This window comes from Filomicrobium sp., from assembly GCF_025698805.1.
Classification (GTDB): domain Bacteria; phylum Pseudomonadota; class Alphaproteobacteria; order Rhizobiales; family Hyphomicrobiaceae; genus Filomicrobium; species Filomicrobium insigne.
Genome location: NZ_JAILWT010000005.1, coordinates 115,344 through 227,962, shown reverse-complemented (window position 1 = coordinate 227,962; position 112,619 = coordinate 115,344). Strand labels below are relative to the sequence as shown.

Annotated in this window: 111 protein-coding genes and 1 pseudogene (2 of these 112 cut by a window edge); 28 read left to right on the top strand and 84 right to left on the bottom strand. The window is 60.2% G+C overall.

The features are described from left to right. Together K5845_RS14600 and K5845_RS14595 are read right to left on the bottom strand one after the other, a co-directional pair. Positions 1-1,036: the 5' portion of a PQQ-dependent sugar dehydrogenase gene (locus tag K5845_RS14600; protein ID WP_287959340.1), read on the bottom strand. Its footprint begins 125 nt before the window's first position; only the first 1,036 of its 1,161 coding nucleotides appear in the window; its start codon is at positions 1,034-1,036; its stop codon lies off the left edge, out of view. A 107-nt stretch (positions 1,037-1,143) separates the two neighbouring features. Further along, a complete protein-coding gene (locus K5845_RS14595) occupies positions 1,144-1,680 on the bottom strand; it encodes a class I SAM-dependent methyltransferase (protein ID WP_287959339.1) in 537 nt (178 codons plus the stop codon). Positions 1,681-1,803: 123 nt separating this feature from the next. Here K5845_RS14595 and dapF point away from each other — a divergent pair, with 123 nt between their 5' ends. The 6 genes from dapF (at position 1,804) to K5845_RS14565 (ending at position 7,541) form a co-directional block, all read left to right on the top strand. After that, the gene (gene dapF, locus K5845_RS14590; RefSeq protein WP_046476862.1) at positions 1,804-2,667 is read left to right on the top strand and encodes a diaminopimelate epimerase; all 864 of its coding nucleotides are present in this window, start codon (positions 1,804-1,806) and stop codon (positions 2,665-2,667) included. Between the two features lie 116 nt (positions 2,668-2,783). Further along, positions 2,784-4,043, top strand: a complete 1,260-nt coding sequence (gene mtaB / locus K5845_RS14585) for a tRNA (N(6)-L-threonylcarbamoyladenosine(37)-C(2))-methylthiotransferase MtaB (RefSeq protein ID WP_046476864.1) — start codon at positions 2,784-2,786, stop codon at positions 4,041-4,043. Beyond that, the gene (gene ftsY / locus K5845_RS14580; RefSeq protein ID WP_287959338.1) at positions 4,040-5,248 is read left to right on the top strand and encodes a signal recognition particle-docking protein FtsY; all 1,209 of its coding nucleotides are present in this window, start codon (positions 4,040-4,042) and stop codon (positions 5,246-5,248) included. Before mtaB ends, ftsY begins: the two co-directional genes overlap by 4 nt. A gap of 76 nt (positions 5,249-5,324) precedes the next feature. Then, entirely contained in the window at positions 5,325-6,068 is a 744-nt protein-coding gene (locus K5845_RS14575) for an inner membrane-spanning protein YciB (RefSeq protein ID WP_076605280.1), read from the top strand. Positions 6,069-6,192: 124 nt separating this feature from the next. Continuing rightward, positions 6,193-6,816 (top strand): septation protein A, encoded by a 624-nt coding sequence (locus K5845_RS14570; RefSeq protein WP_046476869.1) that lies wholly within the window; start codon positions 6,193-6,195, stop codon positions 6,814-6,816. Between the two features lie 326 nt (positions 6,817-7,142). Then, entirely contained in the window at positions 7,143-7,541 is a 399-nt protein-coding gene (locus K5845_RS14565) for a MarR family winged helix-turn-helix transcriptional regulator (RefSeq protein ID WP_244512506.1), read from the top strand. A 72-nt stretch (positions 7,542-7,613) separates the two neighbouring features. Here the strand turns inward: K5845_RS14565 and K5845_RS14560 are convergent, their stop codons facing one another. From K5845_RS14560 to leuB, 3 genes are all read right to left on the bottom strand, one after another. After that, positions 7,614-8,648, bottom strand: a complete 1,035-nt coding sequence (locus K5845_RS14560; RefSeq protein WP_046479935.1) for an aspartate-semialdehyde dehydrogenase — start codon at positions 8,646-8,648, stop codon at positions 7,614-7,616. Positions 8,649-8,853: 205 nt separating this feature from the next. Beyond that, on the bottom strand, positions 8,854-9,555 hold the full coding sequence (locus K5845_RS14555; protein WP_046476876.1) for a hypothetical protein: 702 nt from the start codon (positions 9,553-9,555) through the stop codon (positions 8,854-8,856). 46 nt (positions 9,556-9,601) lie between these two features. Beyond that, positions 9,602-10,717 (bottom strand): 3-isopropylmalate dehydrogenase, encoded by a 1,116-nt coding sequence (gene leuB / locus K5845_RS14550; protein WP_046476878.1) that lies wholly within the window; start codon positions 10,715-10,717, stop codon positions 9,602-9,604. 260 nt (positions 10,718-10,977) lie between these two features. Between leuB and K5845_RS14545 the strand changes: the two genes are divergently transcribed. Beyond that, entirely contained in the window at positions 10,978-11,439 is a 462-nt protein-coding gene (locus K5845_RS14545; protein WP_287959337.1) for a DsrE family protein, read from the top strand. A gap of 86 nt (positions 11,440-11,525) precedes the next feature. Here the strand turns inward: K5845_RS14545 and K5845_RS14540 are convergent, their stop codons facing one another. The 8 genes from K5845_RS14540 to K5845_RS14505 form a co-directional block, all read right to left on the bottom strand. Then, complete coding sequence (locus K5845_RS14540; protein WP_046476884.1) at positions 11,526-12,230, bottom strand: VIT1/CCC1 transporter family protein; 705 nt, start codon at positions 12,228-12,230, stop codon at positions 11,526-11,528. Between the two features lie 204 nt (positions 12,231-12,434). Continuing rightward, entirely contained in the window at positions 12,435-13,025 is a 591-nt protein-coding gene (locus tag K5845_RS14535; RefSeq protein ID WP_287959336.1) for a DUF4337 domain-containing protein, read from the bottom strand. Between the two features lie 39 nt (positions 13,026-13,064). Next, positions 13,065-13,685, bottom strand: coding sequence for a 2,3-bisphosphoglycerate-dependent phosphoglycerate mutase (locus K5845_RS14530; protein WP_046476890.1), 621 nt, complete (start codon positions 13,683-13,685; stop codon positions 13,065-13,067). Positions 13,686-13,725: 40 nt separating this feature from the next. Further along, entirely contained in the window at positions 13,726-14,532 is an 807-nt protein-coding gene (dapB, locus tag K5845_RS14525) for a 4-hydroxy-tetrahydrodipicolinate reductase (RefSeq protein WP_287959335.1), read from the bottom strand. A gap of 155 nt (positions 14,533-14,687) precedes the next feature. Next, positions 14,688-15,218 carry an inorganic diphosphatase gene (ppa, locus tag K5845_RS14520; protein WP_046476895.1) on the bottom strand — a complete coding sequence of 177 codons (531 nt, stop codon included), beginning with the start codon at positions 15,216-15,218 and terminating at the stop codon, positions 14,688-14,690. A 156-nt stretch (positions 15,219-15,374) separates the two neighbouring features. Then, entirely contained in the window at positions 15,375-15,884 is a 510-nt protein-coding gene (locus tag K5845_RS14515; RefSeq protein WP_046476897.1) for a GNAT family N-acetyltransferase, read from the bottom strand. A 130-nt stretch (positions 15,885-16,014) separates the two neighbouring features. Then, the gene (locus K5845_RS14510) at positions 16,015-16,470 is read right to left on the bottom strand and encodes a phasin family protein (RefSeq protein ID WP_052743681.1); all 456 of its coding nucleotides are present in this window, start codon (positions 16,468-16,470) and stop codon (positions 16,015-16,017) included. A gap of 321 nt (positions 16,471-16,791) precedes the next feature. After that, entirely contained in the window at positions 16,792-18,102 is a 1,311-nt protein-coding gene (locus K5845_RS14505; RefSeq protein WP_287959334.1) for an ATP-dependent DNA helicase, read from the bottom strand. Positions 18,103-18,366: 264 nt separating this feature from the next. Here K5845_RS14505 and K5845_RS14500 point away from each other — a divergent pair, with 264 nt between their 5' ends. Continuing rightward, on the top strand, positions 18,367-19,821 hold the full coding sequence (locus K5845_RS14500) for a methyl-accepting chemotaxis protein (protein ID WP_287959333.1): 1,455 nt from the start codon (positions 18,367-18,369) through the stop codon (positions 19,819-19,821). A gap of 39 nt (positions 19,822-19,860) precedes the next feature. On the opposite strand, the gene typA is transcribed toward K5845_RS14500, so the two are convergent. The 17 genes and pseudogenes from typA to K5845_RS14415 all read right to left on the bottom strand — a co-directional run bounded on the left by typA (position 19,861) and on the right by K5845_RS14415 (position 36,185). Next, entirely contained in the window at positions 19,861-21,702 is a 1,842-nt protein-coding gene (typA, locus tag K5845_RS14495) for a translational GTPase TypA (RefSeq protein ID WP_046479938.1), read from the bottom strand. 322 nt (positions 21,703-22,024) lie between these two features. Further along, a complete protein-coding gene (locus K5845_RS14490) occupies positions 22,025-22,828 on the bottom strand; it encodes a hypothetical protein (RefSeq protein ID WP_046476903.1) in 804 nt (267 codons plus the stop codon). Positions 22,829-22,900: 72 nt separating this feature from the next. Next, a complete protein-coding gene (locus K5845_RS14485) occupies positions 22,901-24,163 on the bottom strand; it encodes an argininosuccinate synthase (RefSeq protein WP_046476904.1) in 1,263 nt (420 codons plus the stop codon). Positions 24,164-24,339: 176 nt separating this feature from the next. Further along, a complete protein-coding gene (locus tag K5845_RS14480) occupies positions 24,340-25,002 on the bottom strand; it encodes a hypothetical protein (RefSeq protein WP_287959332.1) in 663 nt (220 codons plus the stop codon). Between the two features lie 201 nt (positions 25,003-25,203). Further along, positions 25,204-25,752 carry a hypothetical protein gene (locus K5845_RS14475; protein WP_287959331.1) on the bottom strand — a complete coding sequence of 183 codons (549 nt, stop codon included), beginning with the start codon at positions 25,750-25,752 and terminating at the stop codon, positions 25,204-25,206. A gap of 144 nt (positions 25,753-25,896) precedes the next feature. After that, a complete protein-coding gene (locus tag K5845_RS14470; protein ID WP_090230516.1) occupies positions 25,897-26,313 on the bottom strand; it encodes a hypothetical protein in 417 nt (138 codons plus the stop codon). A gap of 7 nt (positions 26,314-26,320) precedes the next feature. Then, entirely contained in the window at positions 26,321-27,556 is a 1,236-nt protein-coding gene (rlmN, locus tag K5845_RS14465; RefSeq protein WP_046476910.1) for a dual-specificity RNA methyltransferase RlmN, read from the bottom strand. Between the two features lie 96 nt (positions 27,557-27,652). Beyond that, on the bottom strand, positions 27,653-28,258 hold the full coding sequence (gene leuD, locus K5845_RS14460; RefSeq protein ID WP_046476912.1) for a 3-isopropylmalate dehydratase small subunit: 606 nt from the start codon (positions 28,256-28,258) through the stop codon (positions 27,653-27,655). A 35-nt stretch (positions 28,259-28,293) separates the two neighbouring features. Then, positions 28,294-28,719 (bottom strand): hypothetical protein, encoded by a 426-nt coding sequence (locus K5845_RS14455; RefSeq protein ID WP_046476914.1) that lies wholly within the window; start codon positions 28,717-28,719, stop codon positions 28,294-28,296. Between the two features lie 95 nt (positions 28,720-28,814). Beyond that, entirely contained in the window at positions 28,815-29,333 is a 519-nt protein-coding gene (locus tag K5845_RS14450; RefSeq protein WP_287959330.1) for a hypothetical protein, read from the bottom strand. Between the two features lie 177 nt (positions 29,334-29,510). Beyond that, the gene (locus K5845_RS14445; protein WP_046476917.1) at positions 29,511-30,308 is read right to left on the bottom strand and encodes a class I SAM-dependent methyltransferase; all 798 of its coding nucleotides are present in this window, start codon (positions 30,306-30,308) and stop codon (positions 29,511-29,513) included. 153 nt (positions 30,309-30,461) lie between these two features. After that, positions 30,462-31,868, bottom strand: coding sequence for a 3-isopropylmalate dehydratase large subunit (gene leuC / locus K5845_RS14440; RefSeq protein ID WP_046479941.1), 1,407 nt, complete (start codon positions 31,866-31,868; stop codon positions 30,462-30,464). A 409-nt stretch (positions 31,869-32,277) separates the two neighbouring features. After that, positions 32,278-33,168 carry a LysR family transcriptional regulator gene (locus K5845_RS14435; protein WP_046476919.1) on the bottom strand — a complete coding sequence of 297 codons (891 nt, stop codon included), beginning with the start codon at positions 33,166-33,168 and terminating at the stop codon, positions 32,278-32,280. 62 nt (positions 33,169-33,230) lie between these two features. Continuing rightward, positions 33,231-34,196 (bottom strand): thioredoxin-disulfide reductase, encoded by a 966-nt coding sequence (gene trxB / locus K5845_RS14430; RefSeq protein ID WP_046476921.1) that lies wholly within the window; start codon positions 34,194-34,196, stop codon positions 33,231-33,233. A 169-nt stretch (positions 34,197-34,365) separates the two neighbouring features. Next, positions 34,366-34,530: pseudogene (locus tag K5845_RS14425) on the bottom strand (JAB domain-containing protein); the annotation flags it as partial. A 115-nt stretch (positions 34,531-34,645) separates the two neighbouring features. Then, on the bottom strand, positions 34,646-34,867 hold the full coding sequence (locus K5845_RS14420; protein WP_012112750.1) for a helix-turn-helix domain-containing protein: 222 nt from the start codon (positions 34,865-34,867) through the stop codon (positions 34,646-34,648). A 373-nt stretch (positions 34,868-35,240) separates the two neighbouring features. Next, the gene (locus K5845_RS14415; RefSeq protein ID WP_287959329.1) at positions 35,241-36,185 is read right to left on the bottom strand and encodes a LysR substrate-binding domain-containing protein; all 945 of its coding nucleotides are present in this window, start codon (positions 36,183-36,185) and stop codon (positions 35,241-35,243) included. 271 nt (positions 36,186-36,456) lie between these two features. On the opposite strand from K5845_RS14415, the gene K5845_RS14410 reads away from it, so the two are divergent. The 4 genes from K5845_RS14410 to K5845_RS14395 all read left to right on the top strand — a co-directional run bounded on the left by K5845_RS14410 (position 36,457) and on the right by K5845_RS14395 (position 42,452). Further along, the gene (locus K5845_RS14410) at positions 36,457-36,831 is read left to right on the top strand and encodes a cupin domain-containing protein (RefSeq protein WP_041575152.1); all 375 of its coding nucleotides are present in this window, start codon (positions 36,457-36,459) and stop codon (positions 36,829-36,831) included. A gap of 72 nt (positions 36,832-36,903) precedes the next feature. Further along, a complete protein-coding gene (locus tag K5845_RS14405; protein WP_287959328.1) occupies positions 36,904-38,073 on the top strand; it encodes an efflux RND transporter periplasmic adaptor subunit in 1,170 nt (389 codons plus the stop codon). Continuing rightward, positions 38,070-41,234, top strand: coding sequence for an efflux RND transporter permease subunit (locus tag K5845_RS14400; RefSeq protein WP_287959327.1), 3,165 nt, complete (start codon positions 38,070-38,072; stop codon positions 41,232-41,234). The genes K5845_RS14405 and K5845_RS14400 overlap by 4 nt, the downstream gene beginning before the upstream one ends. Before the next feature lie 273 nt (positions 41,235-41,507). Further along, on the top strand, positions 41,508-42,452 hold the full coding sequence (locus K5845_RS14395; protein WP_287959326.1) for a LysR family transcriptional regulator: 945 nt from the start codon (positions 41,508-41,510) through the stop codon (positions 42,450-42,452). Positions 42,453-42,830: 378 nt separating this feature from the next. On the opposite strand, the gene K5845_RS14390 is transcribed toward K5845_RS14395, so the two are convergent. The 24 genes from K5845_RS14390 to K5845_RS14275 form a co-directional block, all read right to left on the bottom strand. Continuing rightward, positions 42,831-43,061 (bottom strand): DUF2274 domain-containing protein, encoded by a 231-nt coding sequence (locus K5845_RS14390; protein WP_012112757.1) that lies wholly within the window; start codon positions 43,059-43,061, stop codon positions 42,831-42,833. A gap of 3 nt (positions 43,062-43,064) precedes the next feature. After that, positions 43,065-44,270 carry a TraB/TrbI/VirB10 family type IV secretion system protein gene (locus tag K5845_RS14385; protein WP_287959325.1) on the bottom strand — a complete coding sequence of 402 codons (1,206 nt, stop codon included), beginning with the start codon at positions 44,268-44,270 and terminating at the stop codon, positions 43,065-43,067. After that, positions 44,267-45,292 (bottom strand): P-type conjugative transfer protein TrbG, encoded by a 1,026-nt coding sequence (gene trbG, locus K5845_RS14380; RefSeq protein WP_287959324.1) that lies wholly within the window; start codon positions 45,290-45,292, stop codon positions 44,267-44,269. The genes K5845_RS14385 and trbG overlap by 4 nt, the downstream gene beginning before the upstream one ends. After that, the gene (trbF, locus tag K5845_RS14375; protein WP_287959323.1) at positions 45,289-45,972 is read right to left on the bottom strand and encodes a conjugal transfer protein TrbF; all 684 of its coding nucleotides are present in this window, start codon (positions 45,970-45,972) and stop codon (positions 45,289-45,291) included. Before trbF ends, trbG begins: the two co-directional genes overlap by 4 nt. After that, positions 45,972-47,327, bottom strand: coding sequence for a P-type conjugative transfer protein TrbL (gene trbL, locus K5845_RS14370; protein ID WP_287959322.1), 1,356 nt, complete (start codon positions 47,325-47,327; stop codon positions 45,972-45,974). Before trbL ends, trbF begins: the two co-directional genes overlap by 1 nt. Before the next feature lie 3 nt (positions 47,328-47,330). Next, positions 47,331-47,621, bottom strand: a complete 291-nt coding sequence (gene trbK-alt, locus K5845_RS14365) for a putative entry exclusion protein TrbK-alt (protein WP_287959321.1) — start codon at positions 47,619-47,621, stop codon at positions 47,331-47,333. Positions 47,622-47,643: 22 nt separating this feature from the next. Then, positions 47,644-48,405, bottom strand: coding sequence for a P-type conjugative transfer protein TrbJ (gene trbJ / locus K5845_RS14360; protein WP_287959320.1), 762 nt, complete (start codon positions 48,403-48,405; stop codon positions 47,644-47,646). Beyond that, positions 48,402-50,840: a conjugal transfer protein TrbE gene (gene trbE / locus K5845_RS14355; protein ID WP_287959319.1), complete on the bottom strand. Its 2,439-nt coding sequence runs from the start codon at positions 50,838-50,840 to the stop codon at positions 48,402-48,404. The genes trbJ and trbE overlap by 4 nt, the downstream gene beginning before the upstream one ends. A gap of 7 nt (positions 50,841-50,847) precedes the next feature. Continuing rightward, complete coding sequence (locus tag K5845_RS14350) at positions 50,848-51,129, bottom strand: VirB3 family type IV secretion system protein (protein ID WP_287959318.1); 282 nt, start codon at positions 51,127-51,129, stop codon at positions 50,848-50,850. Next, positions 51,129-51,461 carry a TrbC/VirB2 family type IV secretion system protein gene (locus K5845_RS14345; RefSeq protein ID WP_012112766.1) on the bottom strand — a complete coding sequence of 111 codons (333 nt, stop codon included), beginning with the start codon at positions 51,459-51,461 and terminating at the stop codon, positions 51,129-51,131. Before K5845_RS14345 ends, K5845_RS14350 begins: the two co-directional genes overlap by 1 nt. After that, positions 51,458-52,441: a P-type conjugative transfer ATPase TrbB gene (gene trbB, locus K5845_RS14340; RefSeq protein ID WP_012112767.1), complete on the bottom strand. Its 984-nt coding sequence runs from the start codon at positions 52,439-52,441 to the stop codon at positions 51,458-51,460. The genes K5845_RS14345 and trbB overlap by 4 nt, the downstream gene beginning before the upstream one ends. 169 nt (positions 52,442-52,610) lie before the next feature. After that, positions 52,611-53,045: a ribbon-helix-helix domain-containing protein gene (locus tag K5845_RS14335; RefSeq protein WP_287959317.1), complete on the bottom strand. Its 435-nt coding sequence runs from the start codon at positions 53,043-53,045 to the stop codon at positions 52,611-52,613. 8 nt (positions 53,046-53,053) lie between these two features. After that, on the bottom strand, positions 53,054-55,039 hold the full coding sequence (locus K5845_RS14330; RefSeq protein ID WP_287959316.1) for a conjugal transfer protein TraG: 1,986 nt from the start codon (positions 55,037-55,039) through the stop codon (positions 53,054-53,056). Between the two features lie 30 nt (positions 55,040-55,069). Next, complete coding sequence (locus tag K5845_RS14325; RefSeq protein WP_287959315.1) at positions 55,070-56,809, bottom strand: relaxase/mobilization nuclease domain-containing protein; 1,740 nt, start codon at positions 56,807-56,809, stop codon at positions 55,070-55,072. Positions 56,810-57,053: 244 nt separating this feature from the next. Next, positions 57,054-57,815 (bottom strand): lytic transglycosylase domain-containing protein, encoded by a 762-nt coding sequence (locus tag K5845_RS14320; RefSeq protein ID WP_287959314.1) that lies wholly within the window; start codon positions 57,813-57,815, stop codon positions 57,054-57,056. 3 nt (positions 57,816-57,818) lie between these two features. Further along, a complete protein-coding gene (locus K5845_RS14315) occupies positions 57,819-58,154 on the bottom strand; it encodes a DUF736 domain-containing protein (RefSeq protein WP_287959313.1) in 336 nt (111 codons plus the stop codon). Between the two features lie 45 nt (positions 58,155-58,199). Further along, positions 58,200-58,745: a S26 family signal peptidase gene (locus tag K5845_RS14310; RefSeq protein WP_287959312.1), complete on the bottom strand. Its 546-nt coding sequence runs from the start codon at positions 58,743-58,745 to the stop codon at positions 58,200-58,202. Continuing rightward, positions 58,742-59,248: a DUF2840 domain-containing protein gene (locus K5845_RS14305; protein ID WP_287959311.1), complete on the bottom strand. Its 507-nt coding sequence runs from the start codon at positions 59,246-59,248 to the stop codon at positions 58,742-58,744. Before K5845_RS14305 ends, K5845_RS14310 begins: the two co-directional genes overlap by 4 nt. Next, positions 59,245-59,499 (bottom strand): ribbon-helix-helix protein, encoded by a 255-nt coding sequence (locus K5845_RS14300; RefSeq protein WP_287959310.1) that lies wholly within the window; start codon positions 59,497-59,499, stop codon positions 59,245-59,247. The genes K5845_RS14305 and K5845_RS14300 overlap by 4 nt, the downstream gene beginning before the upstream one ends. After that, positions 59,496-60,134 carry a ParA family partition ATPase gene (parA, locus tag K5845_RS14295; protein WP_287959309.1) on the bottom strand — a complete coding sequence of 213 codons (639 nt, stop codon included), beginning with the start codon at positions 60,132-60,134 and terminating at the stop codon, positions 59,496-59,498. The genes K5845_RS14300 and parA overlap by 4 nt, the downstream gene beginning before the upstream one ends. Continuing rightward, positions 60,131-60,421 (bottom strand): helix-turn-helix transcriptional regulator, encoded by a 291-nt coding sequence (locus tag K5845_RS14290; RefSeq protein ID WP_184064166.1) that lies wholly within the window; start codon positions 60,419-60,421, stop codon positions 60,131-60,133. Before K5845_RS14290 ends, parA begins: the two co-directional genes overlap by 4 nt. A 153-nt stretch (positions 60,422-60,574) precedes the next feature. After that, positions 60,575-61,051, bottom strand: coding sequence for a DUF2285 domain-containing protein (locus K5845_RS14285; RefSeq protein WP_287959308.1), 477 nt, complete (start codon positions 61,049-61,051; stop codon positions 60,575-60,577). Between the two features lie 73 nt (positions 61,052-61,124). Further along, the gene (locus K5845_RS14280) at positions 61,125-61,355 is read right to left on the bottom strand and encodes a transcriptional regulator domain-containing protein (protein WP_287959307.1); all 231 of its coding nucleotides are present in this window, start codon (positions 61,353-61,355) and stop codon (positions 61,125-61,127) included. 126 nt (positions 61,356-61,481) lie between these two features. Beyond that, positions 61,482-61,745 carry a DNA -binding domain-containing protein gene (locus tag K5845_RS14275; protein ID WP_287959306.1) on the bottom strand — a complete coding sequence of 88 codons (264 nt, stop codon included), beginning with the start codon at positions 61,743-61,745 and terminating at the stop codon, positions 61,482-61,484. Between the two features lie 186 nt (positions 61,746-61,931). On the opposite strand from K5845_RS14275, the gene K5845_RS14270 reads away from it, so the two are divergent. Further along, on the top strand, positions 61,932-62,219 hold the full coding sequence (locus K5845_RS14270; RefSeq protein WP_041575158.1) for a helix-turn-helix domain-containing protein: 288 nt from the start codon (positions 61,932-61,934) through the stop codon (positions 62,217-62,219). 112 nt (positions 62,220-62,331) lie between these two features. Here the strand turns inward: K5845_RS14270 and K5845_RS14265 are convergent, their stop codons facing one another. The 4 genes from K5845_RS14265 to K5845_RS14250 all read right to left on the bottom strand — a co-directional run bounded on the left by K5845_RS14265 (position 62,332) and on the right by K5845_RS14250 (position 64,561). After that, positions 62,332-62,658 (bottom strand): DUF736 domain-containing protein, encoded by a 327-nt coding sequence (locus K5845_RS14265; protein ID WP_287959305.1) that lies wholly within the window; start codon positions 62,656-62,658, stop codon positions 62,332-62,334. A gap of 479 nt (positions 62,659-63,137) precedes the next feature. Further along, positions 63,138-63,767 carry a CPBP family intramembrane glutamic endopeptidase gene (locus K5845_RS14260; RefSeq protein WP_287959304.1) on the bottom strand — a complete coding sequence of 210 codons (630 nt, stop codon included), beginning with the start codon at positions 63,765-63,767 and terminating at the stop codon, positions 63,138-63,140. A gap of 42 nt (positions 63,768-63,809) precedes the next feature. Next, positions 63,810-64,250, bottom strand: a complete 441-nt coding sequence (locus tag K5845_RS14255) for a hypothetical protein (protein WP_287959303.1) — start codon at positions 64,248-64,250, stop codon at positions 63,810-63,812. A 143-nt stretch (positions 64,251-64,393) separates the two neighbouring features. Next, positions 64,394-64,561: a hypothetical protein gene (locus K5845_RS14250; protein ID WP_287959302.1), complete on the bottom strand. Its 168-nt coding sequence runs from the start codon at positions 64,559-64,561 to the stop codon at positions 64,394-64,396. 355 nt (positions 64,562-64,916) lie between these two features. Between K5845_RS14250 and K5845_RS14245 the strand changes: the two genes are divergently transcribed. Further along, positions 64,917-65,621: a hypothetical protein gene (locus tag K5845_RS14245; RefSeq protein WP_287959301.1), complete on the top strand. Its 705-nt coding sequence runs from the start codon at positions 64,917-64,919 to the stop codon at positions 65,619-65,621. Between the two features lie 45 nt (positions 65,622-65,666). On the opposite strand, the gene K5845_RS14240 is transcribed toward K5845_RS14245, so the two are convergent. The 8 genes from K5845_RS14240 to K5845_RS14205 all read right to left on the bottom strand — a co-directional run bounded on the left by K5845_RS14240 (position 65,667) and on the right by K5845_RS14205 (position 77,660). Next, the gene (locus K5845_RS14240; protein ID WP_287959300.1) at positions 65,667-66,593 is read right to left on the bottom strand and encodes a DUF2493 domain-containing protein; all 927 of its coding nucleotides are present in this window, start codon (positions 66,591-66,593) and stop codon (positions 65,667-65,669) included. Between the two features lie 320 nt (positions 66,594-66,913). Further along, the gene (locus K5845_RS14235) at positions 66,914-67,954 is read right to left on the bottom strand and encodes a DUF7146 domain-containing protein (RefSeq protein ID WP_287959299.1); all 1,041 of its coding nucleotides are present in this window, start codon (positions 67,952-67,954) and stop codon (positions 66,914-66,916) included. A 69-nt stretch (positions 67,955-68,023) separates the two neighbouring features. Next, positions 68,024-70,150: a ParB/RepB/Spo0J family partition protein gene (locus tag K5845_RS14230; protein ID WP_287959298.1), complete on the bottom strand. Its 2,127-nt coding sequence runs from the start codon at positions 70,148-70,150 to the stop codon at positions 68,024-68,026. A gap of 150 nt (positions 70,151-70,300) precedes the next feature. Continuing rightward, the gene (locus tag K5845_RS14225; protein WP_287959297.1) at positions 70,301-71,512 is read right to left on the bottom strand and encodes a DUF932 domain-containing protein; all 1,212 of its coding nucleotides are present in this window, start codon (positions 71,510-71,512) and stop codon (positions 70,301-70,303) included. A 302-nt stretch (positions 71,513-71,814) separates the two neighbouring features. Beyond that, positions 71,815-74,790, bottom strand: a complete 2,976-nt coding sequence (locus K5845_RS14220; RefSeq protein WP_287959296.1) for a TrlF family AAA-like ATPase — start codon at positions 74,788-74,790, stop codon at positions 71,815-71,817. A 113-nt stretch (positions 74,791-74,903) separates the two neighbouring features. Further along, complete coding sequence (locus K5845_RS14215) at positions 74,904-76,139, bottom strand: HAD-IA family hydrolase (protein WP_287959295.1); 1,236 nt, start codon at positions 76,137-76,139, stop codon at positions 74,904-74,906. Between the two features lie 2 nt (positions 76,140-76,141). Then, positions 76,142-77,197: a DNA-processing protein DprA gene (locus K5845_RS14210; RefSeq protein WP_287959294.1), complete on the bottom strand. Its 1,056-nt coding sequence runs from the start codon at positions 77,195-77,197 to the stop codon at positions 76,142-76,144. Between the two features lie 82 nt (positions 77,198-77,279). Further along, positions 77,280-77,660 carry an XRE family transcriptional regulator gene (locus tag K5845_RS14205; protein WP_287959293.1) on the bottom strand — a complete coding sequence of 127 codons (381 nt, stop codon included), beginning with the start codon at positions 77,658-77,660 and terminating at the stop codon, positions 77,280-77,282. Positions 77,661-78,022: 362 nt separating this feature from the next. Here K5845_RS14205 and K5845_RS14200 point away from each other — a divergent pair, with 362 nt between their 5' ends. Then, positions 78,023-78,463 (top strand): hypothetical protein, encoded by a 441-nt coding sequence (locus K5845_RS14200; protein ID WP_287959292.1) that lies wholly within the window; start codon positions 78,023-78,025, stop codon positions 78,461-78,463. 21 nt (positions 78,464-78,484) lie between these two features. Here the strand turns inward: K5845_RS14200 and K5845_RS14195 are convergent, their stop codons facing one another. The 3 genes from K5845_RS14195 to K5845_RS14185 are packed head-to-tail and all read right to left on the bottom strand — an operon-like array spanning position 78,485 to position 81,215. Beyond that, positions 78,485-79,519, bottom strand: coding sequence for a CBASS cGAMP-activated phospholipase (locus K5845_RS14195; protein WP_287959291.1), 1,035 nt, complete (start codon positions 79,517-79,519; stop codon positions 78,485-78,487). Continuing rightward, positions 79,516-79,968, bottom strand: a complete 453-nt coding sequence (locus tag K5845_RS14190; RefSeq protein ID WP_287959290.1) for a type II CBASS E2 protein — start codon at positions 79,966-79,968, stop codon at positions 79,516-79,518. Before K5845_RS14190 ends, K5845_RS14195 begins: the two co-directional genes overlap by 4 nt. Continuing rightward, entirely contained in the window at positions 79,968-81,215 is a 1,248-nt protein-coding gene (locus tag K5845_RS14185; protein WP_287959289.1) for a nucleotidyltransferase domain-containing protein, read from the bottom strand. Before K5845_RS14185 ends, K5845_RS14190 begins: the two co-directional genes overlap by 1 nt. 186 nt (positions 81,216-81,401) lie before the next feature. Here K5845_RS14185 and K5845_RS14180 point away from each other — a divergent pair, with 186 nt between their 5' ends. The 4 genes from K5845_RS14180 to K5845_RS14165 are packed head-to-tail and all read left to right on the top strand — an operon-like array spanning position 81,402 to position 85,276. Then, the gene (locus K5845_RS14180) at positions 81,402-81,722 is read left to right on the top strand and encodes a helix-turn-helix domain-containing protein (protein WP_287959288.1); all 321 of its coding nucleotides are present in this window, start codon (positions 81,402-81,404) and stop codon (positions 81,720-81,722) included. Next, entirely contained in the window at positions 81,719-82,642 is a 924-nt protein-coding gene (locus K5845_RS14175; protein ID WP_287959287.1) for an ImmA/IrrE family metallo-endopeptidase, read from the top strand. Before K5845_RS14180 ends, K5845_RS14175 begins: the two co-directional genes overlap by 4 nt. Before the next feature lie 19 nt (positions 82,643-82,661). Further along, on the top strand, positions 82,662-83,294 hold the full coding sequence (locus tag K5845_RS14170; protein WP_287959286.1) for a hypothetical protein: 633 nt from the start codon (positions 82,662-82,664) through the stop codon (positions 83,292-83,294). Between the two features lie 2 nt (positions 83,295-83,296). Further along, on the top strand, positions 83,297-85,276 hold the full coding sequence (locus tag K5845_RS14165) for a tetratricopeptide repeat protein (protein WP_287959285.1): 1,980 nt from the start codon (positions 83,297-83,299) through the stop codon (positions 85,274-85,276). 76 nt (positions 85,277-85,352) lie between these two features. Here the strand turns inward: K5845_RS14165 and K5845_RS14160 are convergent, their stop codons facing one another. The 3 genes from K5845_RS14160 to map all read right to left on the bottom strand — a co-directional run bounded on the left by K5845_RS14160 (position 85,353) and on the right by map (position 88,287). Continuing rightward, positions 85,353-86,594, bottom strand: coding sequence for a tyrosine-type recombinase/integrase (locus tag K5845_RS14160; protein ID WP_287959284.1), 1,242 nt, complete (start codon positions 86,592-86,594; stop codon positions 85,353-85,355). Positions 86,595-86,748: 154 nt separating this feature from the next. Next, positions 86,749-87,408 (bottom strand): JAB domain-containing protein, encoded by a 660-nt coding sequence (locus tag K5845_RS14155; protein WP_287959283.1) that lies wholly within the window; start codon positions 87,406-87,408, stop codon positions 86,749-86,751. 51 nt (positions 87,409-87,459) lie between these two features. Then, positions 87,460-88,287, bottom strand: a complete 828-nt coding sequence (map, locus tag K5845_RS14150) for a type I methionyl aminopeptidase (protein ID WP_046476925.1) — start codon at positions 88,285-88,287, stop codon at positions 87,460-87,462. Positions 88,288-88,400: 113 nt separating this feature from the next. On the opposite strand from map, the gene K5845_RS14145 reads away from it, so the two are divergent. After that, entirely contained in the window at positions 88,401-90,011 is a 1,611-nt protein-coding gene (locus K5845_RS14145; RefSeq protein WP_287959282.1) for an OmpA family protein, read from the top strand. Positions 90,012-90,187: 176 nt separating this feature from the next. Further along, a complete protein-coding gene (locus tag K5845_RS14140) occupies positions 90,188-92,152 on the top strand; it encodes an OmpA family protein (RefSeq protein WP_287959281.1) in 1,965 nt (654 codons plus the stop codon). A 112-nt stretch (positions 92,153-92,264) separates the two neighbouring features. On the opposite strand, the gene rplS is transcribed toward K5845_RS14140, so the two are convergent. The 8 genes from rplS to leuS all read right to left on the bottom strand — a co-directional run bounded on the left by rplS (position 92,265) and on the right by leuS (position 100,351). Beyond that, positions 92,265-92,924 carry a 50S ribosomal protein L19 gene (rplS, locus tag K5845_RS14135; RefSeq protein WP_046479944.1) on the bottom strand — a complete coding sequence of 220 codons (660 nt, stop codon included), beginning with the start codon at positions 92,922-92,924 and terminating at the stop codon, positions 92,265-92,267. Positions 92,925-93,093: 169 nt separating this feature from the next. Continuing rightward, positions 93,094-93,843: a tRNA (guanosine(37)-N1)-methyltransferase TrmD gene (trmD, locus tag K5845_RS14130; protein WP_046476928.1), complete on the bottom strand. Its 750-nt coding sequence runs from the start codon at positions 93,841-93,843 to the stop codon at positions 93,094-93,096. A gap of 43 nt (positions 93,844-93,886) precedes the next feature. After that, positions 93,887-94,174, bottom strand: coding sequence for a DUF1330 domain-containing protein (locus tag K5845_RS14125; protein WP_046476930.1), 288 nt, complete (start codon positions 94,172-94,174; stop codon positions 93,887-93,889). 41 nt (positions 94,175-94,215) lie between these two features. Continuing rightward, positions 94,216-94,941, bottom strand: a complete 726-nt coding sequence (gene pyrF / locus K5845_RS14120; RefSeq protein WP_046476932.1) for an orotidine-5'-phosphate decarboxylase — start codon at positions 94,939-94,941, stop codon at positions 94,216-94,218. A gap of 51 nt (positions 94,942-94,992) precedes the next feature. Then, on the bottom strand, positions 94,993-95,991 hold the full coding sequence (locus tag K5845_RS14115) for an adenosine kinase (RefSeq protein WP_046476934.1): 999 nt from the start codon (positions 95,989-95,991) through the stop codon (positions 94,993-94,995). A 63-nt stretch (positions 95,992-96,054) separates the two neighbouring features. Continuing rightward, complete coding sequence (gene holA / locus K5845_RS14110) at positions 96,055-97,095, bottom strand: DNA polymerase III subunit delta (RefSeq protein ID WP_046476936.1); 1,041 nt, start codon at positions 97,093-97,095, stop codon at positions 96,055-96,057. 60 nt (positions 97,096-97,155) lie between these two features. Further along, entirely contained in the window at positions 97,156-97,749 is a 594-nt protein-coding gene (locus tag K5845_RS14105; RefSeq protein ID WP_082101009.1) for an LPS assembly lipoprotein LptE, read from the bottom strand. Next, on the bottom strand, positions 97,736-100,351 hold the full coding sequence (leuS, locus tag K5845_RS14100; RefSeq protein WP_287959280.1) for a leucine--tRNA ligase: 2,616 nt from the start codon (positions 100,349-100,351) through the stop codon (positions 97,736-97,738). Before leuS ends, K5845_RS14105 begins: the two co-directional genes overlap by 14 nt. Before the next feature lie 297 nt (positions 100,352-100,648). Here leuS and K5845_RS14095 point away from each other — a divergent pair, with 297 nt between their 5' ends. Next, positions 100,649-101,710, top strand: a complete 1,062-nt coding sequence (locus K5845_RS14095) for a Fic family protein (protein WP_287959279.1) — start codon at positions 100,649-100,651, stop codon at positions 101,708-101,710. Between the two features lie 39 nt (positions 101,711-101,749). Here K5845_RS14095 and K5845_RS14090 read toward each other — a convergent pair whose 3' ends face one another. After that, on the bottom strand, positions 101,750-102,154 hold the full coding sequence (locus K5845_RS14090) for a GlcG/HbpS family heme-binding protein (RefSeq protein WP_046476942.1): 405 nt from the start codon (positions 102,152-102,154) through the stop codon (positions 101,750-101,752). A gap of 109 nt (positions 102,155-102,263) precedes the next feature. Here K5845_RS14090 and K5845_RS14085 point away from each other — a divergent pair, with 109 nt between their 5' ends. The 6 genes from K5845_RS14085 to K5845_RS14060 all read left to right on the top strand — a co-directional run bounded on the left by K5845_RS14085 (position 102,264) and on the right by K5845_RS14060 (position 110,529). Then, the gene (locus K5845_RS14085) at positions 102,264-102,947 is read left to right on the top strand and encodes a YggS family pyridoxal phosphate-dependent enzyme (protein ID WP_046476944.1); all 684 of its coding nucleotides are present in this window, start codon (positions 102,264-102,266) and stop codon (positions 102,945-102,947) included. 143 nt (positions 102,948-103,090) lie between these two features. Further along, positions 103,091-104,002 (top strand): hypothetical protein, encoded by a 912-nt coding sequence (locus K5845_RS14080; protein WP_046476947.1) that lies wholly within the window; start codon positions 103,091-103,093, stop codon positions 104,000-104,002. 224 nt (positions 104,003-104,226) lie between these two features. Then, a complete protein-coding gene (locus tag K5845_RS14075) occupies positions 104,227-105,456 on the top strand; it encodes an ammonium transporter (RefSeq protein ID WP_287959278.1) in 1,230 nt (409 codons plus the stop codon). Positions 105,457-105,555: 99 nt separating this feature from the next. Next, positions 105,556-106,779: an aminotransferase class I/II-fold pyridoxal phosphate-dependent enzyme gene (locus tag K5845_RS14070; RefSeq protein ID WP_046476952.1), complete on the top strand. Its 1,224-nt coding sequence runs from the start codon at positions 105,556-105,558 to the stop codon at positions 106,777-106,779. Between the two features lie 89 nt (positions 106,780-106,868). After that, entirely contained in the window at positions 106,869-109,634 is a 2,766-nt protein-coding gene (locus K5845_RS14065; protein WP_052743686.1) for a DNA translocase FtsK, read from the top strand. A 190-nt stretch (positions 109,635-109,824) separates the two neighbouring features. After that, the gene (locus K5845_RS14060; RefSeq protein ID WP_090230542.1) at positions 109,825-110,529 is read left to right on the top strand and encodes a LolA family protein; all 705 of its coding nucleotides are present in this window, start codon (positions 109,825-109,827) and stop codon (positions 110,527-110,529) included. Positions 110,530-110,875: 346 nt separating this feature from the next. Here K5845_RS14060 and K5845_RS14055 read toward each other — a convergent pair whose 3' ends face one another. The 3 genes from K5845_RS14055 to K5845_RS14045 form a co-directional block, all read right to left on the bottom strand. Continuing rightward, positions 110,876-111,361, bottom strand: coding sequence for a cyclic nucleotide-binding domain-containing protein (locus tag K5845_RS14055; protein WP_046476955.1), 486 nt, complete (start codon positions 111,359-111,361; stop codon positions 110,876-110,878). A 241-nt stretch (positions 111,362-111,602) separates the two neighbouring features. Beyond that, a complete protein-coding gene (locus tag K5845_RS14050) occupies positions 111,603-112,406 on the bottom strand; it encodes a sulfite exporter TauE/SafE family protein (RefSeq protein ID WP_287959277.1) in 804 nt (267 codons plus the stop codon). Between the two features lie 23 nt (positions 112,407-112,429). Beyond that, positions 112,430-112,619, bottom strand: partial view of a sulfite exporter TauE/SafE family protein gene (locus K5845_RS14045; RefSeq protein ID WP_197540881.1) — the 3' portion only. 560 nt of this gene lie beyond the right edge of the window; only the last 190 of its 750 coding nucleotides appear in the window; the start codon falls outside the window, past its right edge; the stop codon is at positions 112,430-112,432.

The following is a 112,619-nucleotide window of genomic DNA, read 5'->3' as shown; positions in this document are numbered from 1 at the left end:
CCTGCCCGACGACCTGTCCATCTTTCATAACGAGCCGCGCGAGCTGAGCGCCCGCCAATCCACCAACGAGGAAATTCCCTTTCCACTGTGGAAAGAGGTCTCCGGTGTAAAGTTCGAGCCCCGATGTCGCGATCGACGGGTCCCAGTAATAAACGGGTTGCTCCATCCCGGCCTTTTCAGTCCCAATTCCGATTTTCGCACCCGAGTAGTCGCGCCCATACGTGATGACCGGCCAACCGTAGTTCTTACCCTTTTCAGGGTGGTTCAACTCGTCGCCACCGCGCGCACCGTGCTCCACGGTCCAGAGCTGGCCGGTTTCTACGTCGAGCACCGCCCCTTGAATATTGCGGTGTCCGATCGACCAGATCTCTGGCTTCCAGCCCTCAGGTTTTGGGTTGTCGTCTGGAATAGACCCATCGGCGTTGATGCGAATGACTTTGCCGACCGTTTCGTCGGGGTTCTGCGCAGGTTCGCCTTGGCCACGATCACCTGTCGTAATGAACAGAACGCCTTTCTTGTCGATCACAATCCGCGACCCGAAGTGCCGGGTCGTGCTGTAGGCGGGCTGCTGCTGAAAGATGACCTTCACATCGCTTAAACGGCCACCGTCGTCCGTGAGTTCAAGACGCGCCCGCGCGACTGCTGTTGCGGCCTTCCCACCATCGCGCGGTTCTGCGTAGGAAAGGAACAGCATGCCGTCATCAGCGAAATTGTGTGACAACCGCACATCGAGCAGACCGCCCTGTCCACGCGCGTAGACTTTCGGCACCTCCGAAACAGGCTTGGACAGCTGACCATCCTTCGAGACAATCCTCAGCCGCCCCGGACGCTCGGTGACCAACATGCGCCCATCGGGGAGGAATTGAAGGCCCCATGGATTTTCCAACCCTTCGACCACTGTCTCAACCGTCACAGACGTCGCCGGAACCTTCGGTGCATTGGTCTGCGCAGCTAACGCCCCCTCCGCGCTCACCAAAGCAAGAGCGCCCACGACGCCAGCCGCGACAAAAGAGAGATCGCTTTTACATTTAGTCACCCGTTCTTCCTCCTGATGATCATCTGTTTTGATTGGTCTGCCACAAGGGGAGTCTCACTTCGTACCCTTGCCTGAACATTCAAGGCTTTAGCCGGAGGGAACGGGTTTCAAAACGCGGGAGGATCACGCAGCCAATCGTGTTTCAGGCCAACTGCGGCAATACGTTGCACATAGCGATCCGGATCGCGCAGATGCACATGCTCGTAGGCAATCGGCGTTAAACGGCCAGCCACAACGTCGATGAGTTCGCCTGGCTGCAAAAGAAACGCGGGATTCGAAGGCTTTCCAAACCGGCCGTTTCCCGCGGCAAAAGTCTCATAGATCAGAAGCCCGGTATCCGACACCGCCGCCACAATCCCGGGCAAGAGCGGCCGCCAGAGATAATTCGTAACGATCACCCCATCACAGGTCCCGGCCGGCACCGGAAATGGTGAACCGTCTTCAAGGTCCAGCTCAACCAGATCAACATTGGCTGGCCAGCGGCCGGCTTCACCCGTGAGCGTATCTCGCGCGCGTGACGTATCTCTGTCGATCCCGGTCACAACGTAGCCTGCACCCAACGCCAAGCTGAGATGCCGCCCACTGCCGCAAGCCACGTCCAGGACACGGCCGCCTGGGCGAACACCTGGCAGAAACCGTCTCACCCATTCCGAAGCATCCTTCGACAAAGCACTTCGGCAGCCCTGCTGCCGCCCCTAATTTGCATCAACCAACCATCTTGCACGGGCGCAATTGCCAATGCACAAGCCTCCGCCATATAAGGGACCATGCAGACGGCGCAAAACATCCCATTTCGCAAAATGAACGGGCTCGGCAACGAGATTCTCGTCGTTGATCTACGCGGCCGCGCCAAATCCTTCAGTGAAGCTGAAGTGAAAAATCTCGCAGGACGCGCAGAAACGCACTTCGACCAGATGATGGTGCTGCACGACCCTTCAACCCCGGGAACCACGGCATTTGTCCGGATCTATAATGCGGACGGATCGCAGGTTTCAGCATGTGGAAACGGAACACGCTGCGTCGCGCTGAGCGTCGCTGAAGACACCGGCCAGACAGAAATGACATTCGAAACCGACGCCGGGCTGCTGGCCGCCCGCGTTGAGAGCGCAGACCGCATAACCGTGGATATGGGTGTACCGAAATTCGACTGGCAGGACATTCCTCTTGCCGAAGAATTTCGTGATACGCGCGCCATCGAGTTGCAGATCGGGCCAATCGACGCGCCGATCCTCCATTCCCCCTCCGTGGCGAACGTAGGCAATCCTCATGCGATCTTCTGGGTTGAGGACGTCGCCGCGTACGATCTCGCCCGCTTCGGACCACTGCTCGAAAACCATCCTGTATTCCCGGAACGCGCCAACATATCATTGGCGCAGGTTGTCTCTCGCGAACACATCATCCTCAGAACCTGGGAGCGTGGCGCAGGGTTAACAAAGGCTTGTGGCTCCGCCGCCTGCGCCGCAGCCGTATGCGCTATGCGCAAGCGTCTCACCGAGCGTCGCGTTACAGTGACCCTGCCGGGCGGAAACCTCGAAATTGAATGGACCGCGGCCGACCGAATACTGATGACGGGCGCTGCTACACACGAACATGCTGGAATTTTGCCTGAAGCACCGGCACCAGCCACCTAACTGCCCAGTTCTGGCCGGATCTGCTGAGACTTGCTTTTACTAGGCCAAGATGTCACGTCACGCAGGGCCGTCGTGCCTATCATCTCAGGCACCCCGCTCATCAACAGCAAATGCGAATGACCGAACCGACCATCATCACCCTTGGCTGCCGACTGAACACCTACGAGTCCGAGGTGATGCGTCGCCACGCCAATGATGCCGGCCTTGAGGATACGGTCATCATCAATACATGCGCGGTGACAGCCGAAGCCGTGCGCCAAGCCAAGCAGACCATACGCAAAATGCGGCGCGATCGGCCCAACGCGCGCATCATTGTCACGGGCTGCGCAGCGCAGATCGAACCGGAAAAATTTGCTGAATTGGCGGAGGTCGACCACGTGATCGGCAACGCCGAAAAACTGCAAGCAGACACCTTCAAAGGGCTGTCGCTCGACGAGAGCGAACGCGTTGTCGTCAACGACATCATGAGCGTCACCGAAACAGCCGCGCACATGATCGATAGCTTCGGATCGCGAACACGCGCTTACGTTCAAGTCCAAAACGGCTGCGATCATCGCTGCACGTTCTGCATCATCCCTTACGGCCGCGGACCGTCGCGATCCGTCCCGGCCGGAGAGGTCGTGAACGAAATTCGCAGGCTCGTAGAAAACGGTTATCCCGAAATCGTTCTGACCGGCGTCGACATGACGGCCTACGGCCGCGATCTGCCGGGCCAGATGACTCTGGGCAAGCTCGTACGCAAGGTCTTAAATCTCGTTCCAGAACTCCGACGTCTACGCCTGTCCTCCATCGATCAAGTGGAAGCCGATCCGGATTTGATGGATGCAATCGCTGAAGAAGACCGGCTCATGCCGCACCTACATTTGTCCATGCAGGCGGGCGACGACATGATCCTGAAGCGTATGAAGCGGCGGCACACGAGTTCGGACGCCATTGCGTTCTGCGAACGCGTCCGCGCCATGCGTCCCGATGTTGCATTCGGCGCCGACTTGATCGCAGGCTTCCCGACTGAAACAGACGAGATGTTCGCGAACACGATGCGTATCGCCGAAGCTTGCGGCCTCACCTATCTTCACGTGTTTCCGTTCTCCCCTCGAACAGGCACACCCGCCGCGCGGATGCCGCAGGTCGCCAAGCCCGTTATCAAGCAGCGCGCAGCACAGCTTCGCGAACTGGGCGATCGGCTCCTGACCACTTATTTGAATAGTCAGACCGGCCGGACCTTTGAGACATTGATGGAAAAGCCGACGTTCGGGCGCACCGAGCAATTCACCGAGATCCTGATCGAGGATATAAACGCCGAACCTGGCGTTCTGATGCAAGCAAAGGTCATCGGCCACGACGGCCGCAGGCTCGTTGGCGAGGCAGTAGTTTGAGCGAGCAAAAAGGCAAACGGCGCGGGATGTTTGGCCGCCTCTTCGGACGCGAGACAAGCGTCGAAGAAACAGGGCCCGAGGATGCGCCCAAAACACCGGATGAGATCCAAAGCCACGAGAGCGCTGAACACACGTCTGACGTTGAAGCCGGCACCGTCACTAACGACTTGAGCGAAGGCGCTGTTACGGACACGCATCCTCGGTCCGGGACAGAGTTCGCCGTGACGGCGGTGGAAGAGTTCTCCCCCGATGTCGCGTCAGAAGCCCCAACAGAGCCCGAAAAACCCACTCAGCAAAGCTGGTTCCAAAAACTCAGATCCGGCCTGACGAAAACGTCATCACGCCTTTCTGATGGAATCACCGGTATCTTCACTAAAAAGAAACTCGATGCGACAACGCTAGAGGATCTTGAAGACCTGCTGATTCAAGCCGACCTGGGCGTCGACACGGCAATGCGCATTACCGATACACTCTCAAAGGGGCGCTACGAAAAAGGCATTGCCCCCGAAGACGTACGCCGCGTGCTCGCAGAGGAGGTCGAACGTGTTCTGGCCCCCGTCGCCCAAACTTTGGAGCTGAACGCCTCAGCTCGCCCCCACGTCATCCTGGTCGTTGGAGTCAACGGAGCTGGTAAAACCACGACAATCGGCAAGCTCGCCGCAAAATTCGCTGCAGATGGCAAAAAGGTGATGCTCGCGGCTGGAGATACATTTCGCGCTGCAGCAATAGACCAGCTCAAGATCTGGGGTGAACGCACCGGTTCGCCTGTGATCGCCCGTGACGTGGGTGCCGATTCTTCAGGCTTGGCTTACGATGCCTTGAAAGCGGCGCGCGAGGGCCAATATGACGTGCTTATTGTCGATACGGCTGGCCGACTACAGAATAAACAAGCTTTAATGGACGAACTGGTGAAGGTTGTTCGCGTGCTCCGAAAGCTGGACCCGGACGCCCCCCATGACGTGACGCTGGTCCTTGACGCGACCACAGGTCAAAACGCCATGCAGCAGGTCGAAGTATTCCGCGAACGGGCCGGTGTTACGGCCTTGATAATGACGAAATTGGATGGGACCGCCCGGGGTGGAATTCTTGTCTCGATCGCGTCCAAATTCGCCATTCCCGTATATGCCATTGGCGTCGGGGAAGGAGTTGAAGACCTCCAACCTTTCGACGCCGCACAGTTCGCGAAAGCGATAGCGTCCATGTGACGAGAAGAAGACCTGGGGGGCAAACAGTGGTGCTCAACTCGAGGGCCATGCCGAACAAAAAGGAACTGTGGGACTGATGACCCAGCGCCGGCGTTTCTATCCGTTCACCGCCGAACAAACCGTCAATATTTTGAGCGAGTTCGGCCCCCTCGTGGCGATGTTTATCGTCAACGCCATTGCCGGCATCAACGCCGGAACATGGGCACTGATGATCACGACCGGCTTGGCGATGGTTGCCATGCTCCGAGTCCTCGGGCGACTGCCGATCTTTCCACTTATAGCCTCAAGCGTCACCGTCGCCTTTGGCGCCATGACACTGCTGACTGGCGATCCGATGTGGATTCAGATCAAGGTAACGATCTTCAACATCATGTTCGCCGTGTTCTTGTTCGGCGGCTTGATGGCCGGAAAAAATTTCTTCAAGTACATTTTTGAACAGACATTCCACTACACAAAGGAAGGCTGGGACCGCTTCACCTGGAGCTTTGCTTGGTTCTTCGTTTTGACTGCGATCCTGAATGAGGTGGTGCGTCAAACATTTATCGACACCCACGTCTATGACGTGCTGGGCTTTCAGATGGACGGCGTCAACATCTGGATCCTGTTCAAAGTTGCTTTCATCATGCCGTTGTCGGGTCTGTATGCTTGGTATCTGACGCGCCTGATGCAAAAGTACCGTATTGAGGATAAGAAGGCGCCCGCAGAAGTCGGTCCCGGCGGAGTTGCGACCGCAGGCAAGGGCATGGAGTTCGCCAAGCCGAACGAGCAAAAAAAACCATCCTCAACGCTGCGGCAAGCTGGCGCCGATCTCAAGCCTTAAACGTCGTCGAAAACGTGCACACGGATCCGGCCATGAGGGGTTCCCTAATGGCTAGGCGCCTGCCAAAATAATCAACCGAAGCTCGCCATCTCTGCGCAAGAAAACGGCAAGGACGAAGGACGCGATGACCAATTCCGCCGCACCGGACAGCAGAAACAATACCAAGCCTGTCCAAAGCGACGCAGAACCGGCGGTAGGGGGAGCTCAACTCGGCAAAATGTTGCTTGAGGTTGGCCCACTTGGGGTCTTTTTCTTTGCGAATTCGCAAGGCGGCATATTTTGGGGGACGGGGTGCTTTATGGCAGCAACGCTCGTCGCACTGTCCCTGTCTTTCATAATCTATAAAAAAATTCCCATCATGCCCCTCATCTCGGGGGTATTCATTCTTGTATTCGGCGCATTGACGCTTTGGCTGCACGACGATCTCTTCATCAAGATCAAACCAACCCTGGTGAATACCCTATTTGGGTCGATCCTGGCAGCAGGCCTGTTCTTCAATCAATATTTGCTGAAGTACGTGTTTGGAGAAGTCTTCCGTCTGAGGGATGAAGGGTGGAAGTTACTGACGATCCGCTGGGCTATGTTTTTCTTTTTGCTCGCAGCTCTCAACGAGATCGTGTGGCGTAACTTTTCCGACGAGTTCTGGATCAGCTTCAAGCTATTCGGCATCATGCCTTTGACACTCGTCTTCGCGATGGCTCAGGTCGGATTACTCAAGAAATATGATGCAAGTCCGAAAACACCATAGCTGCTCGCCAAATTGTTGACGGAAAAACTCATCATTTCCGAGACACCTGACTTGTCAGGGTAAGGCCGATTATTGGTCGGCCCTAATATAATATTTATGCAGACCTATGGAACCATCCGCATATCTACGTCATTGCTAATTTTTTATGAAACGAAACTCGTTCTGCGCCTATTTCCAACAACAGCTGACTTCAGATGGCCAAAAAAGCAAAAAGCGCTTCGCCTAAACTCACCTCCGGCTCCTCGCCAAGCGACGTACTGGAACGTTCACCCATCCATCTCCTGCATCGTGCAAGCCAATGTGCGGGCAACATATTTCAGGCCGAGATGGGTACAGAAGATTTGACCCCCCGCCAATATGCGCTGCTCGTTGCAATCGCGCAGAATGAAGGGCTCAGCCAAACCGATCTCGTTCAACGTACTGGAATTGATCGGTCAACCCTGGCCGACGTCATTCGCCGCATGTTGAAGAAGGGTCTCGTACAACGTCGTCGGACCCGGGAGGATGCGCGGGCTTACGCCGTAAAGCTCACCGAGCTGGGGCGGCGCTCCCTGCAGGCATGCGAACCGCTGGCCCGTCGCGTCGACCAACGGATTCTCACCGCACTTCCAAACCAGGAACAGCGGGAGCGGTTCATAGCGGACTTGCTGACGATCGTCTCTGCCCTGGGCAGTATGGAAACGACGATGATAGCAGAGGCACCAAAGGGAAAACGCAAAACCTAGCGTTTCACGTCTTACGTCCCGAAACACAAAAAACCGGCCGCACGTTTTGCGGCCGGTTTTTGCAAGCAATCCTTACGCGGCGGCACGATCCTTCAGAAGCCCGCGATTGATGAGCGTCTCTGCAATCTGAACGGTGTTCAGCGCCGCACCTTTGAGAAGATTGTCTGAAACGATCCAAAGCGCCAGACCGTTGTCGACCGTCGCATCCTCGCGGATACGCGAAACGTAGGTCGCATACTCCCCCGCGGCTTCGCACGGCGTGACATAGCCACCAGGCTCGCGCTTATCGACGACCATGATCCCCGGGCTCGTGCGCAGAATCTCCCGCGCCTCTTCAACGGTGATAGGGCGTTCAAACTCGATGTTCACCGCTTCCGAATGGCCGACAAAGACCGGCACGCGCACACACGTCGCCGTAAGCTTGATCTTCTTATCAATGATCTTCTTCGTCTCAACCATCATCTTCCATTCCTCTTTCGTGTAGCCGTCTTCCATGAAGACGTCGATGTGAGGAATGCAGTTGAAAGCGATCTCCTTCGGAAACTTGGTCGGTTCGACTTCTTGCCCCGGAACGAACTTACCCTTGGTCTGCGCCCAAAGCTCGTCCATCGCATCCTTGCCCGCACCGGAAACGGACTGATACGTCGAAACAACCACTCGCTTGATGCCGGCCACATCATGAAGGGGCTTCAACGCAACAACGAGCTGAGCCGTCGAACAGTTGGGATTGGCGATGATGTTCTTCTTCGTGAAGCCGGCAACGGCATCCGCATTGACCTCCGGCACGATCAGAGGAACATCGACGTCGTAGCGCCAGCACGACGAATTATCGATTACGACACAGCCTTGCGCGCCAATCTTGGGGCTCCATTCCTTCGAAACGGAAGAGCCAGCCGACATTAGGCAAAGGTCTGTCTGGGAAAAATCGTAAGTCTCAAGGTCGCGGCATTTCAAAACGCTGTCACCAAAGGATACTTCCTTGCCAAGCGAACGCCGCGAGGCAAGAGCGATCACTTCGTCAGCAGGAAACTCACGCTCGGCAAGCACATTCAGCATTTCGCGGCCCACGTTACCCGTGGCACCGACAACGGCGACCTTATAGCCCATAAAGGAATCCTCGAAGTTCATGCCGCCACGGCGGGAAGCATGTTTCCGGTGGCGCGATTAAATGGCGACGGCGTCCCATACTCGGGGTTGACGCGCGTTTCAAGGCGTCTCGCGACAATCCTTAGTGATGGCCCGTCGGCAATTCGGGCCTTCCTTACACGAAATTGGCAAAAAAACGAAACCGGTTACTTAACGCGAGCCCCCGTCAGTCGATGATCCGGCCGAACAACGCGCAATCAACCTTGACCGTCCCACCCAACTTGATGTCGCCGTGCAAGAGGTCAAGAGGCGCGACAACATCGATAGACACATCAGCTCCATCGATGAAAAGCCAGCAAAATGAGTGTCCCGTGGCTTCGTTGATCAGCGTCTCGCAGCCTGCGATCTGCCCCACAACGCGCGCAGTGGCCTCACCCTCCGTGGCTGCACCGGTCGCCGCCAGCTCACCTCGAGCATGATCGCCCACCTCCTCCAGAAGATCCACCCGACGCGCAAATCCCGTAAGCCGGACGAGCCAGCGTGCTGGCAGAGGCCGCGTGCTGTGGGCGGCAAAATCAACCGCGTCAAAAATCAGAGGAGACTGCCCACCCGCGTGCGTACGAACCGCGCCAAGGAACGCACCCTCATAGGCATTATCGTGCGGACGCGTGATAGCTCGCTCAACGTCAAGCGAGTTTTCTGAGCGCCCCTCAAAAAAGGGCGTCAGGCCAATGATCTCGCGCTCTCCGTCTTCTGCTGCCCCGAGATGTATCCAAAGCTCGGCTCCGGTACGCGATCGCCAGATCGCGTACTCACCAGCATCTGTGACAAGGCGCTCGCCAGCCTCTCCCGCCAACCGGACAACAAGATCTCCGAGTTCGGCGGCGTTCGTGACACCGAGCCCAATGCAGTCAAAATTACTTGCCATCGGACCTCCGGCTGCAGCGACCTTGTCACCACGACCCTACGAAGTTTTACGATAGGGTCGCTTGAAGCTCTTGCAGGATCGCCGTGCCCATCTGCTCGGTACCGACCTTCGTCTTGCCGTCCTGCATGATGTCCGCCGTGCGAAGCCCACTGTCCAAGACCTTCGCAATCGCTTGCTCGATCGCATCGGCTTGCTGGCCCATGCCGAAGGAGTAGCGCAACGCCATGGCAAAGCTCGCGATCATCGCGATTGGATTCGCAAGACCTTGTCCGGAGATGTCGGGCGCTGAGCCGTGAACCGGCTCATAGAGCGCCTTGCGCCGGCCAGTTGACCCATCAGGAGCACCCAACGAAGCCGATGGGAGCATACCCAACGAACCGGTCATCATCGCAGCTTCATCCGACAGGATGTCACCGAACAGATTGTCGGTCACGATCACGTCGAACTGCCGCGGGTTACGGATGAGCTGCATCGCGCAGTTGTCAGCGAGGATGAGGTTGAGTTCGACATCCGGCGCATACGCCTTATGCGTAGCCGTCGTTACCTTCTGCCAAAGCACACCGGTCTTCATCACGTTCCACTTGGCCGCCATGTGCAGCTTGTTGGTGCGGACCTTCGCAAGATCCAGCGCCACGCGCACAACGCGATCAATTTCGCGCGTCGTGTAGACCGTCGTATCGACACCACGTTGCTCGCCGTCGGCAAGGTCCACGATCTCTTTGGGCTCTCCAAAGTAGGTGCCGCCTGTCAACTCGCGCACAATGAGAATATCGAGACCTTCAACGAGCGAGCGCTTAAGACTCGAAGCGTCCGCCAGAGCGGGGTAGCAAATCGCGGGCCGCAGGTTCGCAAACAGATCAAGATCCTTGCGCAAACGTAGCAAACCGGCCTCGGGACGGTGTTCGTAGGGAACGTCATCCCACTTCTGCCCGCCAACAGCACCGAAGATCACGGCATCAGCGGCATCAGCCTTCGCCATCGCAGCATCGGTGATTGCTTCACCATGTGCGTCGTAAGCTGCGCCGCCAACGAGATCGCGCTCGACCTCGAATGTCACCGAGCTGTCCTGCGAGCCAAGGAAGTCAATGATCTTTTCGACCTCGGCCATGATTTCCGTGCCGATGCCATCGCCTGGCAAAAGGAGCAGCTTGTGCGTTGCCATAGTCTGGGTTCCCCCGCGATTTGATGAGTTTGTGAAGAAATTGTTCTGGATTTCGTCTGATTGGAAGTGCGTACTGCTAGCCCCCGGCGCGTGAGCTTGCAAGCGGTTGCAGCGCATGGAGAGCCATAAAGTCGGCGATTGAACCCGACGCATTCGACAATAAGTCGGGCCTTGTTGACCCCGGGGCTACGAACTCAACGAGCGAAATCGGCAAAGCAAGCCGTCAAACGAATACGCACACAAATTAAAGGGTGAGAAAAATGCTAGGAAAATTAGTATCTTGCCTTGTAGCGGTCGGCACATTGGCTGTCATCGCAGCCCCCATTGCAATGGCGGAAGGCGATCGCTACAGCAAACAGAAAGTTGTCTATCATATTAACTATGATGGTGGGGAAGACGGAAAAGCCTACAAAGGCGCCCTAGGCAACATTCAGAACCACATCAACGCCGTAGGTAAGGATAATATTGACGTCAAAGTCGTTCTGCACGGCGATGGCGTCAACTTGCTACGTGTCGCCAAGGATAATCTTCAGCTGCAGGGCACAGTCTCAAACCTGAAGCTCCAGAATGTCGCCTTCGCCGTTTGCAACAATACCCTCAAGGGCCGCAAGATCGACAAGGACAATGATCTGTTCGAGGTCTTTGACGAAGACATCGTCCCCTCAGGCGTTGCAGAGCTCTCATACCTGCAAGGACAGGGCTACACCTACATCAAGCCCTAGCGTCGGCTCATAACTAGGAGCTGACGGCGGCCGCGATACACACGGCGGCGAGGAAGTTCGCCGCCAACCGGCTTATCGAGATTCACTCAGACACTGACACCAAAAAGCCAACCCACTCCGGCAGTAACAGCCATTGCGAACACTCCCCAACTCACCACACGAAAGGTGGCGCGTAATACCGGTGCAGCGCCTGCTTTTGCTCCTAGCGCGCCGAGAGCCGCCAAGGTGATGACCGTGACGACAAGAACAACCGGAATGATCGAACCTGCGGGTGCTGCGAATGCAGCCAACAACGGGATTCCCGCGGCGACACTGAACGTCAGGCCCGAAGTGAATGCGGCCTGAAGCGGATTGGCCGCGTGTACCTCCGACAACCCAAGCTCGTCTCGAACATGGGTGCCCAATGCATCGTGCTCGGTGAGTTCTTTTGCAACGATGAGCGCCGTCTCTTTACTAAGCCCCTTCTCTTGATAGATGGCGGCGAGTTCGGCAAGTTCCGCCTCTGGAAGCTCTTTCAGTGCCTCGGTTTCGCGTGCGATGTCAGCCCGTTCCGTATCAGATTGCGAAGAGACGGATACATACTCGCCGGCCGCCATTGACATTGCACCCGCCGAGAGCCCCGCAATACCCGCTATGACCACTGTACTTGGGTTCGGATCGGCTGCGGCTACGCCGACGATCAACGATGCGACTGACACAACCCCATCGTTCGCGCCCAGGACTGCAGCGCGCAGCCAGCCGCTGCGAGACACGTAGTGCGGGTCGTCCGGATGGGCTGATGCTCGGGGCATGATGCTTCTTCTCCAAAGTTGAAGCTGAGCTTATCCATTGCCGCGAGCGATCGAAAGCGCCCGCACGCTCGTAGTCACAATCGAAACCTGTGCGGTGTAAATGCGCGTGCCCGATCCGATTAATGGGCCCGGACCGAAACACAGGCCAACGGGCCGTGCCTCTGAATCTGGAGACACGCCCTGTAGACACCGGCAAGCGGCAGCTCAGCTTAGGCCGGGAATACTGACGGCCAGCGTAAATCCGTTGATTGTCAGCAGGGCGCCGGCAAACCCTAATACGCCACTCAACCCGAGCAGAGCATTGCCTCCGGAAATAATAGCAATGGAGGCGAGCACAATCGCGATCTGCAAAAGCGCTTGACCGTAGTCAAAGTAAGGATCTTGGGCCATAGCGCGGTCCCGCTCCTGCTCCAGCGCCTTTCCTTTGACGAACAGCTCATCGAGCCCCTCGCCACTTGTCGGATCGGTCGTCAGCTTGGAGTCGCTGGCTTTGTGTTCCGCCATGCGCGCCATCAATTGAGCTTTGCTCGCATCATCCAGACCGGGCGACGCAAGAAGCGTCAGCTCAAGGTTCTCGATCTGTGTGCGCACGATCTGTCGACGAAGATTCTTGGCCTGAAAGAAGGCCCAGGTGTTGGACGCTTCTATATTTTTGATCGTGGCCGTCTTCGCCGCATTGTCTCCCCCCATAGCCGCGATGGCCAAGACAACGGCGAGCACACCGATATAAACACCGATCCACCGATCACGGTGGCTCGGCCGCGCGTCATCGACGGCGCCAACCACTTCGTCCATCACATCCCCCCAACGCCCCGCATTTTAAAGTGCGTACCCTTAGGCGACGAGATCCCTGCGATCTTCGACATGCCCGTGCATCGTCAGCCTGTAGACTGCTGGAACACCCGTAGCGACTTCACGTTCAAGGATCTGCTGCGCCGACAATTCCTCAAGGTACATGATAAGCGCGCGGATTGAGTTGCCATGAGCCGTAACAATAACGTTCTTGCCGGATTTCACAGCGGGCCAGATACGGGTCTTGTAAAAGGGCAGCACACGCGCCGCCGTATCCTTCAAGCTCTCGCCGCCTGGCGGTGGAATGTCGTAGCTGCGGCGCCAAAGAAGTACTTTCTCGTCGCCCCACTTCACGCGCGCTTCATCTTTATTTAGGCCAGAAAGTTCACCGTAATTGCGCTCGTTAAGGGCCTGATCCCGTATGGTTTCGAGGTCCTGCTGTCCCAACTCATCGAGGATGAGCGATAGCGTGCGGTTGGCGCGCAAGAGCGCGCTGGTAAACCCTAGATCAAAGTGGAACCCTTGCGCCTTGAGCAGTCGCCCCGCGCGTACGGCCTCCGCAACACCCTGCTCGGTCAAGTCCGGGTCACACCACCCGGTGAACAGATTACGGCGATTCCACTCACTTTGGCCGTGTCGGACGAGCACGAGGACGTTGTCCATCTTGAGAAGTTTACCTCCCAGCCGACGATCTAACTCAACCTTAAAGGCCCAGCACGTCGATCATTGAATAAAGACCTGGGGCCTTATCACGACCCCAAAGCGCCGCTTTTACGGCACCGCGGGCAAAAATAGAACGGTCTTCGGCTCGGTGAGTGAGCTCAATCCGTTCTCCCTCACCAGCGAGGATCACTGTATGATCGCCGACGACGCTCCCTCCGCGTAACGACTGCATGCCGATTGCGCCCTTGGCGCGCGGCCCAGTGTGACCATCGCGAACCCGAACTGCAGTATCTTCGAGGGAAACGCCACGGCCATCAGCAGCCGCATGCGCGAGCATAAGCGCCGTGCCAGACGGAGCATCAACTTTATGGCGATGATGCATCTCGACGATCTCGATATCGAAATCCATGTCGAGAGCCGCCGAAACTCGTCGCGTAACCGCAGTAAGCAGATTGACACCCAGGCTCATGTTGCCGGCCTTGATAATCCGCGCACGCTCGGCGGCCGCGCGGATCTTGGCCTCGTCATCCTGACTGAAACCCGTTGTGCCAATCACATGGACAATGCCGCCACGTGCGGCCATATCGGCAAACTTCAACGTCGCCGCCGGAGCCGTAAAATCCAAAATAGCATCTGACGCTGCAATGACCGCCTCGGCGTTGTCACTAACATTGACACCCATCGGTCCGAGGCCAGCCAGCACGCCGATATCCTTGCCCACCGCGACAGATCCAGGGCGTTCCGTCGCCCCGGCCACCACACAACCTTCCGACGCGGCAACGGCGCGCACGAGCTGTTGGCCCATACGCCCCTCAGCACCCATTATCGCGATTCTGAGGTCGTTCATGAACCTAGCTAAGTCCGTTGCTGTTCAGGAGGAGGCCATGGCTATAGCAGCCCCCGGAGACCAGCGAAAGTCTTAGGGGGAAGCCATCACCGCGATACAGATTGCATTGAACGTACGCGGCACCGCAAGTCTACTCATCGCGATGCCGTTAATACTTACGCCTTGGCGGCACGATCAATAGCCTCAAGGATGAGTTGCTTAGCCTCGTCGACATCACCCATGTGTTTGATTTTCACCCATTTTCCAGGCTCTAGATCCTTGTAATGGGCAAAGAAGTGCTCGATCTGGCGCATCGTGATCTCAGGGAGGTCCGTATACGACTTAATACGATCATAGCGGCGCGTGAGCTTAGCGCTTGGAACCGCGATGATCTTCTCATCCCCACCGCCGTCATCTTCCATGACGAGCACGCCGATTGGGCGACAGTTCATCACTGCACCAGGGAAAATCGCCCGCGTATTGCACACCAGCACGTCGATAGGATCGCCATCGGCGGATAGCGTATGGGGGACAAAGCCATAATTCCCAGGATAGAGCATCGGCGTATACAAGAACCGGTCGACAACGAGGGTTCCCGCAGCCTTGTCCATCTCGTATTTGATCGGCTCACCGCCGAGCGGCACCTCGATCACGACGTTGATGTCATGCGGCGGGCTCTTGCCAATGGCGATCGCCTCAATACGCATCGGTTCTCTCTCCTTGTCGTATGAAAATAGTGCTTGGCGGACGTGTATCCGACGACGAACTAAACCGCCACAGCATCCGAGCCGCACGCGACATATGGACACTCGTACAGAATTCCCATGGGCTCGAACAACTGGAACAGTCTGGGCGCGACGCACCTATTCCCAAAGATACGCGATCTTCTCGAGCGGATATCCGGAACTACGGTCGAGCCGTTGATAAACGGGCCGGCCACCGCGACGGTCATAGAACCCTCGCGCGACATCGTTCTCGGCCAAAACCCAGATGATCAACCCTTTAAGGCCGCGCCGGTCCATCCGCCATCGGCAAGCCTCAAACAGGATCTCTCCAAAACCGAGGCCCTGATAAAGCGGAGCGAGATAAAGCTCATAGATCTCGCCCTCTTCGCCTCCACCATGGCGCGAAGGGCCGAACGTAGCGTAGCCGGCGACCTGCTCCATCACTTCGAGCAACAGCACACGATCACCTGATCTAAGTGTCCTGCGCCACCAACCACTGCCCCGTCGGGAAATGACTCGGTCGAGTTTATCGTAGGGAATAATGCCCGCGTAAGCATGCCGCCAGGAACGCTGATAGACATTCTCCAGAGCCCCGGCATCCTTAGGCTCGGCATACCTAATTCTTACTGTCGCACTCGACCCCAGCATACTGAGAAGACTAGCAGAGTGAACGCGCTTGCGTGAGAAAATAATCTGGCTGCCATGAAAAAGCGAAGGCGGCGTACCCCGAAGGAGCACACCGCCTCTGACCGTTGACTTCGACCTCGAACGGAGGGGCTTAAGCCGACTTCTTGATCTGGTCGAACGTCTTCGAGGCCGCCGTATTCATCGTCTCAAAAGTCTGACGCGTGACCTTCGTCGAAAGCTCGAACAATTCCTTTGTCTGAGCACCAGCAACAGCAAATTGCTGCTGAAAGAAATTGGCTTGCAGGCGAGCCGCTTCCGGAAGGGTCTTCGCGCGGGCGATGGCTTCCGCTGCGTCAAACACAGCTTCGGTGTTAACAGCAGTATTGTTCACAAGCTTATCGCCAATAGCTTTGGCGCCAGCCTGCGCAGCCAACATCACTTCTTCCATAGCCTTCGCGCCATCTTGAGCGGTCGCGTTGAACTTGGCATAGGCCTCGCGGCTCTTTGCGACGCTTTCTTCAGCGAAGGCCTGAACATTTTCAGGGATGCGGGCGTCTTTGGCGGCGGCAAACATGTCTTGGGCTTGACGTGTAAATTGCTCAGTCATGACAATCTCCTGGGGAAGGTGGCTTTGGGGCGGCGGCACGTAAGAACTGGCCTGAACGGCACTGATAAGAGCTCGTTTCAGCGAAAACTTTCGTCGGTTCTCTGTATCCGACGAAAAGCAATATAGTGCGATTTTTTGTGCGGTGCAACAGAAACTCCCGCAACTAAAGGCGCCGCGACATTTTGCGCTGCACCATGCTCAGACATAAGCGTTTAAGCCGCTCCTAAGCATTTTGGTGCATCTACGACCATTTGCAAGTCCTATAGAGATTGTGCATATGCTCACAAATCCTACAGGTAATTCAAAAAGTTAAAACCGCGATCAGGCAAGGTTATCGAAAAGATCGCGATAACCCATAGCAGAACGGTCAAAGAGAATATCCCCTGGCCGGAGCGGACGCGCTAACGCGAGCCCTTCCAATGTCCGACAGCGTGACAATGCGACGTATGCTTGACCGTGGGCAAAGGTTCCCCGTCCGAGATCGATATAAACGCGATCTAGCGTGAGACCCTGCGATTTATGGATCGTCAGTGCCCAGGCCAAACGGACGGGAAATTGGGTGAAGGTGCCCGAAACCGTTTCGACAGTCTTGTCCTGCGTCTGATCGTAGGCATACCGACGCGCTTCCCACGCCACGGGCTCGATCTCGTATTCCTTGCCCTCGATCTCGACCCACACCTGGCGTTCTTCCAAGCGCGAAATACGCGCCACGGTACCATTCACCCAGCGACGATCGGCATCGTTGCGCAACAAGATGACCTTGGCGCCAACCTTCAAAATAAGCTGAGTGTCGGTCGGATGCGCGTTCTGATTAAACTCGCCCGTAATATTCGCATCGTAGCAACGAGACTGGGAGGGGAGCGCATCGAGATAGGCCATGTTGATGCGCTGAGCCGCGGCATTAGTCGGCGTAAGGATCACATAAGGATCACCCTCGCTCAGCGTCCGGATCGGCATAACGCGCTCGTTGAGCTCATCAAGATCATCCTCATCCGCCTCACCGTCGCGCACGCGGTTGAGCACGCGAATAAGCGCTTCATCCCGCTGCCGGAACACCTGCGCGAGCTCAATAAGCGCTGTACCCGCACCCTCCCGTAGCGATGGCACCGAGAAAAAGAACGGACCGCCGAAATTCGACTCGAGATACTCAGCAACCTCTGCCTCCTGAACGACCGGGGGCAGCTGATGTAAATCACCAAACATAAGAAGGCGGCACCCGCCAAAGGGTTCACGCGGACGACCACGATTGATGCGCAGAGATTGGTCCATCGCTGCCATAAGATCGGAACGGACCATGGAAACTTCGTCGATGATGACGAGCTTTAGGCGTCGCATCACGCGGCCATTACGGCTCCTGCGAATGTCTTCTGTGCGGATCAGACGTGGCGGCAAACCGAAAAACGAATGGATCGTCTGCCCACCCACGTTCACGGCGGCAAGCCCCGTTGGCGCCAGCACGACCATTTCCCCCTCGACCATGTCCCTTAGGCTTTGAAGAAGGGTCGATTTCCCTGTACCGGCGCGCCCCGTAACAAACAGATGCCCCTCGCCATGCCGCGCGTAGTCAAGCGCCGCTTGGTGTTCTTCGGTCGGAGTCAACCCGGCCGGCCAGACGGCGACGGCGTTGGTCATAGGGCCTGCTTCAAGGGTATTGGCTTCACAACAGCGATCTCGCGCGGCGAGTGGACAACGCACACAAACATCCCGCAAATCAACGGCGCAAGCAGCGCCAAATAGGCGCCACCGAGAGCTTTCTTCCGCTTAGGACGTGCACGGGCAATTGTCAAAATCACCCCCCGGACTGTCAACAGATGAGTGCTTAGCTTCATGCAAGCTAGGTAACAGAGAATACCCCCGCACGGGCATTTATATTTTAATTTGGAAGCGATATTAGCCATGCTGCAATTGCAATCAGATACATCCCAACTCGTTCCATCCTCATCAACAACATCGGATGTCAAGGATACTGACGCGCTCCTGAATCGCTTTGCTCAGGACGCCACGACGACAGCTCATCGACTCGCACACGTATCATGCAACATCGAGGAACTCTCAAAGCACATGACCGAGCAGGATGTGCTGCTGAACGAAGTGCGTTGTGAAATGAAGGAGTTGCAGGGCGAGAACTCTCTGATCGCGGCCAGCGCGCAGGAATGCCTGGCCGTAGCTGACCAAGCCAGAGAGAACATAGCGCAGTCTGTCCAACAGGTCCGCGCTTCCATCTCCAGCATGGAAGCGCTAGCGACGACCGTGTCAGAGGGGCAGACCTTGATCGCCTCGCTACGCGAAGCCCTCACCGAAGTGGCGCGAGCCGCCCAAGGCATCGAAGTCATCGCGCGTCAAACCAACATGCTCGCACTGAATGCAACGATCGAAGCCGCACGGGCCGGGGAAGCTGGTCGCGGCTTCGCTGTAGTGGCCAATGAAGTGAAAACGCTCGCAGGCCAGACAGCGAGCGCCACAAAAGCCATCGCGGGCACCGTTGCGGACCTGGAAGGCAAGTCCCAGCAACTGCTGCGTCAGGGAGAGAACAGCTCAAAGCTCGCGGAGACCACAAGATCGGCGTCGTCCGTGATTGGCAGCACACTCGATGGCGTCGAAGCCAGCGTGAAACAAGTTGTCGACGAAACTTCCGGAATCTTGAAAGCGGCAACCGCCATCGACACACGCGGAGCTGCTTTAGCTGGAACCATTGATGGGCTGGCCACTGTTTTCGAGAAGACCGGACAGAACCTTGTACGCACGAAGCAGCGAATGACGGATCTACAGATCTCGACCGAAGCCTTGGTTGAGACCACCATCGATTGCGGTATCGACACCGCGGACTCACGCTTCGCCACCGAAACGCAGCGAGTTGCGGCACAAATCTCGGAAATCCTCAGCCAGGCTGTCACCTCTGGCACCCTCGATCACAGCACGGTCTTCGATCGCAGCTACCAAGCCATCGCCGGCACCAACCCGGAGCAGTTTCGCACCCGCTATCTGGATTTCTTCGACCACACCTTGCAGCCAATCTTCGATCGCGCCTTGAGTTTCGATCCGCGTTGCGTCTTCTGTGCCGCGATCGACGAGAACGGCTACCTGCCGACACACAATTCAAAGTTCTCGCGGCCGCAGGGCGATGATCCCGTCGAAAACGCTGCACGAAGCCGCAACCGCCGCTTCTTCAACGATCGCGTAGGTTTGGGTGCAGGACGCAACCAGAAGCCTTGCCTTGTTCAGACCTATCAGCGCGACATGGGTGGTGGTCACTTCGCCGCCATGGTCGATCTGTCGTCGCCAATCTACGTCAATGGAAAGCACTGGGGCGGGTTGCGCCTGGCCTATGCGTTAGACACCACCGCAAATTAGGTCCAGCCGAGGCCGTTGCGTTGGACGCGCCAACGTCGCTTAAGCGACGTTGGCGTCAGCAGCCTCGGCTTCCTTCTTGCGCTCTTGCTTCTTGCGTTCGTTGGGGTCAAGCCAGCGCTTGCGCAACCTGATGTTTTCCGGCGTCACCTCAACAAGCTCATCGTCCATGATGTAGCTCATTGCCTTTTCAAGCGACAAACGCATCGGCGGTGTCAGGATCAGCGCATCGTCCTTGCCGGAAGCTCGGACGTTGGTCAGCTTCTTACCCTGAATGACATTGACGATAAGGTCATTGTCGCGGGTGTGTTCCCCGACGATCATCCCTTCGTACACGCGCGTCTGCGGTCCGATCATCGATGGCCCGCGATCCTGCAGGTTGAACAGCGAATAGGCCGTAGCCTCGCCATTGCCATTTGAGATCAGAACCCCTGTACGACGCCCGGAGATCTCACCCTTATAAGGTGCGTATTCGTGGAAGATTCGGTTCATCACCGCCGTACCGCGCGTATCCGTAAGCAACTCGGACTGATAGCCAAGAAGACCACGCGTAGGCACATAAAGTACCATGCGTGTGCGTCCGCCGCCGGAAGGGCGCATCTCAATCAACTCGCCCTTACGCTCGGAAAGCTTCTGAACAACGACGCCGGAGTGTTCCTCATCGACGTCAATAATCACCTCTTCGATGGGCTCAAGCCGCTGCCCCGTTGTCTCATCTCTCTTGTAGACAACACGCGGCCGCGACACCGTAAGCTCAAACCCCTCACGCCGCATATTCTCGATCAGAATAGCGAGCTGTAATTCTCCGCGCCCCGCAACATCGAAAGAGTCCTTCTCAGCCGTTTCGGTGATCCGAATGGCGATGTTGCGTTCTGCCTCCTTCAACAACCGATCGCGAATGACGCGGCTCTGAACCTTATCGCCTTCTTGACCAGCGAATGGCCCGTCGTTGATGCGAAACAGCATCGAGAGAGTCGGTGGATCGATTGGCTGAGCGGCTAGCGGCTCCGAAACCTCTGGATCACAAAGCGTGTCCGCAACCGTCGCTTCACTCATCCCAGCAATCGCGACGATATCACCAGCCTCGGCCAGATCGACCGACGTCATCTCAAGGCCGCGGAAGGCTAACACTTTCGACACCCGGAAATTCTCGACCAACGAGCCGTCGTGATGCAACGCTTTGAGAGCCTGGTTAGGCTTGATACTCCCGGACGTAATGCGCCCCGTCAGAATACGGCCAAGAAACGGATCAGCCGTAAGCGTTGTGGCAAGCATCCGCGTCGGACCAGTGTCAACCTTCGGGGGCGGCACATGACGCAAAACCAAGTCGAACAAAGGCGCGAGACTTTCCTGCGGCCCAGCCGGATCTTCAGCCATCCAGCCGTTACGGCCCGAACCGTAGAGAACCGGAAAATCGAGCTGTTCGTCATTCGCGTCACAATTAGCGAACAGATCAAAGATGTCGTTCAGAACGTCCTGATGACGCTCGTCCGGCCGGTCGATCTTGTTGATCGCAACGATCGGCCGCAGCCCTTGCTTCAGGGCTTTCGACACGACGAATTTCGTTTGAGGCAAAGGACCTTCTGAAGCGTCGACAAGAACGATGGCACCATCAACCATGTTGAGAATACGCTCAACCTCACCACCGAAATCAGCGTGGCCGGGCGTATCGATAATGTTGATCCGCGTGTCCTTCCAAACCACCGATGTGCACTTGGCAAGAATAGTGATGCCGCGCTCGCGCTCAATATCGTTAGAATCCATCGCCCGCTCGGCGACCTGCTGATTTTCTCGGAACACACCTGACTGTTTCAGCAGTTCGTCCACGAGGGTTGTTTTGCCATGATCGACGTGAGCGATGATGGCAATGTTTCGCAATTCCATGAAAACTCCGACATCGGATAATGTATTGATACGGTGCCGCCCAATTTTGCAGCGCACCATTTTGTCGCCGGGACGTAGCATATTGCAGGCTGAACCGCCAGCGGCTTGCCGCACAACCTCCCGGAGCGATCCAAAGCTCAATCGCAGCAATTTGCCGCCACGGTTGGTCTTAACCACGCCTTTGCTCCGCTTCAGCAAAGGGGGCTCTAGGTTTCGTTACGCGGCGACGAGAGACGCTTATATGGCAATGAGAACGCGCCAGATCAACTAAGACAACTTCGAACCCTGTCCAGCTCCAGCGCCCGCGTCACGATTGATGGTGTCATCGGGCGACGGTCGGAGGAACGCTTTCACGGGACCTCTCCTGGCTGTCCGCACCACCGTTCTCGTCTGCGTAAAGCCCCCACAAGAAGGCATCGATATCCGGCCGCTGAGACGCATCTCGGTCCTGTTGTCGCCTTTGCCGATTTTGCCGTTTGCGAGCATAACTTCGTGCGCCGGGCCGTTTTAAGCGGCGTCCGGCAGCGATTAGCAAAGGATGGCGCGGCTCTTCCAGATCCAGCTCTTCGAGGAAATTTTCGCGGAGCGCAAAAAAGGACTGCATGATCGCATCGCCAGCGAGTTTGCGCTCTTCTGCAGTAATATTGGAACGCTTGCGTGGATCGACCGATTGTAGCGCACGGCGCATATCGTGGAGCGGTGCGTAAGGATAAAGCCCGATCAGATCATCCGTCTCGCCGGCGTTCTTATAAACGACCCGCATCGTATCGATGACTTCTGACACCCGGCAGTAAGCCTCGATGTAATCATCCGCCGAAGGGTTCTGCTTTTCGCAGAAGGTGAACAACGCCGACTTCGTCCGAACAATGCTGCGCCATTCGTCTTCCAGTGCGGTGACGAAGCTGGCGCGCTTCTGAAAGACGTTGGCCAGATAGGCAGCAGCCAACGTGGCGATCAGAAGCGCCATATCACTCACGAGCTTGTAGATCTTACCGGCTGCGGCGAGAAATGCTGGAGGAAGCCCCGGAACGAGATCGGCAAACGTCGCGAGAAAGGACACTCCGATCACTAGGAGTATCGAAACGTAAACCAGCCACAGCTTCTTATTGAGACTGGTCCGGGTCATCGGGCGGCTCGCGGCACGGGCATCACACTCCTTCGAGCGACGACGCCTTGTGCCTAGCCCCGGACAGGCGTCTTACGCCCCACCACGATTGCGCAAACCCAGCGTCCTCAATCTCAGCGCCTGCAGACGGATGAACCCTTCCGCATCCTTCTGATCATAAGCGCCTTTATCGTCCTCGAACGTAACCAGCGTTTCCGAATAAAGCGATTGCGGACTGCTGCGTCCAATGACGATCACGTTGCCCTTGTAGAGTTTCAGCCTCACTTCACCCTCGACATGCTCTTGGCTCTTGTCGATCAGAGCCTGCAGCATCTCCCGCTCGGGTGAAAACCAGAAGCCGTTGTAAATGAGTTCAGCGTAACGCGGCATCAACTCGTCTTTTAAGTGCGCTGCGCCGCGATCCAGCGTCAGGCTTTCAATTGCCCGATGCGCCGCGAGCAGGATCGTTCCACCCGGCGTTTCATAAACACCGCGCGATTTCATGCCCACAAACCGGTTCTCGACCAGATCGACGCGCCCAATGCCGTTATCGCGGCCGAGATCGTTCAACCGCGCCAAAATCGTTGCCGGCGAAAGCTTCTCACCGTTGATGGAAACGGCATCGCCCTTGGCAAATCCGATCGTGATGACGGTCGGTTTATCGGGTGCATCCTCCGGCGCGATTGTCCGCTGGTAGACATAGTCTGGTGGCTCGACGTTGGGGTCTTCGAGTACCTTGCCTTCCGATGACGAGTGCAAAAGGTTCGCGTCGACAGAGAACGGAGCTTCTCCGCGCTTGTCCTTCGCCACGGGGATCTGATGCTTCTCCGCAAACGCAATCAGGTCTTCGCGGGAATTGAAATCCCACTCCCGCCATGGCGCGACAATGCGGATAGATGGCTCCAGCGCGTAATAGCCAAGTTCGAACCGAACCTGATCGTTGCCCTTCCCGGTTGCGCCGTGACAGACAGCATCAGCCCCAGTCGCCCGGGCAATTTCGATCTGCTTCTTGGAGATGAGCGGCCGCGCGATCGACGTTCCAAGCAGGTAAATACCCTCGTAGAGTGCGTTGGCCCGCAGCATCGGGAAAACATAATCCGCGACGAATTCCTCGCGCAGATCCTCAATGAAGATGTTCTCAGGCTTAATGCCCAGCAGTTCAGCCTTGCGGCGAGCGGGCTCCAGCTCTTCACCCTGTCCCAGATCAGCAGTGAAGGTAACAACCTCGGCGCCATACGTTTCCTGCAGCCACTTGAGGATGATTGAGGTGTCAAGGCCACCGGAATAAGCGAGCACGACCTTTTTGATCTTGCCTGCCTGTGCCTTGTCGCTGCCGTTTGAATTGCCCGAGGCCATGTGTCTTCCCGTCGCTGAACCGCGCACCGTCCATCAGTGCTGCGTGTATGAAAGCATGCGACGCATGACGCATCGCGCGCCGCACTATAGGCATCGCGCGAACGCCGACAAGCGGGACACCAAGATATTTGGCTGCGTCAAAGAGAGATTCGTACCGACCCGTCGGCCGCTATGCCTTACCAGAAGCCCACGCGCCCCAGGTCGGAGAGCATCGTTAAGCCCTCAGCAGAGAGCGGAGCTATCAAGAACAGCAAAGCAAATGGCGCAGCAACAGGAGCCGAGTTGACGATACGAGCCACGGCATGACCACCGCTCGAGCGGTAGCTCACCACCGCCGACTCAACGGACTTGGCCGCGGTATTCAGCGCATCCATAGCCGCGACATTGGCCTGCGCCGTCGGCCAAGCCACAGTTTGTGGAACACCTATAGCCATCATTCCGCAGGCCATCGGCCAAGCCATGGCCGTGCGCGGATCAGACATTGCCACCCATGGAGCGAAGGGCCCCCACATCCATGTCGGAAACCCCAAAAGACTGTCATTCGCGGCACCGGGCATTGCCGACATCTGACTGGCCCCCATCCAAGGCATCATGCAAGCCCATGGCCCAGCGGGTGTCGACGCCCGGCTTGTCGATGCTGAAACCTCAGGCGGCGGCACATACCACGACTTCGGCTTTTCCGGAGCCGGGGCAGGCACAGCCGCCTTCAGCATTTCCGTCCAATAGCCAGCTGCCTGTTCCGCAAAAGCGGCATAAGCAGCCCCCGTCGCTGTCAGATAGCCAAAGGCCGCATCGCTGCAACACTTGTTAATGCGGGTTTGAGCCTGTGCATCAAACATGGCGATCAAACTTTCCTCTGCGGAATAAGGCGACGGATAAATCTGGCTGCCTTCGCCCTGGCGAGTATTTTTGCCGATCGCGAAATAGTGCCGCACCAAAAGTACTTCAATTTTTGCAGTGCAACAAGGCGAACTTGACGCGGAAGCTGAATTTTAATGCAGCAAGAGTTCAAATGAGGCCGATCTCCCGGCGTACACGCTTTAGGCTTGTAGCTGCCTGCCGCTCCTAGGCGTAGACCCGGTACCATTGACCCGAGCATTCAGTTTGACCTGCGCCAAACGCTCGTCCTGAGGTGCGGACTCGCCGGTCGCGTCCCGTCCCTCACCGTTTCCGTCCCTAGCTTCGCCTCGGCGCGCCACAAAATCGGGCTTAGGAGGAGGAGATCGCCGTCCCGCAACACGGCCGGCAATCACCCAATAAACATAACCACCGATCACTCCGGCAAAGAGGTAGGCGGCAACAGCATACGCATTGGCAATCGTCGGGATGCCTGACGGCTCGGACGCATACAAAGCGGCAAAACCCAAAAGAGAAATAAGCAGACCAGCAAAACCATAGTACGGCCACCCACGGATACGGAGCCAATGGGCGACACCGATTGCAATCGCCGCGAAGGGGAGCGCAAATATCGCCGATTGAGTGGCAACTGCGAGGATTAACGCACCAGCACGCGCGAGCCGCTCCAATTGGGCGTCAGGACCCAAAGCCAAAATGTCGGCCGGCGTTATAACGAAAGCGACCTTCGTCATCGCTGCCGCCAGACAGGCGAATACAAACCCCAATAGAATGCGCAAGAACGACGCGATCATAATCTGCCTGGCAAAATAACTCTTGGACCCGTAGCGGAAGACCCTACGCCAAAAGGCGCAGGACGCAAAATTGAGCAGATGGCTTCAGGTCCATCGACCGGCCAGCAGCCAATAAACAAATCCCCCGGCAAAACCTGCGGTCGCGAACACCTGCCATAAGGTGACGTCAGCCGCGCCAAAGCCTGACGCAAATCCGGAGAACAACGGGATGGAGACCAGCGCGATTCCGCCCCCGACCACGTAGTAAATCACCGACCTGATGCGGGCCACCTCACCGATCACGACAACGGCAAGCGCCGGAATGATCGTGGCTCCCGCGACCAGTAGGATGCCGTCTTCCATCAGGCCAAAGAGGACATCAGGGTTCTCGACATCGCCGTAACGGTGCATCACGTGCGTCACGCGCTCTAACCCTAGCGTAAACAGCACGGCCATCGTCACCATCGCTGCGATGAGAAACGACAAGGGTACAACCAGCAATCGCCCAAGTGCGCGCCCCACGTCCCCGTTAAGCTCCCTGTCCGGAGCCGGCCGTGCCGGATTGGGCTACAGAGCCCCCCCGCGCGGAAGCCCTGATCTTGAGACTTTCAGATTTCAGCTGACCACAAGCTGCGAAAATGTCCCGTCCGCGCGGCGTCCGCACAGGACTGGCGTATCCCGCCTTGTTGACGACCTCGGCAAACCGCTCGATCTGCTCCCAATCCGAGCATTCATATTGTGACCCGGGCCATGGATTAAACGGAATAAGATTAATCTTCGCCGGAATGCCCTTGAGCAGCTGCACCAGGGCTTTGGCATCGGCGAGGCTGTCGTTCACGCCCTTCAGCATGACATATTCGAACGTGATGCGCCGGGCGTTGGACAGACCAGGATAGCTTCGGCACGCATCGAGCAATTCGCTGATGGGGTATTTTTTGTTGATCGGAACCAGTTCGTTCCTCAGGTCGTCGCGCACTGCGTGCAGAGAAATCGCCAGCATTGTCTGCGCTTCGCCGCCCCAACGCGCGATCTCCGGCACGACCCCAGAAGTCGAGAGCGTAATGCGGCGCTTCGAAACGGAAAGTCCTTCACCATCAGACGCAATGGCCATAGCCGCTTTGACGTTATCGAAATTGTAGAGCGGCTCCCCCATGCCCATAAGCACGATATTTGTGATCTTGCGCTCTGTGGAGGGTAGCAACCGCCCATCGTCCGGAGCAACGGCATCCGGCCAATCCCCGATCCTATCGCGCGCCACTAGAATTTGAGCGACAATCTCATCCGCGCTCAGATTGCGCACCAAGCGCTGCGTACCTGTATGACAGAAGGTACACGTCAACGTGCAGCCTACCTGGCTAGAAATACACAACGTACCGCGATCGGACTCTGGGATGTAAACGGTTTCGATTTCTGGAGCCGCCACTTCCGTACCACTGCGCCGCAAACGGAGAAGCCATTTGCGTGTGCCGTCCTGCGAGACCTGTTCGCTAACAATCTCCGGACGGTCGAGAGAGTAGCGTTCAGCCAGCCGCGCGCGCAGATCCTTCGAAACATCCGTCATAGCGTCGAACGAAGGAACACCGCGTACGTACATCCAACTCCAGAGCTGATTGACCCGCATCCGAAGTTGCTTGTCCGGCACCCCAACCGACGTCAGCGCCGCACACAGCTCACCGCGCCCAGCCCCGGCGAGGCTAGGCAACGGTTCCGGTCTGGTTACGGACGCCTTGTCCTTGGGGTCAAGCGCGTCGACGACGAGCACCATAGATCAATCACCTGCAGCGTTACGCGTATGGCCCCATATGTAGCCACGAAGGTGCAAACGGCAAATGCACGGGCCAACGGCAATGTTAATTGCGCGTCACGCCCAAGGACGCGACTGCGACATCTGCGACTCGAAGGAATCGATCTTATCCGCCTTTTCGAGCGTGAGCCCAATATTATCGAGACCGTTGAGTAGACAATGCTTGCGGAACGGGTCGATTTCAAAGCGGATCACACCGCCATCCGGTCCGCGAATTTCCTGGGCTTCCAAATCGACGGTAATCGTCGCATTGGCTCCACGCGACGCATCGTCCATGAGCTTGTCGATCTCAGACTGCGGCAGCTTGATCGGCAAGATCCCGTTCTGGAAGCAGTTGTTATAAAAAATGTCCGCGAAATCTGGAGCGATAACGCACCGGATACCGAAGTCCAACAGTGCCCACGGGGCATGCTCGCGCGACGAACCGCAACCGAAGTTGTCGCCCGTAACGAGGATCTGCGCACTCCGGTATGCAGGCTTGTTGAGAACGAAATCCGGATTTTCCGAGCCACCTTGCCCATAGCGCATTTCATAAAACAGCGACTTACCAAGCCCGGTGCGCTTGATCGTCTTAAGAAACTGCTTGGGAATGATCATGTCGGTATCGATATTGCGCAGCGGCAAGGGAGCAGCAATACCGGTCAAAGTCGTGAACTTATCCATTCAATCCTCGTTCTGGCCTACGGCCATGCATCGCGTTAGGCGCGTAGTCCATCGGCTAAAGCGCGGAAATAGCCTTCAGCATCAGCCAGTCGGTCGATTCGGAAGGAATTGACCGCGAAAGCCTCAGAATCCCGCAATTCACTGGCGCAGATGGTTTCCAAACGCCTTTTAACGCCAGCCAGCTTACGTCCGTCAAGCCGATGCTGCAGAACGTCGACGATTGTCTCGACATATCCGCGCATCCGCCCGAATTCCCGAATGACCTGACGCCGAGCAGATCGATCGCCGCGCCGACGCTCAAAACGAGCCAAGGCATCTCCTGCGCGGTTCAAGGTCTCGGCAATTGCCTCGGCATAATCAGCGACACGGGCGCGACGTTCCGGTTCTAGCCCGGCGAGATCGCCCAACCATTGGTGCAAAACCAGCGCCAAATTCAGGATTTTGTTTGCGTAAGCCGTCACCCATCACCTCGCCGCTTCCCACAAATCCTAAAATTGTGGGCGGGGGCGGGGACAAACCAGACGCTAAGATTCCTGACCCGAGGCCGAGATGAACGTTAATGGACCTTAGGGTCGGCGTAGCATTTGCGCATGTACTCGCAGCGATGCGAGCCGGACAAATGCATCATGTCGCCCTTCGCCGGCGCAATGAACGTACAAACCTCATCCAAACCGGCAGGGGTCAACCAACCTTGGCGGCGTCCGCGTTGGACCGCAAAACAATCAGCGGTCTCTTCATCTGGGCCGCGAAACTGATGCCCGCACTCGTGTGCAAAGATCCACTGCTTCACCGAGATGGAAACCTTGTCGAGCAACCGCGGGTTCATGATGAGAAAGCCCGGATAGGCCGCACCGTAGTCATCCAACTGCGGATCGACCACGACGGGCCGGCGGCCGCACCACTGCGTCTGGCCGTCAAGCTTGAACTCACCCGGGGACAGAATCCTGGCAGTTCCGCCAACGTGCGAAACGTACTCTTCCGGTGTCGGCGGGCCATCTGCCTTAGCGCCAGCCGCCGCAAAAAGGCACGTGGCAGTGGCAACCGCGATCCAACCAGCCGTTTTTCCAAGCCCCATTAAAATCCCCGCTCCGACAGTTGCGAGATGACTGCACATCCAACCCTTGCCCGAAATAGCACGGTCTTCAACCCCTGGACTTCAAAGACCCACGGATTCCGAACCACGCGGGGCAAGAAATACCGTTTAGATTGATAAGGCGTCAGTCGTTGCGATTTTCTAACAACATAAAGCCCCTTAATCGCTAAGCTCAGCCACGACGATGAATTCCTGTAGCGTAAAGTGCAGATCCCCATCGATCTCACGCGGCATCAGAAACGTCGAGAGCGGCGACGTCGCACATAGCAATTGCTCTAACTCTGCGACCGTCTGAGGCCCACAGCGCATGCGGTCTACCCACGGCTGGAAACCCATCTCCTTGCCAATCTGTTCCCGCGCCAACACGGTAAAACCAGCCTTGTCCAAGATCCCAACCCACTCATCAACGGAGAGCGCTCTGGCATGGCTGGGATCGCGCAGTTTCTCAAACGCATTGTAGGCGACACCAGCTTCTCTGATTTGGTCGTCGGTCAGACCTGCAAGCCGTTCCGCATCTGGCGTAACGTTGTCGACCACGGCAATGCGGCCGCCCGGCTTGAGCACACGGCGTGCCGCGGCGACGAATTGAGCAATGTCGGGAAAATGATGCGCGGCCAACCGGCATGTTACGAGGTCGAACGACGCCGCATCAAACGGCAGCTCTCCGGCTTCGGCTTTCGCCGTCCGTAAATTGCCGAGGCCCTTCTCTCGCGCCAACGCTTCCGTCTGCCCAAGCATCTCGTCCGTAATATCGCTGGCGACAACCTCAGCGACGTGAGGTGCGAAAATCGCTGCCGTATGCCCGGCACCCGTCGCCACGTCCAACACTCGCCAATTACGGTGCGGACCGACGAGTTCAACAACACGGTTGAGACTGGCTCCCGAGCGATGCACTTCACACTCTGCATAATGCTTTGCGCTCGGTCCGAACTGCTGCTGAACAAGCGTTTGAGACATTGGCGAACCTCCGCATTTGGATGAGGCCTTTTCCTCTACGAGAGGGGCCAACTAAGGGCAGCGCGCGTAAATAGCAGCCCGAAAAACAACAAGGCCGCGCGTATCGAATTCCGCGCGGCCTTGCCGATCAATCCATCTCCGGTCCTCTCAGGATTAATGTGCCCAAGACCGGATATCGACGAAATGGCCTTCGAGCGCCGCCGCGGCCGCCATAACCGGCGAAACAAGATGCGTACGGCCCTTATAGCCCTGGCGGCCTTCGAAGTTACGGTTTGACGTCGAAGCACACCGCTGTTCTGGCTTAAGTTGATCCGGATTCATACCCAGGCACATCGAGCAACCCGGTTCGCGCCACTGGAATCCAGCATCGACAAAGATCTTATCCAAGCCTTCTGCTTCGGCCTGCGCCTTCACAAGACCTGATCCCGGAACAATCATCGCATAGTCCAGACGTTCCGAAACCTTGCGCCCCTCGACGATCTTCGCAACAGCGCGCAGATCCTCGATACGTCCATTGGTGCATGATCCGATCCACACGACGTCGAGCGGAATATCCGTCATCTTCGTACCAGACGTCAGCCCCATGTAAGACAAGGCCCGCTCCATGGAACCCTTCTTATTGGGATCCGCGACGGCGTTGGGATCAGGAACGACGCCGGATACCGACACGACATCCTCGGGAGACGTACCCCAGGTGATGATCGGCGGAAGCGACGCGGCATCGAGCTTCACTTCGGTATCGAAATGCGCGCCCTCGTCCGTCGTGAGCGTTTCCCAATATTTCATAGCCATATCCCAGGCGGCACCCTTTGGTGCCTTGGGACGGCCCTTGATAAAATCAAAGGTTGCCTGATCCGGCGCGATCATGCCAGCGCGCGCACCGCCCTCGATTGACATGTTGCAGACAGTCATCCGGCCTTCCATCGAAAGCGCACGGATCGCCTCACCGGCATACTCAATGACGTGGCCCGTACCGCCGGCCGTTCCGATCTCACCGATGATCGCCAGGATGATGTCCTTGGCCGTCACACCCTCGGGCAGCTTGCCGTCGACCAGCACCCGCATGTTCTTGGCCTTCTTCTGGATCAGCGTTTGCGTCGCCAGAACATGCTCCACCTCGCTCGTGCCGATGCCGTGGGCCAACGCTCCGAAAGCACCGTGGGTGGACGTGTGGCTGTCACCGCAAACAATAGTTGTACCAGGAAGCGTAAAACCCTGCTCCGGTCCGACAACGTGAACAATGCCCTGACGCATATCGAGTTCATTGTAGTACTCGACGCCGAAGTCAGCCGCGTTCTTCGCTAGAGTTTCAACCTGCAGCCGGCTCTCAGGATCATCGATCCCGTTCGTACGCTCAGAAGTCGGCACGTTATGATCAACGACGGCAAGCGTCTTCTCCGGAGCGCGGACCTTACGGCCGCTCATACGCAGGCCTTCAAACGCCTGCGGGCTCGTTACTTCGTGCACGAGATGACGATCGATATAGAGCAGGCACGTGCCATCTTCTTGCCGGTCTACAATGTGGTCATCGAAAATCTTGTCGTACAGCGTCTTTGCCATAACGGTTTGCCGTTCTTTCTTTTCGGATATGAAATGTCGCGCCACCGAAGGATCGCCAATCTTTGCGGGGCACTTTGTTCTTTGCAGCACACTAGATAGCGATTGGCAACGCCGCGCGCAAACGCTGCGAACGTCGCATCAAATAGGCTATTCCAGCCGACACGCCTCAGGGCAAGAAAAATGCCGGATCGAATAAACCTCGACCCGGCGCATTGAGGCAAACGTCGTAGCCTTCCAGTATCGAATGAGGTGGTGGCAAGAAACCGCACGCGACGCCGGTTGGCTAAAGTGACGCGATGACTCGCGCGCAGGCGGATCAAGGCCATGTACGCGAGCTCAAGTCCAGTAAAATCTCCAAAATTTTAAACTTGATCAATCCTTTTCGAAGCGGCCCATGGAAGAAGCGGTGTCAATGCCGCCACTGACGCGCCTTCCCGACCAGAAAATCGCGAAAAACCTGAACGCGCTTCGAACCCTTCATCTCTTCCGCATAAACGAAATAGACCGGCAACTTTGGCGGATCTATCTCCGTCAGAATTGGCACGAGATCCGTTTCACCTTCCACGAGATAGTCAGGCAGCATACCGATCCCGACGCCGGTGCGAATGGCGTACTTCATAGCCATAATGCTATTGACCCGGAAGTGCGGATGGCGAACCTCTTTACCCGTCAACCCCACGGTTTCAATCCAGGCAATCGCGCTGAGGTGCTGAGCAGGTGGACCGCTGTAAGAAACGATCCGGTGCTTTCCCAGTCCGGCGAGGTTTTGCGGCGCCCCAAATTTCCGTATGTACTGCACTGAGGCGTAGGCCCGCACCGTCATTGAAAAAAGCGGGCGCCGGATGAGCTCAACATGCCCAGGCTCCTGCACAAACAAGCCCACATCGGCCTCGCGCATCGCAATATCCATCTGCTCATCATTCAAAATGAGCTCGATATTTATCTCCGGATAAAGCTCAAGGAATTCCCTTATCCTCTGGGTAACCCATACGGTTCCAAACCCAACAGGCGCGGTGATCCGCAACTCGCCAGCCGGCTTTGTCGTCGTCTCGGAAAGCTGCGCCTCCGCCGTTTGCAGCTTGTTCATCACTTCCGCAACGGTCGTGTAGAGCAGCTCCCCCTGTTCCGTAAGCACCAGCCCGCGTGCGTGCCGGTGAAACAGCGGGATGCCGAGGTCCTTTTCCAGCGATGAGACCTGCCGGCTTACCGCCGACTGGCTCATTTGCAGCGCCTCGCTGGCGTGAGTAAAGCTTCCCGCTTCGGCGGCAGCGTGGAAAATGCGCAGCTTATCCCAGTCCATGCTCAAGCCTGTCCAAGTAAGAGCAGACGCAAAACGGGCTGCTGCTTCGTTTCGACCAACGCCTATTCCGCAGCCTCAGCAGCCACCTCGAGACCTGCGAGGTAGCGCTCAGCCTCAAGAGCGGCCATGCACCCCATCCCAGCAGCGGTCACGGCCTGCCGGAAGATATCATCCGTAACATCGCCAGCAGCGAAAACGCCGGGGATCGAGGTCGCCGTCGAATCTGGCTTCGTGATCAAATAACCTGAGCCCTTCATCTCGAGCTGTCCTTTGAACATCTCCGTCGCAGGCGCATGCCCGATGGCAACGAACACACCATCCGCAGGTCGCTCCACGATCGCACCCGTCTTAACGTTCTTGAGACGGACACCGGTCACCGATTTCGGCTCTTCCGTTCCGATTATCTCCTCCAGCGCGCTGTCCCATACGACCTCGACCTTTGGATTTTTGAACAATCGATCCTGCAAAATCTTTTCGGCGCGGAAGGAGTCGCGGCGATGCACTACCGTCACCCGCTTTGCGAAATTAGTCAGGAATATCGCCTCTTCGACAGCCGTGTTGCCACCACCAATCACGACCACCTCTTTGTCACGATAGAAAAAGCCATCGCAGGTGGCGCATGCCGAAACGCCGTAGCCTTTGAATTTCTCTTCGGAAGGAATACCGAGCCAGCGCGCCTGAGCACCAGTGGCAATAATCAACACGTCACATGTGTAGATATCTTCCGATTCACAGACGAGCCGGAACGGCCGCTTGCTGAGATCTACGGAATTCACATGATCCATCACAATTTCAGTTCCGACGTTCTCTGCCTGGGCCTGCAACTGCTCCATCAGCCATGGCCCCTGGATCGGCTCAGCAAAACCCGGATAGTTCTCGACATCCGTCGTAATGGTCAATTGTCCGCCGGGTTGAATGCCCTGGAGAACGAGCGGCTTCAGCATCGCGCGCGAGGCGTAAATGGCTGCGGTATAGCCGGCCGGCCCAGAACCCAAAATCAAGACCTTTACGTGCCGTGTTGCTGCCATTGGTGTTCCTTTCCATTGGACGAACCCGAAATTCCGAATTCGCCGGGCATATCTCGACCCCTCAAAAACGCTTCCTCATATAAGGCGAAACGTTCCGTCATGCGATAGCCAGTGATCTACGTCAGAGGCCCGGTTGTGGAGCAGTCAGTGCACGGCAGAACAAGCCAGACTAAATCAGCTTTAGCCCGCGCAGGCTCGTATGCCCCTCCCGCCCAACGATAATATGATCGTGAACACTAACCCCCAAGGGACGCGCCGCCTGTTGTATCAGCCGCGTCATGTCAATATCCGCGCGCGACGGCGTGGGGTCTCCCGACGGGTGATTGTGGACGATGCTATCGAAAATCCGCAAACGATTGAAATTGCTAAGAAAATTATGCATCTGGCGGAGGTCTAGAGGCTGTAATTGGGGGCGGTCTTGTGTGATGCATCGTGATGGTCACGCCTCGTCACGTGCCATCCGTGTTGAGTCGCTTTGACGCACGACATGTCACCATGTTCTTTTGATCCCAGGCCTCCAAATCGTCAATTGGATAGAGGACTGCCTTACCGATCTTGATGAAAGTCGGCCCAACCCTCATTGAACGCCAGTTTCGCAGAGTCCCCACCGAAATTTCGCCGCGATAGCGTTCCGAGACTTCTTCGGCAGTCAGATATTTCCTCTCATCCATTGATCTCTCCTGCATCTCGTCACTGGCGACTAATGCCGGGCCACATGCCGACGACGATTCGGCACAGATCGCGTTGAGCAGGTTTCGACATGCTGCCGAACGGGCGCTCATGCTGTCGCCCGCCTATGGATGGACGCCCTTTCAGAGAAGGGAAGAATTGAAAGGTCGTAGTAGTAGGTTCGGATATTGTCGGATAGAAATCGGATGCTTTGAAAATTCATTTCGATGGCGCGACATCTCACTCCCCCGCCAAGTAGAGATCAAAGTCCATCCTCACGACATTCTACTACGTCTCACCGGGCCACTGTCCTGGGATGTCCGAATCCGAGGCAGTCATTTCCAATGTTCGCGAATCTTAGCGAAGTTGAAGACCTCAAGCGCTTGGCCTTTCTCGTCGTTCTATTGATCCTTGCTTGACTAGCATGTTCTCAACTTGACGCGCCCGATCAGCTTCCTGGTGCAACCAACCGCGAAAAGCTAGAAGTGCCGGATCTTCCTTTCGAATAGCGCGGTATTCTAGAAGCCAACCCCCGACTGTGTGCGCGACGATCGGGAATGGCGCGACCAAGCGGCCCGCTGCCAGGGCATCGCTGACGTAAGGGATTTGAGCGATGGCGACTCCGACCCCGTCGAGTGCCGCCTGCATCGCCATGACATTGCTCTCGAATGACACCTCACCGGCGGGGTGCACGGGGGAGCGTAAGCCCGCCGCCGCGAACCAGTGTGGCCATTCGTTTGGCATGTGGGACACGACGATGAGAGTCGCGTTGCGCAAGTCGTCAGGCGAGCGCAGCGTCGATGCGAGCTTAGGCGTGCAGACCGGCACGACGGTGCTCGGGAATAGGCATTCTGCATTGTAGCCCGGTAACGCGTCGGTATCGCGTCGGATAGTGCAGGTCCAGTCATCGCGTACCGGGCGAGTTGCGCCACCCGTCGCCATGCGCACTTCGACGTCGGGATGGCTGCGATAGAAGTGTGCCAGTCGCGGGATCAGCCAAGTGACCGCCAGGGTTGGGCCGACTCCAACCGTTAGCACCGGGCCACCACGCATCGCCGTAACGCTTTCAGTGAGCCGGGCGATGGAATCGAAAGCATCGGTCAGACCGGACAGCAGTGCTTGCCCTTGCGCCGTTAGCTCAAGCGCGTTCGCATGTCGCCGGAACAGAGGAAAACCAAGACGATCCTCCAGCAGACGGACCAAGCGGCTTACCGCTGTTTGGGTGACGTTCAGCTCTCTTGCCGCGGCGGTGAAACTGCCGTGCCGGCCAGTTGCCTCAAAAGCGCGCAGTCCGTTCAGCGAGGGTAATCGCCGCATCATGTGAGACCCCAATCTTTTCTTGGGGACACGGTAAGTTAAACGCGTTTGCCTGACAATGATCTTCACCCCAATATACTTTGAGTAATCGGACTTCGTGCGGAGGACGCGCATGCACTATCCTGCTGGTTCAGGCTCGGTTTTTAATGGGCTATCGTCAGTGCAACGTCCGGGTCCAGCCGGACCCGGCATTTGGGCATCTCAGAGCGTCGGGAGGCAAGGCGTGCCTAAAGGCGCTCTCTTCAGCATCATTGTGGCAGCAGGAGTCCTATGCATGGCTTACACCCAGCCGGCCTTCGCCCAGGAAAAGCGAGGCGTGATCCCGCATACGCCGCTGCTGAAGACAGCCGTGCCCGATACGGTGAACCAGGAAGTCGCCGTCTACCACACCGAATATGAGCCGGGCGGCATCAATCCCCGGCACTTTCATCCGGCCGCTGTCACCTTCCACATCCTCTCCGGCACTGGCATCTGGCAGGAGGAAGGCAAGCCGCCGGTCACCTTGCATGCGGGCGATAGTTTGCTGGTCCCAGCCGGGACTACTCATGCGCACTGGAATCCCAGTTCAACCGAAAAACTCCGCTTCCTCGAATTCATTGTGTCGGAAAAGGACAAAGGCCGGTCCATTCCCAGGCCGTTAAAGGACTAGCTCGCCTCTGACGCCGGTCAACTCGAATAAACCGGGTTTCTTATCTGCAGGCGCATCAGACAAAAGGTGGATATGTCTGTCCGAAACCTGTGTCGCACAATTCTCGTCGGCGCCGGTGCAGCGATTGCCGTCGTCGGACTGCTCTATTGGCAATTTGCGCCGAGTCCTCCGCAAGAGCGCAGCGCGCGCTCGCAGGCGCCCGCGCCCGCGCCCGCACCTGTGAGCGTCGCGACGGTGACGAGACAGGACGTCCCGATTCATCTCTCAGGACTGGGAACGGTGCAGGCGTCATTGACCGTCGGTATCCGTTCCCAAGTCGACGGCAAACTGCAGGAGGTGCTATTTACCGAAGGACAACGCGTCCGGAAGGGCGACGTATTGGCGAAGATCGATCCGCGACTGTTCCAGGCGGCGCTCGATCAAGCCATAGCCAGGAAGAGGCAGAACGCCGCATTGCTGGCTGGTGCGGAAAAAGATCTGGCACGCTCGAAGGCGCTCGCGCAAAAGGATATCGGCACGCAACAGAATGTCGACCAGCAGCAGGCCAAGGTCGATCAGTTGAAAGCCTCCATCGAGGCTGACATGGCTGCGATAGCCACCGCGCAAACTCAGCTAAACTACGCCACGATCACCGCGCCAAGCGACGGCCGCATGGGCGTCCGACTAGTTGACCCCGGCAATCTGATACGCGTGTCGGAGTCCGGACCGATTGCCACTCTCGTGCAGATCCAACCTGCGGCGGTTCAATTCACGCTGCCGGCGCGCGTGCTGCCGGACCTACGGGAGGCTATGGCGCGCGGGCCTGTCGAGGTTACGGCCTTCGACCAAGACAACAGGCGCGCGCTCGACACGGGTACGATTCTGCTTATCGACAATGTCATCGATCAGGCCACCGACATGATTCGTCTCAAGGCCATGTTTGCCAATGCTGATGACCAACTGTGGCCGGGTCAATATGTTAATGCGCGTGTGCTGGTCGCGATCAAGCGCAACGCGCTGACAATCCCGTCCAGCGCAGTACAACGCGGACCGCAGGGTCTGTTCGCCTGGATCGTGACGAGTAAGAACAATGCGGAGCCGCGTCCACTTCAGGTCGGACTGACGACGAGTGATCTGACGGTGGTTGCATCAGGCCTGTCCGAAGGAGAGCGCGTCGTAATCGATGGGCATTACCGGCTGCGGCGCGGCGCTTTGGTGAGTATCGCAAAGCCGCAATCCGCCGATGCACGGAGTGGATCGTGAATCTCTCCGACCTATCGATCAGACGACCGGTCGCAATCACGCTGCTGATGGCGGCGCTAGCCCTTGTCGGAATGACATCATTCTTCCTCTTGCCCGTTGCGCCGCTTCCTCAGGTTGATTTTCCGACGATTCAGGTCACGGCCACACTCGCGGGCGCCAGCGCCGAAACCATGGCCTCGTCAGTTGCGACTCCGCTCGAACGCCAGATCGGGCAGATTGCCGGTGTCACGCAGATGACGTCCTTCAGCGCGCTCGGCGCGACGTCGATCACCATCCAGTTTGATTTGGATCGCAACATCGACGCGGCCGCGCAGGACGTTCAGGCGGCGATCTCCGCCGCCTCCAGAAACTTGCCGGAGTCGATGACATCGCCGCCGACCTATCGCAAGCTCAATCCGGCCGAGGCGCCCATCCTGATCCTCTCGGTAAGTTCAGAGACGCTGCCGCTGACCGCCGTCAGCGAATATGCAGACAACTTCCTCGCGCAGCAGATTTCACAGGTGCAGGGTGTCGCCCAGGTTTCGATCGGCGGCGAGCAGAAGCCCTCAATTCGGGTTCAACTGGATCCGGGAAAACTCGCGGCGCGCGGATTGACGTTTGAAGAGGTGCGAGGCGCCCTCGTCAACACCACCACCAATGCACCAAAGGGTAGCCTGACGACACCGAAGGCGAGCTTCGCATTTGTCGCGAACGATCAGATCACCGAGGCAGAGCAGTTTGAGGACGCGATCATTGCGTATCGCGATGGCGCGCCGGTTCGGGTGCGGGATGTGGGGCGCGCCGTTTCCGCGGCATCTGACAGGAATACAGCGGCCCATTACAACAACGTTCTGGGTATCTTGCTTTCGGTCAACAAGCAGCCCGGTGCGAACGTCATCGAAACGGTCGATCAGATCAAGGCGCAACTGCCCAAGCTGACCGCGAACCTGCCCCCTGCGATCACGGTCGAGACCGTGCTTGATCGTACCGTCACCATCCGGGCGTCCGTTCACGAGGTCGAGTTCACGCTTGTGCTTACGGTCGCCCTCGTGGTGCTGGTGGTTCTGCTGTTCCTGCGCAACGTGTGGGCGACCCTGATCGCGAGCATCACAGTGGTGCTCGCGCTGATCGGGTCGTTCGCCGCGATGTATCTCCTCGGATTCAGTCTCAACAACGTTTCATTGATGGCGCTCACCATCGCCATTGGTTTTGTCGTTGATGACGCGATTGTGGTTGTCGAGAACATCTATCGCCACATGGAAGAGGGACAGTCGCCGTTCGAGGCGGCGCTGGCCGGGTCCCGCGAGATCGCCTTCACCATTGTGTCAATCAGCGTGTCGCTGGTTGCGGTCTTCATCCCGCTCTTGCTCATGGGCGGCATTGTCGGGCGACTGTTTCGCGAGTTCGCCCTCACGGTCACAGCCTCGATTCTGGTATCGGTCATCGTCTCGCTCACGCTCGTGCCGATGCTTTGCTCGCGCTTCATTTGGCCGAATACCGGCCAGCATCGGCGCCTCTATTGTGCGATCGAGAGTGTGCTGGACGGAATCCTCTCCGGATATCGCTATACGCTCGACATTGTGCTCCGGCACCAGGCAACGACTTTGGCCGTGTTCTTTGCAACCATGGCGCTCACCGTCGTTTTGGCCATTCAGATTCCGAAAGGATTCTTTCCGACACAGGACACCGGACTGATCGGAGGCGTGGCGGAAACCGCGCAGGGGGCCTCGTCCGAAGAAATGCAGCGCCTGATGAAAGTGTTGGCCGAGGTCGTGCTGCGCGATCCCGACGTTGCGGGTGTCAGTGCAACGACCGCCAGCACGGGCGGCAACGGAAATGCGCAGACCGCCAACACTGCCCGCTTCACCATTGTCCTTAAGCCGCGCGAGGAACGCACCCAGACGGCCTCGCAGATCATCAACCGGCTGCGGCCGCAATTAGCCAAGGTCCAGGGCGCAAACCTGTCCATGCAGCCGATCCAAGACATCACAGTCGGCGGTCGAAGTTCGCGCGGAAGCTTTCAATATACGCTGCAAAGCGTCGACGTCGGTGAATTGACGACGTGGTCCCAGAGAATTTTGGATAAGATGCGGACGCTGCCGCAGATTGCGGATGTCGCAACGGATCTTCTCGCCAATGCGCCGCAAATCCAGGTGCAGATCAATCGCGATCAGGCGGCGCGTTTCGGGATTTCGCCGCAACTGATCAACGACACCCTCAACGATACCTTCGGTCAAAGGCAGATCACGCAGTACTTTACGCAGCTCAACACCTATCCGATCATTCTGGAACTGCTTCCAGAGCTCCAGACGGATTTCTCCTCGCTTCAGCGTATCTACCTGAAGTCGCCGCTGACCGGAGCCGCTGTGCCACTTTCCGCGCTGGTGACTTTCGATACTACCAGGGTGGGGCCACTGTCCGTGACGCATCAGGGGCAGTTTCCGTCCGTGACCTTGTCGTTCAACCTCGCGCCGGGCGTCGCTCTCGGCCAGGCTGTCGATGCTATCAGGCAGTCGGCACTTGATATCGGTATGCCCGGTGCGGTCACTGGCACGTTCCAGGGCAACGCGCAGGCATTCCAGGACTCGCTGTCAAGCACGCCGATACTGATCATCGCCGCGCTCGTGGTGGTCTACATCGTACTCGGGATTCTCTATGAAAGCTTCGTCCATCCGCTGACTATCCTCTCCACGCTGCCATCCGCGGGCATCGGCGCACTGCTCGCACTGCAATTCGGCCATATGGATCTGTCGGTGATCGGAATCATCGCCCTCATTCTGTTGATTGGTATCGTCAAGAAGAACGGCATCATGCTTGTTGACTTTGCCATCGTGGCCGAACGCGACCGACATTTGCCGCCGGTCGTCGCCATTCGCGAAGCATGCCTGTTGCGGTTTCGCCCGATTTTGATGACGACCGCGGCTGCGCTCCTTGCGGGCGTACCGTTGGCGCTCGGAACCGGTACTGGTTCGGAGCTACGGCAGCCCCTCGGCTACGCGATGGTCGGTGGGCTAGTGCTTAGTCAGCTGCTCACGCTGTACACGACACCGATTGTCTATCTCTATCTGGATCGTTTTCAGTCTTTCCTCAAAGGGAACGCAAGAGCAAGGCCTGAGATGGATAAGCCGATGTTCAAGAATTCGGAGGGAAACGTTTTCGTGCTGGTTGAAGACAAGAAGTGACGTTTCGAGCAATCATGGCAATCAAAGGCACTCGCGCGAATGAGCGGCGAATCGAGTGCGGCACGCTGCCAAGCCGCAGGAATGGCACAGGCGCCGCTTCGGCGCCGAATAGCTCTATATGCTCAACGTCGACGATGTCGATGCGGCGTTCAAGCGCGTGCTCGATGCTGGCGCGCAAGTCAAGCTGCCTGTCTCGCGTTGATGCCCGCTTGGGCTGCGGGAGTTCTGTTTACAGACCGAGCAGCGGGCGGCAGATAACATCGCGACCGTGACATGCGCGTCCGAGACCTCGGAACGTTACCGGTTGAGCTCAAGCATCTCCGCTATGCCGATGCGGCGTCGCAGCACGGCAGCTTCCGCAAGGCGGCCGACGTACTTGGGCTCAAGCAATCAAATCTCAGCCGCAGAATCCGAACTCTTGAGGAGTGCCTCGGCTACCGATTGTTCGAACGGACCAATGGGGGCGTACAGCCGACACCTATGGGGCGCGACTTTCTTCAAGGCGCACGGCGCGTTCTCGATGATGTCCAAGCGATTGTGGATGCCGCAGATGCAGTGGCGCGGGGCGCGGCCGGACAACTTCGGCCCGGGTTCTACACATCGCTCTCGGCCGGGAATCTGCGCAGCACGCTGCTCGACTATGCACGCCGTTTTCCGCAAGTGCGCATCAGCGTGGTTGAGGACGAGCGATGTCGTTTGTGCGCCGGCCTGCGAAACGGGAAAATCGACATTGCGATCGTCACTGGTGAGCCGACTGCCGAAGGTGGCACGTCGATGGCGCTGTGGAGCGAACGGATCCTGATCGCACTTCCGGAAGCCCATGAACTTGCGGCCAAAGAGGTCCTCAATTGGGGCGACTTGAAGCGCGAACGCTTCGTGCTGAGCACGCGCGACCCCGGCCCCGAGATCGAATCCATCCTGATCGCGAAGCTGGTTACACCGGGAGAGTCACTCAACATCGATCATCACGATGTCAACGCGGAGAGCCTGAAGAGCCTGGTCAGTGCGGGACACGGCATCACCGTGGTCTGCGAGTCCTGCATGGGGTCTGTCCCGCCTGGGATGGTGTTCCGCGAGACACGGGACGGCAATGGATCGACGCGTGTTGGCTTTTGTGCCTATTGGATGCCAGGCAACGAGAACCCGGCGCTGCGGAATTTCATTCAGTTGCTGGAAGAGCGCTGCCCACCGTTGGGTGTGCGGCTGAACGGCGTTTAGCGGATCGCGCAGGTGGTAGCGAAAGACACATGTATCGCTTCAATTGCGTGCTTGCGCATGAAATCCTGCGCTCGTTATAGGCGTTATGTCCCTGCGTGACTGGCGGCAGGGCAACGCAGGATTCTCTCGCCGCGGGCCTGGGCGTCCCTCAAGCATGAAAACGCCCAACATTAAAGAGCGACCCACAACCTGATCGATGGCCATGAGCTGCTCTATCATGGCAACCTGGGGCTGGACGAATATGGACCCCTCATGGCCGCACGGAGCTTTGAGGTTGTGTGGCGCATCAGCTCGATGATCCCTGCGACGCGGCGAGCATATTGCCGGCGCAAAGGCGGCGGATGCTCTCCAGCGCTGCTGTGCGCCGCTGCCATCGGCCTATGAACTACCGCTACTCACCGTGCGCTTCGCCTTGAGGAATCCCCGGTCGGTGGCCATGAAACGCGCGACCATCGGTGCGACTAGCTTAGCGGGCTCGATAGCTTGCCCGCTCTCGCGGCCGAGAATTTCCGCATAGGCGAGGAGATCGCGGTGAAGGGCGGCGGGCAGTTCCACCGAGATCTTCACCGGCTTGTCGTCTTCGATCGCTCCGAGCTTTAGCTTGGCCATTGGCTAGCCTCCGTAGGGTTCGAGCACCAAGTCCCGCGTGATGATCACGCGGACCGGGAAGCCGGGCCGGATGCTCAGCGTCGGCGCGACGTTGAGCTGCCGGCGGATGATCTGCTGGCCGGCATCGTTGATGGTGTCCTGGCCGCCGTTGCGTATCGCTTGGATCAAGCGGTCGTCGTCATTGGTCGCAAGCTCAGCGCCGACGCTCAGCAGCGTCGAGAGGCCGGCCGCCTTTGCGAGATCCCACCAATGGTAGTCGACGCCGTCTTGCAAGCCCGCGTAGCCTTCAACGTCTGCGCCGGGCTGACGCTCGAGCACAATGGAGCGTCCGTTCGGGAAGATCAGCCGGTTCCAGATCAGCAGCACGCGGCTCTGACCGAACTGAACGCTGTTGTTGTATTGCCCGACTACGCGTGTGCCTTGGGGCACTAGAAGAATGCGGCCTGTCGGGCTGTCGTAGATATTCTCCGTCACTTGCGCCGTGATCTGGCCCGGGAGATCCGAGTGGATGCCAGTAATGAGCGCTGCTGCGATCACCGCACCTGCCTGAAGGATGTAAGGCGACGCCGGTGCGGCGACGCGATCGGGTGCGACGGTGCGCCGATCGGCGGCCGCATTGAGGAATGCGAGCTGGCGATCCTGGGCCGATGGGGTGGCGGGTGGTGGCGCGAGGCCGAGGCCAGTGAGATTAGGCGCCGGCGGCGGCGCGATCGTCGCGGCGCCGGGGCCTGTCGAGGCCATGGGCCGGTTCTCGGAGCCGCTGAACAGCCTGCTGACCCGGGCGGTCTCTATTTCTTGCAGCCGGCGCTGCTCCTCCGCGCTGAGGCCGGGGTTGGGCTGGTTCGGCAATGGCTGGCCACGACTTTGCGCGCCCAGGATGGGTCGCCCGAGGTCGCCCGGGAGCGGCGGACCGAGCTGGGGAATTCCGCTGTAATCGCGTGGCAATCCGGCCAGGCCATCGGCGGTCGACCGATTGTCGGTCGAGTAAAGTTCGTCCGCCGGTCTTCCCGCGTCGCGGGTTTGGAGCGCATAGATCAAGGCGCCGCCGATGCCGACGCTCGCCACGAGTCCGATGCCAGCGAGCACCTTACGCGAGAGCTGCGTGACACGCGGCGCCTCACCTCGGAGCCGCATCGGGTCGGCCGCGTTGCCGGCCGACCCGGCCAGCGGCGCATCGTCTTCCTCTTTCCGGGGCTCAGGATCGCTCACGACGTCGGCCTCCCGTCAGTGCGAACGATGCGGACGCGCTTCTGGCGGTCGCCGGCGCCGAAACGCAGCTCGGCGGCTGCGAACAGCCGGTCGACGATCATGTAGTTGGCGCGGACGCGGTAGTTCACGAGTTCGGAGGTGTTGCCCTCCGGACCGACGACGAACAGCGGCGGCATTTCGCCCTGACCGATTCCGCGGGGAAACTCGATGAAGACCTGGCGACCATCATCGTAGGCGCGCAGCGGTCGCCACGGCGCACGGTCGCCCTCGATGGCGTAGCGGAAATTGATGTTGGCGAGGTCAACGCCGGTGGCGACGGGACTGCTGGCCTCGGCCTGCGCGTTCTGGCGCCGCAGCGCGATAAGCTGATCCTGCGGATACTGCCAGGACACCGACGCCATATAGGTGCGCTCGGTCGAGCGCAGCTCCATGTGGTAGGTGCGCAGATTGGTGTTGATGATGAGATTCGTCATCAAGTCGGCGCGGGTCGGTTTCACCAGGATATGGACTTTCTGGGTGGCGCCCGAGCCGCTCAACGTGTCGCCGATGATCCAGCGAACCGTGTCGCCGGCGGCGACCGGACCGGAGCCGACCAGTTGCTCGCCCGGCTGAAGCGCGATGTCGGTGATCTGGCCGACGGCGGTGTAGACCTGATAGAGCGCGCCGCCCGTATAGGGATAGACCTGCATGGCGTTGATGAAGCCGTCGCGGACCGGCTGCACACGCGCGGCGGCGTTCGCCTGGTTGACGCGCGCTGTCGGATCGGTGGGTTCGGGTGTGCCGCGGGACGGCTCGACGGGCTTCATCTGACCGGGGAGCGGAAGAGGTCTCGGCAGTTCGACCACGCGCACGGGAGCCGGGGGATTTGCGCTCAGCGCCGCCGGCACGGCGTCATCATAGGAGATATCTGGCGGCCTGTTCGCCGTGGCGCAGCCGGCGAGCGCCGACGTGCACAGCAGGAGAAGCGTAAATGCGGAAATGCGAAAAGCCGGGTTTCCAGCTTTACGGTAAGGCGGCTTCATTGCCCAAGCTCCCGTGACCAGTTGATGGCGTTGACGTAGATGCCGAGCGGGTTGGCGCGCAGCCGATCGGCGTTGCGCGGAACCTGCACGACGATGGTGAGGATGGCGGTCCAGCGGGTCGTCTCGGCGAGCTGGCCGTTCTCGTAGCGACGCTCTACCCAGGCGACGCGGAAGCTATCTGGCGAAGCGCGGATGACGCTGGAGACATCGACTGCGATTTGCTGTCGACCGACTTTGGTGAAGGGATCATTCGACCGCGCGTAGTCATTGAGCGCCATCGCACCGCGGTCGGTCGTGAAGTCGTAAGCGCGCAGCCAATTTTGCCGAACAATGATGGCGTCGGACGGAATCGAACGAACCTGCTCGATGAAGCGCGCGAGATGAAACGCGATCTGCGGATCGGTCGGACGATAGTCCGCAACGGCGGGCGCGACCGCCTGTGCCTGGCCCAACCTGTCCACCTGGACGACCCAAGGGACGATCGTCCCGCGCGCCGATTGCCAAACCAACGCCGCCGCGAAACTGGCGGACAGAAGCAGCGAACCGAACGCCATGAAGCGCCAATTCTTCGCCTGGACGCGTGCGGCGCCGATGCGCTCATCCCAGACCTGAGCGGCGCGCTGGTACGGCGTCTCGGGTTCGGGCGCTTTGCCGTAGTGGGTCGAGGGTCTTTTGAACATCAGCGGTCGCCTCCGGACAGATTGATGGAAGAGCCGCCGCCGTGGCTGTCGCCGCTGCGCACGGCGTGGGCGGCCGCGGTCACACCGTGGCTCAGGGCTTGAGAGCGCTTCATGCGGCGGGCCCAGGCCGGCGGCCCGTCAGCAGCAGCCGAGGACGGCGCAGCCTCGGACGCGCTCGCGCCGATCGAGGCCATGGTCGATGTGCCGCCCGTCGCGGCGAACGCGGACTTGGCGCCATCGGAGAAGCTCGACTTCATGCCGTCTGCTGCGCGGGAGGCGGCGCGGCGCAGCGGTGAGCTGGCGGCCGCGCCGGCGGCGCGAGCAACGCCACCGAGTCCGGTCCCGACGGCGGACACGCCCGACTGGCCGGCAGCGCCGAGGCTGTAGGCCGTCGAGGCGCCACCGGCCAGGGCCGCTCCCCCTCGAGCGGCAGCAGCAGTTCCGGAAAGAGCAGCGGCGCCGCCGCGCAGCGCCATTCCGCCAGCCGCACCGGCCGCAACCAGAGCGCCGCCCGCCGCGAGGCCGGTTCCGACCGCCGCGCCGGCGCCGAGCTGCGGACCACCTGAGACGAGGCCGTTGGCGATGCTGGGGCCGAAGATTCCAAGGCCCAGCAGCGCGAGCGCGGCGAGCACGATCGCCATCGCCTGGTCGATCGTCGGTGTCTGGTTCGCGAAGCCGGCCGTAAACTGGGAGAACAGGGTGGAGCCGATGCCGATGATGACGGCGAGCACCAGCACCTTGATGCCGCTTGAGATGACGTTTCCGAGGACGCGTTCGGCCATGAACGCAGACTTGCCGAACAGGCCGAAGGGGATCAGCACGAAGCCCGCCAGCGTCGTCAGCTTGAACTCGATCAGGGTGACGAAGAGCTGGACGGCGAGAATGAAGAAGGCGAGCAGCACGAGGGCCCAGGCGAACAGCAAGCAGGCGATCTGGATGAAGTTCTCGAAGAAGGCGATCCAGCCCATCAGGTTGGAGATGGAATCGAGCAGCGGCCGGCCGGCATCGAGGCCGGTCTGCGCAACGCGGCCTGGGCGCATGAGATCTTCGACGGTGAAACCCGTACCTGACGCCTTCAGGCCGAGCCCCGCGAAGCTCTCGAAGACGATGCGCGCGAGGTTGTTCCAGTTGCCGATGATGTAGGCGAAGACGCCGACGAACAGGGTCTTCTTGACCAGGCGCGCCATGATGTCGTCGTCGGCGCCCCAGCTCCAAAACAAAGCGGCCAATGTCACGTCGATGACGATCAGCGTGGTAGCGATAAACGCCACCTCGCCGCCGAGCAGGCCGAAGCCGCCGTCGATATAGCGGGTGAAGACCTCGAGGAATTGGTCGATGACGCCGGTGCCGCCCATGGTTCACCGCCCGTCCTGCGGCTGGGGCGATGCTGGCGCGGGGGTAACGCCAAGGAAGCGGTCGCGGGTTTCGGCCCAGGTGCGCAGGCATTCGGTATCCCGCGCGGCGGCCTCGCCAAGCAGTTGGCAGCGCCGTTGCGCCTGTCGCAGTGGATCGGCCGGGGTGACCTCAACTGGCCGCAGCACCTGGCCGGCCGGCTCTTCCTCTTTCCGGGTCATCTCGATCGCCGTCGCGGTGATGGCGACGGCGACGAAGACGATGGCGCCGAGGCGGGCCAAGAGCTTGCCGTCCATGACCTGATCCTCGCGAGGGGCCTTAGTTGCCATTCGGGAACATGCGGGCGTTGCCGGGCTGATAGCCGCTGCCGGCGGACAGGAAGCGGCGACGCTGCTCGCGACCCTGTTCGGCAGCCGCAGCGCGCTCCGCTTCAGACAACGCTTGTGCCCGTCCGTTCGCGGCGACGACGGCCGTAAGATCGGCGAGCTGCTGGGCTTGGAGGGCGAGGAGCTGATTGCCGGCCTGCGACGCCTGCAAGGCGCCGGTTGCGCCCTGGCTTTGGCCGATGAGCGCCGACATCTCGGCGCGGTTGGTCTCGATGTTGCCGACGACGCCGGCCTGCACTCGCATGGCGTCCTGCAGGCCGCCGACGGTGTTCTGCCAGCGCTCGCGCGCTTGCGCGACGAGCTGCTGATCCGATGCCGAGAGCGACGCGTTGCCGTAGGTGGACGTGAACGCCTGGTCGATCTGCTGGACGTCGTAAGCGATGCGCTGCGCCTGGCCGAGGAGTTGTTGCGTCCGCTGCACGGACTGCTGCAGGCGCTGAAGCGAGGAGTAAGGCAGGCTCGCGAGATTGCGCGCCTGGTTGATCAGCATCGTCGCTTCGTTTTGAAGCGACGTGATCTGGTTGTTGATCTGCTCCAGTGCGCGAGTCGCGGAGAGAACATTCTGCACGTAGTTCGTCGGGTCGTAGACGATCCATTGCGCGGATGCGGGCTGGACCATCACGGGCGACATCGCCACCGGGACAGAAAGGATCGACGCGGCAAGAAGCGCCGCGCATGAGCGACGGAAGATCATGGCTGGGTCTCCAGGTTATTGAGGTTGGGGATAAGGTCAGCGGCCCAGGCGACGCCGCGCAGACGCAGCCAGGCCGGCAGGAAACCTTCGCGGCCGTGCTCCGCGATGACGCGCTCGATGGCAGCCTGATCGATTTTTGAGGAGGCGGCGCAGAGCGCCAACGCCACGTCAGACAGACCGAGTTCGAAGAGCCGGTTGCCCCGCCGGGATTGGCAGTAGTAGTCGCGCTTCGGCATCGCGCGGGCGAGGATCTCGATCTGGCGGTCATTGAGCCCGAAGCGGCGGTAAATCGTAGTGATCTGCGGCTCGATCGCGCGCTCGTTCGGCAATAGCAGCCGGGTCTGGCAGCTCTCGACGATGGCCGGCGCGATTGCCGAGCTGTCGATGTCGGAGAGCGATTGGGTGGCGAAGACGACGGACGCGTTCTTCTTGCGAAGGGTCTTCAGCCACTCACGGAGCTGGCCGGCGAAGTCCTCGTCATCGAGCGCCAGCCAGCCTTCGTCGATAATGAGCAGCGTGGGGCTGCCGTCGAGGCGGTCCTCGATGCGGTGGAAGAGATAGGCGAGCACGGCCGGTGCGACGGCCGTGCCGATCAGGCCTTCCGTCTCGAACGCTTGCACAACGGCTTCGCCAAGATGCTCGCTCTCGGCGTCGAGCAGCCGGCCGTAGGCGCCGCCGACACAATAGGGCCGGAGCGCCTGTTTGAGATCGTTTGACTGAAGGAGGACAGCGAGTCCGGTGAGGGTGCGCTCGCCAACGGGCGCGCTCGCCAGCGAGGTCAGCGCCGTCCAGATGTATTCCTTCACCACCGGCGCGATCGTCACGCCCTCGCGCTGCAGGATCGCGACGATCCAATCGGCCGCCCATGCGCGTTCCGGCACATGGTGGATGCCGGCGAGCGGTTGCAGCGAGACGCTGTCAGCCGCGCCTTCTGTCAGACCGCCTCCGAGATCGTGCCAGTCACCGCCCATGGACAGCGCGGCCGCACGGATCGAGCCGCCGAAGTCGAAGGCGAACACCTGTGAGCGGGGATAGCGCCGAAACTGGAACGCCATCAGCGCCAGCAGCACGGACTTCCCCGCGCCGGTCGGCCCGACCACCAGCGTATGGCCGACATCGCCGACGTGAAGGGAAAACCGGAACGGGGTCGATCCTTCGGTCCTGCCATAAAGCAAGGGGGGTTGCCCGAAATGCTCGTCCCGTTCCGGCCCCGCCCACACCGCCGACAGCGGAATCATATGGGCGAGATTGAGCGTCGAGATCGGCGGCTGCCGGACGTTGGCGTAGACATGGCCCGGCAGCGAGCCAAGCCAGGCGTCGACGGCGTTGATCGTCTCGGCCATCGCGGTGAAGTCACGGCCCTGAACGATCTTCTCCACCAGGCGCAGCTTCTCGGCTGCGATGCGTGGATCGGCGTCCCAGACCGCGACCGTCGCGGTGACATAGGCCTGACCGGCATAGTCGGCGCCGAGCTCCTGCAGCGCGAGGTCGGCATCGGCGGCCTTGTTCGCCGCGTCGGTGTCGACGAGTACCGAAGCCTCGTTGGTCATCACCTCCTTGAGGATCGCCATGATGCTCTTGCGCTTGGCGAACCACTGCCGCCGGATCCTGGTCAGCAACTTGGTGGCGTCGGTCTTGTCGAGAAGGACGGCGCGCGTCGACCAGCGATACGGAAAGGCCAGCCGGTTGAGGTCGTCGAGCAGCCCGGGCGTGGTCGCGGTCGGAAAACCAACAATCGTGAGGATGCGGAGATGCGTGTCGCCCAGGCGCGGTTCCAATCCGCCGATGAGCGGCTGATCGGCCAGCAGCGCGTCGAGATACATCGGCGTCTCGGGCACGCGCACGCGGTGGCGTTTGGTCGAGACGGTCGAATGCAGATAGGTCAGCGTCTCGCCGTCATCGAGCCATGCGCATTCCGGCATGAAGTTCTCGACGAGCTGAAGGACGCGGTCGGTGCGATCAGCAAAGCCGCGTAACGCCTCATGTGGGTCAAGACCGTTGTCGGCCTTGCCTTCATAGAGCCAGCTTTCGGCGCGGGCGGCGTCCTCGGCCGGCGGCAGATAGACGAAGGTCAGGAAGTAGCTGGACTCGAAGTGCGAGGCGTCTTCCTCGAAATCGGCCTTGCGTTCGGCGTCGACTAGCGCCGACGCAGCTTCGGGAAAGCGGCTGGCAGGATAGGCGCCGGCGCCATGGCGCTGCGCCTCGACGAAAATCGCCCATCCCGAGCCGAGCCGGCGGAAGGCGTTGTTGAGCCGGCCGGCTACGGCGACGAGTTCGGCCGGCACCGCGGAGTCAAGGTCGGGACCACGAAATCGGGCGGTGCGCTGGAAGCTGCCGTCCTTGTTGAGGACGATGCCCTCGCCCGCGAGTGCAGCCCAGGGCAGGAAGTCCGCGAGGCGGGTTGAGGTCCGGCGATATTCGGCAAGGTTCATCATTGGGGCCTCACGCGCTCAGATGGCCGGGAATGCGCAGGTGACGGCGCACCACGTCGACGAATTGCGGATCGCGTTTGGCCGCCCACACGGCGGCGAAATGCCCGATCGCCCAGAGCCCGAGACCGACCAGCCAGAGGCGCAGGCCAAGGCCGAGTGCCGCCGCTAGCGTGCCGTTCAGGATCGCGATAGAGCGCGGCGCGCCGCCGAGCAGGATGTGCTCGGTGAGCGCCCGGTGGACCGGAACGGCATAACCCGGCACTTCGCCGGCGCTTTCGATCAGGCTCGCCATCAGACGAGCGCTCCGCCGCCGAAGGAGAAGAAGGAGAGGAAGAACGAACTGGCCGCGAAGGCGATCGAGAGGCCGAACACGATCTGGATCAGTCTGCGAAAACCACCGCTCGTATCGCCGAAGGCGAGCGTCAGGCCGGTGATAATGATGATGATCACCGCCACGATCTTGGCGACCGGTCCCTCGATGGATTCGAGGATCGACTGCAGCGGCGCTTCCCACGGCATCGAGGAGCCGGAAGCGTAGGCGGCCGGCGCCAGCATCATGCTGAGGACAGTGACGGACACGGCCGTCGCGATATGATGGCGAACGCGCAGGGCATGGCGGATCATGCAGGATCTCCTTGGGCGGACTGGGTTGTGGGGATGACGCGGTAGTCGCCGTCGGGTTGAAGGCCCTCGACGCGGGCGAGTTCGGCGAGGCGACGGGTCGAGCCGCGGCCGCTGAGCACGGCGACCAGATCGATGGTCTCCGCGATCAACGCGCGCGGGACGGTGATGACGGCTTCCTGAATGAGCTGCTCGAGGCGGCGCAGCGCGCCGAGCGCGGTGCCGGCGTGGATCGTGCCAATGCCGCCCGGGTGGCCCGTCCCCCAGGCCTTGAGCAAATCCAGCGCCTCGGCGCCGCGCACCTCGCCGATCGGAATGCGATCGGGGCGCAAGCGCAGCGAGGAGCGGACGAGATCGGAGAGCGATGCGACGCCATCCTTCGTCCGCATGGCGACAAGGTTGGGCGCGGCGCATTGTAGCTCGCGCGTGTCCTCGATCAGCACGACGCGGTCGAAGGTCTTCGACACTTCGGCGAGCAAGGCGTTGGTGAGCGTGGTCTTGCCGGTCGAGGTGCCGCCGGCAACGAGGATGTTGCGGCGGTCCGCGACGGCGCGGCGGAGGATCTCAGCCTGTTCGGCCGACATGATCTCGGCGGCGACGTAGTCAGCGAGCGTGAAGACGGCGATGGCAGGTTTGCGGATCGCGAACGCCGGAGCGGCGACGACTGGCGGCAGAAGGCCTTCGAACCGCTCCCCCGTCTCGGGCAGCTCGGCCGAAACCCGCGGTGAACCCGAATGAACCTCGGCTCCGACATGATGCGCGACGAGGCGAACGATGCGTTCGCCGTCCGCGGGCGACAGACGCTCTCCTGTGTCGGACAGTCCCTCGGACAGCCGGTCGATCCAGAGGCGCCCGTCGGGATTGAGCATCACCTCGACGATCGACGGGTCTTCCAGAAATCCGGCGATGGCGGGGCCGAGGGCCGTGCGCAACATGCGTGCGCCTCGAAGGATCGCCTCTGATTGCTGGTGAGAAACCGCCATGTCGTCCCCGTTCTGCGCGGGACCGCAAACACGCGGCCCTGGATCGGGGATGAGTAGAAGAGGCAGAAATCAGATCATGACAACAAGGAGGATGGGGTCGTAGGGCTCTGGCGTACAAAGACAGGGCGACGGCGGAACTGACAAACTCTTGCGATGTCCGGCGCGACCATTATTCCGCGCCCGCGTTCCCCGCGACGTCTTCGGAAATCTCCTCACGCACCTTCGGGCCCTTCGCGAGTCGCCGTCCCAGTGCTGCGACAAACGCGTCGTAGCGCTCGCCCGCCTGCACGCGTGCGGCCGCCTGCGCTGGCTCAGGCAATGGCGGATTGGTGGTGAGCCAGAAGCGAACGAACACCGCCAGCATTTCCACCGAAATGCCGAGGTCGCGTTCCATGCGCGTCATGCGCCGGTCGAGTTGGTCCAATCGCTTGGTGGTCGCAGCTTCCTGGCACTCGGCCGCATCCGGCGACAGGAACGACGCGATGGCCGCTTCAGCGACCAGAGATCTCGATTGGTCGCGCCGCGCAGCATAGGCGGCCAGCGCCTTCGTGACGTCCGGATCAAGATAGACCGAGAGCCGCTGCTTCTTCCGAATTTTCGTCATCGGTGTACTCAGAGATCCATGCCGTCATTGGGGTCGAGCGAGACCTGCCGCGCGACCCCCTGCATGACCTGGTTTAGCCGGCCCGCACGGGCGGTGTCGTCATCGGCATCGTCGGCGCCATCGAGGTCGAACTCGTTGTCGATCGGAGCCTTCTTCTCGACACTCCTCGCCGTCGTCAGCTCGGGTTGCCGACGGCGCTCCGAGCCGGTCGGGTCGTCGTCACCCGTGCCGTCCTGCCGGGCGGCTGGATCGAGCGGTGGCCGCGACGGCAATGGAAGAACGCTCCAGTCGTCCGGCTTTCCCGCGGCTGGCTTCGCAAGCGCCGGCGGCGGCTGCACGCGCTCCTGAAAGCGGCGGTCCTCGAAGTAACGCGCTTTCTTCGCGCGGATGGGCGGTGTGCCGGCGACCATGACGATCTCGTTAGCGGGCGCGAGCTGCATCACCTCGCCGGCCGTCAGCAACGGGCGCGCCGTCTCCGATCGCGACACCATGAGATGCCCGAGCCAGGGGCTGAGCCGATGCCCAGCATAGTTGCGCATCGCGCGCATCTCGGTCGCCGTCCCCAAGGCATCTGACACGCGCTTGGCCGTCCGCTCGTCGTTGGTGGCGAAGCTGACGCGGACATGGCAGTTGTCGAGGATCGAATTGTTCGGCCCATAGGCTTTCTCAATCTGATTGAGTGACTGGGCGATCAGGAAGCTCTTAAGTCCGTAGCCCGCCATGAACGCCAAGGCGCTCTCGAAGAAGTCGAGCCGCCCCAGCGCGGGAAACTCGTCGAGCATGAGCAGGAGCCGATGCCGCCGCCCCTTAGCATTGAGATCCTCCGTCAACCGGCGTCCGATCTGATTGAGGATCAGACGGATCAACGGCTTGGTGCGGGCGATGTCAGAGGGTGGCACCACGAGATAGAGCGTCGATGGCTGTGGCCCGCCGACAATGTCGGTGATCCGCCAATCGCAGTGGCGGGTTACCTCGGCGACGACCGGATCGCGATAGAGTCCGAGAAACGACATGGCGGTCGACAAGACACCTGAGCGCTCGTTGTCGGATTTGTTCAGCAGCTCGCGCGCGGCAGAGGCGATGACGGGATGCGGGCCCGCCTCGCCGAGATGCGCGGTCTTCATCATGGCGGCGAGTGTGGACTCGATCGGCCGCTTCGGATCGGATAAGAAGGCGGCGACGCCCGCGAGCGTCTTGTCCGCCTCCGCGTAGAGGACATGAAGGATTGCGCCAACGAGAAGCGAATGGCTCGTTTTCTCCCAGTGGTTCCGCTTCTCCAGCGAGCCTTCCGGGTCGACCAGGATGTCAGCAATATTCTGGACGTCGCGGACCTCCCATTCGCCGCGGCGGACCTCGAGTAGCGGGTTGTAGGCCGACGACTTCGCGTTGGTGGGATCGAACAGCAGCACGCGTCCATGTCGGGCGCGGAAGCCGGCGGTGAGCTGCCAGTTCTCGCCCTTGATGTCGTGAACGATGGCGGAGCCGGGCCAGGTCAGCAGCGATGGCACCACCAGGCCGACGCCCTTGCCAGAGCGGGTCGGCGCGAAACACAGCACATGCTCTGGCCCGTCATGGCGAAGATAGGCGCGGTCGAACTTGCCGAGCACGACGCCACCGGGGCCAAGCAGACCGGCGGCCCGCACCTCATCGGCTCGCGCCCACCGCGCTGAGCCGTAGGTCTCGACATTCTTGGCCTCGCGCGCTCGCCAGACCGACATGCCGATGGCGACCGCGATGGCGATAAAGCCGCCCGATGCCGCGATATAGGCGCCCTCGACGAAAACGTGCGGTGCATAGGCATCGTAGAAGTACCACCACCAGAAGAAGGCCGGCGGATAATAGATCGGCCAGCCGAAGAGTTCGAACCAAGGCCGGCCGAGCTGCGGCTGGAAGCCGAGCTGCCATGCCGTCCACTGCGTCGCGGCCCAGGTGGTCGCGAGCACAATCAGGGAGACGACAAGGATTTGGCCCCAGAGGATTTTGGTGGCCGACATAGCGGAGTCCTTTCTTGATGAGGCCGCAGTTCACAGACCCAGCCCCCGCTTGCGGCCGAAGCTCCAATCGATGCCGCCGTCGCCTCGGGCGAGGCCGGAGACATGACGGCCAAGCTGTTTTTCGAGTGAGGGGGACCAGGGGACGAGCTGGAAGCCAAGGCCGTCATCGATCATCGCGAAGCGGCCGGAGGCGAGTGCGATGCGCCGCTGGTAGGCGCCAGCGACGTATTCCCCCGCTGCGGCCTTATTGAATGGGCGGCCGCTCTCTGCCGCGAGCTTCGCGCCGACGGCATCCAATTCGCGTCGGCGCAGCGTTTCGATCAGGTTGCGGCTGAAGCTGACGCCGCGGTTCTGACGTTCGGCCAGACCTTGCCCAACTAGGTGTTCGGCGCGCCGGTCCAGGGCTTCGCGCACCTCCGCGCCGAAGCCCCCGCCGCCGAGCGCAATCGGCTCGCTGGCGATCGACTGTCTATCAAGCCAAGTCGCACCGTTCGCCGTGATCTGCTGCTCGATGGTGAGGTCCGACCGTACTGCCATCGCGACGCGACGCTGTCCCTTCGCGTCGTCGAACCTGCGCAGCTCGACGATCGAGCCGGGTGCGCTGTCGCCGGCGGCGTCGAGGTCGGGCAGCTTGATGTGATGGGTGCGGCCGTCCGTGCCGTCGACCACGGCATAGGCTGTACCCGTCAGCTCATCGTCGAGACCGCGGGCGACCAGCCGACCGACCACAGGATCGTCCAGGCTTTCCCCGGCGAGCACATAGTTGGACGCACCGCGTTCGATGCCGTGTTCGGTCAGACCGCGATGGATGCGCTTGATGATGTCGCCGCGTTCACCGAGCTGGCGCAGCGTCGTTTCGGCGTTTTCCGAAATCGCCCACTGGCCGGGACCGATTTGGTTGGCCAGGCCGAGGGACTCAAGCTTTCGCAGGCGTCCGACTTTGAGCGCATGAAACTCGTCGGGCTGGTGGTCGGGCCACGGCGCGAGGTCGACGACACCGGTGCGGTAGCTGTCTCGGGCGAGCTGCCGATCAAGATTGGTCCAGCGCTGGGTGTCGATCTGGCGCTCGAGCGTGCGGCGGATTTCATGATCGGTGCGACGTCCGAGCTCTCGGGTGATCAGGTCCCGTGCTCGATCCCGCATCCCTTCCTTGATGTAGTCGCGGGAGATGACGAGGTTCTCGCCATCGTCGCGCACGCCGCGGACGATCAGATGGACATGGGGATGCTCGGTGTTCCAGTGATCGACGGCGACCCAATCGAGCTTGGTCCCCAGGTCCTTTTCCATCTGCCCGACGAGATCACGCGTGAAGGTCTTGAGGTCCGCCATTTCCACGGCGTCGTCGGGCGACACGATGAACCGGAAATGGTGCCGATCATCCTCGCACCGCTCCGCGAATCCCTTCGGATTGGCATCATCGACGCCGGGGCCAAACAGCCGTGCCTTCTCTCCATCCCGGGTGACGCCCTCCCGGCGCAGATAGTTCAGGTGAGTCCCGAGCGGCGCGTTGCGTCCGCCATGGCGGACCACACGCGCCTTGACCATGGCGCCGCGTGAGCGGGACGTGATGAGCCGGTTCGCCTGAACCGACGCACGCTGGCCGCTGCCGAACCGCGAGCGGTGGCCAGGACCGATCGTCCCCTTACGGGAGACCGTTCCGCCGGCGCGTTGGGCGGCCGCGAGCGCCTGGGCGATGAACGGTCTAGCCCGCTGCGCGCGCGTTGAGCGAATACGGCCTGGCCGGATGCGGAAATCGTCTTCGCTGCTCATGGGCGCGGCGTCGCACATCGCGCCATCGCGCGGATAATCTTGGAGAATAGCGAAAGCCGCAGGCTGCGCCGGTCAGGCGCACCTCGCGAATTCGCTGTGTAAGCTCTTGAAAAAGCACAACCGAACCAAGGCGCACATCGCGCCCCTTTATCCTGCCATCGTGCGGTTGTGTTGCCCTGCTTCCCCCTCCACGCACTCCATGATGCGCTGGAGCCCGCCAGACCGCGATCCGTGCGAAGCGCCGTCATCGCGGGCCTCCACCATCCGAACGCGCCACGAACAGGCCCGAAGATTGCGGGACGATCGCGGAAGTCTCGCGCGCCGGAGTTGCTGCCGGAGGGTCGTCCGGAGGGCTTTCCGCCTGCGCTGGATCGACAGCGGTGATGCCGTCAGCCCGCGTGATGAACAACGGCGCGCGAGTCCAGGCGCGAGGATCAGCCACGGCGACGGTGATTGCACCGGGCAGGTCACCGCCGCCGAAGGAAGGGACCAATGCGGCGACATAGGCGCGGGTCTCGGCCGGCAACGGGCGGCCCGCGAGATATTCTTCGTAGCGCCCTGGTCCCGCGTTGTAGGCTGCAAGAAAACCCGGCGAACCGTAGCGATCATACATCTCGCGCAAGTACGCCGCGCCGGCCAGGATGTTGTCGCGCGGATCGTAAGGATTACGCCCGAGCCTATGGCGGACGCGCAGCTCCGCCCAGGTATCCGGCATGATTTGCATCAGGCCCATCGCGCCGGCAGAGGAGATCGCACGCACATCGCCAGCGCTTTCCGCGTGCATGACGGCGCGAATCCACGCGGCCGGGATGCGGAAGCGCTGTGCGGCCTCTTCAATGTGGGCGGCGAACGGATGGGCCGGCGCCGTGCGCGTGGCCGATGCATTCTGAGCGTTCGCTGTGGCGTTGAACGGCGCACCGAGGAGCAGGCCGGAAAGGAGAAGGAAGGCTGTCAGTCGGACGGCGTTTGGCCGCCCGACGACAGTTTGTTGGCGCGGGCCGGACATCGTTCAGTCCCGCTCGCCGCGCTTGGGCGGGCGATTCCAGTGCAGGTTCCACGCGGATTTGTCCTCGGTCGATTGGAAGAGGTTCGCGCGGATCGGCTGGGCCAGGGTGGGATCGTCGATCTGCAGGGAGACGTAGTCGCCGGCCTTTTCGCCGGTGCGTTTCCATCCGGCGCCGATCTCAGGTCCGTCATCGCTGCCATGGTGAACACGATAGTCCGGCGCATTCTCAGCGTCGGTGTGCTCGGCCGGGACGAGCACGATCTCGGCGTCCAGAGAGAGCGTGCGGATGTGTCCGGCATAGCCGGTCTTGGTGCGCGTGAATTCGCCGATCTGCGGCATGGGAAGACTCCTTCGCTATGCGGTGAGGTCGGATAGGCGCGTCGTTCACCGCGTCGCGGCGCGCCATTCGAAGCGGCCGCGGCCGTCTTCATCGGTCCACACAGGCGTTGCGCGGCCGATGATCGAGCGGGTGGAAATCGGACCGAAGTAGCGACCGTCGAGGCTGTCCTCGACGGACCAGTTCATGAGGAAGATCTCGCCGTCGGCGATGCGCCGGCAGCCCTGCCAGACGGGCAGATCGCGGCCGAGACGGTCGCGCGTCAGCGCTGCGCCCATCGCGATGCCATCGACGGTGACGTGTGCGCCGGTGCGGCAGATCTGCTGCCCGGGAAGGGCGGCGACGCGTTTCATGAGGGGGACGCCGCGCGGCACGTAGCCACGCTCGGCGAGGAACGATGCGAGCGGCTCCGGGGCTTCGACGGCGACGAGGTCCGTCACTTCAAGGCGTGGCGACCGCTCGAGCGAATAGAGGCCGATCGGCGTGCTGGCGGACGCGTTCCAGATCAGCCGGGGCGTGATGTGGATGAAGGACAGGCCACCGATCAGCATCACGGTGAAGTACGTCGTCATGACGTAGCCGAAGCGGGTCATGGCTCGACCCTTCGGCGCAGAAGGATGGCGCGATGCTGCTCGGCCGTGTAGCTGCGCGGCTCTTGGCCGGCAGCGAGACGATTGTGAACGTGCCGCCAATGATGCGGCGAGACCTCGGCGGGATTGATGCCGATCGACTCGATCGCGTCGACGATCTGCAGAACGCGCTCGACTTTCGGCCAGCTCTCGGCCTTCAGCAGAATGTCGCCACCGGGGCGCACGAAGGGTAGTGTCTGATAGGGTTCGCCCGGCGAGATCGCGCGCACGATGTCGATGCGTGAGATGATCGTGCCGAAGTCGTTGGCCGCCCAACGGACAAAGGCGAACACGCTATGGGGCGGGAAGCTGACGACGCGCCGGCGGCGGTCGAGAATCTGTTCGTGGACGTCCTGGCCGAACCTGACCCAGTATTCGATCTTCTTCTCAATCCAGGTCAGCTCGACGTGGGTCAGACCAACCACGGTCGGCGTCGCAATGCGACGCAAGTCAGGAGCGCCGTTCATGACGTACCTCCTTCGGCTGGGGGAAATTCGCGGGCGAGGAGTTCGCGCAGCATGTCGGCGACAGTCACGCCGCGCTGGAACGCGGCGATCTTGATCTGGCCGCGCATGTCGGGCGTGACGTCGATGGTGAGGCGTGCGGTGAAATTGGCGGCGTCGCCGCCGCGCGCGGAGCGCGGATCGGGGGCTTTCACCCAGCTCTCGGGATCGGCTGGACGTGCAGTGAAGGCACGTTTGTGGGATCGCTCCGTCATGGTGCGATCCTCCCGACCTCAGTGCAGAGTGCGATGATCTCGTGCGCAGCGGGGCTGCGCTCGTTGATCTCGGAGACCAGGCGGCCGGAGCGTGCCGCGTCGGCGAAGGTGACGCGCTGGCCGACGGTGCTGGTGAGTACCGGCGGATCGTGATCGGCGAGCGTCTCGGCCGTCTCGCGGGCGATGACGGTTCGCGCTCCGCAACGATTCAGCACGAAGCGGGCGGCGAGCTGGGGGCGGTAGATCCGCGCTTCGCCCAGCAGCGAGAGCATCTCCGCTGACGCCCAGCCATCGAAAGGCGATGGCTGCACGGGGATCAGTACCAGGTCGGCGGCGAGCAGCGCGGACCGCATCAGGCTGGCGACACGCGGTGGCCCGTCGATCACCACGTGATCGGCGCTTCGCGCGAGTTCCGGCGCTTCGCTATGAAGTGTATCTCGCGCCAGACCGACGACACCAAACAGGCGTGCCAGGCCTTCGCGCGCTCGCTGTTGCGACCAGTCGAGCGCCGAGCTTTGGGGATCGGCGTCGATGAGAACGACGCGCTTTCCTCGTCGAGCCCATTCACCGGCTAGATGCAGCGCGAGCGTCGTCTTGCCGACGCCACCCTTCTGATTGAGGATCGCGACGATCATGACGCGCCGCCGCGTCGCACGGGCATTCCCCCGGCGGGCGTCGCCTGCCGTTTCGCCGGATGGACAACACCGTGGCCGGGATCTGATGTCGACTGCCGTGTGCCGCGATCGGCCCAAGCCTGTAGGTCGTCGAGCGCATAGACAATGCGGCCACCCAGCTTGCGGTAGACCGGTCCCGTGCCGTAGGTCCGGTGCTTCTCGAGCGTGCGGCCCGACAGACCGAGGAAGCGCGCCGCCTCGGGTGTGCGGAGATAACGTGGCGGGGGATCGAGTCGCGCTGCTGACATAGGGGCCTCCGGGGCATCGGCCGCGCCGCCGGCGTGCGGTGGCGAAGCAGCGACCACGATGGCGAACCACCGGCGTCAGGGTGGATGACGGAGTGAGACCCCTCTGTGCGCGTACCCCTTGCGGCTATTGAATGATGAGCGTCGCGGCGCAGCTCAGCGGCCGGCCAGCAAGCGTAGATAGCCGCCGCGCATCATCGTCTCGGCATCCTTGACCAACCGGATGGTCTGGGCACGGATGGACGACGTTTTCCACTCGGCCGCGGATTGCTGGTGCGTTTCGAAGAGTACCGCGGCGATCTCGCGATACGTGGCGCCGGAGGATCGGCCGTCTAACGCACGCACCATGCGCACCAGCCGCAGGCGGTAGCGTGGAGTAAGCGCGAGCGCGCGTGGTGGCGGACCGGTCGCGCGTCCGAGCAGGTGCCGCTGGAATTGCAGTGCCGCTTCGGCGCGGATGTGGAAGCTGTCGTCGAGCGGCAGTAGCACTGCAAGCGGTTGCGTCGGTTCGATGGCGCCGACAACCAGATGAATATCACCACCGGGGTGAGGCAGCACGATCGCGGTTCCGCCGCCGCGCCGTCTGCGTGCGGTGGCTAGCGTCAGATCGAGTTGTTCGAGTCGTCGAGCCATCCGAAATACGGCTGGCGCGGCTTCGAGTAGCAATACGCTGGCGAGGTACTCGGGACGCCAAAAGATCGTGGTCTCATGAGCGGATCGATCGGGATCGATCAGGAAAGCGCAATCCCCATTGCGGGGCGGTGCTCCTTTGTCGCGATGTAGCGCCTGGCTGACTTATTGGGGTCCTGTGCAAGCTGTCGTACTCACTGCGATAGTCGGGATTGCGGCGCAGAAATTCCCACGCGAATCCCTGCCGCTCCAGCCGGTTAAGGGCGCGTTCGGTCTGCTCTAATCGCCAATCGGGCGGCTCGGCCATACGCGTCTCCTCGTCCGTGCTCAGAGTGGCCCCCTGCGCGCGCAGAGTTGCTGCCGACAAGACATGACGGAAGTCCCTGAATCTGGACGGCGCGATGCCTTCCACAACCGGGAGGAGAGCCCAATTTCACTGCGCTCGGGGGCGGAGGAGCTCGCGATAGCCGGTGGTTGTCATCCAGCGCGCGCGGGCGAGATGGGTTTGATGCATGATGCGAGCGCGTACGGGATCACGTTCGGGGTCAAGTCCGAAGATGATCTGCACCGCCTCACGCCAATCGGCGCCTTCCGCGTCGGCGTCCAGCAACCGGATATAGGCGGCGAGATGGCTTTCATCGTAGGCCGTGAGACGGTCGCTCTCGGGCGGACGATCTTGGAAGGCAATGGCGGTCATTGGCGCGTCCATCGTCCTTGGTTAATCGATCGTATCCGCAGCGCAACTGCAAACCAGACCGGTAGCTGAAATTTCCCGATGCTTTTCACGCATCGCGCCATCCCGCTGGCGGCATCGCGAGCAAGCGGCGTGGCCGTGTATTATAACACGTAGCGATATAATGCACGATTGTCTCCTATCCTGCGGATGGACATTCGCAGAATCTTTGGAGCCAACGTCAGGAGGTATCGCATCGCGGCCGGCCTCAGTCAGGAGGCGGTCGCCGTGAAAATGGGTGTGGACCGCGCTTATGTGAGCGGCATGGAGCGGGGCCAGCAAAATGTCACGCTGTTGACGATGTGGCATCTGGCGGAAGCGTTAGAAGTGAGGCCTGCCGCCTTTCTCGATGAAACGGTGGCTCCGATCCGGTTAACCGGATCGGCGGAAACGCGCAAAGCCGCAAAACCGCGGACACGGAAATCCGGCGACGTGTAGAGGTCGAGTCTGCTCAGATTAGCCGCTCGGGTCGTCTGAAAGCGGCTTCGCGAGCTTGGCAGAATCGAAAAGACGAACCCCGCCCGAGGATCGGGCGGGGTTCGCGGGCGGGTCAGTCGGCGCGGCGGCCGTTGGGACGAGACCAGATCAGGCTGTAACCCTCACCATCCTCGTCATCGAAGAAGTTGGCGTAAATCGGGGCGGTGAAGCTCGGATCGTCGAGCTTGAGGCCCAGGTAATCGCGGCCCTCGTTGCTGCGCTTGGACCAGGCGGCGCCAATCTCGACGCGGCCGACGAAGACGCGGTGGCTGGGGGCGTTGTCGCCGGAGCGGTTGGCCTCGGGGACGATGCGGACGTTCTTGGCCTGGACGCTGAGGGTGACGATTTGGCCCGTGAACTCGTTCGCGCCGGACTTCTTGAAGGTGCCGATGGTCGCCATGATAGTTCTCCTTGAACTCTGTTCCGAGCCCGCACCATTGCGGCCTCGATGGCGATCGACAGGCCGGAGGCGATCGACGCGGCACCTGCTCGCAGGCCGTAGCGCAGCGGAGGATGGCAGCCGGGAGACTTTCTTGCTTCGCGAGGAATGACGGCGCAGCCGGCAGGGGAAGAAAGTCGATCGGCGCCGTTGCCGCATAGGCGGTCGAGGCGTAGCCGACCTTCGGCCAGATCAGTCCATTGAAGAGGCCGTTGGGAGCGGTCGACCAGACAGAGATCGAGCAACGGAGAACGTGGCGACCTCGGTGCAACCGTCGAGATCGCAGCAACGATTCACACGATCGATGACCCGCTCTGTGTTCAGGCCAAGAACGTCCGGATCAGTCGCGAGTCGCCATTCCACGATCCAAGATGACAATGCCGCTGACACCCGCCTTTCGAAAGGCTGCTCGACAGACTTCGCCGATGAGCCGAGGTAGCTCACAGCGGGCGTATGAGGCCCCACAGATCGGTCGCGACATGAGCACAGATCAGCATCAGCACATCGCGCCGCCAGATGTAGAGGAGCGTCAGGATTCCGCCCGAAACCAAGGTTGTCGCTGCCGGCCCCGGTCCCCAGACGGGAAGATGCACGAGCACGGATGCGGCGAGGGACATCGCGCCTGCGAACCAGGCATTTCCAGTGAGTCGTTCAAGGCGCTCGATGGCATAGCCACGGTATAGCCATTCCTCACCGGCGCTGACGATCAGGATGGCGAGCGCGAGATACCATGCTGGGAGCTGACGAAACTGATCTATCCCGGTGTCGAATGAGCCTGCGTTCAGGTTCGTCACAAAGGCCGCTGGCCCGAAGATAAAGATGAAGAACAGGGCGACTGGCACAGCCCAGAGCGGTGACAACCAGCCAGAACGTCTGAACCCGACATCGCGCCAGCCAAGGCGTTCTCGGGCGGCGATCAATCCCACCGCCACCAGCAGACCCACGAACAAGCCGAGTGACAAGGCGCGTGGTGCGAGCGTCTCAGGCTCGGAAGCAATTGCCGTTGACAATAGCGCTACGGCTCCTGGCCCGATCAGCGCCATAGCAATGCCAAGATATGTCACGTTCACTCGGTCCGCTCCAGCGGCTAGCACGGCTCGCAAACTACGATGTCAGCCGTGAGCGACGCTCCCGCCGGGTGATCCAGGCGTCGCCATCGTCGTCATCTTCAACAGTGCAGTGACGCCAACAGCGATTGCCCCGATGACGGAAAAGACGATCTGCCATGTCTCGGACGGCATCGTGTGTTTCACGATGCCGTGGGTGGCATGGTAGCCGGCAAGTGCCGCCGGGGCGACGAAGGCGAGCACGACGCCGATCCGCAGCCAAAGCGGGCGCACGAAGGCGAGGAGAAGCTGGCCGACGCCATAGGTCAAAGCCGCTGCAATGGCGCCGACGACAAAGCCGCCGAGCCAACCGGCGCCGCTCTCATAGGCCCACATACCGGCGGCGACGCCTGCGAAGAGCGGCAGGGCGAACACGGCAAGCGTGAACAATAGCCAACAGAGCACGCCGATGGCTGCGATGCTGGCGAGGATGCCGATGAAGATCATGGTGATGGTCTCCCGTGAGAAATGTCTGACGGTCGCGCCTTCCACCACCACCACGGCGCGACGCAAACATAGTCGAAATCGAGCGAAGACGGGAGTGGAAATCCCGGAGGAGTTCCGCTCCCGCGAGCAAGATCTCATCGTGGTCACCAGGCGAAGGGATCGATTTCATAGACGATGTCGCTGGCGTCGCCGTCATATTCGGTGGCTGGAATAACCGAGAGGCTACCGTCGCCGGCTTGGAGGATGACGATCGCGACCATGAGCGTCGCTGCAAGGCTGAAGGCAAAGGCGTGAGCGTCGTTGAGTGACATTGTACCGGCTCCTGTCTGGAGGCGGAGGACCATCCCCCGCTGACAGGCGTCCGACGTGTCGGACTGAACGCTGCAATCACCGCGCAGGCGAAGCCGCAGCGGCGGCATGCTCGCATAGCCGACCCTTTACGGGTTGATGGCGACAAGCGATCAGTCGGACCAAGGATCAGCGCAGAAAAGCGGGGGTGCTTTGCTCGACGTGGAGCTACTCACCAGTCCACAAGACGTCATGCGCTTCGCCGTGCGAAGTCACTCGGTGTGGGCTATCTTGCATAGGCTGACTCGGCATCTTCGCCTTGAGCTCAAGGCGGTCACGGCGACGCGTGCCTCAATAGGGAGAACGAGGACATTCGGCATGGGAGAGATTAACATCCCCCACGATCAGCAGGTTGCCATCGCGGCGATCGACACCAGCGAGTTGGACAGGCTCATCGAGCAGGCGATCCGGGAGGAACGGTCCGGCGATTTACACCGTCTCGCTCTCGCGAACTGCGGCTCCTACATCGCAACAAATCTCCATTCCTTTGACCGTGCGTTGGCGAAACACCGCGAGGCCAAGGCACAGCGAAAGCGAGCGGAAACAGGCGACGCCCTCCGACGTGCGGGCCGTGATCTGTCCTTCGCCGTCGGAGCTATGAAGCGACGACTGGAAACCGAGCAGAAGGAAGCGCAGCTCTTTATCGTCGATGACCACATCATGCCGCCTCATCGCTTCAGCAAACATCTGAGCGTGAAGGTGAGCTATCGGTGGCGCCGGACTGTCGATGACAAGTGGACGTTCGGCAGCATAACGTTTGTGCATGACATCGATCTACGTCCGGACTATGCGGCACCGATCCCCAGGCGAAAACCGAGCGCTGCCAAGCGGGAGCAGGACCTACAAGAGAGGCTGTATCAAACTTGGGAGCACCTGATGAGAGGCGCGCTCTATTCGGTCAGGGATTATTTCCGGGAAGGCGGTGACGGAGACAAGATCCCCAACACCTTCCAGGCGACGGTCGATTCTCACTCCCGCGGGCTGAACAATTACAGTACGCAGTTCTGGCGCCCGCAGCCTTGAAGGCTCCCGCCTATCAGGGTGATTAAAGGTGAAAGATGGCGGCGCTTACGCGCCGCCGAACTTCCAGACCGGGATGCCGAGCTTGCGGGCCTTGTCGGCGAGGTTGTCCTGAATGCCCGTGCCCGGGAAGTGCATGACGCCGATCGGCAGGACGTCGAGCATCTGGTCGTTGCGCTTGAATGGCGCGGCCTTGGCGTGCTTCGTCCAGTCGGGCTTGAACGCGATCTGCGGCACGTTGCGATGATCGGCCCAGCGTGCGGCGATGCGCTCGGCGCCCTTCGGGCTGCCGCCGTGCAACAGAACCATGTCCGGGTGCTTGGCGTGAACCTGATCGAGCTTGGCCCAGATGAGCCGGTGATCGTTGAAGTCGAGTCCGCCGGTGAGCGCGATCTTCGAGCCAGCCGGGAATAGGACGTCGTTCTTGGCGCGCTTCCTGGCAGCGAGAAAGTCGCGACTGTCGATCATCGCCGAGGTCAGGTTGCGATGGTTGACCATCGATCCGCTGCGCGGCCGCCACGATGAGTTGGTGTGGCGTTCGAAGTGGTCGGCGGCCTGGTCGCGCATCAGCTCGAACGCGTCCCTGCGTTCGATCAGCGTTTGCCCCTGGGCGGTGAGCCGTTCCAAGTCGACGGATTTCACCTCGGAGCCGTCCTGCTCCCGTTGGCTCCGCCTCTGCGCCTGCTCGTTGTCGTCGAGTTCGCGCTCGATCCGGTCGGTGGCGCGGTGGAAAAGATTGACAGTCGACCAAAGAAGATCGTCGAGGTCGGGCTCGAGGCGGGTGTCCTGCAGGGTTACGATCAAAGCGTCGAAGATGTCAGCGATGGCGCCGGCTACGACGTTCCCGTCGGGTAGCGGCCTCGGGTCGAGTTCGTCCTGGAAAGGGCGGAAGCCGTAAAGCTGAAGTTCGGTGAGAACGTGGTCGGTAGGAGATGAAGCGTGATGGGGCTCGAAGTCGTCGCGATCGCTCGTCATGGGATGCTCCTTCGTCGGTCTGACCGCGACCCTCGCGGCCTTCTGGCGACGAAAGCCGTCGGGCGGGCCGGGCCTGCACCCGGAGCGAAGCGCAGGGCCGAAGCGTCAGCGGAGGATGGCGAAGCCCGGTTGTTTTGCTTCGCGATGCAAAGGCCCGAAGGGCCGGCGGAAAAGAACCGGGCGCAGCCATTGCCGGGCCGGACCGTTTGACGGCCGATCGCCCTCTCGAAGGCCGGGTCGCGGTTCTTTCCGGCGAGATGGGAGAACCAGTCGGACGATCGCGCTGAAAGCGCCGCCGCTATTGCCGCATTCCTCCGGAACTACATCGCATCGGTCGCGAGGAAACGCGCGACATCTTCGGGGACGAGCTGACCGCGGACGTTGGCCCAGAGTGCAACAATGCCGATCCGCCTGAGATCCTCGTTGAAGTCTCCGAGCGTTGGCGACAGAACAATCGCCTCGATGCCAGCAGAGTTCGCCCGTTCGATCAGACTGTCGCGCGCGCCGTCACCGGCCGGATCGTCGTCACGCACGATGTAGAGTCGGCGGAGCGTTGGCGGGAACAGGATGGCTGCGAGATGCGCGGCCGATAGCGCGGCGGCCATCGGCATACGGGGTGACGCCATCCGCAGCGACAGTATCGTTTCGATGCCTTCTCCGGCAGCCATCACGTCACGCGCCACGTCGAATCGGACCGCATGGCCGAGCAGGTCGCCCATCGCCCGCCGCGGCGTGTCAATCGGCGCCTTGCCGCTACCGTCGAGTGCAAGCCAGGTGCGATGTGCGCCGGTGATCCGGCCGCCGAGATCGGTGACGGATGCGATCATCGCCGGCCAGCTCTCGGTCGGGCTATGCTCGTCTGGCCGGTAATAGCATCGCGGGTGAAAGCGCAGCGATCCGGTTCCGTGCAAAGCCGTGATGCCGCGTTGACGTAAGTACGTCTCTACGAGAGTGCCCGGAATCGGCTGTGAGATGGACAAGAGCCGGCGCGCCGCCTCCGGCGATCCGGTCGGTGCCGGTGCGAGGCGCCTCGATTGCGGCTCCGGGTCCGGGTGCGGCAGGCTGAGGAAGACTCGGGCTTCGTCGACCACATCCTTGAAGTCGAGCAAGCCGCGGCTTTCGCGGATCACGTCGAGCAAATCGCCATGTTCGCCGGTGGCGGCGTCCGTCCATTTGCCCGCAGCCCCCTTGCCGATCTCCGCGCCCTTCAGCCGGACAAACATGGACCGGCCCGGCGTGTTGCGGGCATCGCCCACCAGCCAGTAGCGACCCTCGCGGCGGCCGTTCGAAAGATAATGACGGCACACTGCCTCGGCCTGCCGCCCGAGGCGTTGCGCCAGATCGGATGCATTGTCCGGCATCGTGTCCTCCGGAACGAAAAAGGGCCCGCCATCGCTGGCGGGCCCCTGACGGTGCGGTTGGCTCCTTTGTTACTCGGCCGCTGTGGCGTGATGTTCGAGCGCGACCGATGCATCCTCGGTCACTTCCTCATCTTCCACCACGACCGTTTCGCCGCCGTCCGCCGCCGTTTCTGCGCCCGCCGCATCGGCGCCCGCTTCGGCGGAATCGATGACGTCGGATTCGGCGACATTCGGCACGCAACGACCAGGCGTGCGCAGCGGTTCCGGAAGCCATCCGGACCCTGCCAACAGCGTCTCGGCCTGTTCCGCCATCTCGGCCTTCTTCAGGTGCTCGATGCGGTCGCCCGCACGCGCGCTCTTCGCCTCCCGCACTGCTGCGAGGATGCGGGCCTTGGTGACGCGGCCGAAATAGTTGCCGATCGTCGGCGTCCAACCGGCGGCGACCATGTCGAGATCGACGGCCTGGGCGATGCGGTCGGCGTGTGCAAGGGCTCGAGGCTTGCGATTGTAAGCCTCATAGATCGCGTTGACCGACAACGACACGCAGTGCGCGAACAGCGCCTGACGGCTGTCGGTGTCGAACGACATGAGCCCGTCCCAGAGATCGGCCGGCTCTTTCGGCAGGGCAGAGAGCCAAGCCTGATGCCGGGCGTCGAAAGCGACGGCGAGCGCGCTGTCGGCAAGGCCCGGCGCCTGAGCGCCGAATCCCGCGCTCTTCACGTCGAGTTCCAGGCAGGTGTCCTGTGCGTAGCGGTAGAACAGCTTAAGGCACAGGGCATGAAGCGCCGCGACGAAGGCGATGTCGGGATGCTCGCCCAGGGAATGGCGAAGGGCCAGAGTCCTGTGGGCGGTCAGCTCGGTCATCAGCCGGTCAGGAATCGGCTTGATGCCGTCGTCTTCCTCGGGCTCATCCGCAGGAGACTCCGCGCCTGCGCTCGCATCGTCGTCCTCGGCTTGGACTGCGATCGCATCCTCGTCGGCGGGATCGGCCTCGACGTCGGCCTCCGGAGCGATCGGAAGCTCGTCCTCGGGGCGAACGTAGCCACGCTCGACGCGCAGGACGCCCGAGCCGTCGATGCTGACGAATGCGCCAGCACGCGCGACCTCATCGGGATCGAAAGCCTGAGGACGATCGTCGAAAGCGGCAACCGCCGTCTCGATCTCGCCGAGCCGCTGGTCGACCTCGTCGGGCAACTCGTCGGCTTCAGCGTAGGTCTCCTCCAGACCGTCCATCTCGGCCTGCAACGCATCACGGGTCGCCTGCTCTTCGTCAGTGAGCGGAATCTGCTCGCCGCGCAGTTGCCGCAGGCCATAGATGTGGCCGTAGGCGAAGTCGGGCGCGACATCGATCCACTTCCAGCCTTCGGCACGGATTGCCTCGGACTCCGCCCGAAGCTTCTCGGCCACCAGCGTGTCGAGGAGGCCAACATCCTGCAGCCAGCCGCCGTCGTCGCCCTGGAACAGGTCGCGCAGAATCACGCCGCTTGCGCCAGTGTAGGCGTCGAGGCCGATGAACTGCGCGCGCTTGTCGGAAGCTCGCACCGCACCCTCGGTCAGCATCCGGCGAATGACGTGCGGCTCCTTGGAGTAGGACTGGCTCAGGCGCTCGAACACCTGCTCCTGCCGCTCGTGGTCGCCGTTGACGGTGAACGCCATGAGCTGGTCGAGAGTCATGCCATCGTCGGCATAGACGTCGAGGAGCTTGGGCGAGACCGACGCCAGGCGCAGGCGCTGCTTGACGACCGACACGGCGACGAAGAAGGCCGCGGCGATGTCCTCCTCGGACTGGCCTTTCTCGCGGAGCGTCAGGAAGGCCCGGAACTGATCGAGCGGATGCAGCGGCGCGCGCTGGACATTCTCGGCGAGGCTGTCCTCCTCGGGGATGCCATCCTCGCGCACGACGCAGGGCACCGGCGCGGTCTTGGCCAAGCGCTTCTGCTTGACCAGGCGTTCGAGCGCGCGGAAGCGGCGGCCGCCGGCCGGAACCTCGAACATGCCGGTCTCGACGCCGTCGGCATCGCGAACCGGCCGCACGGTGATGCTCTGCAGGAGCGTGCGCCGGGCGATGTCCTCGGCCAGCTCTTCGATCGAGACGCCGGCTTTGATCCGGCGGACATTGGACTGGCTGAGCACCAGCTTGTTGAAAGGGATGTCCCGCGACGAGGACAGGGTGATCTTCTTAACAGCAGTAGCCATCGGGATGTACTCCGCGACGGGCGGCCGAAAGCCTCTCTCTCGGCCTCCAACCCGTCACGAAGCGAGCGCAGCCCTCTTCCTCTAGGAGGTTGGGGCTGCGCAGAGGCGTAGAGGCGCGAAGCCGCAAACCCGGCTCCACGCCTCGCCATGTTACCGGACGCTGGAAAGGAGCTTCGCGGCCTTGCCCTCCAGCTCCAGCCGGGAATCCTGATGAGGCTTGGTACGGGCAAGCGCCGTGATCCCCTGGACGAAGTCGAAGATCGACTCCGGCGGACGCCCTTCTTCCTCCAGCACGGTGGCGATGATCTTCTCGGTCTCTGGACGTGAGAAGCCGCGGCGGCGCAGAAAGCTTTCGCGATCGTCATCCTTGCGGGCGACGATCTGTTCGCGAGCTGCCCTGATCCCGGCCAGAAACGGCATGGGCGACGACGTGGCGAAGCGTTCCAGCGCCGGCGCCGCCTGATGCGCGAAGCGATGGCTGGCGAACTTGCTGTGGCGGATCGAAATCTCCTCGAAGCCCTCGGCGCCCCAGATGTTGCGATTCATACAAACCGCGCGGAGATAGAAAGACGCCATGCCGAGCGTCTTCGAGCCGACCTCGCTATTCCAGCAATAGAAGCCCCGAAAGTAGAGATCGGGATCGCCGTTGGGGAGACGGCCGGCCTCGATCGGATGGGTGTCGTCGACCAGGAAGAGAAACACGTCGCGATCGGAGGCGTAGAGCGTGGTGGTGTCCTTGGTCACTTCGACGAACGGGTTGTGCGTCATGGTCGACCAATCGAGCAGGCCTGGCACCTTCCATCTTGTGTCGCCTGTCCCTTCACCGGCGATCTTCATGACCGCGGCGACCAGCTCATGGTCCCAGATGCGGCCATAGTCGGGGCCGGTGACGGCGCGCAGCTCGATCCGCCCGTCATCGGCTTCCAACGTCTTCACCAACTCGGCTCTGTGCGAGAGCAGTCCGTGCTGCATGTTGATGCCGGCAAGCGGCGCGGGGAGCTGCCGCATATAGCTTGCCGGTGCGCCGACCAAGCTGCACATCTGGCCGAACGACCAGTGCGTCGGAGCGATGGGCTCGTCGCGGCCGGGAACGATCAGCGCCAGGCGCTCGGCGTCGTCGCGACTTGCTTCGACACGGATCGCGCGAGATTCGACGGTGCGGGCGGTGGCTCGATCAGCCCGTGCGCGCACGGCGGCGTAAAGATCGCCGAGCGATAGATAGCGCTCGTCGTCGGGCCGCGAGAACCATTCGGACGATACTCGCCCGATCCGCTCGCCCCGCGAGATGTCAACTTTATAGCCAGCCGAAACCGGCGGCGAACCGATGCCGTCCCGGTCGGTGATGGTGCTTATCTGGGTCATGGCAGAATCTCCATGACGGGCCGGCCGGGAGCCTCTCTCTCGACCTCAAACCCGCCACGGCGACAGCCGCTGCCCTCTCCCTCTATGGGGTATCGCGGGGTCTGCCCGCAGAAGGGGGCAGCCGAGATCCTGGGCTCGGTAGCAGGGGAAGGCGTTCCCCTCCAGCGTCACATCGTTCCCCTGTGGCATTTCGGAATGCGAGAGCTTCCATCCGTTGATCCCGGCGGAGAACCGCCATCTGCCGCGAGCTGGAGGCGGCGCGACGACTGTCGTTGATCCATCGCTAAGTGCCGGCTGCGCTCCTAGCGATCCAATCGGACCCGAAGCCTGCGGGCGCGTTCGCGGAAGGCTTCCTCGCCGCCTTCGAGAATGTCGCAAACCGCCTTGCGGATCTCCGCGTTTTCCAGGCCTCCGGCTTTATAGGTGATAGGCGGAAGCCCGCCGGCAGGATGCGGTCCTGCGTCGGCGACGATGATTTGGTCTGCGTCGGTGTTGATGACGAGGTTCGCATTGTGCGTGACAATGATCACCTGGCGCTTGGCCTTGGCGGTGACGAACAGCGCGACCAGCTCCTCGAACACCGATTTGGGGTCCAGATTTTCTTCTGGCTGGTCGATGATGAGCGGCCGATCGTCCGCGTCGTCCAGAGCCAGATAGAGCAAGAGCAGCACAATACCCCGGGTGCCCGGGGAAAGCTTACGGATATCGATCTCGTCGTAGGCGATCTCGTAGCGGACCGTGATGTGGTCGGTGTCGAAGAGCCAGTGCGCAAACCGTTTCAGCCAGGCGCGAAATTCCGCCTGCTGGTTCTGGGCGTAGGGCGCGTGGCCGATTAGATCGCGCATGTATTGTGCGATGAACCTCGCCATCGCCGCCTGTACATCGGCAGCCGAACCGGTTTCCCAGGCTGGCCGCAAGGTGGTGTCGGTCAGCGCGATTAGCGCGCCGCGGCCTTGAAAGGGCCCGGCCTTGCGGCGGTCGAGCAGGTCTTCTTCGGCGACCGACCCCCAGGCGGCGACATCGACAACCCGGCGGACCGAGAAGCCGAGCTTGCGCAGCGTGCCGCTGGATGCCGTCAGGCGGGCCATCAGCGGTGCGTAGAGATCGGCAAGCGCGGTCTGTTCGTTGATGATCGCCTTGAAGACCCGGCCGTAGGTCGCATCGCGCTCGGCCTGAAGATCCTTCCGCCGGGCGGCGGCGCCCTGGGCGTCCGCAAGGCGCGTCTGAAGGGTTTGGAGGGCCGTGTTCTCCTGAGCGATACGCTGCGATAGGGCGGCATATTGGCTGCGGACGAGATTGTCCGCGCTGACCAGCGCTTCCAGCCGCGTCATCTCGGCAAGGAGCGTGTTGAGGTTCAGCTTCGTAAGGTCGGTGGTGTCCGGAAAGAAAGGCGTTTTCGGGTCCCCGGCCGGAACGGGCGCGCCCGTAAGCGTGGCGACCTGCTTGTCGGCCCACGCCACATAGCCCTTCAGACTCGTGTCGACGTCGCCCTTGTAGATGAGCAGGAATTCGTCCCACTGCTGGGGGCTCAGACCGCTATACTGGTGTCGCTCTTTGGCTTGGCGCAGTAGCTCGGGCGCCTTGGTGGCGCGGGTGCTAGCCACCTCGTCTTGCAGAGCGAGGAAGGTGCGGCGCTGGTTGCCGTAGGCTTGGATGGTGCCGCGTAGCACCTGAACGGCCTGTCCCAGCTGGGCGTGCCGTTTGGCCTGGGCCTCGGTGCCTTTGACGACGAGCTTGGCGAGATCCTCATTGTAGCTCTTGATCTGCCCGGTCTTCTGCGTGACCTGCGCGGTGAGGCCGGCGATCGACGCCTCCTTTTCGAATTCGGTGGCGATGCGATCCGATATGTCGGCGATCGCTTCGGCCTCTCGCTCCCGGGCCTGCCGGAAGCGGGCGGTGCGATAGTCACGGAATTCGGCGAAGTCGATGGCGCCGCCGCGATCGTCTTGCGGGTGAGCCTCGAAGATCACGCGCTCGATCTCGGCGATCAGGCCATCCGATACGCCATTTGCGGAGCAGAGCTCCTCGACGAACTGCTGCGACAGGTAGCGTGCGCGGGGAAAGGACAGGTGACCGTTGGCGTCGCGGCCGTCCAGGAAGCGCCTGACGGACGCGCCGCCGCCCCAGGTCAGCGTGACGGTCCCATCGCCAAGGAGCTTGCGGGCGCGCACGAGGAAAGAGGGGCTGATGTTCTCGTTCGCGCGCCAGGCGGCGGGCGCGATCGCGTCGCAGCCTGCTGCGATCACGTCGACAAGCGCGGTCTTGCCGGAGCCGCGCGCGCCGATGACGGCGACGAGGCCGGGGTTGAGTGGGATGTCCGGCGTGACGGCCCAGTCCGCATCGGCGATCGTGACGCGCGAGATCACCTGCGAAGGCATTGCGCTACGAGGCGGTTCCGTGCCGACATAGGCGCGACCCTCGGGATCGATGCAGGCTTGGCGCAGCGCGTCGAATTCGAGGCCGCCCTTGATCCACGAGTACCGGTCCTCGGCGGGGTGGCCGACAGTCTCCTGGTCATGGGCGTCGCTGCCATGGAGACACGGCTTGCAACCGTCGTAGCGCTCCTTGAGCTGATCGAGAGTCGCTCCGCGGCGCCCGGACCAGAACTCGCGCTGCGCCGGACTGCTCGAGAAGATGATGTGCGCGAACTTCTCTATCTCCTCGCGCACAGTGGCATCGGCTGCCTGCCGCAGTCCCGATGTCCCGTCGCCGGCGGCGCCCGCAACGGCGACGAGGATGTTGGCCTTCGCCCAGTCGCTCTCGCGCATGACCCGGCGGAGCTGGTCGAAGTTGACTTTGAACTGGGTGGTACCGTGGGCGAGCGCAGCGCGATCGTCGGTGATACTTGTATCGGCCTTCTTGCCGAGCGAGATCAGGTCGGCGAGGGTGCAGTTGAAGGTGTCGCCATGCGCCTGGAACTGAAGACGCTGAAGGATGCGGTGCAGCTCGGCGACGTGGTTCGGGTCCTCGGGGCTGACGAGCAGGTGGATGTTGACGAAGCCGGTCTTGGCGGCAACATCCAGGCGTAACTCGACATTCGGGAAAATGAGCTGCACGTCAGGCAGTCGGCCAGCCGCCTTGTGCTTCAGGACCTCCACATAGGTCTCGGTGAGATAATAGTCGGTGACCGCGAGGGCCTCGATTCTCGGCGTCACGATCTCGAGGTTGCTGAGGTAGGTGTCCCACGCCGTGCCTCCGCCGAACTGGTTGTTGAGCACAGTCCCCGGCGCGTGGATGTGCGGTTCCCAGCGGCGCCATTCAGATCCACGACCGATCATAGTTGCCCCCTTGTTATTGCCGGTCGTTGTACGTCCTGGTGGTCGTCTCCCCGGTCGATGGCGTTCAGCATTTATAAGCGCAAGGGCACGGAGTGAGCACGCGCACGGCGGCATTAGAAGTCTTCGGTGTTCTGGCAGTGGTTGGGATATCCCGAGCAGCCCCAGAATTTGCCGTTGGTCGTCGCGTTGGTCCGGATTTTCATCGATCGCCCGCAGGCAGGACAGATCTTCCGCGAAAAGACACGCTGGTCTTTTGCGAGGGTCATGATCCTGACTTCGCCGGCCCCGCTGGCGGTGAGCGTCCGCACGCATTCCGCGGTGGTTTCGCCGGTCGTATAGACGTCGTCGACGAGAAGAACCTTGTTGCCGTTCCATTTGAAATTGGATTGGAAGGCACCCTTGATCGCGTCGGCGCGCTCAAGCGCGTTCATCTGCTTGTAGCCTTCGATTTCCTTGACGCAGCGCAGGCCCTTCAGCTCTAGTTCGATATCTTCATCGAAATGATCGACGGCTTCGTTGAGGAGATGTTCGAAGCGATTCCTTTGCTGGGATGGCTTCATCGGCACCGGCACGACATAGTCCGGCGCCCAGTCGAGGTTTGCGATTGCCTTGCCGACCGCCTCGCCAAGGATCTTGGCGTGAGTGTCGTTATTCTTCAGCGACAGCACTGCTGCGCTCAGGGCGCTGGTCGCATGGCGTGGATCTGAGGCCGTGAAGTAGCGACCCAGAGCGTAGACGGTGGGGTCGTCGTCACAATGCAAGATCGAGCCCCAGTGGCTGTGAAAGGGCCAGCCGCTGGTCAAAGCTTCACCAATATAACCGCGGCCGCCAAGGCGCTCGCGCCGCAGCAAGGTGGACGCCTTCGACATGAAGATGTCTGGAGCGCTCGAGGAGAGCTCGAAGATTGACGCGGGTCCCCAGCGCACCGCGACGGATGTCACGCCGGCATGATAGGCGGCCTCGATGTCGCCCACGTCGTCGCCGATGTAGAGGGATCTCGGGGTGGCGGCGATGCCGAGACGTCGCAGGGCCTCCTGAATCGGCTCGGGGTCAGGCTTATGGTTTTCCGTGTCGCCATAGCTGACCAGCACGTCGTAAGGGATGCGGAACGCCTTGAGGACGGCGGTCGCGTACCACTCGGGCGACGAGGTGACGATCCCAACGGTTTGTCCGTCCGCTTTGAGCAGGCCGGGAAGCTCGTGCGGCGCTGCGCTGCCCTGAGCGGGAAAGGCCCGGATGAGATTCATGTTCTTCCGGACGTTGTCCCACATCCCGAAGCGACGCATTTGGGCCAGGGCCGAGCTGTCGACAAGCGTCATGTCGAGGTCAAACAGGAGCGCGCCGGGCATCGTTAGAGCATCGACATCTGCGTGGGCGACGACGGGCGGGCGGTGCCCGCCTGACCTTCGCCGCCGGACAAGCGGGTTTCCAGCAAGTCAAGCATGGAGGCGTAATCCTCCTTGCTGGCGAGCGGTACTGCCACGGGACGGTTGTTATATCGCTCGAAGAGAATTCGCCGATAGTCACCTTCGGCCCGAGCCGCGTCCGCGAAGCGGCTCGCGGACAACTGCGTCATGGCCAGGATGCCCTGGCTCTTGGGTTCGGCGGCATGGCGGCCCTGCGGCACCGGCGCGAACAACAGACGGTCCTGCTGGATCGTGAAGCGGACCGTGTGCATCGAGCCGCCCTTGATGTCGGTTTGCATGACGAAGGTCGCGATTGAAAGCCCGCTCTGCAAGCGATCACGTTGGACGAGATTGCGCGGCGACGGCGGCACGCCAAAAGGCTGCTCGCTGACTAGTGCGCCATCCTTTTCCAAGATCTCGTCGGCAAGCTTGGCATTCTGCTTCGGATAGACACTGTCGAGACCGCCGGCCATCACGGCGACGGTTTGTCCGCCATGGCGCAGTGCTGCTTGGTGGCTCAGCGTGTCGACGCCGATCGCCAGGCCGCTCACGATCGCCCAGTTGGCGCCGACCAACGTCTCCACGATCCTGTCACTAACGATTTCGCCGAACTCGGAGGGCTCGCGCGTGCCGATGCAGGCGACGCTGCGGCGGACCGGCAGCTTGCCCTTCACGAACAGGATGGGCGGGCGATCGGAGAGGGAGCGGAGCGCGGCCGGATAATCGGCGTCGAAGATGGAGAGAACGCGCACGCCGCGGCGGGCGGCCTCCTCGAGCACCCGCTGCGCCTTCTCGCTCGCGTTGACGATGGCGGTCGGCTCGTGAAGGCTTTCAGCGACAGCGGCCGAGACGACGGATCGAAGCTTCGCGGGGTCTGCGCCCAGGATCGCGTCGAGGAGCGAGAAGCGTTCGGCAAGGCGTTCGGCCGTAGCCGGGCCGATGCCGCGCAACGCGGTAAGCGTGAGAATACCGGCTGCGGTTCGTGTCTCAGTGCCCGTCATCAATTCAACGCCTTTCAAAAATAGTGGCCGGTCTTCGGCGTTCTGTGGCGATAGTCTTGCCGTGTCATGGGGATGGAATGGGTCATCCGTGGCCTCCGGTCTTCGCAAGCGAAGCTTTGCGGGGCCTGAGTTTTTCGGAGATCTCGGTCGCGGCATCTCCAAGTGCGCGGATGCGCACGGCTGGCCGCTTAGGAAGTCTGACAGTCAGTTCGAGCTCCCCACCGACGGCTTCGACGTAGCTGCGGAGGGTCGAGACATGCATGTCGGCCTGCTTCTCGATCTTGGAAACGGACGGCTGCTTGATGTTTAGCGCGGCCGCGACATCGGCCTGGGCCTTGCCGGCGATCTGGCGCAGTGCTCGCAGGCCCTCCACGCCCTGCGTTAACTCCGCGTCTCGTGCGTCGATTCGAGCCCGCTCGTCCTGCGACAGGGATGCGATGACGTCCTCAAAGCGGTGTCCCATACAAGTCGCTCCATAGCGTCGGCGGCTGCACCTTCCATCGATTTGGAAAGTGCGTAGGGTCTGCGAGGCGGGGCGCCAGTGTAGGGGCTGCGAGGCGCGGAACTTAGATCAGGCACGCTCTCGGTCGCACAACTACGGAATGCCCCCGGCGGCGATCTATCAAAATGCCGCCGACTCATATTGCCAAAGATAGCTCTGAGGCTATACTGGGTCAACGGCAGGTAGTGGGTTATATTTTGCATCTAAAGTTGAATTTCGAGCCCCACCACGACAGCCGACTTACAGCGCAACGCAGACAGACTCCCCCTCGGCATGGCCGAGCAGAAGGTCAGGAGTAGTTGTCGTCGATTGCGGAGGTGCCCATGGAGCGGCTCACCCTCGGCTACGTCTGGAAGCAGAAGCTAATTCCAGTCGTGCTGCGCCGGGCCGGTCGTGGTGAGAAGCTTCGGGTGCGACTGCCCTTTGCCGACGACAATCGGCAATGGCTACAGAACAGCCGGCGAACGCCACCGGAGTGGATCGGCGGGAATGACGCCTATTGGGAGCTGCCAAAGTCCTGGTTCAACGACTTCGTTGATCGGGCGCTGGAGCGCTACGGCAAGGTCTACATTATCCAGCCGTATCGCGAGCAGGAGATTTGCGCGCGAGCGTGCCAGGAAGCACAGGGACACGAATGCCAGTGTTCCTGTATGGGCGCCAACCATGGCATCGGCAATGACGGCAGCTGGTTCGAGGTCTCCGACACATTCTCGACCCGCTGGGGCGAGCGCGAGCTCGCCTGTCGGCTGCTGACGGCCCGATAGGGAAGATCGCCCGATCCGAACCTATGCTATTGGGCAGCGGATGAACTTCTCGGCGACGCCGTCGAAAAACACCAGCTCGATGTGATGTCCGGCGCCGTCGACGAGACTGCGCGCCACCATCGGCAGCTCGCGGACGGAGCGCTGCACGTCATCCATCGCGATCGGTGAGTCGCTTTCCGGCACATCGATCCGTGTGACGTTATTCTTGCCGACCAGCAGATAGGCTTGGCCGAGGGCGTTGCGGGACTGGGCGCGGGCGGCCGCATTGAAGGAGCGCATGAACGCCCAATCCTTGATGCCGCCGTTGCGCGCCCGCTCATCGACGGTGAAGGTGGACTCACCCGTTCCCAGGCTCAGGATACGCACGTCCTCGCGCGCAATGTCGAAGCAGGCAAGGGCGTCGACCAGGGCGTTCATGACCGGATTGTTGGCCCAGATGCCGCCGTCGATCATGATGTAGCCGTCGTCCTCGACGCCGGGGTAATAGGACGGGGCCGCCGTCGTGTGGAGCGCCACATGGGCGAACTTCTTGTGGCGGTCCTTCTGGTAGTCCGGATGGTGCGGCGTCTTGTAGAGGAACGGCTCGCCGTGACGCCCTTCGAAGCTCGGGATCACCAGGCGGGTGACGGCATCGTCGAGTACCTTGTCGCCAAAGATCCGGAGTAGCTCCTCCTTGAGGGCGGCCTGATCGTGCTTCGGCTTGAACAACCAGCGCAGCCCCCTCGACAGCCTGCCGAGCGCGGTCGCTGGCGGAAAGATGCGCTCACCGCGCTCGAGATAGATATTCAACGCCTGTCGGGCCGTCATCCCATGGGCAAGGGCGAGCGCGATGATGCCGCCCGTTGAGGTGCCCGCGATCATGTCGAAGTGATTGGCGATGGAAGCGCCGCCCAGGAAGCGGCTTTCGAGTTCGGCCAGAACGGCGGCGGGAAAGACCCCGCGAATTCCGCCACCGTCGATCGACAGGATTCGGAACGGGCGGCCCTGCGGCCATGGCTGCTTCAGGCGAGCACGTTGGATCGTGCCGTCGGATCGGCGCGGCGGAATATAGTTCATCGCGTTGTCTCCCTTGCCTCGCCGAGGTCCTGCCCGGCGTGGCGACCGCCGCCGGTCCAGCGCCCGGTCATCAACCAAAGTTCGTAGCAAGCGAGCCAGTCGAGCGCCCAGGGCACGGTCGTGCTTGCGATTGTCATCGCCGATATCCATTCCCTTTCACGGGGGTCGAACAGGCAAAGGGTCGGATCCTCGGCCGGCGGATAGACATGGGGCAGTTGCCCCTCGGAATTGCCGGGTAATCGGATCAGTTCCGGCGTGAGCACCCGCACCTCGGGAAACTCCCCGACCTCGTAGCGGATCTCCAGCGAGTAACTCGAATATTGCGGCCTTACGCTCCCAATCCATCGCGCAGATTGCGCGCGGCGGTCGATTCGGCGTGCCGCGAACTGTGGCCAGGTCGCCTTCATCGCGGCGACCTGCTCGTCGATGGAGAGGGGCGCCGCCATCATCAGATCTTGCGGCCGAAGAAGGTGTGAGGCCGTGCGACTGCAACCGCCGGATTGACGATCGGCGCCGCGACCGCGGCGCTGGAAGGCAACAGCACACCGCCTCGTCGCGTGTAGAGCTGGCGAGAGTGCTGGATGCCGCCACCGATCTCGGTGGCGATCTGGTCGGCGGCCCGGGTCACGACGCGGTCCCCGAAGTTCCCACGCAACGTTTCCATCATCGTGTCGGGGAACATCTCCCCCTTGCGCATCGCCTCGAGCGAACGGATGAGCTCACGCAGATGCGCGGCGAACTCGTCCTGCTGAGCGATGGATTCCGGCCAGCGGTCCGTGAAGACATCGGCCTCGCAGATCGGGTTGGCGACATGCAGAAGCCGCCTGTACAGCGAAGCCTGCTCGATGTCGTGGATGATCCAGCTCGCGAGGCGAACGAGCATGGCGCTGAGCGACATGTTCGGCTGCGCAGCGAGCCCGGCATAGTATGAGAACATCACCGACGGCGGGATGCGGCCGGAGTAGCTGGCGTAGCGAATGTTGCGGAACCGCTTGAGGAGCTGGAGGGCGAGCGTCGCGGTGTTCTTGACGACGAAGTCGCGCTGATCCGGCACATCATCCACATCGGCGTCGGCGCGAGCGGCAAGACCGGCATGGTCAAGCCACCGCCGGTGGAATTCCCTCGCCATGCGCAATTCGAGCGGCGTCCTGCTCGCATACCATTGCGCGAAGCCATAGGCGTTCATGTCGACGAATTGGTCATCGGCCGACCGGCGCGGGCCTTTGGCGTGCGTGATCAGGCTTTCGCGATCGAGCGTGCCGTAGACGCGCAGCGACGGCGTGACGTCGAGATGCATCTTGTCGGCGTAGAACAGGGTGACGCAGCGCGTCTGCCGCAACACCCGCTGCACCGGATAGTCGGCAAGGGCGGTTTCGAGCTCGGTCAGGATTTCAAGAGGCGTCATGCCACCGAATCGGCCGCCGAGCTGCGAGACGATGTCGAGATCGTATTCGTCGTCGGTACCGCGCGTCGAGATCGTGGCGTCGATCGCCATGGAGCCCTGCGGGTAGAAGTGCTCGATCTGGTTTGAAAAGGCGGTCGTGGCCTCGAGGTGGCGCCGCACCGCCTCGTACCGCGATTTCGCCTTGTCATGCAGCGAGGGCGGCAGCTGAACGCTGAGCGCGATCTCGGCGAGGATGCGGTCGAGAGGGTCGTCGAAGGGATTGAGGCCGGTTGGCGCAAGCTGGACGTTCACATCGTTCTCCACTGCGGGCTGGGCTGCGTCTGCGCATCTCGCCATCGCCCGCGCGACGTTCGGGATGATCTAAGTATATATACGTCTACTCCGAACAAGATGGGAAGCTTGAATACGTCTGTCAAGGGACATACAGTATGGCTACTCCGAACACGGGCGCGGGCGGATCGAGTTGAAGGGCTGGTTATGAAATTTGGTGCGCGAATCAAGGACTTACGAACGAAGAAAGGCCTGACCCTCGATCAGCTCGCGCAGGAGACTGGCTCATCGAAGAGTTACATCTGGGAGCTCGAAAACAAGAATCCCCCCCGCCCGTCGGCCGAGAAGCTGTCCGCAATCGCAGGCGCCTTGGGGGTGACGGTCGACTACCTGATCGGCGCTGACACTCAAACGCTCAGCGAGGCGGAGGACACTGCTTTCTTCCGGCAGTACAGCGGCCTACCGGAGGAGACGCGTCGGCAGATTCGTGAGATGGCCCGCATCCTGGACACCAAAACCCGCAAATGATTGAGCCGATCCGCCTCCGGCCGCTGAAGGAGGCGGCGCGCATTACGCAGATGCTCGACCTGGCCCTCGGAGCGGATCGGTTTGATCGTGCGCCGGTCGACGTGATTGGTCTCGCGCTGGAGTATTCTCGCCAGGTTGCTCCCGACAGCCCCATCCATGAGGTCGTGGAGCGCAATATCCCGGGCTGCATTGGCGCCTTGGTCTATGGCGAGGCACGACCGCGCCAATGGGCGATCATGTACCACGTCGGCCAGTCCGATGGACGCCGATCGTTCACGGTTGGGCACGAGTTCGCCCATTACGTCCTGCATCGCGAGCTAATCGAAGGGGACGCGAGTTTCGACGGCGGGATTTATTGCGACGAGGACGCGGTGGTTCGTCGCGAGGCGGCCGGTATTGAGCAGGAAGCCGACGAGTTCGCCGCAGCATTGCTGATGCCGTTTCACGACTTCCGTCGGCAATTGCCAGCCAAGTCTCGCTCGGATTTCGAAGCGCTCGGTCGATTGGCAAAGCGCTACGGCGTTTCCCTGACCGCAGCGATCCTGCGCTGGCTCGAATACACGGAGACGCGGGCAATCATGGTGGTATCGAACGAGGGGTTTGCCAATTGGGCGAAGCCAAGCAAGGCGGCGCTTAGATCGGGGCGATATATCCGCACAAGGGACACTGTGTTTGAGCTCCCCATGCAGGCCTTTGCGGCGCGACGCGACTATTCCGATGCGGCGCTGACTGGCGTCATGCAGCAGGCTGGCGTCTGGTTTCCCGAGCCGGTGCACGAGATGTGCCTTCGCTCTGAGCGGTACGATCAGGAGATCACGGTGCTGCAGTTCGAGGCGGATGGCCCGCGCTTCCAAGCGGAAGAGGAGGAGACGGATGTCTTCGACCAATTCGTACGGAACGGTCAAACTCCGGATCGCTAACGCCTGAGCGGATCAGTCTATGGACTTTGTTCATATCGCCATTTCTGCCCGCTTGGCCCACGGCGATCTCGTCGCCGCTGACGCTGCCCTCGAAGCCGGCCCGACCGGTGACGGCGTCAGGCTCATTCTGGTTAAGCACCTTCTAGTGTCCTGCGCGAACGTCACCGATCTCGAGCTGATCTGCCGTGCGCTCTACAAGGACCATCCGGCCATTTCGGAGATCATCACGCCGCATCGGCGCAACTTCGAATTCGCCAAGTACATTCGGAACATCGCGGTCGGTCACGTCAACCCGGCGCTCAGCCAGAAAGCCCTCGAATGGCGACCCGAGCTCAACTTCGTTCTGACGAAACTTGATGCGCCGGCCGAAGCGTTTTTGGGCTACGCGGTGTTGGAGACCGCGATCAACACATTCGTCGATGGCGAACGGCACCGTATTTTCGACAGCGACACCGACCTGGCTTACCCTCCGGACCTGACACGATTTCTCAATTTCTTGGGGTCGACCGTGCACGTCGGGATCACGTACTGCGCTGCGGTGGCAGCCGCGGCGCTCGAACACGCTAATCTGCCCGACTTCAACGAGAACTGGTTGGAGTTGTCCACGAAGGCAGGCGCCACGGACTTCGCCTTCATTACGCGTAGGGGATAGGGATGGCTGACGACCTGCAGCATCTCGATGACCTGCCGAAGCGTGGCGCCAATCATGTCGCGGAAGAGAAGGCGGAGGCGGCCTTCCAGGCAAGCCTAGCGGCGAGCGGTCGCTTCATCCTCCAACGCGCCGACCGCAAGGACTATGGAACGGACTGTGAGATCGAAGTCGTCGATCAGGAGCAGGCCACCAACGTCAGAGTCCACGTGCAGCTTAAAGGGACCGAACGCCCGCTCAACGCCGATGCCTCGCTCAGCATTGAGGTCAGCCGCTCGAATCTGAATTACCTGCTGATGCACCCGCACAGCTTCTACGCCGCTTATCACATCCCGACGTCGTCGCTGCGCATCTGTCCAGCGGAGACTGTTCTCCGCCAATACGAGCACGCGGGGAAGAACTGGACCCACCAGCAATCGCTTACCGTCAATTTCACCGACGAGTTGACGATCATGCGGCTGGATCGGCTGGCCACGTTGGCCAGATCCGCGGCGCGGGTGGCGCGCGATCGTCGGATCGAGCAGACCCGGGCGGCACCCGGCGATGTCGGTGGTCTTCTTCGTCGCAGTGTCCCTGACATTCATGTTCCCGACGATCCGGCCGTGGCACGCCACCTCCTTGCGCACCTCTACGATCAGGACGCCGACGCCGGGATCAGCGCGGCCTTCGATCGGTTCGCGGCAGTGCTCGGCGTGAGCAGCGAAGCCATGGGCCCCGCCTACATGGCCGAGGTTAACCTGGGGATGGCGGGGTTAAGTCGGTCGCGCGCCCGGATCGAAGACGCCGAGAAGTATTTCAGGAATCAGTTGGACCTGGGCCGCTACGAGCGGGGAAGCCTTCACTACACGATCGGCAACGCCTTCTCGGCGCTCGGCCAGGAGGAAGACGCCAAGGCCGCCTATGAGGCGGCTCTCATCGATCCCGCGTTCGCCAATACGCCGGATCTAGCATCCCAGGGCCATAAGAACCTAGGGACGAGCTGTGAGAGGCTCGGAGATGAGAAGCAAGCAGTCGAGCACTATCGCGAAGCCTTGCGGCTGAACCCGCACCTTCCTGAAGCCCACAATGCCTTGGCCCAATTCTATGTGCGCAAGGGCGAGTGGAAGGACGCCCTCGCGCATCTGGATCAGGCTGTCTTCACCGACCCTACACGCGCCAAGGCGGCAGGTGTTGCGGGTTGGAGGGCCAACGTGCTCTTCAACATGGGAGAAGGGAGCGCGGCGTTCCGTGAGATCAATGGACTCCTCGTCCAAGCTGACTGCGAGCCATGGATCTGGCCGTTTTTCGCACGGCTGGTGGCGAGCTTCGGTCGGACAACGACGGAGAACGCGCGCCAAGCGCTGGGCTTCTGGCACCGCTATGTGCGCGCCCACCCCGAGAGCTCCAGCGGCCGTCGCGAGCTCCTGTTGGCGACCTTGTACCTGCGATCGGAGGGCCAGGATGTTGGCCAGACCTACGCGGGATTCCGAGCCGAGTTCGACCGCCAAATCGAGCACGTCGACGACAGGGACGAAGCCGCCTTCTTATGGGATCGCCTTGGGCATTGGGCTCAAGATGAAGCGAACTGGGTCGAGGCTGAGTTCTGTTTTCGGAAGGCCTACGAGCTGGCGGGCGGTCACTACGGCTACTGTCTCGGAACCGCCCTAAACTTTCTTGGTCGGTTTGAAGAAAGCCTACCGATCCTGCGCGAACAGGCCGAGGGCATCCAGCCCGATGCGATGAGCTGGTTTCAGCTCGGCGCGGCTTACGGCGATCTTGGCAAGTCTGCGCAGGCCATCGACGCTTATAAGAAGGCCCTTGCGCTCGATCCTGATTACGATCTGGCGATGTTCAATCTCGGCGGCGCTCACTGGAACAGGGGCGAGAAGATTGAGGCTTTGGCGATTTGGACGACGGCTATCGACCGCTTCCCGCATCACGAGCTCGCCGCCAAACTCCGACGTGACATGCCGGTCTTTTTTCCGCCCGAGCGGCGCGCGACCTGATAGGTCAGCGCGTCGATTTCCACGGCGGGATCGGATGCCCTTGCGCGGCGAGGGGCGGGTTTCGGCGACCGGGAGGTCATGCGGCCGCCTTTAGGCGCTTCTTAGCCAGCATGGCGCGGACGAAATTGTCCCATTTTGCCATGCCGGCCTGCTTCTCAACCATATAGTGCCAGCGGTCGTAGTGCTTCGAGCTGACGTCCTGCAGGGCGTGGTTTTGCAGACGGTCGCGGATTTCCTTCGGAACGCCGGCCTTACCGGCTAGCGTCTTAAAGGTTCGACGCAGATCGCGGTTTGTCGCATAGGGGATCACGCCCCGGTCCCGCTGGCGCCAGACGAAGCTATAAAGTGTGCCGTGGCTGACGGGCTTGGACGGGTCTTTGGCCGAGGGGAAGAACCAGCCATATTCGTTTGGCTTGATCGACTCGATCAGCTCGGCGGCAAGCAGGGGCACCGGAACGGCATGAGGCTGGTTGTTCTTGGTCTTGGACCAGTCGATGATCCGCTCCTTGGCATCCCATTGATCGACATGAAGGCGCGCGATCTCCTCGACGCGCTGGCCGGTCAGCATGATAAGCTGCACGGCGCGCGGGTAAGAGGGATGAACTGGCGTGTCGGGGCATTCGAGCCAGCGATAAAGCTGCACAAACTCATCCTCATCGAGCCAGCGCGTGCCCTTGACCTTAGGTTCTGTCGGAATGCCCGTGGCCGGATTGAAAGGGATGCGGAACCGGCGAGCGGACTGCTGCCGATAGTCGTTGTCGGACTTCATGCCCCAGCTAAAGGCGGCATGGAGGTAGGAGCGCACATGGTCGGCCATCGACTTCGCGCCGCGCTCGTAGATCGGGCGGATCAGCTCGATGATTTCCTCGGCCTCGATCTCGCGGGCGAGGCGGTTGCGCCCGAGCGTGTCTGCGATCTTGTTGAGGCCCTTTTCAGTTTCCTTCCACGACGGCTTGCCGGCCTCCTTGAGCGCGGCGACATAGCCCTCGAACAGATCAGCGACCGTGCCGGGGCGGGTGTCGGTGGCGATTTTGATGCTTCTGCCCTTCTGGATGACGTCGGCAAAGTCGCGCTTGTAGATCTCGCGGGCCTGCGCGAGTGACATCGAAGGATAAGCGCCGATCTTCTTCTTCGTGCGTTTGCCGTCGCGCCATTGCTGCGCCATCCAGTCGGCAGTGACACGCGTCGGCATGGGCTTGAGAACGAGGACGAGACGGCCGGTACCGCGCCCTTCGCCATCGGCAAGGTTCTCCTGCTTGCGGCTTATCCCGACGCGCTTCAGCGCATGTCGGATCGCGGTATCGGATAGGGTGGGCATTGCGTTTCCTCCTTTCCGGAACTGGGATCGGTCGAGGAGAAACGGGGATCGCTAGCTGGGATCAGAAGGCCGTTTTCTACCCCTTTTACAGCCCCCAACTTGCCAAAGCCGCCCCCACTACGCAATGCAAAAAAAGCGCGATTTTATTAGTGTTTCAGCATGCTTGAGCGTGATGCAACGTGATCGAAAAAGGGCTAGTGGGGTGGTTGTGGACCAGTATCAGCGCTGTAGCGGATAGCTCAAGAGCGCGCTTTACGACCTCCCGCACATAGACAGGTGTATGGTCGACCGTTCCTTCCCCCTGGACTTCATCCCCCAATAAGCGGTTCTTCTTATCTAGGAACAGGATACGGAACTGTTCACGGTGTCCGTAAGCCTGCGCGGCTTTAACGTAATCGAGAACCTGGCTCCACGAAGACAAAACAGGACGCTCAACGATCTCCGATTTCACCAACCGGACCGCCGCTGCCCGAATGAGCTTGAACTCGGTTACAACAGAATCGCCCACGTCCTTCACTTCTTTCAGACGGTGCTCCGGCGCGTTGAGCACCTCCGCGAACGAACCGAAATGCGCGATCAGCCGCTTTGCCAGCTCCTTGGTATCCCGCCGCGGAATGGCACGGAACAGAACCAGTTCGAGCAATTCGTAATCGGGCAACGCCTCGGGCCCACCTTTGCGGAAGCGTTCCCGCAGCCTGCTGCGGTGGCCAACGTGCGACGGGGTCGAAGATTCGAAAAAAGCCCCCTGTCCGCCATCCTGCGCTGAAGCCGTCTCGGGTGCTTCTGGCCGTTCGGCCTTACGTCGATCGGTCATGGGCACCGTACTGCCGCTGAAGAGGCGGAAGGCTGCGTTTAAGGCGTGATGCTAGGCTGCGGTGACATAAGGCGGGCAATCATATCCACCGGGCGACCGCGTAAAGACCTCGCATCCATCTTGGGTCACACCGATGGTGTGCTCGAACTGAGCAGACAATTCCCGGTCTCGGGTCACGGCAGTCCAGCCGTCATTTAGAACCTTCACATTCGCCCGCCCGAGATTGATCATCGGTTCGATGGTGAAGAGCATGCCCGGCTCAAGTACAGGGCCTTCACCCGCCTCGCCATAATGCAGAATGTTCGGCCGCTCGTGAAACTGCCGCCCCAAACCGTGACCACAGAAATCGCGGACCACGCTGCACCGCTCACCTTCGGCATAGGTCTGGATCGCCTCACCGATATGTCCCGTCGTGTGGCCCGGCTTCACTGCGTTGATACCGCGCCACAGCGATTCATACGTCACCTCGATCAGACGTTCAGCCCGCCGCGATATTGCTCCGACGGCATACATACGGCTCGTATCGCCATACCAACCATCGACGATCAACGTCACATCGATATTGATGATATCGCCTTCCTTCAGCGGCTTCGGCCCCGGAATTCCATGGCAAACTACATGATTGATCGACGTACAGATCGATTTGGGAAAGCCGCGATAGTTGAGAGGTGCCGGTATCGCGTCATTGTCGAGCGCAAACTGCAAAACCATCTCGTCCAGCGCCTCGGTGGTCACGCCCGGTTTAACGTGCGGGGTGAGCATATCGAGCGCCGCTGCTGCGAGCTGTCCCGCCCGGCGCATCCCTTCAAAGTCTTCGGCGCTGTAGCGCTTTATCTGATTATCGTTCTTCTGGGTGCGTCGGGTATCGAGATTAGACATTGCGTGTTCTGTAAGGTTGCTGTTTCTTTGATATAGGGAACGTCTAACAAAAAACCTTGCCCACAAAAAGTTGGGGCGTGATTAAGCTTGCTTAACACCTGGGGAGGTGCGTGATGTCGAGAGTCTCCAAGTTGGCTTCTGGAGTGGTACTCCTTTACGCCACGTCAGCGCAGGCGGTTGAACTTCCAAACTGGAATATCGCCACCATTTGCGCCAGCGAAAACGCAGCCGGCCAATGTCAACTTTTCGAATTCCAAGCCAAGCACGCAATCCTTGGGGGCTGGGGCCTGCTACCCGATGATTACCGGAATGCGTGCCTCGGCGAAGTTAAAGAGCCCTACGTAAGCTATCGGTCTCTCTCTCAATGCCTCGAATTGCAAGTACTGCATGGTCGAGAGCTTAGAACAATCGATACCGCTGCCACCGGAACGACGGTACCATCTGCGATAGGTAGTTCCAGCTCCGAAACCTCCACGCCAGCAACTTCAGGCGACGCCGATAAGATAGAAACTCTCGAGCAATATATCAAACGACGCGAAAGCTGGGGCAAAGGCAGAGAAAGTTCGCTGACGCCAAAGAATGTTCGATTGGCAGCCGGAGCATCCATACCACTCAAGAGTGCCACAACAGCCGCACCTGCAGCAAACGCCACGCCTCCGATCGTGCATCCCGCCGAGGAGCGCCCTCCGCTTAAGATCACCGAAGTCCCTCAATCTATCATTGAAGAGAATCTGGCTGCCCTTCTCGCTCAACGCGAAAGCTGGAGTGGCGCAACAGCCTCGCCGATCAGTACAGCCACCGTCGGTAGCTTGGCCGACTACCTCGCCGAGCGGGATAGCTGGGGCAAGGGTCCTGCTGAGAAAGCCGCTCAACCTCTAAACGCCAATGAGCCAAAACTTCAGCAAACGGCCGAAGTATCTCAAGCTGATATTAGTAAGGCTCTCACTGATCTCCTGGCCGAACGGGAAAGCTGGGGAACTGAACCTTCACCTAAAGTTGCCGCGACACCAAAATCTGAACTGGCCTCGGCAGAAGAGGCTGAGCCCGATACCCTCGCCGGATACTTGGCCCGTCGCGCCTCCTGGGGGCCTGGCAACCCGGTCAAACCCGTGAAAGCTCCCCTCGCCGCGGGTGCAGTCTCACCACTTCCCGCAACAGCAACCGCAACGGCAAGTCCTGCATCGGACAGCAGCGAACAATCCGTTCTCGTGCACGCCGCCGAAAAGACCCCTCCAGCGCAGATGACCGAAATACCTCGCGCGGATGTCGACAAAGCCCTCTCGGAGCTTCTTTCCGAACGGGAGAGCTGGGGCACCGCGCCTGGCTCCGCAGGTCAGCAGGTTGCCGCACGCTCCGCCGAAGCGGACGCCTGCGAAACGGAGCTGCGCAACACCGTTGGCAAGGGAACGATATTGTTCCGCACCAACAGCGCCATTCTCGATGCCGAAAGCTTCTCAACTCTCGACGAGCTTTCACAACGAGCAAAGAATTGCCGTAACACGACAATCCACGTGGAAGGCCACACAGACGACCGCGGCTCCGAAAGCACGAATCAAAAGCTTTCGGAACAACGCGCGATGGCGGTCCTTAACTATCTTGTAAAAGGCGGCGTGGTTTCCAGCCGTATTGAAGCCATCGGGTTCGGCGAAAGTCGGCCACTAGTACCGAATTCCAGCCCTGAAAATCGCGCAAAGAATCGGCGTATCGAATTTTCGGTTCGCTGAGTCGAGGAAAAGCTTCAATCTCAACCTCTAATGGAGGGGCTCGGTATTCGGACCCCTCGTTATTAGTTTGTTGACGAAAAAAACCGCCGATTCAGTCTCATAGACAAGCAAATGGCTACTGAAAGTTAAGGTAAACCCTGTCATAACATGTGTGCCCATGACGGAGGACCCAAGTTATGTTGCGCAACGTCGCTGCTATTGGATTCATTTGTTTGAGCGCCGGCCCGCTTGCGGCCGAAGCAGCTCCCCACCATAACGCCACGCCGTCCCAGAACGTTATCGAAAGGGCGCTGGCGAACCTTTTGAATACACGCGCTGCCTGGAATGAGAACTCCGGCCAGCAGGATGCTATCATTGTCGTCGATACCCGGAACGAATTAGACGATTACCTGGCCCGTCGCGACGCCTGGAACGCATCTGCTCAGTCCAGCGAGCCGACGGACCTGAAAGAATATCTGGCACGCCGTGACAGCTGGGGCGCAAGTCCCGAGGCTGTGCCGATGGATAATGCCAGTGTACTCGCCGAATACTTGGCGAAACGAGAAAGCTGGGGCCCCGGACCAGAGCCGAAGCGCATTGCTGCCCCCTTGGCGGCTGGTGCGAGCCGCACACTCCCCAGATTGGCGACGGCCCCCGTAACCAATTCCGGTTCGCCGGTCATCCATGCTGCAGAAGAGCGGCCGGTGCCACACTTGACCGAGGTTCCGCAGCTGCGCATTCGCAAAGCGCTACGAGAATTGCTTGCCACCCGTGAAGCCTGGGGCAGCGAGCCAGCACTCGGCCATGCCGTCTTTGCAGGAGATCTCAAAGCTTATTTGAAGCGTCGGGACAGCTGGGGCGAGGGTCCGAAGCCAAAGCCAATCCGTGTCAAATTGGCAGCCGGTGCCCCGTCGCGTCTCCGCATCGAGAAGATCTCTCCGCAAGTCAAAGCGGCGAGACCTATCATTCATCATGCCGACGAACAGCGCCCTCCAGAGCTCACCGATATTCCCGCCAGCCAAACAAACGGCGCTTTAGAAAAGCTCCTGGCTGAGCGCGCATCCTGGGGATCGAAACCCGTTGTCGCCGAAGCGCGCGTCGCCGGAGACCTCGGTGCCTATCTCGCACGCCGTGATCGCTGGGGCGTCGGACCGGAACCCAAGAAAATCCGTGTGAAGCTGGCTGCCGGCGCAAAACGGCGTTTGCCGGTTATCCCGAGCCGCTCTGTCGATACGAGCGGTCCGGCCCCAATCATTCACCCTGCTGAGGATCGCCCGGCACCGGTATTGACGGCGATACCAGTCAACGAGGTCAAGACATCGCTGACGACATTGCTGAGCGAACGGGCCTCATACGGCACCGAACCGACCCTCAGCGTTGCTCGGGAAGCCACCGATCTCGATCGGTTCCTTGCCCGCCGCACCGCATGGGGAGAGGGCTCCGAACCCAAAAAAGTTCGGGTAAAGCTAGCCGCCGGCGCAAATCGGCGCCTGCCGAAGATCACGGCTCTTCCTGAAGCAGGTCCTGTGACGCCGCCCATCATTCACCCCGCGGACGAGCGCCCAGCGCCCGTATTGGCCCAACTCGATTCAAACACGGTCAACGCTGCTCTGACCGACCTCTTGAATGACCGGGCCTCGTGGGGTTCATCACCATCGATCACAAGCTCCGAAGCTGATGTTTCGTTGCCGGTGGTCACGCTCGACGCCTACCTTGCGCGCCGTGCCCGCTGGAACATGTTGGCCCACACGCAAGTCGCGGCCATCTCGCTGGCCCGGAATGTTCGCTCTGATGCTCTGACGTGTACAGAAGCGCTACGTCAGATCACGGAAGCCAGCTCCATTCAGTTCGCCACCGGAAGCGCCAAACTGACCTCCGAAAGCAACCGTGACCTCAAGCAGCTGGTTACCACAGCCCGCGAGTGCGCCGGTCTCCGGATTCGCATTGAAGGTCACACGGATTCGCTTGGCGACGCCGCAATGAATCAGGCCCTATCGGAAGCGCGCGCGCAAAGCGTCGCCGAATTTCTGACGGAAGCCGGCCTTAACGCCGAAGCGTTGGAAACCGCAGGGCTGGGTGAATCGCGCCCGCTCGTCCCCAATACATCCCGCGCCAATCGCGCACTTAACCGGCGCATTGAATTCAAAGTGCTGACGAACTGATCCTGGCAAAACGGGTTGGAAATCTCCCGTAGGGTCCAGGGACAAGCAGAACAAAAAGAAAAAGGCCCGGGCAGAAAGCCCGGGCCTTTTGTATCCCATAGAGGTAAGCGCTTTACTGCGCTTCGCCTTCTGCATCCGAAGCTGGTACTTCTTCGACCGCTGCAGCAGCAATAAGCTTCTGCGCCTGACCAACCCAGTCTTCCTTCTCGATGCGTCCTTCCATCTTCAGGAAGTCTTCCACGTTCGCAATATCGTCGTCCGAGAAGTTGGCGATCTGCTCAAGCTGAACGCAGTTCAGCTGTTTCAGACGCAGCACCATTTCTTCATCGATCCCCTGGATCTGCGTCAGATCATCAGGCTGACCTTTTTGCTTCTTGAAGCCCTTCCAAGCAGCGTTCAGGCGACGTGCGCGTGCGTCCGTACGCTCCACAATACGGGCCGAACGTCCGCGGCGTCCGCGCAGATAGTAGAGCTTCGCGCGCCGAACTTTACCGCGCCGGATAACTTCGATCTCAGTGATGAACGGCGAGTAGATCGGAAATACACGCTCAACACCTTCGCCGTAGGAAATCTTACGAACAGTGAAGCTTTCATTCAGCCCACCGCCTGAGCGGGCGATGACAACACCCTCATAGGCCTGCAAACGTTCGTTCTTACCCTCAAGCACGCGCACGGTGACTTTAACGGTATCGCCAGGGCCGAACTCCGGTACGCCACGTTTGGCTGAAATAGCGCGGATCTGCTCCTGCTCGAGCTCTTGAATGATGTTCATTTTTTGCGATCCTTGATTGTCATCATAGCAGAGGAGCATCACTGTCTGTCCTTGGAAATCGAGGACGGACACGGCTCTTGCGGCCCATTTAAGGGAATTGAATGCGGCGTCATAGCCGAAAAGTAGGGCTTTGTCGATGCCCTCGCCCGGTTTTTTGATAACCGACGGCTTAACCGTTCTTTTCCGGGTCTACTTTGGCCATCGACAGGCTCTTAAGGAGATCCGGTCGCCGTTCTCGGGTCAGGGCCTCAGCTGCCCGGCGGCGCCAGGCATCCACCTTCCCATGATCGCCCGAAACCAGCACCTCAGGAATAGCCCGCCCCTCCCACTCCCGGGGCTTCGTATACTGTGGATACTCTAAAAGCCCCGTTTCAAAGCTTTCGTGGACAAGGCTGTCAGGTGCGCCAAGCACACCCGGCAACAGACGCACGCACGCATCCATCAGCACCATTGCCGCCAACTCCCCGCCTGAAAGCACGAAATCTCCAATGGAGATCTCACGCAAATGGCGCCCCTCGATTACCCTCTGATCGATGCCTTCGAAACGCCCAGCCAGCAGCATGACCCCCGGCCCGGCCGCCAATTCTCGCGCAGTCTCCTGACGAAGAGGTTCACCGCGCGGCGAAAGCACGATGCCGGGTAGATCTGGCGCTTGACGCCGCGCCTCATCGATAGCGGCCGCTAGAACGTCCGCACGCATAACCATCCCGGCACCGCCACCAGCCGGACGGTCATCCACCGCAAGGTGACGACCGATGCCGAACTGGCGCAGCGCGACGCATTGTAGCGACCAGATTCCCGCGTCCAGCGCCTGCCCGGTCAAAGAATAGCCGAGCGGCCCCGGAAACATCTCCGGAAACAACGTAAGAATTTGTGCCCGCCAAGCAGGCCTACCATCGCTCGTTGGCATGTGTGGCATGACGTTGACGCCTTACAGGCCTTCGCCGGATACAAGAAGAGCGTCAGACACCTTCGACAACGGTAATGTCGATAGTACCGGCACCCTCACGCAAAGCTTTGGCCTCTGCGTATTCCGGCGACTTGGCATAACCCAACGCGTGGTCATAGCTGGGAAATTCTAGAACGACGTTACGAGCTACGCCATTTCCCTCGACGATTTCGCATCGTCCGCCACGAACGATCGGTGTGCCGCCGAACTTGTCCAGTGCAATTTTCGACTTCGCCACGTACTGCCCCCAAGCATCAGCATCGGTGACAACGGCGTGGGCGATCACATATCCCTTCGGCATTTCGTTTTGTTTCCTTGGTTGGCTTATAAACTTGCAGAGTCTTAGGTCGCACTTCGACGCTCAAGGGCCGCAGCGATATGCGCAACGAAAGCCCGCGCCGCATCAGCTGGATCATCCGCCCGCGTAATAGGCCGCCCCACCACAATCAGATCGGCCCCTGCAGCGACAGCGCTGTCCGGAGTCATCACCCGTTGCTGATCGTCCAATGCGCTACCAGGTAAACGGATACCCGGCGTCACGATCAGAAAATCAGAACCGACCTCTCGGCGCACCATGTCCGCCTCTTGCCCCGAGGCAACGATACCATCGACCCCGCACGCACGTGCCAACTGCGCACGATGCAAAACAAGGTCTGCAGGAGAAAGCCGATTGCCCTGAATTTCGAGATCCGCAGCAGTGAGATTTGTCAGAACCGTAACCGCAAGCAGCTTCATCCCGCTGCTTCCCCGCCCGACCACAGCCGCGTCGAGCGTCTTGCGATCATGCCCGTGAATTGTGAGATACGTCACACCCAATTCGGCGGCATTGGCCACCGCACGTTCAACCGTATGGCCAATGTCCAGGAACTTCATATCAAGGAAGACTTGCTTCCCTTCTCTGATCAGCCGGCGGGCCAATTCCAGGCCGCCAGCCATCACCAGTTCCAGACCGATCTTATAGACTGAGACGTCGTCACCGAGCCGGCCGATTAAGTTCTCGGCCTCCTCGACCGTCGGAACATCGAGCGCCACAATGAGCTTGTTACGTGCCCGCTCCAAGTTTTCCATTTACGCTCCGAAGCGTCAGCCAACCACTGCCACAGTCTCTATCTCGCCCGCTCAGGCTGAAAGAGCCAACTCTCTTGCTAAAGTGCTGAGTTGAGTTTCCGGCCGCGCACCGACATGGCTGATAATCTCAGCTGCCGCACACGAACCAAGTCGGCCAGCGGTAGCAAGGTCCTTGCCCGTTGCCAAGCCATACAGGAAACCGGCCGCATAGAGATCCCCAGCTCCAGTCGAATCCACGAGCCGCTCAATCGGATGAACGGGGATCTCGATCCGTTGGCCCTTGGAGATGATGACCGATCCCTTCTCGCTGCGTGTCAGAGCAGCAAGCTCCGTATGGACGGCCACACGCTGAGCAGCATCCTCAAAATCTTCCGTCTGATAAAGCGATGTGATCTCATCCTCGTTGGCGAGCAGAATATCGATACCGTCACGGATCAGATCAACGAATTCGCTACGGTGACGATCGACACAAAAACCATCTGACAATGTCAGAGCCACCTTGCGCCCGGCACTGCGCGCAATCTCGACCGCCTGACGGAAAGCCGCTTTGGCCTCCGGCTGATCGAACAGATAGCCCTCAAGATAAACAATACCGGCAGCACGAATGGCGTCGGGATCAACCTCGCCCTGATCGAGGTCGGTGGAGATGCCCAGGTATGTGTTCATCGTGCGTTCGCCGTCTGGCGTCACCAGGATGAGACAGCGTGACGTCGGCGCCTTGCCGCTAACGGGTGAGCTGGAAAATTCAACCCCCGCCGCGCGAATGTCGTGCGCAAAGACCTTGCCGAAGTCATCATCAGCGACTTTTCCGATGAACGCCGCCCGGCCTCCGAAGGAAGCAATACCGACCATGGAATTGGCGACCGAACCACCAGAAATCTCAACGCCCGGTCCCATGTCACCATAGATCGCTGCCACCGTTTCCGCATCAACGAGGCGCATGTTTCCTTTCGGAGCTTCATGACGCGCCAAAAACTCTTCATCGCAGCGCCCAATAATATCAACAATAGCGTTGCCAATGCCGATTACGTCGTAGCGGAGTCCGGTCATGTTACCTCTCGAATTGTTTACGATTTGCGCGGCACTATAGGCACTCAGCTTCGCAGAGCAAGTTTAGCGGCCCGAATAACCGCTCGCACGCGCCAGCCGGGTCAGCGACAACACGAGGCGCTCAGCGACGATATCTTCCAGAGCACCATTGTGCCGCGCGGTCTTGGCCGCGGCTTGAATCGCCCCAAGAGCCTGCGCCAACCGCTGCACCGTCCACATACGCGCTTGTGCCGTGAGCGCATCTTTCTGCTTGAAATGGAGCGGTGGCCGAAAACTCCGCATGACATCGGCAACGGGCCGGCCGGCATCAATCTGCGTACACACGCGATGCAGTCGCATAAAATGCCGTTGGAGGGCGAGGATGATAGCTTGCGCGCTTTCTCCTGCGGCTATCGCCCGACTGAATTCATTGACAGCCCGGTCACCTTGTCCACCCGCGGCAGCGAGCACAATACGATCAATTGTAAGTTCAGAGGCGTCCCCCACGATCGCCTCGACATCTTCAACTTCAACTTTGCCACGCCCCGAGCAATAAAGGATCAGCTTTTCTATTTCTCCGCGCGACATCGCCCGATCCGCGCCAAGCCGAGCAACAAGGCTGTCACGAGCCGGTGCGGAAATCGTCAACCCGGCCGCCTTCATCTCCTCATCGACCACCGCGCCAAGATCGCGTTCTTCATCCGGAAAACACGCGATTGCGGCCGCATGTGCAGGCTGCTCGAACATCTTTCGAAGCGCATCCGTCGGCTTCAGATTTCCTGCCTCTACGATCAAAACGCTGGGCAGAGCTGTCTCAGCGACAAGCGGTTTGAGCAGATTGGCGTTGATACGCCGTCCGGTGCTCGTACGAACGATTTTACGCCCGCCGAACATAGCGACCGTCAGAAGTTCATCCGCAAGACGACCTGGGTCTCCGTCCAGATCCATCTCATCAACTCTTAAAATTTCACCGGGTGGGTTTTCGCGCTTCGCCCATGCATCCGCGGCCTGTCGGGCGCGTTCCGAGACAAGCCCGGCATCCGTGCCGTAGAAGAGCAACGCCGTGATCTTGGCGTCGGGCGATTTCAGAAAACTCGCAGATTGATGACTTTTAATAGCGACCATAATCAACCGGCTCGCTGATCTGCCGCACGACAAACGAATAGCGTCCCGAAAAAACGGAACTTAAGCCTGTGTCGCAAGAAACGCTGACAACCGTGACTTCAGGTCGTTGCCCACAGTACCGGCGGCTCTGTCCTCCGCGTCACGACGTGCGCGAACGTTAGAGAAAATGGAGTCGAAACGCTCGAAACCGGCACGCCCATAGCTCGTGCCCGACAAGATTACCTTCTTATCCTTGAGGTGGATCAGCCGGAACGATGCATCAAGACTGTAGATCTGACCGCGAGAGTCACCACTACGCTGGACGAGCGTTGACGTTACACTTTCGCGAATAGCAATTTCCAAGCGATACTCCGGCGGCAAAGCGTTGCCGCCTCCTCGAGCCTGGAAGATCAGCTCGTTGCGAAGCTGCTGACCAACACGGCCTGGGATCGGTGCGATATCAACTTGCGCCAACCTCTCCGACAAACTGCCGGTGCCGTTCAAGTCTGCGTACATCGGACGAAAACCGCCGGGGCCACAGGCAGCAACCAGCGGCGCGATTAGTACCGCGACCGCCATCACTCTAAAAACCGACCGTCTGCTGCACATCCGGCTGGACTCTCCGATCCTGTCGGCGACCGAACCCGACGCACGAAGCGCCTCAGGCAACGACATTAACGATCCTTTGCGGCACAACTATAACCTTCTTCACCGGCTTGCCTTCTAAGGCGCGAGTAACCGGTTCCAAGGCCAAAGCGGCTGCCTCGATCTCTTCCTTGGAGGCGCTCCGCGCTATGGTAAGCTCGTCCCTCCGCTTGCCATTCACCTGTACGGCAATGGTCATAACATCGTCAACGAGCAAGGCCGGTTCCGCCACGGGCCAAGGTTGTTTGGCCAATAAGGTGTTGTAACCGAGCCGCGCCCAGCATTCCTCCGCCAGGTGTGGCATCATCGGTGCAATCATCTGCACCAACAGCTCTGCCCCTTCCCGCAGGGCCCAATCGAGCCCGTCTTCCGACTTCTGTAGGGTCGAACTGAGCACATTAGTAAATTCGTAGAGCGTCGCCACAGCAACGTTAAACCGCAGCCCCTCGATGTGCCCGCCTACACTATGAAGCGTCTTATGGGCCGCCCGGCGCAATGCGATCCCCTCGGGGCCGAATTCAGGCATGACATCCGCGCGTTGCGGCGTTTTTTGCGCGATCTCGTCGATCAACCGCCAAGCGCGTTGCACGTATCGGCGGGCCCCCTCAACGCCGACCTCCGTATAGATCACATCGCGCTCTGGCGGACTGTCCGACAGCACAAACCAACGAGCCGTATCCGCGCCGTACTCGCCAACAAATGCGTCGAGATCGACGACATTTTTCTTCGACTTCGACATCTTCTCGATGGGCCCGATCGTAACGGGGTTCGCACTCACCGCGTGGCGCGCAGCTCGGTTTTTACCGTCGCCATCAATCTTCACCTCATCCGGTGACAACCATTCGCCGTTCTGCGACTTGTACGTTTCGTGGGTCACCATGCCTTGTGTGAACAGCGCGCGGAACGGCTCTCGCAACTGCCCTATGCCTTGGCCAGCATCCGATATCGCTCTGAAAAAGAAGCGAGAATAGAGCAAGTGCAAGATCGCATGCTCAATCCCGCCAATGTACTGATCCACAGGCAACCAGTACTGCGCAGCGCGCGCATCCACAGGCGTGTCCGCATCAGGCGCAGTAAAGCGCACGAAGTACCACGATGAATCGACGAACGTATCCATCGTATCGGTTTCGCGCACAGCCGGCCCCTGACACTTCGGACACGTGACGTGCTTCCACGTCGGATGCCGGTCCAACGGATTACCCGGTTTATCGAACGTTGCATCTGCTGGGAGCTCCACCGGCAGCTGATCAGCGGGTACCGGTACCGCCCCGCAGCTCTCGCAGTGAATGATGGGGATCGGGCACCCCCAATAGCGTTGCCGCGAAATACCCCAATCACGCAGGCGGAAGTTGACCTTGCGCTCACCAACCGGCCGCCCCCCGATCGTCATAGCGCCGAGGCGGTCCACAACTTTCTCGAATGCAGATTTGGGATCTAGTCCATCGAGGAAATCGGAATTGATCATCGTGCCGTCACCATCGACGGCCTCATCACCGATCGCGAAGGTCTCGGCATTCTCGCCCGGCGGCAAGATCACGGGTCTGACCGGCAGATCGTATTTGCGGGCAAAATCCAAGTCGCGCTGGTCGCCCGAAGGACAGCCAAAGATTGCGCCCGTCCCGTAATCCATCAACACGAAGTTCGCGACCCAAACCGGCAACAACCAATCTTTGTCCAGAGGATGCTGAACGCGGAGTCCGGTATCGAAGCCCTTCTTCTCCGCACTTTCCAACTCAACGACGGAGGTTCCCTGGCGACGGCATTCGTCGCAGAACTCTTTGAGCTTTGGATTATCCGCAGCCGCGGCCAGTGCAAGCGGATGATCAGGTGACACAGCCAGGAAGGACGCACCAAACAACGTATCCGGCCGCGTCGTATAAACTTCGACTTCGCTAATGCCTTTGGGCGCGTTTGCTGGGTCAAGAGCCCAGCGCACCAACATGCCTTCCGATCGGCCAATCCAATTGGCCTGCATCAGTCGCACTTTTTCCGGCCACTGATCCAACGTATTGAGCGCTTCCAGCAGCTCATCTGCATATTCAGTGATCCGGAAGAACCACTGCGTCAGCTCCTTAGTCTCGACCAGGGCACCCGAACGCCACCCACGACCGTCGATAACCTGTTCGTTCGCCAGAACCGTGTGATCCACGGGATCCCAATTGACCTTTGCAGACCGTCTGTAGGCGAGGCCCTTCTTCAAAAGATCTAGGAACAGCTTCTGCTGCTGCTTGTAGTAATTGACGTCACATGTCGCGAATTCGCGCTGCCAATCGATAGAAAGCCCCATGGACTTCAGTTGCTGGCGCATCGCTGCGATATTGGCGTACGTCCACTGCGCCGGATGCGTTTTACGCTCCATCGCCGCATTTTCGGCCGGCATTCCGAACGCATCCCAACCCATGGGATGCAGGACATTAAAACCCCGGGCGCGCTTATACCGCGCGAACACATCTCCCATTGTGTAGTTGCGCGAGTGTCCAACATGGATGCGGCCCGATGGGTACGGGAACATCTCTAGAACGTAGCACTTGGGCCGTTCATCGTTGTTCGAGGCCGTGAAGACACCAGCCTCCTCCCACATCTGCTGCCAGTGCTTTTCGCGCGCAGGCGCGTTGTAACGTTCATTTCCCATGAGGCTTATCGGTCTCTTAACGGTTCGTTCAATGGCGGCGGTAATGAGCGCCAAACAAACCCGTCGGTCAAGGCGGGCAAACGGTGAAACTGGGAATTCGATAGGTCGAATGGACGGCGACGAAGCGACATATCCGCATGCGTGGGCGGATTTACAGGCCCTGAACTACGCAATCATGTCGATAAGTATCCCATTTCATCGACACATATATGTCTGCGCGTTGACGAGCCCCCACGAATATGTCGAGAAAAATTGCGTACGTCGACATGACCCTTCTGGCCCAGGTTATTCTGTCTCATGCTCGCCACCCCGGAATTCGCCTCCCCACCGCGCCCCGTGATTCCTCAGGCTGTTGAGCTCGAAACCCGATCAATCCTAAAAAAGTGCGTTGCAGCACGAACCGCCCTGGCCGACCTACGCTATGCCGGGAAGACATTTTCGGATCCTGCCGCCTGTGCAAGCACCTTCGCGCTTCTGGAAGCGAAGGACAGCTGCCAAATCGCGAACGTTGTAACGGCCATTGATCCGCTTTTTAAAGCCGCAAACGGACTGCGCGTCAAAGACGACGATGCCACGCGCCAAATTCTCCGGTGTCGGGCAGCCCTGATCGCCGCCGCGGCCGCGTCGAAATACCAGCGCCTTTCCATCGTCACCGCCGCAACCTTGGCACACGCGCTAACGTTGGAGGCCGGCTTCACACCACCAAGCGAAAATCGGCTCACGCATCTTCTGGCTGACTGGGCGCGCTTCCAGACCGAATCCGAGGATATCGACCCGCTGGTGCACCTCGCGGTCTCCCACTATCTCTTCACCTCCGCGCAACCCTTTGCCCTCGCAACGGGGCCAGCCGCCCGCATCCTGACTTTGATGAGCCTCTTGAACACTGGCCTGATTGATTTGCCAGTGCTTTACCTCAGCCGGCATCTCCTAGCGACCAAAGGCAGCTATGACCGCAGCCTCGCGAAGGTGACGGAAACCGGCGAGTGGGAACCGTTTTTGGACTACATGCTGACCGCCATCGAACAGTCTGCAATCTGGACCAATGGCAAGCTAAGAGCGACAAGAGCGATGATTGATATGACCGCCGATCATATCAAAACCTACGCACCGAAAATCTATTCGCCCGAACTCGCCGAACTCATCTTCATTGAGCCCTACACACGCATTCAGCATCTCGGGCGGTCGGGGATCGCCAAACGCCAAACGGCGGCCGTCTATCTGAAACAGCTCGCGGCCATCGGCATCCTCAAGGAGCATAAGGTCGGCAGGAGCAAGATTTTCATCCATCGCAAGTATCTCTACCTGATGGCGCGCGACGAAAATACGTTCACGCCTTACCCGCCGCCAACGCTCGGATAAGGCGTGCTTTTAAGGTCCAGCGTCCCCCACACAAACCGTCTAGCAGGTATGGGCTGCCGCACCCGCCTCGGCCACAGCCTGGTCCTGCGCACCGCTGCCGCCGCTGACACCAATCGCGCCGACAATGCTGCCATCGGAGCCTTTAAGCGGAATACCGCCTGCGAAAATCATCACGCGGTCTTGGTTCGACGCGTGAATCCCGAAAAACTGATCACCAGGCTGACTATTCCGCGCGAGCTCTTCCGTCGAAATATCGAACGCACGCGCCGTAAAAGCCTTGTTGATCGAGATATCGATGCTGCCGATCCAGGCTCCATCCATCCGGATGTGTGCGAGCAATTGCGCACCAGCGTCGACAACCGCAATATTCATGGGTTGTCCGATTTCTTCAGCCTTTTTCTCGGCGGCTTCGATGACACGTCGAGCATCCTTCAAGGTCAGCATGGCACGTCCTTATATTAAATGATGAAAATCGGGTCGGATGGACTACACCGCCCGGAAACGTGCTAGAGCCCCATTGGGTTCGAACATAGAAAGCTGACAGATCATCAAAATGACGACCGACGATACGATCTCCGCCGATCATCAAGGCTTACGCGCCGTCAAAGATAAGATCGCCGCCGCCGCGAAAGACGTCGGTCGCTCCCCGGCTGACATCGAGCTGATCGTCGTTTCCAAAACCTTCGGCCCAGACGAAATCCTGCCCGTTCTGAACGCCGGCCAGCGCCACTTCGGCGAAAATCGGGTCCAGGAAGCCGCCGGCAAATGGCCAGCCTTGCGTGACAAGTTCCCAGATATAACCCTGCATTTGATTGGACCGTTGCAGTCCAATAAAACCAAGGAAGCCGTCACGCTGTTTGACGCCATTCATTCCATCGATCGGCCCAAAATCGCCAAGGCTATTGCCGAAGAGCAAGCGAAGCTAAATAAGGAACTTCAGCTCTTCATTCAGGTGAACACAGGCGAGGAGCCTCAAAAGGCCGGTGTATTACCGCGCGATACGGCCCAATTCCTCGATCAGTGCCAAAACGAGTTCGGCCTCAAGATCACGGGCCTCATGTGCATTCCTCCTGTTGACGAAGAGCCTGCGGTTCATTTCGCATTTCTGGCCAAGCTGGCGCGCGAACTGGATCTCCCTGGCCTCAGCATGGGGATGTCAGGCGATTTTGAAGCCGCAGTGGAACTCGGCGCTACGCACGTTCGTGTCGGCTCAGCCATATTCGGCGCCCGCGTCTGAACACGTTCTAAACAACGCCCCGAGCAGAAGACCAAGATTCTTCTGAGGACGAGTTGCGCCTACGCGGTTGTATTCCCGACTGGAATGTTAGGCTCCACACTGATTCGAAAACTGTGCATGCGTTTCATGATATCGGAGGCCCCATGACTGAAGGCATCGCACAAAGCGTCGCCGCAGAAGCTGAACAAGCTGCCAACGAGGCTGCGCGCGAAGCTCGGGCCGAAGTTCTCGAGCGCAGCGCCAAAACCGAACCCGAAAAGAAGCCGTCTCGTCGCATTACCAAGGCTTCCACCTCGAGCGATACCTGGCAGAAGTTTGTCGTTGACGTCTGGCTGACTGACCTTAATCCGACAGAGTTCGGCATCTACAAACATTCCCGTAACCGCGCCAAATCCCGGCAGTTTTCATCGGACATGGATATCTACGCCGAGGTCATTGAGAATGGCGAGCGGACGGGTCTTCTCGGTTACCGCAAGGATCTCTGGAAAGACGCGAAGGGCATGGACCGCAGATTGGTCTTCAAGCTGTTCACGCCCAGTCTCAATTGGCGCGCAACGATGGACCTCATGGTCGGTCGCAGCCTGCAACTCACGTTGGGGGCTCGCGGTGTGCCGGTGATGGCCTATTCCATCAACACCCACGACGACAATTTCATGATCTATCTCGAACGATCGGCGCTCAAATGGCCGTTTCTTCCTGAGCACTTTTCGTTTTTCATCGTCAGTGATGGAACGCCCAAATTCTTCCGTCTTGAGCGGGCGCTCATCAACATTGGTGGCGACTACACGCTGTATGACGAGCACAACAAAGCCATCGGCTACATTGATGGCAAAATTCTTTCCATTGCCGGCAAATGGAAGGGCGCCATTCGCAGCGAACATGCTGACAAAAAGCTGCTGACTGTTATGAAACTGTTTTCCGGTCTCATCATCTTCAACCGGCAGGCACGCTGGCATATGTGGCGGCTTTGGCATGACGTGATCGATGGCCGGATTTCCCCAGCCCTCGAACGTCAGGAATCCGACCTCTATAAGAACCCTCGCCGCGTGCGCTAGTGCTCAAAATTTAGCCTTCAACACCCAATCAAGCGCACAAAAACAAATCAAAATAGAGGTGAAAAAGTAGGCGGAAGACTAAATATCGAGCAATTATTTATATTGCCCGCCTATACGGCAATCCTACCCTTGACCATTGCTTTGGCCACGTGCAATCAGCCGCCTTTCTGGGAAGCGAAATGCACGCAGAATAATCAACAAAGCTTTTTCAAGGGGTGGGCACCATGGAACAGTTACAACAGGGCTCTGACGTATTTTTCCTATTGATGGGCGCGATACTTGTATTCGCGATGCACGGCGGCTTCGCCTTCCTTGAGGTCGGTACCGTCCGCCACTTCAGTCAGGTCAATGCGCTCGTAAAAATCATGGTCGACTTCGCGATTTCGACCGTTGCTTATTTCTTCATCGGCTTTTGGATCTCTTACGGGATCACATTTCTGGTCAGTGCGTCCGCTTTAGCGGGAGGCGCCGAAGGCTTCGGCCCCCAGGGTCTGACGCTGGTCAAGTTTTTCTTCCTATGCACATTTGCTGCGGCCATCCCCGCCATCGTATCGGGCGGCATCGCGGAGCGTGCGCGGTTCGTACCCCAGTGCGCCGCGACGGCCCTACTCGTCGGCTTTGCCTACCCCCTGATCGAGGGAACCGTCTGGAACAACAACTTTGGGCTTCAAGATACACTCTTTGAAAGCATGCTCGGCGCCAACTTCCATGATTTTGCAGGGTCGATCGTTGTCCACGCATTTGGCGGTTGGGCAGCGCTCGGCGCTATCCTGCGCCTCGGCCCGCGGCGTGGTCGCTACGACCATCCTGGCGTTTCCGGAACGCCACCGTCATCGATCCCCTGGCTGGCCATGGGATCTTGGATGCTCTGCATTGGCTGGTTCGGTTTCAACGTCATGAGCGCCCAAAGCGTCGCTGCCATTTCCGGCCTCGTCGCCATGAACTCCCTGATGGCCATGGCCGGTGGGATCCTGGCCGCCCTCATCGTCGGCCGTAACGACCCGGGCTTTGTGCACAACGGTGCCCTCGCAGGCCTTGTCGCTGTGTGCGCGGGGTCCGACGTCATGCACCCAGTCGGCTCACTCGTCACAGGCGCAATCGCTGGCTTCATCTTCGTCCAGTTTTTCCAACTCGCCACCCAGCGCTGGAAGATCGATGACGTACTTGGTGTCTGGCCGCTGCACGGACTTTGCGGCCTATGGGGTGGGCTGGCTTGCGGGATCTTTGGAACGGAAGCGCTCGGCGGGATCGGCGGCGTGACATTCGCCTCGCAGTTTGTCGGCTCGCTCCTGGGCTCCGCTTACGGACTGGTCGCCGGCCTCATCGTCTACACGCTCGTAGACCTGATCTTCGGCTTCCGCATGAGCGATGAAGAACAACGCCGCGGCGCAGACCTGACGATCCACAATATCTCTGCCAATCCGGAACTCGACGTGCGCACCGGTCGCATTTGATCCCAAACGGCATTACAGGCAAAGAGAGGAGGGCAGACATCGTCTGCCCTCTAGTCTCATGTGCGAGCGTAGAAGCCGACCATGCCAGGGATTTTCTGAATGAATGAGCTGACCGGCCTTGAGCGCCTTGCATCAGGCGCCATCCCCTACCCTTTCAGCCATGTCCGCGAACTTCTCGCTCCCTTCCCGCCGGGCCGCGAACCCATCATCGATTTGACGTTGGGCGAGCCGCGCGAAACCATGCCGGCCCACGTGGCCGAAACCATTGCTGACGCTCAGGCACGTTTTGCGAACTACCCACCCATTCGTGGCACCGATGAGCTACGCCAAGCGATTGCCGCATGGATCGACCGTCGTTTTAAATTGAAGCCCGGGATCGATCCGGAAACGTCTATTCTCCCATGCAACGGCTCACGTGAAGGCTTGTTCTACGCCGCACTCCCTGCCGTCGGCCGCAAGCGGCAGCCTGAAGGTACGCGTCCCGCAATACTTATGTGCAATCCATATTACGCGGCATATATCGGCGCGGCCCTCGCCACCAACGCGGAACCGGTCTACCTCAACGCAACGAAAGCCACCGGCCAGCTCCCCGATCTTGAAGCATTAGCTTCAGAGGCGTCCCTGCTAAAACGCACCTGCGCGCTTTACCTTTGCTCGCCCGCAAATCCGCAGGGCGCCGTAGCCACGCCGGAATATATTGCGCGTGCCCTGGACCTCGCCCGGCGCTACGATTTCATGCTGTTCTTCGATGAGTGCTATTCGGAGCTTTATTCCGATGAGCCACCCGTCGGTGCTCTCACGGTTGCAGCCGCGACACCAGAACGTTTTCGCAACCTAATAGTTTTTAACTCCCTGTCCAAAAGATCGAACCTGCCAGGCATGCGCTCCGGCTTCATGGCGGGCGACGAAAAATTTCTCGCCTCGCTTGCGACAATTCGCAACCTTATCGGCCCACAAATGCCAGGACCGATTCAAGTTGCATCAGCGGCAATATGGGCGGACGAAACCCACGTAGCAGCTAACCGTCTGGCATATAAAAAGAAATACGACGTATGTGACGAGGTGCTCGGCACACGCTACGGCTATACCCGCCCGGCTGGCGGATTCTTCCTCTGGCTCGATCTCGGCAATTTTGGTGGCGGAATCGACGCTTCGGTAACCCTATGGAAACGTGCGGGTGTCAAGGTACTGCCTGGTGCCTATCTCGCTCAAACCGGTCGCGACGGCATCAATCCAGGCGCAGATTTCGTGCGCGTGGCATTGGTGCAAAGCCCGGAAACGATCAGACAGGCGCTGGAACGAATAGTCGATGTTTTCGCGTAGCGTTCGTCTGAGTAATGTTGCCCCAGTACCAGTACAAAAGTCATGTGAGTGAAACCGAGCGACTTCTCCCACAATCGTTGGAGAAACGTTTGCGCGGTGGTATTTCGCGAGTCTACGGCTTTGCCGTTCTCATCGTCCTCGCAGCCGTCTGGGCCAGCCTTATTAGCTGGTCTGCAGCCGATCCCAGCCTGACACACATTACGAGCGCCCCTCCCGCCAACGTCTTAGGCTATCCGGGTGCCATCCTTTCCGATCTTCTCCTGGAAAGCCTGGGCCTCACGTCCATCCTTGCGCTTCTGGCGCCGATGTTCTGGGGAACAGAACTCGCGCTGTCTGGCCGCATTCGCGACCTCCGGACAAAGCTGACTTTCTTTCCGTTATCGATCTTCACATTGGCAAGCGCCTTTGCCTCGCTGCCGCCACCCCAGGTCTGGCCAATGTCGCAAGGCCTTGGCGGCATTCTAGGTGACGCCATCTACGGCCTTTGCCACCTCATTCTGGCAACCTTGATTTCCCCCACGATCGCACCTGTTGCGGGCGCAGCACTGTTTGCAGCTGGCTTCGCCGCGCTCGCCTATTCAATCGGGATCGAACTCAAGGATATCTCAAAGGCGCTCAAAGCTGGCCTAAATGCCTTGACGCCCGTGACAACCACGGTTGAGACGCCGCAAGAGCCCAGTCTTACAGAACGCCGCGAGCCGAGTTTTTCTTCCGCGCCCTTTGCCGAACCAAGAGCCGAACCCGAGCTCGAGTCTCTGGCGCCGGAATCCGTGGACGAAGTGGAGGCAACCTTCACACCCGAACGGCCGGCAGCGCCCGTCCGAAAGCCAATGGCGCGCAAATCTAGAGACAACGACGCTCCTACGTTGATGCGTTCGTTTGACGAGCGCGCGCCTGCGCGTGAACAATCTGAGGACGAAGAGATCGATGACCTGCCGCCGTCTCTACGGCCTCAGGCAACAGAACCACCTGTCAAAAAATCCAAACCATCCTCGGGCTCATGGGAAACGGACACGCCGACGCAACGTGAGCCCGAATTCGATCTCGATACCGATGACGACAGCGCCGCCATCGCAAGACGTTTCGCGCCTGCAAACCGGCAAGGCAAAGGCTACGCCGCCTACGCCGAGCCGCCAACGACGGGAAAAAACTGGGAACCGAAAAAAACTTCTCGTGCGAAATCCTCTCCGACTCTATTCAGCGAGGAAACGTCCGAAATCGAAGTGAGCGACGAACCGACACTCGCCCCCACGCTGATGAAAAACGCTTCAGCCGCTGCGCGCGCAACCGCTTCGCCTGCGCGCAAACTCATGAAGTCATTCTTGCACAAGTCCTCAAGCGAAGACGACGAGGTCGAGCGTAACCGCACACGATCGACACCGGCGCCTTGGGAAGCTGTTCCAACCATCACCCCATCGCCAATCGCCGAGACCATTTCTACGGAAGAGGACACACGCAAACGCCGCCTAGGATCGTTGTGCTACAAACCCAGCGCCCGCATCGGCTATAAGCGTCCATCCGTTCACCTCCTTGATCCCGCACCGACGGGGCGACCCGGCCCTGAATTCACACAAACCGTGAGCCGAGCCCACGCCCGTATGCTCAAAGATGTCCTGCGAGATTTTGGCATTAATGGCGAGGTTCGCGAGATCAAGCAGGGGCCTGTCGTTAGCCTGTTTGAACTCGAGCCCCAGCGCGGCACAAAAACCTCTCGGGTCGTCGCACTCGCGGACGATATCGCACGCGCCATGTCTGTCCCCACGGTAAGGATTGCCGCGATGCCCGGCAGCAGCGCGATCGGCATCGAAATTCCCAATCCTCGGCGTGAAACCGTCCACGTGCGGGAAATCTTTGAAAGCGATACCTACCGCCGTTTCGATGGACCACTGCCTATTGCGCTTGGCAAATCCATAGAGGGTACGCCGGTCGTCGCTGACCTCACCCGGATGCCGCATCTACTCGTGACCGGACAGGCCGGCTCGGGAAAAACGGCCGCGCTCAATGCGATGATTCAGTCGATCGTGTATCGCCATGGTCCGGACGCCTGCCGGCTTCTGCTGATCGATCCGAAAATGATCGAACTGTCGAACTACAACGACGTTCCGCACTTGCTTGCACCTGTCGTCACAGATCCGCTTCAGGGCATCGCAGCCCTCGAATGGATCGTTGCTGAAATGGAAGAGCGCCACAAGCGGATGTCCAAGCTCTCAGTGCGCAGCATTGACATTTTCAACAACCGGGTAATCAACGCCAAAAAGCGCGGTGAGATGATCTCGCGCACGGTCAATACGGGATTCGATAGATCGACCGGTGAGCCCATCTACGAACATGAGCAGATGGACCTCGCGACGATGCCTTACATCGTTGTTGTGATCGATGAGTTCGCCGGCATAGCGCGCTCGGCGTCCGAAAAGTTCGAAGCTGCGTTCCGGCGCATTTCTACTATGGCTCAGCAAGCAGGGATTCACTTGGTTCTGGCGACAGAGGAAATGTCGCCAGACGTTCTCACCGACACGCTGATCAAAAATCTTCGCACCAAGATCTGCTTCAAAACGCCGACAAAAGCGGACAGTCGCTTTGTTCTGGGTGGCTCAGGCGCCGAACAACTCCTCGATCGAGACGATATGTTGCTCTCGTCCGGCAGTGGGCACTGCGCACGCATTCATAGCGCCCGAGTGGATTCTCATGAAGTCCAAGCCGTTGCTGAGTTTCTACGGTCGGCTGGCACAGCCGACTATGATGCGGATCTCATGGCTCGCATCGCTGGAGCTGAATCGGAGCCCCAACCAAGAGCCCCACAAGAAGATAACTATGCCCGCGCTAGCCGACCGCGTCTTTCTCCTCGCTGGGCTTGAACTATCGTAATCAGCTTTTTGACCGTGGTATATTTGCGTGTGGGCATCCTTATCTCACCCCATAACGGATGGAATAACCCTAACCGCCCCGATCTTGTCGCATTGTTCAAGGAATCACACTGGACTGTATGCCCTTTCTTGTGGCACTGCACGATACAGTTAACGGGGACCTGGGGGAGGGACTGAGACCATGAAACACTTTCCATCGCTCGCAAGCGCGCTCGTCTTGGCGACAGCCTTCAGCGCAACAGCACTTGCCGCCGACCCCGCCAAGAACGCAACGGCCACACCCGTCGGACCAGGCTGGAGCGCACAGGTCGCCCCGGATGGCTCGAGCTCCATTGCGCTCGATGCCCAGCAGACACAGGACGTCAATTCGGTCTCCAAATATTTCAACGAGCTAAAAACGCTGAAAGGTGAGTTCGTGCAGACGGCAGCGGACGGCAAAGTCATGAAGGGAAACTTCCTCATGATGCGGCCGGGGATGTTCCGCTTTAACTACGACCGGCCCTCGCGCCAGCTCATCATTTCTGACGGGACATACCTCGCCATCCAGGACCCAGATGTCGATTCTGAGGATCGCGTTGCTCTAGACCAAACGCCATTTCGGATTCTTCTTGGCAAGGATGTGGACCTGATGCGTGACGCACGCATCGTTGAAGTCCAGCAAATTGGGGAGTCACTTCTATTGGCCCTGGAGGACAAAAGTCCTGATGCGACGGGCCGGATTACCCTGATTATGTCCAAAACCCCTGATATGCAGCTCAAGGAATGGATTACAACTGACGCTCAAGGGTTGGACACGCGCGTACAGGTCGCCGATGTTGTTCGTGACGAGCCCGTCGAGAAGAGTAAATTCGTAATAAAGTCCGTTAATAACCCCTTCAAGCAGTAGTTAAAACTGCATTCGCTGCACATAAAGTGTGTCTGTTCGGACTCTGGGCAACAATTGAGCAGGGGAAAACAGCCGATTCTTGTTCACGTTTTCGTGATCATAGCTTATTGCACCTATTGCATAAGCCTGTTTCGCGCTTAAATTGGAGTTAGTCAGGCGCGTCACCCTGTATTCGGTAGTGCCCCCCGTCTAGCCGAAGACGCAGCCTGTGATGCCGGCTTCCCTCCCGGCATCGCGCGCGAGAGCGCAAGAGCGCCCAGTCCCTCCCCCCGGGACTGGGCGTTCACTTTTTAAATCTCATGTCAGAAATAATACTTGGTGAACGGCCCGCGTACAGCCGACTGCGTCAATGAACCGTCGCATCCGCGAGATTTTCTTGCCCGCCACCCAAAGTGGCATCGACTGTCCGTAGCTCTTGCGCGAGACGCGTCAAGCGTCCTGTGATTTTTCCAACGAAATGATCGGCAACGGCGGGGTCTTCTTCCATTTGCGCATGAAGATCGGCACGGGTGATGCGTAGGGCGCGCACACTTCCACGTGCGATCACAGTGGAGGAGTGCTGCGTCTCAATCAGCATTGCCATTTCACCCAGCAATGCCCCTTGGGCAATTTCCCTAGGAGCTCCTTCGCAACCGGGGCCGGAAATGCGCACAGCATCCCCTGAAACGATGAGAACAGCAGCATCACCATCAACATCTTCTTCGATAATGGCCTGTCCAGGTCTGTAGACGACACGCTCGGCTCGTCGCGCAATCTCGGTAATTTGGAGCGGCTTCAGCCCCTGAAAAATTGCTACGTTCATCAATGGTTTAACGAGAGCATCAATAGCCATGACACACAAAACCCCAAAAAGTTGACACGAAAAATTTCGTGGGGACGCAACACGTTGGACGTCCGCGGGGTCGTGAAAAGCAAGACCAGTGCCCCGGTAACGAGAAGCGAAAGTGTCCCGATTCGTACAAGCCCGTCCACGTCGCATTCGCGGCACGGGAAAGCGGTCACAACTTTCAAACAGATGGGGAATTGGCCCCCATGCAATTGACGCACGGAAACAAAGTGATTCTCAAAATCACCTAATGCGCGAAAGTATAAAGTAGATATGCGGCATAAATCAGAACCACCGACAAAAGCAGCCGCAACAGCCAGTCGGGGAACGCACCAACAAGTCGCGACCCCAGCATGATGCCGGGAATTGAACCGATGAGCAGAGCACCGAGAAGTCCAAAATCCACATTGCCCATCGACAGATGACCAACGCCGGAAATGAAAGCGAGAGGGATCGCATGCACGATGTCCGTTCCCACGATCCGGCGCGCTGCAAGATTGGGATACAGCATGATCAGGATCGCAACACCAATCGCGCCCGCACCAACCGATGTCAGCGTAACCAACGCGCCAACTAGTAGGCCGTAAAGAACAGTGGGAATGGGACGTGGCGCACTGCGCATCTCCGGCGTCCCCTGGCTACCATGCCGTCGCAGCCACCATGGTACCAACGAGACAGCAAGTGAACTGGCAACGAGCGCACCGATTAATACAGTCCTTATGACCGAAGCCAGAAGGGTCGTGTCAGGGTGTGCAAACTTGAGCCACGCCAAGGTGATGAGTGTGGACGTTAAGCTGCCACACGCGAGGTAGCCGAAGATCGGCCAATCAACATTCCCATACTTGTGATGACGCCACGCCGCGCTTGCCTTCGTAATCGATGCGAAGAGCAGGTCCGTCCCTACGGCGAGTGCCGGGGCGACACCGAATCCGGAAATAAGCATCGGCGTAGTGACCGAACCGCCACCGACACCTGTCATCCCGATCAGAAACCCAACCAACAGCCCCCCGAGCGAGACAAGGATCCACGTATCTGGGAATGATGCATGCATGAGGGTTCTCGCAGACATAAATTCTACGGTGCAAGTTTTCTAATGAGATAGAGAACGCTCAGGCCTGAAACCATCAGCCCGACGACGATCATAAGCAACCGCTCTGGCAAATATCGTGTCGCGAGAGCCGCGAAAGGCGCGGCGATAACGCCTCCAACCACCAAGCCGGCAATAATCGGCCAAAGTTCCAATCCAACGGTGACGAGAAACGTC

Excerpts from the sequence above, each read along its gene's own strand:
- K5845_RS14420 (WP_012112750.1), bottom strand. The coding sequence starts at position 34,867 with ATGGATGAGAGGAAATATCTGACTGCCGAAGAAGTCTCGGAACGCTAT.
- K5845_RS14180 (WP_287959288.1), top strand. The coding sequence starts at position 81,402 with ATGAAATTTGGTGCGCGAATCAAGGACTTACGAACGAAGAAAGGCCTG.
- K5845_RS14445 (WP_046476917.1), bottom strand. The coding sequence starts at position 30,308 with ATGTCTCAAACGCTTGTTCAGCAGCAGTTCGGACCGAGCGCAAAGCAT.
- K5845_RS14345 (WP_012112766.1), bottom strand. The coding sequence starts at position 51,461 with ATGATCCGCCATGCCCTGCGCGTTCGCCATCATATCGCGACGGCCGTG.
- K5845_RS14205 (WP_287959293.1), bottom strand. The coding sequence starts at position 77,660 with ATGGGACACCGCTTTGAGGACGTCATCGCATCCCTGTCGCAGGACGAG.
- K5845_RS14245 (WP_287959301.1), top strand. The coding sequence starts at position 64,917 with ATGGGAGAGATTAACATCCCCCACGATCAGCAGGTTGCCATCGCGGCG.
- K5845_RS14230 (WP_287959298.1), bottom strand. The coding sequence starts at position 70,150 with ATGGCTACTGCTGTTAAGAAGATCACCCTGTCCTCGTCGCGGGACATC.
- K5845_RS14570 (WP_046476869.1), top strand. The coding sequence starts at position 6,193 with ATGACCAATTCCGCCGCACCGGACAGCAGAAACAATACCAAGCCTGTC.
- K5845_RS14195 (WP_287959291.1), bottom strand. The coding sequence starts at position 79,519 with ATGAACTATATTCCGCCGCGCCGATCCGACGGCACGATCCAACGTGCT.
- K5845_RS14290 (WP_184064166.1), bottom strand. The coding sequence starts at position 60,421 with ATGTCAGCAGCGCGACTCGATCCCCCGCCACGTTATCTCCGCACACCC.
- K5845_RS14255 (WP_287959303.1), bottom strand. The coding sequence starts at position 64,250 with ATGATCTTCATCGGCATCCTCGCCAGCATCGCAGCCATCGGCGTGCTC.
- K5845_RS14305 (WP_287959311.1), bottom strand. The coding sequence starts at position 59,248 with ATGAACGGCGCTCCTGACTTGCGTCGCATTGCGACGCCGACCGTGGTT.
- K5845_RS14215 (WP_287959295.1), bottom strand. The coding sequence starts at position 76,139 with ATGCCCGGCGCGCTCCTGTTTGACCTCGACATGACGCTTGTCGACAGC.
- leuC (WP_046479941.1), bottom strand. The coding sequence starts at position 31,868 with ATGGCAAAGACGCTGTACGACAAGATTTTCGATGACCACATTGTAGAC.
- K5845_RS14165 (WP_287959285.1), top strand. The coding sequence starts at position 83,297 with ATGGCTGACGACCTGCAGCATCTCGATGACCTGCCGAAGCGTGGCGCC.
- leuS (WP_287959280.1), bottom strand. The coding sequence starts at position 100,351 with ATGGGAAATGAACGTTACAACGCGCCTGCGCGCGAAAAGCACTGGCAG.
- K5845_RS14220 (WP_287959296.1), bottom strand. The coding sequence starts at position 74,790 with ATGATCGGTCGTGGATCTGAATGGCGCCGCTGGGAACCGCACATCCAC.
- dapB (WP_287959335.1), bottom strand. The coding sequence starts at position 14,532 with ATGAACGACCTCAGAATCGCGATAATGGGTGCTGAGGGGCGTATGGGC.
- K5845_RS14200 (WP_287959292.1), top strand. The coding sequence starts at position 78,023 with ATGGAGCGGCTCACCCTCGGCTACGTCTGGAAGCAGAAGCTAATTCCA.
- K5845_RS14350 (WP_287959318.1), bottom strand. The coding sequence starts at position 51,129 with ATGGCGAGCCTGATCGAAAGCGCCGGCGAAGTGCCGGGTTATGCCGTT.
- trbJ (WP_287959320.1), bottom strand. The coding sequence starts at position 48,405 with ATGATCTTCCGTCGCTCATGCGCGGCGCTTCTTGCCGCGTCGATCCTT.
- K5845_RS14075 (WP_287959278.1), top strand. The coding sequence starts at position 104,227 with ATGGAACAGTTACAACAGGGCTCTGACGTATTTTTCCTATTGATGGGC.
- dapF (WP_046476862.1), top strand. The coding sequence starts at position 1,804 with ATGCAGACGGCGCAAAACATCCCATTTCGCAAAATGAACGGGCTCGGC.
- K5845_RS14055 (WP_046476955.1), bottom strand. The coding sequence starts at position 111,361 with ATGGCTATTGATGCTCTCGTTAAACCATTGATGAACGTAGCAATTTTT.
- holA (WP_046476936.1), bottom strand. The coding sequence starts at position 97,095 with ATGGTCGCTATTAAAAGTCATCAATCTGCGAGTTTTCTGAAATCGCCC.
- leuB (WP_046476878.1), bottom strand. The coding sequence starts at position 10,717 with ATGGCAACGCACAAGCTGCTCCTTTTGCCAGGCGATGGCATCGGCACG.
- K5845_RS14300 (WP_287959310.1), bottom strand. The coding sequence starts at position 59,499 with ATGACGGAGCGATCCCACAAACGTGCCTTCACTGCACGTCCAGCCGAT.
- map (WP_046476925.1), bottom strand. The coding sequence starts at position 88,287 with ATGTCTAATCTCGATACCCGACGCACCCAGAAGAACGATAATCAGATA.
- K5845_RS14095 (WP_287959279.1), top strand. The coding sequence starts at position 100,649 with ATGCTCGCCACCCCGGAATTCGCCTCCCCACCGCGCCCCGTGATTCCT.
- K5845_RS14500 (WP_287959333.1), top strand. The coding sequence starts at position 18,367 with ATGCTGCAATTGCAATCAGATACATCCCAACTCGTTCCATCCTCATCA.
- ppa (WP_046476895.1), bottom strand. The coding sequence starts at position 15,218 with ATGCGTATTGAGGCGATCGCCATTGGCAAGAGCCCGCCGCATGACATC.
- K5845_RS14510 (WP_052743681.1), bottom strand. The coding sequence starts at position 16,470 with ATGACTGAGCAATTTACACGTCAAGCCCAAGACATGTTTGCCGCCGCC.
- K5845_RS14085 (WP_046476944.1), top strand. The coding sequence starts at position 102,264 with ATGACGACCGACGATACGATCTCCGCCGATCATCAAGGCTTACGCGCC.
- K5845_RS14315 (WP_287959313.1), bottom strand. The coding sequence starts at position 58,154 with ATGCCGCAGATCGGCGAATTCACGCGCACCAAGACCGGCTATGCCGGA.
- K5845_RS14175 (WP_287959287.1), top strand. The coding sequence starts at position 81,719 with ATGATTGAGCCGATCCGCCTCCGGCCGCTGAAGGAGGCGGCGCGCATT.
- K5845_RS14565 (WP_244512506.1), top strand. The coding sequence starts at position 7,143 with ATGGGTACAGAAGATTTGACCCCCCGCCAATATGCGCTGCTCGTTGCA.
- rplS (WP_046479944.1), bottom strand. The coding sequence starts at position 92,924 with ATGAACATCATTCAAGAGCTCGAGCAGGAGCAGATCCGCGCTATTTCA.
- K5845_RS14275 (WP_287959306.1), bottom strand. The coding sequence starts at position 61,745 with ATGACCGCCATTGCCTTCCAAGATCGTCCGCCCGAGAGCGACCGTCTC.
- K5845_RS14410 (WP_041575152.1), top strand. The coding sequence starts at position 36,457 with ATGGCTTACACCCAGCCGGCCTTCGCCCAGGAAAAGCGAGGCGTGATC.
- K5845_RS14545 (WP_287959337.1), top strand. The coding sequence starts at position 10,978 with ATGCTAGGAAAATTAGTATCTTGCCTTGTAGCGGTCGGCACATTGGCT.
- K5845_RS14320 (WP_287959314.1), bottom strand. The coding sequence starts at position 57,815 with ATGTCCGGCCCGCGCCAACAAACTGTCGTCGGGCGGCCAAACGCCGTC.
- K5845_RS14490 (WP_046476903.1), bottom strand. The coding sequence starts at position 22,828 with ATGACCCGGACCAGTCTCAATAAGAAGCTGTGGCTGGTTTACGTTTCG.
- K5845_RS14540 (WP_046476884.1), bottom strand. The coding sequence starts at position 12,230 with ATGCCCCGAGCATCAGCCCATCCGGACGACCCGCACTACGTGTCTCGC.
- K5845_RS14270 (WP_041575158.1), top strand. The coding sequence starts at position 61,932 with ATGGACATTCGCAGAATCTTTGGAGCCAACGTCAGGAGGTATCGCATC.
- K5845_RS14070 (WP_046476952.1), top strand. The coding sequence starts at position 105,556 with ATGAATGAGCTGACCGGCCTTGAGCGCCTTGCATCAGGCGCCATCCCC.
- trbL (WP_287959322.1), bottom strand. The coding sequence starts at position 47,327 with ATGGGCGGCACCGGCGTCATCGACCAATTCCTCGAGGTCTTCACCCGC.
- K5845_RS14115 (WP_046476934.1), bottom strand. The coding sequence starts at position 95,991 with ATGACCGGACTCCGCTACGACGTAATCGGCATTGGCAACGCTATTGTT.
- K5845_RS14170 (WP_287959286.1), top strand. The coding sequence starts at position 82,662 with ATGGACTTTGTTCATATCGCCATTTCTGCCCGCTTGGCCCACGGCGAT.
- typA (WP_046479938.1), bottom strand. The coding sequence starts at position 21,702 with ATGGAATTGCGAAACATTGCCATCATCGCTCACGTCGATCATGGCAAA.
- trbB (WP_012112767.1), bottom strand. The coding sequence starts at position 52,441 with ATGGCGGTTTCTCACCAGCAATCAGAGGCGATCCTTCGAGGCGCACGC.
- K5845_RS14105 (WP_082101009.1), bottom strand. The coding sequence starts at position 97,749 with ATGTCGTTGCCTGAGGCGCTTCGTGCGTCGGGTTCGGTCGCCGACAGG.
- K5845_RS14250 (WP_287959302.1), bottom strand. The coding sequence starts at position 64,561 with ATGTCACTCAACGACGCTCACGCCTTTGCCTTCAGCCTTGCAGCGACG.
- K5845_RS14560 (WP_046479935.1), bottom strand. The coding sequence starts at position 8,648 with ATGGGCTATAAGGTCGCCGTTGTCGGTGCCACGGGTAACGTGGGCCGC.
- K5845_RS14050 (WP_287959277.1), bottom strand. The coding sequence starts at position 112,406 with ATGCATGCATCATTCCCAGATACGTGGATCCTTGTCTCGCTCGGGGGG.
- K5845_RS14155 (WP_287959283.1), bottom strand. The coding sequence starts at position 87,408 with ATGACCGATCGACGTAAGGCCGAACGGCCAGAAGCACCCGAGACGGCT.
- K5845_RS14225 (WP_287959297.1), bottom strand. The coding sequence starts at position 71,512 with ATGACCCAGATAAGCACCATCACCGACCGGGACGGCATCGGTTCGCCG.
- K5845_RS14575 (WP_076605280.1), top strand. The coding sequence starts at position 5,325 with ATGACCCAGCGCCGGCGTTTCTATCCGTTCACCGCCGAACAAACCGTC.
- K5845_RS14285 (WP_287959308.1), bottom strand. The coding sequence starts at position 61,051 with ATGGCTCGACGACTCGAACAACTCGATCTGACGCTAGCCACCGCACGC.
- K5845_RS14405 (WP_287959328.1), top strand. The coding sequence starts at position 36,904 with ATGTCTGTCCGAAACCTGTGTCGCACAATTCTCGTCGGCGCCGGTGCA.
- K5845_RS14125 (WP_046476930.1), bottom strand. The coding sequence starts at position 94,174 with ATGCCGAAGGGATATGTGATCGCCCACGCCGTTGTCACCGATGCTGAT.
- K5845_RS14485 (WP_046476904.1), bottom strand. The coding sequence starts at position 24,163 with ATGGCCTCGGGCAATTCAAACGGCAGCGACAAGGCACAGGCAGGCAAG.
- K5845_RS14140 (WP_287959281.1), top strand. The coding sequence starts at position 90,188 with ATGTTGCGCAACGTCGCTGCTATTGGATTCATTTGTTTGAGCGCCGGC.
- trbG (WP_287959324.1), bottom strand. The coding sequence starts at position 45,292 with ATGAAGCCGCCTTACCGTAAAGCTGGAAACCCGGCTTTTCGCATTTCC.
- K5845_RS14310 (WP_287959312.1), bottom strand. The coding sequence starts at position 58,745 with ATGACCCGCTTCGGCTACGTCATGACGACGTACTTCACCGTGATGCTG.
- K5845_RS14515 (WP_046476897.1), bottom strand. The coding sequence starts at position 15,884 with ATGCTGGGGTCGAGTGCGACAGTAAGAATTAGGTATGCCGAGCCTAAG.
- K5845_RS14080 (WP_046476947.1), top strand. The coding sequence starts at position 103,091 with ATGACTGAAGGCATCGCACAAAGCGTCGCCGCAGAAGCTGAACAAGCT.
- K5845_RS14530 (WP_046476890.1), bottom strand. The coding sequence starts at position 13,685 with ATGGACAACGTCCTCGTGCTCGTCCGACACGGCCAAAGTGAGTGGAAT.
- rlmN (WP_046476910.1), bottom strand. The coding sequence starts at position 27,556 with ATGGTGCTCGTCGTCGACGCGCTTGACCCCAAGGACAAGGCGTCCGTA.
- trmD (WP_046476928.1), bottom strand. The coding sequence starts at position 93,843 with ATGCCACACATGCCAACGAGCGATGGTAGGCCTGCTTGGCGGGCACAA.
- K5845_RS14160 (WP_287959284.1), bottom strand. The coding sequence starts at position 86,594 with ATGCCCACCCTATCCGATACCGCGATCCGACATGCGCTGAAGCGCGTC.
- K5845_RS14190 (WP_287959290.1), bottom strand. The coding sequence starts at position 79,968 with ATGATGGCGGCGCCCCTCTCCATCGACGAGCAGGTCGCCGCGATGAAG.
- K5845_RS14435 (WP_046476919.1), bottom strand. The coding sequence starts at position 33,168 with ATGGACTGGGATAAGCTGCGCATTTTCCACGCTGCCGCCGAAGCGGGA.
- leuD (WP_046476912.1), bottom strand. The coding sequence starts at position 28,258 with ATGGATAAGTTCACGACTTTGACCGGTATTGCTGCTCCCTTGCCGCTG.
- parA (WP_287959309.1), bottom strand. The coding sequence starts at position 60,134 with ATGATCGTCGCGATCCTCAATCAGAAGGGTGGCGTCGGCAAGACGACG.
- K5845_RS14090 (WP_046476942.1), bottom strand. The coding sequence starts at position 102,154 with ATGCTGACCTTGAAGGATGCTCGACGTGTCATCGAAGCCGCCGAGAAA.
- trbF (WP_287959323.1), bottom strand. The coding sequence starts at position 45,972 with ATGTTCAAAAGACCCTCGACCCACTACGGCAAAGCGCCCGAACCCGAG.
- K5845_RS14535 (WP_287959336.1), bottom strand. The coding sequence starts at position 13,025 with ATGGACGAAGTGGTTGGCGCCGTCGATGACGCGCGGCCGAGCCACCGT.
- K5845_RS14210 (WP_287959294.1), bottom strand. The coding sequence starts at position 77,197 with ATGACGGGCACTGAGACACGAACCGCAGCCGGTATTCTCACGCTTACC.
- K5845_RS14555 (WP_046476876.1), bottom strand. The coding sequence starts at position 9,555 with ATGGCAAGTAATTTTGACTGCATTGGGCTCGGTGTCACGAACGCCGCC.
- K5845_RS14335 (WP_287959317.1), bottom strand. The coding sequence starts at position 53,045 with ATGACGAAAATTCGGAAGAAGCAGCGGCTCTCGGTCTATCTTGATCCG.
- trbE (WP_287959319.1), bottom strand. The coding sequence starts at position 50,840 with ATGATGAACCTTGCCGAATATCGCCGGACCTCAACCCGCCTCGCGGAC.
- K5845_RS14475 (WP_287959331.1), bottom strand. The coding sequence starts at position 25,752 with ATGACGAAGGTCGCTTTCGTTATAACGCCGGCCGACATTTTGGCTTTG.
- trxB (WP_046476921.1), bottom strand. The coding sequence starts at position 34,196 with ATGGCAGCAACACGGCACGTAAAGGTCTTGATTTTGGGTTCTGGGCCG.
- K5845_RS14390 (WP_012112757.1), bottom strand. The coding sequence starts at position 43,061 with ATGGCCAAGCTAAAGCTCGGAGCGATCGAAGACGACAAGCCGGTGAAG.
- K5845_RS14505 (WP_287959334.1), bottom strand. The coding sequence starts at position 18,102 with ATGACCAACGCCGTCGCCGTCTGGCCGGCCGGGTTGACTCCGACCGAA.
- K5845_RS14415 (WP_287959329.1), bottom strand. The coding sequence starts at position 36,185 with ATGATGCGGCGATTACCCTCGCTGAACGGACTGCGCGCTTTTGAGGCA.
- trbK-alt (WP_287959321.1), bottom strand. The coding sequence starts at position 47,621 with ATGGACGGCAAGCTCTTGGCCCGCCTCGGCGCCATCGTCTTCGTCGCC.
- pyrF (WP_046476932.1), bottom strand. The coding sequence starts at position 94,941 with ATGGAAAACTTGGAGCGGGCACGTAACAAGCTCATTGTGGCGCTCGAT.
- K5845_RS14395 (WP_287959326.1), top strand. The coding sequence starts at position 41,508 with ATGCGCGTCCGAGACCTCGGAACGTTACCGGTTGAGCTCAAGCATCTC.
- K5845_RS14450 (WP_287959330.1), bottom strand. The coding sequence starts at position 29,333 with ATGGGGCTTGGAAAAACGGCTGGTTGGATCGCGGTTGCCACTGCCACG.
- K5845_RS14265 (WP_287959305.1), bottom strand. The coding sequence starts at position 62,658 with ATGGCGACCATCGGCACCTTCAAGAAGTCCGGCGCGAACGAGTTCACG.
- K5845_RS14145 (WP_287959282.1), top strand. The coding sequence starts at position 88,401 with ATGTCGAGAGTCTCCAAGTTGGCTTCTGGAGTGGTACTCCTTTACGCC.
- K5845_RS14480 (WP_287959332.1), bottom strand. The coding sequence starts at position 25,002 with ATGTTTGATGCACAGGCTCAAACCCGCATTAACAAGTGTTGCAGCGAT.
- K5845_RS14235 (WP_287959299.1), bottom strand. The coding sequence starts at position 67,954 with ATGCCGGACAATGCATCCGATCTGGCGCAACGCCTCGGGCGGCAGGCC.
- K5845_RS14330 (WP_287959316.1), bottom strand. The coding sequence starts at position 55,039 with ATGTCGGCCACCAAAATCCTCTGGGGCCAAATCCTTGTCGTCTCCCTG.
- mtaB (WP_046476864.1), top strand. The coding sequence starts at position 2,784 with ATGACCGAACCGACCATCATCACCCTTGGCTGCCGACTGAACACCTAC.
- K5845_RS14325 (WP_287959315.1), bottom strand. The coding sequence starts at position 56,809 with ATGAGCAGCGAAGACGATTTCCGCATCCGGCCAGGCCGTATTCGCTCA.
- K5845_RS14060 (WP_090230542.1), top strand. The coding sequence starts at position 109,825 with ATGAAACACTTTCCATCGCTCGCAAGCGCGCTCGTCTTGGCGACAGCC.
- K5845_RS14280 (WP_287959307.1), bottom strand. The coding sequence starts at position 61,355 with ATGGCCGAGCCGCCCGATTGGCGATTAGAGCAGACCGAACGCGCCCTT.
- K5845_RS14240 (WP_287959300.1), bottom strand. The coding sequence starts at position 66,593 with ATGACGAGCGATCGCGACGACTTCGAGCCCCATCACGCTTCATCTCCT.